General features: G+C 68.1%; 105 protein-coding genes and 3 pseudogenes (2 of these 108 running past the window's edge). 56 read left to right on the top strand and 52 right to left on the bottom strand.

Features of this window, described 5'->3' with window-relative positions; genetic code table 11:
- Positions 1 to 1,462, bottom strand: partial view of a hypothetical protein gene (locus CFB52_RS20195; protein WP_257220534.1) — the 5' portion only. Its footprint begins 257 nt before the window's first position; the window shows 1,462 of its 1,719 coding nt (coding positions 1–1,462); its start codon is at positions 1,460 to 1,462; its stop codon lies off the left edge, out of view.
- Positions 1,463 to 1,746: 284 nt separating this feature from the next.
- Here CFB52_RS20195 and CFB52_RS20200 point away from each other — a divergent pair, with 284 nt between their 5' ends.
- Positions 1,747 to 2,052: a hypothetical protein gene (locus tag CFB52_RS20200; protein WP_059639194.1), complete on the top strand. Its 306-nt coding sequence runs from the start codon at positions 1,747 to 1,749 to the stop codon at positions 2,050 to 2,052.
- 19 nt (positions 2,053 to 2,071) lie between these two features.
- Positions 2,072 to 2,431 carry an HrpB1 family type III secretion system apparatus protein gene (locus tag CFB52_RS20205; protein WP_099317266.1) on the top strand — a complete coding sequence of 120 codons (360 nt, stop codon included), beginning with the start codon at positions 2,072 to 2,074 and terminating at the stop codon, positions 2,429 to 2,431.
- Between the two features lie 11 nt (positions 2,432 to 2,442).
- Here the strand turns inward: CFB52_RS20205 and CFB52_RS20210 are convergent.
- The 3 genes and pseudogenes from CFB52_RS20210 to CFB52_RS20220 form a co-directional block, all read right to left on the bottom strand.
- A pseudogene (locus CFB52_RS20210) lies at positions 2,443 to 2,708 on the bottom strand (IS3 family transposase); the annotation flags it as partial.
- A 116-nt stretch (positions 2,709 to 2,824) separates the two neighbouring features.
- Positions 2,825 to 3,640, bottom strand: coding sequence for a phage tail tip lysozyme (locus CFB52_RS20215; RefSeq protein ID WP_099317267.1), 816 nt, complete (start codon positions 3,638 to 3,640; stop codon positions 2,825 to 2,827).
- Positions 3,641 to 3,892: 252 nt separating this feature from the next.
- Positions 3,893 to 6,022, bottom strand: a complete 2,130-nt coding sequence (locus tag CFB52_RS20220; protein WP_099317882.1) for a hypothetical protein — start codon at positions 6,020 to 6,022, stop codon at positions 3,893 to 3,895.
- Positions 6,023 to 6,582: 560 nt separating this feature from the next.
- Between CFB52_RS20220 and CFB52_RS20225 the strand changes: the two genes are divergently transcribed.
- Positions 6,583 to 7,116, top strand: coding sequence for a hypothetical protein (locus tag CFB52_RS20225; RefSeq protein ID WP_099317883.1), 534 nt, complete (start codon positions 6,583 to 6,585; stop codon positions 7,114 to 7,116).
- A 207-nt stretch (positions 7,117 to 7,323) separates the two neighbouring features.
- Here the strand turns inward: CFB52_RS20225 and CFB52_RS20230 are convergent, their stop codons facing one another.
- Complete coding sequence (locus tag CFB52_RS20230) at positions 7,324 to 7,791, bottom strand: lytic transglycosylase domain-containing protein (RefSeq protein ID WP_099317268.1); 468 nt, start codon at positions 7,789 to 7,791, stop codon at positions 7,324 to 7,326.
- Between the two features lie 174 nt (positions 7,792 to 7,965).
- Positions 7,966 to 9,402 (bottom strand): helix-turn-helix transcriptional regulator, encoded by a 1,437-nt coding sequence (locus tag CFB52_RS20235; protein WP_059582676.1) that lies wholly within the window; start codon positions 9,400 to 9,402, stop codon positions 7,966 to 7,968.
- Between the two features lie 323 nt (positions 9,403 to 9,725).
- Here CFB52_RS20235 and CFB52_RS34295 point away from each other — a divergent pair.
- The 10 genes and pseudogenes from CFB52_RS34295 to pilV form a co-directional block, all read left to right on the top strand.
- Positions 9,726 to 9,918, top strand: a pseudogene (locus tag CFB52_RS34295) (IS256 family transposase); the annotation flags it as partial.
- Between the two features lie 477 nt (positions 9,919 to 10,395).
- Positions 10,396 to 11,568: a toxin co-regulated pilus biosynthesis Q family protein gene (locus CFB52_RS20245; protein WP_257220536.1), complete on the top strand. Its 1,173-nt coding sequence runs from the start codon at positions 10,396 to 10,398 to the stop codon at positions 11,566 to 11,568.
- Positions 11,568 to 13,301: a PilN family type IVB pilus formation outer membrane protein gene (locus tag CFB52_RS20250; protein WP_059639198.1), complete on the top strand. Its 1,734-nt coding sequence runs from the start codon at positions 11,568 to 11,570 to the stop codon at positions 13,299 to 13,301. Before CFB52_RS20245 ends, CFB52_RS20250 begins: the two co-directional genes overlap by 1 nt.
- Positions 13,302 to 13,326: 25 nt before the next feature.
- Positions 13,327 to 14,643 carry a type 4b pilus protein PilO2 gene (gene pilO2, locus CFB52_RS20255; RefSeq protein WP_099317271.1) on the top strand — a complete coding sequence of 439 codons (1,317 nt, stop codon included), beginning with the start codon at positions 13,327 to 13,329 and terminating at the stop codon, positions 14,641 to 14,643.
- Positions 14,644 to 14,656: 13 nt separating this feature from the next.
- Positions 14,657 to 15,229: a type IV pilus biogenesis protein PilP gene (gene pilP, locus CFB52_RS20260; protein WP_230951182.1), complete on the top strand. Its 573-nt coding sequence runs from the start codon at positions 14,657 to 14,659 to the stop codon at positions 15,227 to 15,229.
- A gap of 4 nt (positions 15,230 to 15,233) precedes the next feature.
- The gene (locus CFB52_RS20265; RefSeq protein WP_099317272.1) at positions 15,234 to 17,018 is read left to right on the top strand and encodes a GspE/PulE family protein; all 1,785 of its coding nucleotides are present in this window, start codon (positions 15,234 to 15,236) and stop codon (positions 17,016 to 17,018) included.
- Entirely contained in the window at positions 17,008 to 18,084 is a 1,077-nt protein-coding gene (locus CFB52_RS20270) for a type II secretion system F family protein (RefSeq protein WP_059582659.1), read from the top strand. The genes CFB52_RS20265 and CFB52_RS20270 overlap by 11 nt, the downstream gene beginning before the upstream one ends.
- Before the next feature lie 102 nt (positions 18,085 to 18,186).
- Positions 18,187 to 18,741, top strand: coding sequence for a type 4 pilus major pilin (locus CFB52_RS20275; RefSeq protein ID WP_059582657.1), 555 nt, complete (start codon positions 18,187 to 18,189; stop codon positions 18,739 to 18,741).
- A gap of 52 nt (positions 18,742 to 18,793) precedes the next feature.
- Positions 18,794 to 19,273, top strand: a complete 480-nt coding sequence (gene pilM / locus CFB52_RS20280; RefSeq protein WP_059582652.1) for a type IV pilus biogenesis protein PilM — start codon at positions 18,794 to 18,796, stop codon at positions 19,271 to 19,273.
- The gene (gene pilV, locus CFB52_RS20285; protein ID WP_059582650.1) at positions 19,266 to 20,963 is read left to right on the top strand and encodes a shufflon system plasmid conjugative transfer pilus tip adhesin PilV; all 1,698 of its coding nucleotides are present in this window, start codon (positions 19,266 to 19,268) and stop codon (positions 20,961 to 20,963) included. Before pilM ends, pilV begins: the two co-directional genes overlap by 8 nt.
- Before the next feature lie 97 nt (positions 20,964 to 21,060).
- Here pilV and CFB52_RS20290 read toward each other — a convergent pair whose 3' ends face one another.
- Positions 21,061 to 22,167, bottom strand: coding sequence for a type IV pilus twitching motility protein PilT (locus CFB52_RS20290; RefSeq protein ID WP_373680972.1), 1,107 nt, complete (start codon positions 22,165 to 22,167; stop codon positions 21,061 to 21,063).
- Between the two features lie 103 nt (positions 22,168 to 22,270).
- On the opposite strand from CFB52_RS20290, the gene sctC reads away from it, so the two are divergent.
- The 4 genes from sctC to CFB52_RS20310 all read left to right on the top strand — a co-directional run bounded on the left by sctC (position 22,271) and on the right by CFB52_RS20310 (position 27,572).
- A complete protein-coding gene (sctC, locus tag CFB52_RS20295) occupies positions 22,271 to 24,040 on the top strand; it encodes a type III secretion system outer membrane ring subunit SctC (RefSeq protein ID WP_059583120.1) in 1,770 nt (589 codons plus the stop codon).
- 40 nt (positions 24,041 to 24,080) lie between these two features.
- Complete coding sequence (locus tag CFB52_RS20300; protein WP_099317273.1) at positions 24,081 to 25,289, top strand: PAS domain-containing sensor histidine kinase; 1,209 nt, start codon at positions 24,081 to 24,083, stop codon at positions 25,287 to 25,289.
- A gap of 88 nt (positions 25,290 to 25,377) precedes the next feature.
- Positions 25,378 to 26,148 carry a response regulator transcription factor gene (locus CFB52_RS20305; RefSeq protein WP_099317884.1) on the top strand — a complete coding sequence of 257 codons (771 nt, stop codon included), beginning with the start codon at positions 25,378 to 25,380 and terminating at the stop codon, positions 26,146 to 26,148.
- Positions 26,145 to 27,572, top strand: coding sequence for a secretin N-terminal domain-containing protein (locus CFB52_RS20310; protein ID WP_099317274.1), 1,428 nt, complete (start codon positions 26,145 to 26,147; stop codon positions 27,570 to 27,572). Before CFB52_RS20305 ends, CFB52_RS20310 begins: the two co-directional genes overlap by 4 nt.
- A gap of 140 nt (positions 27,573 to 27,712) precedes the next feature.
- On the opposite strand, the gene CFB52_RS20315 is transcribed toward CFB52_RS20310, so the two are convergent.
- From CFB52_RS20315 to CFB52_RS20335, 5 genes are all read right to left on the bottom strand, one after another.
- The gene (locus CFB52_RS20315; protein ID WP_099317275.1) at positions 27,713 to 28,168 is read right to left on the bottom strand and encodes a CesT family type III secretion system chaperone; all 456 of its coding nucleotides are present in this window, start codon (positions 28,166 to 28,168) and stop codon (positions 27,713 to 27,715) included.
- Between the two features lie 123 nt (positions 28,169 to 28,291).
- Positions 28,292 to 28,501 carry a hypothetical protein gene (locus tag CFB52_RS20320; protein WP_006765597.1) on the bottom strand — a complete coding sequence of 70 codons (210 nt, stop codon included), beginning with the start codon at positions 28,499 to 28,501 and terminating at the stop codon, positions 28,292 to 28,294.
- Between the two features lie 173 nt (positions 28,502 to 28,674).
- Positions 28,675 to 28,935: a hypothetical protein gene (locus CFB52_RS20325; RefSeq protein WP_011660757.1), complete on the bottom strand. Its 261-nt coding sequence runs from the start codon at positions 28,933 to 28,935 to the stop codon at positions 28,675 to 28,677.
- A gap of 23 nt (positions 28,936 to 28,958) precedes the next feature.
- Complete coding sequence (gene hrpD5 / locus CFB52_RS20330; protein WP_060311755.1) at positions 28,959 to 29,999, bottom strand: HrpD5 family protein; 1,041 nt, start codon at positions 29,997 to 29,999, stop codon at positions 28,959 to 28,961.
- A gap of 114 nt (positions 30,000 to 30,113) precedes the next feature.
- Entirely contained in the window at positions 30,114 to 31,193 is a 1,080-nt protein-coding gene (locus tag CFB52_RS20335; RefSeq protein ID WP_257220549.1) for a helicase, read from the bottom strand.
- 6 nt (positions 31,194 to 31,199) lie between these two features.
- On the opposite strand from CFB52_RS20335, the gene CFB52_RS35160 reads away from it, so the two are divergent.
- Positions 31,200 to 31,355, top strand: coding sequence for a hypothetical protein (locus CFB52_RS35160; RefSeq protein ID WP_257220550.1), 156 nt, complete (start codon positions 31,200 to 31,202; stop codon positions 31,353 to 31,355).
- Here CFB52_RS35160 and sctS read toward each other — a convergent pair.
- Genes sctS through sctU form a run of 6 tightly spaced genes read right to left on the bottom strand, consistent with a single transcriptional unit; the run spans position 31,325 to position 37,393 of the window.
- Positions 31,325 to 31,588, bottom strand: coding sequence for a type III secretion system export apparatus subunit SctS (gene sctS / locus CFB52_RS20340; protein ID WP_059582636.1), 264 nt, complete (start codon positions 31,586 to 31,588; stop codon positions 31,325 to 31,327). The genes CFB52_RS35160 and sctS overlap by 31 nt on opposite strands.
- 10 nt (positions 31,589 to 31,598) lie before the next feature.
- Complete coding sequence (gene sctR / locus CFB52_RS20345; protein ID WP_059582633.1) at positions 31,599 to 32,255, bottom strand: type III secretion system export apparatus subunit SctR; 657 nt, start codon at positions 32,253 to 32,255, stop codon at positions 31,599 to 31,601.
- Positions 32,242 to 33,366, bottom strand: a complete 1,125-nt coding sequence (gene sctQ, locus CFB52_RS20350; protein ID WP_099317277.1) for a type III secretion system cytoplasmic ring protein SctQ — start codon at positions 33,364 to 33,366, stop codon at positions 32,242 to 32,244. The genes sctR and sctQ overlap by 14 nt, the downstream gene beginning before the upstream one ends.
- A gap of 7 nt (positions 33,367 to 33,373) precedes the next feature.
- The gene (gene sctP, locus CFB52_RS20355; protein WP_099317278.1) at positions 33,374 to 34,336 is read right to left on the bottom strand and encodes a type III secretion system protein SctP; all 963 of its coding nucleotides are present in this window, start codon (positions 34,334 to 34,336) and stop codon (positions 33,374 to 33,376) included.
- A gap of 16 nt (positions 34,337 to 34,352) precedes the next feature.
- Positions 34,353 to 36,329, bottom strand: a complete 1,977-nt coding sequence (locus CFB52_RS20360; RefSeq protein ID WP_059583109.1) for an FHIPEP family type III secretion protein — start codon at positions 36,327 to 36,329, stop codon at positions 34,353 to 34,355.
- Positions 36,330 to 36,334: 5 nt separating this feature from the next.
- Positions 36,335 to 37,393: a type III secretion system export apparatus subunit SctU gene (gene sctU / locus CFB52_RS20365; RefSeq protein WP_059582625.1), complete on the bottom strand. Its 1,059-nt coding sequence runs from the start codon at positions 37,391 to 37,393 to the stop codon at positions 36,335 to 36,337.
- 373 nt (positions 37,394 to 37,766) lie between these two features.
- Between sctU and CFB52_RS20375 the strand changes: the two genes are divergently transcribed.
- The 9 genes from CFB52_RS20375 (at position 37,767) to CFB52_RS20415 (ending at position 44,617) form a co-directional block, all read left to right on the top strand.
- A complete protein-coding gene (locus CFB52_RS20375) occupies positions 37,767 to 38,336 on the top strand; it encodes an HrpB1 family type III secretion system apparatus protein (RefSeq protein WP_059582619.1) in 570 nt (189 codons plus the stop codon).
- A 28-nt stretch (positions 38,337 to 38,364) separates the two neighbouring features.
- A complete protein-coding gene (locus CFB52_RS20380; protein WP_060311186.1) occupies positions 38,365 to 38,763 on the top strand; it encodes a serine kinase in 399 nt (132 codons plus the stop codon).
- A 1-nt stretch (position 38,764) separates the two neighbouring features.
- Entirely contained in the window at positions 38,765 to 39,559 is a 795-nt protein-coding gene (gene sctJ / locus CFB52_RS20385; RefSeq protein ID WP_099317280.1) for a type III secretion system inner membrane ring lipoprotein SctJ, read from the top strand.
- Between the two features lie 187 nt (positions 39,560 to 39,746).
- Entirely contained in the window at positions 39,747 to 40,367 is a 621-nt protein-coding gene (locus CFB52_RS20390; RefSeq protein ID WP_257220553.1) for a type III secretion protein HrpB4, read from the top strand.
- The gene (sctL, locus tag CFB52_RS20395) at positions 40,361 to 41,350 is read left to right on the top strand and encodes a type III secretion system stator protein SctL (RefSeq protein ID WP_099317885.1); all 990 of its coding nucleotides are present in this window, start codon (positions 40,361 to 40,363) and stop codon (positions 41,348 to 41,350) included. Before CFB52_RS20390 ends, sctL begins: the two co-directional genes overlap by 7 nt.
- 51 nt (positions 41,351 to 41,401) lie before the next feature.
- Entirely contained in the window at positions 41,402 to 42,793 is a 1,392-nt protein-coding gene (gene sctN, locus CFB52_RS20400; RefSeq protein WP_059582606.1) for a type III secretion system ATPase SctN, read from the top strand.
- A 15-nt stretch (positions 42,794 to 42,808) separates the two neighbouring features.
- Positions 42,809 to 43,294 (top strand): type III secretion system protein, encoded by a 486-nt coding sequence (locus tag CFB52_RS20405; protein ID WP_059582604.1) that lies wholly within the window; start codon positions 42,809 to 42,811, stop codon positions 43,292 to 43,294.
- Between the two features lie 51 nt (positions 43,295 to 43,345).
- Positions 43,346 to 44,152: a type III secretion system export apparatus subunit SctT gene (sctT, locus tag CFB52_RS20410; protein WP_059582601.1), complete on the top strand. Its 807-nt coding sequence runs from the start codon at positions 43,346 to 43,348 to the stop codon at positions 44,150 to 44,152.
- 75 nt (positions 44,153 to 44,227) lie between these two features.
- Entirely contained in the window at positions 44,228 to 44,617 is a 390-nt protein-coding gene (locus tag CFB52_RS20415; protein ID WP_059583107.1) for an HrpB1 family type III secretion system apparatus protein, read from the top strand.
- Between the two features lie 52 nt (positions 44,618 to 44,669).
- Here the strand turns inward: CFB52_RS20415 and CFB52_RS20420 are convergent, their stop codons facing one another.
- A complete protein-coding gene (locus CFB52_RS20420; RefSeq protein ID WP_059582599.1) occupies positions 44,670 to 45,629 on the bottom strand; it encodes an aromatic alcohol reductase in 960 nt (319 codons plus the stop codon).
- Between the two features lie 92 nt (positions 45,630 to 45,721).
- On the opposite strand from CFB52_RS20420, the gene CFB52_RS20425 reads away from it, so the two are divergent.
- Entirely contained in the window at positions 45,722 to 46,135 is a 414-nt protein-coding gene (locus CFB52_RS20425; RefSeq protein WP_059583104.1) for a helix-turn-helix domain-containing protein, read from the top strand.
- Between the two features lie 71 nt (positions 46,136 to 46,206).
- On the opposite strand, the gene CFB52_RS20430 is transcribed toward CFB52_RS20425, so the two are convergent.
- Positions 46,207 to 46,605: a nuclear transport factor 2 family protein gene (locus tag CFB52_RS20430; protein WP_059639222.1), complete on the bottom strand. Its 399-nt coding sequence runs from the start codon at positions 46,603 to 46,605 to the stop codon at positions 46,207 to 46,209.
- 82 nt (positions 46,606 to 46,687) lie between these two features.
- Here CFB52_RS20430 and CFB52_RS20435 point away from each other — a divergent pair, with 82 nt between their 5' ends.
- Both CFB52_RS20435 and CFB52_RS20445 read left to right on the top strand, forming a co-directional pair.
- A complete protein-coding gene (locus tag CFB52_RS20435) occupies positions 46,688 to 47,629 on the top strand; it encodes a LysR substrate-binding domain-containing protein (RefSeq protein WP_099317886.1) in 942 nt (313 codons plus the stop codon).
- A 362-nt stretch (positions 47,630 to 47,991) separates the two neighbouring features.
- Complete coding sequence (locus CFB52_RS20445; protein WP_059583102.1) at positions 47,992 to 48,204, top strand: hypothetical protein; 213 nt, start codon at positions 47,992 to 47,994, stop codon at positions 48,202 to 48,204.
- Positions 48,205 to 48,279: 75 nt separating this feature from the next.
- On the opposite strand, the gene CFB52_RS20450 is transcribed toward CFB52_RS20445, so the two are convergent.
- The 3 genes from CFB52_RS20450 to CFB52_RS20460 all read right to left on the bottom strand — a co-directional run bounded on the left by CFB52_RS20450 (position 48,280) and on the right by CFB52_RS20460 (position 51,389).
- Positions 48,280 to 48,705: an NUDIX hydrolase gene (locus CFB52_RS20450; protein WP_060311179.1), complete on the bottom strand. Its 426-nt coding sequence runs from the start codon at positions 48,703 to 48,705 to the stop codon at positions 48,280 to 48,282.
- A gap of 167 nt (positions 48,706 to 48,872) precedes the next feature.
- Positions 48,873 to 50,261 (bottom strand): nucleobase:cation symporter-2 family protein, encoded by a 1,389-nt coding sequence (locus tag CFB52_RS20455; protein ID WP_059639225.1) that lies wholly within the window; start codon positions 50,259 to 50,261, stop codon positions 48,873 to 48,875.
- Between the two features lie 150 nt (positions 50,262 to 50,411).
- On the bottom strand, positions 50,412 to 51,389 hold the full coding sequence (locus CFB52_RS20460; RefSeq protein WP_060009468.1) for a LysR family transcriptional regulator: 978 nt from the start codon (positions 51,387 to 51,389) through the stop codon (positions 50,412 to 50,414).
- Positions 51,390 to 51,521: 132 nt separating this feature from the next.
- Here CFB52_RS20460 and CFB52_RS20465 point away from each other — a divergent pair, with 132 nt between their 5' ends.
- The 3 genes from CFB52_RS20465 to CFB52_RS20475 all read left to right on the top strand — a co-directional run bounded on the left by CFB52_RS20465 (position 51,522) and on the right by CFB52_RS20475 (position 53,971).
- A complete protein-coding gene (locus CFB52_RS20465) occupies positions 51,522 to 52,241 on the top strand; it encodes an SDR family oxidoreductase (RefSeq protein ID WP_099317282.1) in 720 nt (239 codons plus the stop codon).
- 240 nt (positions 52,242 to 52,481) lie between these two features.
- Positions 52,482 to 52,817, top strand: a complete 336-nt coding sequence (locus tag CFB52_RS20470) for a putative quinol monooxygenase (protein WP_059582584.1) — start codon at positions 52,482 to 52,484, stop codon at positions 52,815 to 52,817.
- On the top strand, positions 52,814 to 53,971 hold the full coding sequence (locus CFB52_RS20475; RefSeq protein ID WP_099317283.1) for an iron-containing alcohol dehydrogenase: 1,158 nt from the start codon (positions 52,814 to 52,816) through the stop codon (positions 53,969 to 53,971). The genes CFB52_RS20470 and CFB52_RS20475 overlap by 4 nt, the downstream gene beginning before the upstream one ends.
- Positions 53,972 to 54,101: 130 nt before the next feature.
- On the opposite strand, the gene CFB52_RS20485 is transcribed toward CFB52_RS20475, so the two are convergent.
- Positions 54,102 to 56,282: an ornithine decarboxylase gene (locus CFB52_RS20485; protein WP_180278236.1), complete on the bottom strand. Its 2,181-nt coding sequence runs from the start codon at positions 56,280 to 56,282 to the stop codon at positions 54,102 to 54,104.
- 506 nt (positions 56,283 to 56,788) lie between these two features.
- Here CFB52_RS20485 and CFB52_RS20490 point away from each other — a divergent pair.
- Entirely contained in the window at positions 56,789 to 59,089 is a 2,301-nt protein-coding gene (locus CFB52_RS20490; protein WP_099317286.1) for an Orn/Lys/Arg decarboxylase N-terminal domain-containing protein, read from the top strand.
- A gap of 58 nt (positions 59,090 to 59,147) precedes the next feature.
- A complete protein-coding gene (potE, locus tag CFB52_RS20495) occupies positions 59,148 to 60,533 on the top strand; it encodes a putrescine-ornithine antiporter (protein WP_099317287.1) in 1,386 nt (461 codons plus the stop codon).
- Between the two features lie 7 nt (positions 60,534 to 60,540).
- On the opposite strand, the gene CFB52_RS20500 is transcribed toward potE, so the two are convergent.
- Positions 60,541 to 61,449 (bottom strand): LysR family transcriptional regulator, encoded by a 909-nt coding sequence (locus CFB52_RS20500; protein ID WP_099317288.1) that lies wholly within the window; start codon positions 61,447 to 61,449, stop codon positions 60,541 to 60,543.
- A gap of 199 nt (positions 61,450 to 61,648) precedes the next feature.
- On the opposite strand from CFB52_RS20500, the gene CFB52_RS20505 reads away from it, so the two are divergent.
- Positions 61,649 to 62,233, top strand: coding sequence for a putative glycolipid-binding domain-containing protein (locus CFB52_RS20505; protein ID WP_099317887.1), 585 nt, complete (start codon positions 61,649 to 61,651; stop codon positions 62,231 to 62,233).
- Positions 62,234 to 62,237: 4 nt separating this feature from the next.
- On the opposite strand, the gene CFB52_RS20510 is transcribed toward CFB52_RS20505, so the two are convergent.
- Positions 62,238 to 63,230 (bottom strand): sulfonate ABC transporter substrate-binding protein, encoded by a 993-nt coding sequence (locus CFB52_RS20510; protein ID WP_059639232.1) that lies wholly within the window; start codon positions 63,228 to 63,230, stop codon positions 62,238 to 62,240.
- Positions 63,231 to 63,444: 214 nt separating this feature from the next.
- On the bottom strand, positions 63,445 to 63,852 hold the full coding sequence (locus tag CFB52_RS20515; RefSeq protein ID WP_059583096.1) for a DUF427 domain-containing protein: 408 nt from the start codon (positions 63,850 to 63,852) through the stop codon (positions 63,445 to 63,447).
- Between the two features lie 348 nt (positions 63,853 to 64,200).
- On the opposite strand from CFB52_RS20515, the gene CFB52_RS20520 reads away from it, so the two are divergent.
- Positions 64,201 to 65,862, top strand: coding sequence for an ABC transporter substrate-binding protein (locus CFB52_RS20520; protein ID WP_059582563.1), 1,662 nt, complete (start codon positions 64,201 to 64,203; stop codon positions 65,860 to 65,862).
- Between the two features lie 44 nt (positions 65,863 to 65,906).
- Here CFB52_RS20520 and CFB52_RS20525 read toward each other — a convergent pair whose 3' ends face one another.
- The 8 genes and pseudogenes from CFB52_RS20525 to CFB52_RS20560 all read right to left on the bottom strand — a co-directional run.
- Positions 65,907 to 66,854 (bottom strand): TauD/TfdA family dioxygenase, encoded by a 948-nt coding sequence (locus tag CFB52_RS20525; RefSeq protein ID WP_099317289.1) that lies wholly within the window; start codon positions 66,852 to 66,854, stop codon positions 65,907 to 65,909.
- Positions 66,855 to 67,025: 171 nt separating this feature from the next.
- The gene (locus tag CFB52_RS20530) at positions 67,026 to 67,979 is read right to left on the bottom strand and encodes a TauD/TfdA family dioxygenase (RefSeq protein ID WP_099317290.1); all 954 of its coding nucleotides are present in this window, start codon (positions 67,977 to 67,979) and stop codon (positions 67,026 to 67,028) included.
- A gap of 148 nt (positions 67,980 to 68,127) precedes the next feature.
- Positions 68,128 to 68,973, bottom strand: a complete 846-nt coding sequence (locus CFB52_RS20535; RefSeq protein ID WP_099317291.1) for an ABC transporter ATP-binding protein — start codon at positions 68,971 to 68,973, stop codon at positions 68,128 to 68,130.
- A 40-nt stretch (positions 68,974 to 69,013) separates the two neighbouring features.
- Entirely contained in the window at positions 69,014 to 69,856 is an 843-nt protein-coding gene (locus CFB52_RS20540; protein WP_089465515.1) for an ABC transporter permease, read from the bottom strand.
- Between the two features lie 35 nt (positions 69,857 to 69,891).
- Complete coding sequence (locus tag CFB52_RS20545; protein WP_060009457.1) at positions 69,892 to 70,734, bottom strand: ABC transporter permease; 843 nt, start codon at positions 70,732 to 70,734, stop codon at positions 69,892 to 69,894.
- A gap of 14 nt (positions 70,735 to 70,748) precedes the next feature.
- A complete protein-coding gene (locus CFB52_RS20550; RefSeq protein ID WP_059582549.1) occupies positions 70,749 to 71,816 on the bottom strand; it encodes an ABC transporter substrate-binding protein in 1,068 nt (355 codons plus the stop codon).
- Positions 71,817 to 71,919: 103 nt separating this feature from the next.
- Positions 71,920 to 73,167, bottom strand: coding sequence for a glycosyltransferase family 87 protein (locus tag CFB52_RS20555; RefSeq protein ID WP_099317292.1), 1,248 nt, complete (start codon positions 73,165 to 73,167; stop codon positions 71,920 to 71,922).
- A gap of 18 nt (positions 73,168 to 73,185) precedes the next feature.
- A pseudogene (locus CFB52_RS20560) lies at positions 73,186 to 73,662 on the bottom strand (glycosyltransferase family 2 protein); the annotation flags it as partial.
- A gap of 303 nt (positions 73,663 to 73,965) precedes the next feature.
- On the opposite strand from CFB52_RS20560, the gene CFB52_RS20565 reads away from it, so the two are divergent.
- Positions 73,966 to 74,340 (top strand): phage protein NinX family protein, encoded by a 375-nt coding sequence (locus CFB52_RS20565; RefSeq protein WP_099317293.1) that lies wholly within the window; start codon positions 73,966 to 73,968, stop codon positions 74,338 to 74,340.
- Between the two features lie 28 nt (positions 74,341 to 74,368).
- Here the strand turns inward: CFB52_RS20565 and CFB52_RS20570 are convergent, their stop codons facing one another.
- Together CFB52_RS20570 and CFB52_RS20575 are read right to left on the bottom strand one after the other, a co-directional pair.
- Entirely contained in the window at positions 74,369 to 75,355 is a 987-nt protein-coding gene (locus CFB52_RS20570) for an ABC transporter substrate-binding protein (protein ID WP_089465776.1), read from the bottom strand.
- A gap of 167 nt (positions 75,356 to 75,522) precedes the next feature.
- Positions 75,523 to 76,401 carry a LysR family transcriptional regulator gene (locus tag CFB52_RS20575; RefSeq protein ID WP_099317294.1) on the bottom strand — a complete coding sequence of 293 codons (879 nt, stop codon included), beginning with the start codon at positions 76,399 to 76,401 and terminating at the stop codon, positions 75,523 to 75,525.
- Between the two features lie 100 nt (positions 76,402 to 76,501).
- On the opposite strand from CFB52_RS20575, the gene CFB52_RS20580 reads away from it, so the two are divergent.
- Positions 76,502 to 78,073, top strand: a complete 1,572-nt coding sequence (locus CFB52_RS20580) for an MFS transporter (RefSeq protein WP_099317295.1) — start codon at positions 76,502 to 76,504, stop codon at positions 78,071 to 78,073.
- 125 nt (positions 78,074 to 78,198) lie between these two features.
- On the opposite strand, the gene CFB52_RS20585 is transcribed toward CFB52_RS20580, so the two are convergent.
- From CFB52_RS20585 to CFB52_RS20600, 4 genes are all read right to left on the bottom strand, one after another.
- Positions 78,199 to 78,630 (bottom strand): DUF1090 family protein, encoded by a 432-nt coding sequence (locus CFB52_RS20585; RefSeq protein ID WP_099317296.1) that lies wholly within the window; start codon positions 78,628 to 78,630, stop codon positions 78,199 to 78,201.
- Between the two features lie 229 nt (positions 78,631 to 78,859).
- Positions 78,860 to 80,035 (bottom strand): LysR family transcriptional regulator, encoded by a 1,176-nt coding sequence (locus CFB52_RS20590; protein WP_099317297.1) that lies wholly within the window; start codon positions 80,033 to 80,035, stop codon positions 78,860 to 78,862.
- A gap of 61 nt (positions 80,036 to 80,096) precedes the next feature.
- Positions 80,097 to 80,825, bottom strand: coding sequence for an aspartate/glutamate racemase family protein (locus CFB52_RS20595; RefSeq protein ID WP_059639247.1), 729 nt, complete (start codon positions 80,823 to 80,825; stop codon positions 80,097 to 80,099).
- A gap of 23 nt (positions 80,826 to 80,848) precedes the next feature.
- On the bottom strand, positions 80,849 to 82,399 hold the full coding sequence (locus CFB52_RS20600) for an NCS1 family nucleobase:cation symporter-1 (protein WP_081066422.1): 1,551 nt from the start codon (positions 82,397 to 82,399) through the stop codon (positions 80,849 to 80,851).
- A gap of 233 nt (positions 82,400 to 82,632) precedes the next feature.
- Between CFB52_RS20600 and CFB52_RS34710 the strand changes: the two genes are divergently transcribed.
- Positions 82,633 to 82,899 (top strand): lipase chaperone, encoded by a 267-nt coding sequence (locus CFB52_RS34710; RefSeq protein ID WP_059582530.1) that lies wholly within the window; start codon positions 82,633 to 82,635, stop codon positions 82,897 to 82,899.
- A 195-nt stretch (positions 82,900 to 83,094) separates the two neighbouring features.
- Positions 83,095 to 83,646: a DUF3005 domain-containing protein gene (locus CFB52_RS20615; RefSeq protein ID WP_059582527.1), complete on the top strand. Its 552-nt coding sequence runs from the start codon at positions 83,095 to 83,097 to the stop codon at positions 83,644 to 83,646.
- 113 nt (positions 83,647 to 83,759) lie between these two features.
- Here CFB52_RS20615 and CFB52_RS20620 read toward each other — a convergent pair whose 3' ends face one another.
- Positions 83,760 to 84,521: a DUF4397 domain-containing protein gene (locus tag CFB52_RS20620; RefSeq protein WP_059582525.1), complete on the bottom strand. Its 762-nt coding sequence runs from the start codon at positions 84,519 to 84,521 to the stop codon at positions 83,760 to 83,762.
- Positions 84,522 to 85,047: 526 nt separating this feature from the next.
- Here CFB52_RS20620 and CFB52_RS20630 point away from each other — a divergent pair.
- Entirely contained in the window at positions 85,048 to 85,380 is a 333-nt protein-coding gene (locus CFB52_RS20630) for a hypothetical protein (RefSeq protein WP_060311159.1), read from the top strand.
- A 116-nt stretch (positions 85,381 to 85,496) separates the two neighbouring features.
- Here the strand turns inward: CFB52_RS20630 and mmsB are convergent, their stop codons facing one another.
- The 3 genes from mmsB to CFB52_RS20645 all read right to left on the bottom strand — a co-directional run bounded on the left by mmsB (position 85,497) and on the right by CFB52_RS20645 (position 89,372).
- Entirely contained in the window at positions 85,497 to 86,387 is an 891-nt protein-coding gene (gene mmsB, locus CFB52_RS20635) for a 3-hydroxyisobutyrate dehydrogenase (RefSeq protein ID WP_089465522.1), read from the bottom strand.
- Positions 86,388 to 86,404: 17 nt separating this feature from the next.
- The gene (locus tag CFB52_RS20640; RefSeq protein WP_099317298.1) at positions 86,405 to 87,931 is read right to left on the bottom strand and encodes a CoA-acylating methylmalonate-semialdehyde dehydrogenase; all 1,527 of its coding nucleotides are present in this window, start codon (positions 87,929 to 87,931) and stop codon (positions 86,405 to 86,407) included.
- A gap of 121 nt (positions 87,932 to 88,052) precedes the next feature.
- Complete coding sequence (locus CFB52_RS20645; RefSeq protein ID WP_099317299.1) at positions 88,053 to 89,372, bottom strand: MFS transporter; 1,320 nt, start codon at positions 89,370 to 89,372, stop codon at positions 88,053 to 88,055.
- Between the two features lie 158 nt (positions 89,373 to 89,530).
- On the opposite strand from CFB52_RS20645, the gene CFB52_RS20650 reads away from it, so the two are divergent.
- A complete protein-coding gene (locus CFB52_RS20650; protein ID WP_099317300.1) occupies positions 89,531 to 90,490 on the top strand; it encodes a LysR family transcriptional regulator in 960 nt (319 codons plus the stop codon).
- Positions 90,491 to 90,590: 100 nt separating this feature from the next.
- Positions 90,591 to 91,382: a hypothetical protein gene (locus CFB52_RS20655; RefSeq protein ID WP_059582510.1), complete on the top strand. Its 792-nt coding sequence runs from the start codon at positions 90,591 to 90,593 to the stop codon at positions 91,380 to 91,382.
- Positions 91,383 to 91,436: 54 nt separating this feature from the next.
- Here CFB52_RS20655 and CFB52_RS20660 read toward each other — a convergent pair whose 3' ends face one another.
- Positions 91,437 to 92,159: a haloacid dehalogenase type II gene (locus CFB52_RS20660; RefSeq protein ID WP_089465526.1), complete on the bottom strand. Its 723-nt coding sequence runs from the start codon at positions 92,157 to 92,159 to the stop codon at positions 91,437 to 91,439.
- 226 nt (positions 92,160 to 92,385) lie between these two features.
- Positions 92,386 to 94,263: a sulfatase-like hydrolase/transferase gene (locus CFB52_RS20665; protein WP_099317888.1), complete on the bottom strand. Its 1,878-nt coding sequence runs from the start codon at positions 94,261 to 94,263 to the stop codon at positions 92,386 to 92,388.
- Positions 94,264 to 94,398: 135 nt separating this feature from the next.
- Here CFB52_RS20665 and CFB52_RS20670 point away from each other — a divergent pair, with 135 nt between their 5' ends.
- Entirely contained in the window at positions 94,399 to 95,448 is a 1,050-nt protein-coding gene (locus CFB52_RS20670) for a LysR substrate-binding domain-containing protein (RefSeq protein WP_099317889.1), read from the top strand.
- Between the two features lie 285 nt (positions 95,449 to 95,733).
- Positions 95,734 to 97,983 carry a bifunctional diguanylate cyclase/phosphodiesterase gene (locus CFB52_RS20675; RefSeq protein WP_099317301.1) on the top strand — a complete coding sequence of 750 codons (2,250 nt, stop codon included), beginning with the start codon at positions 95,734 to 95,736 and terminating at the stop codon, positions 97,981 to 97,983.
- 27 nt (positions 97,984 to 98,010) lie between these two features.
- On the opposite strand, the gene CFB52_RS20680 is transcribed toward CFB52_RS20675, so the two are convergent.
- Both CFB52_RS20680 and CFB52_RS20685 read right to left on the bottom strand, forming a co-directional pair.
- On the bottom strand, positions 98,011 to 99,072 hold the full coding sequence (locus tag CFB52_RS20680; RefSeq protein WP_099317302.1) for a diguanylate cyclase: 1,062 nt from the start codon (positions 99,070 to 99,072) through the stop codon (positions 98,011 to 98,013).
- A 67-nt stretch (positions 99,073 to 99,139) separates the two neighbouring features.
- Positions 99,140 to 100,144, bottom strand: a complete 1,005-nt coding sequence (locus CFB52_RS20685; protein ID WP_060311152.1) for a chemotaxis response regulator protein-glutamate methylesterase — start codon at positions 100,142 to 100,144, stop codon at positions 99,140 to 99,142.
- A 311-nt stretch (positions 100,145 to 100,455) separates the two neighbouring features.
- Between CFB52_RS20685 and CFB52_RS20690 the strand changes: the two genes are divergently transcribed.
- Positions 100,456 to 100,884, top strand: a complete 429-nt coding sequence (locus tag CFB52_RS20690) for a hypothetical protein (RefSeq protein ID WP_059582492.1) — start codon at positions 100,456 to 100,458, stop codon at positions 100,882 to 100,884.
- A gap of 43 nt (positions 100,885 to 100,927) precedes the next feature.
- On the opposite strand, the gene CFB52_RS20695 is transcribed toward CFB52_RS20690, so the two are convergent.
- Positions 100,928 to 101,152, bottom strand: coding sequence for a hypothetical protein (locus tag CFB52_RS20695; protein WP_050013757.1), 225 nt, complete (start codon positions 101,150 to 101,152; stop codon positions 100,928 to 100,930).
- A 274-nt stretch (positions 101,153 to 101,426) separates the two neighbouring features.
- Here CFB52_RS20695 and CFB52_RS20700 point away from each other — a divergent pair, with 274 nt between their 5' ends.
- From CFB52_RS20700 to CFB52_RS20715, 4 genes are all read left to right on the top strand, one after another.
- Complete coding sequence (locus CFB52_RS20700; protein WP_059582489.1) at positions 101,427 to 102,116, top strand: DUF969 domain-containing protein; 690 nt, start codon at positions 101,427 to 101,429, stop codon at positions 102,114 to 102,116.
- Positions 102,113 to 103,063 (top strand): DUF979 domain-containing protein, encoded by a 951-nt coding sequence (locus tag CFB52_RS20705; RefSeq protein ID WP_099317303.1) that lies wholly within the window; start codon positions 102,113 to 102,115, stop codon positions 103,061 to 103,063. The genes CFB52_RS20700 and CFB52_RS20705 overlap by 4 nt, the downstream gene beginning before the upstream one ends.
- 19 nt (positions 103,064 to 103,082) lie before the next feature.
- Positions 103,083 to 104,105, top strand: a complete 1,023-nt coding sequence (locus CFB52_RS20710) for a DUF2891 domain-containing protein (protein WP_059639264.1) — start codon at positions 103,083 to 103,085, stop codon at positions 104,103 to 104,105.
- A 156-nt stretch (positions 104,106 to 104,261) separates the two neighbouring features.
- Positions 104,262 to 105,326 carry an asparaginase gene (locus tag CFB52_RS20715; protein ID WP_099317304.1) on the top strand — a complete coding sequence of 355 codons (1,065 nt, stop codon included), beginning with the start codon at positions 104,262 to 104,264 and terminating at the stop codon, positions 105,324 to 105,326.
- 58 nt (positions 105,327 to 105,384) lie between these two features.
- Here CFB52_RS20715 and CFB52_RS20720 read toward each other — a convergent pair whose 3' ends face one another.
- Positions 105,385 to 106,359: a LysR family transcriptional regulator gene (locus CFB52_RS20720; RefSeq protein WP_059639266.1), complete on the bottom strand. Its 975-nt coding sequence runs from the start codon at positions 106,357 to 106,359 to the stop codon at positions 105,385 to 105,387.
- Between the two features lie 142 nt (positions 106,360 to 106,501).
- On the opposite strand from CFB52_RS20720, the gene CFB52_RS20725 reads away from it, so the two are divergent.
- Together CFB52_RS20725 and CFB52_RS20730 are read left to right on the top strand one after the other, a co-directional pair.
- Positions 106,502 to 107,908 carry an aspartate ammonia-lyase gene (locus CFB52_RS20725; protein ID WP_059582478.1) on the top strand — a complete coding sequence of 469 codons (1,407 nt, stop codon included), beginning with the start codon at positions 106,502 to 106,504 and terminating at the stop codon, positions 107,906 to 107,908.
- 77 nt (positions 107,909 to 107,985) lie between these two features.
- The gene (locus tag CFB52_RS20730) at positions 107,986 to 109,491 is read left to right on the top strand and encodes an amino acid permease (RefSeq protein ID WP_099317305.1); all 1,506 of its coding nucleotides are present in this window, start codon (positions 107,986 to 107,988) and stop codon (positions 109,489 to 109,491) included.
- 73 nt (positions 109,492 to 109,564) lie between these two features.
- Here the strand turns inward: CFB52_RS20730 and CFB52_RS20735 are convergent, their stop codons facing one another.
- A complete protein-coding gene (locus CFB52_RS20735) occupies positions 109,565 to 110,248 on the bottom strand; it encodes an alpha/beta hydrolase (RefSeq protein ID WP_099317306.1) in 684 nt (227 codons plus the stop codon).
- A gap of 258 nt (positions 110,249 to 110,506) precedes the next feature.
- Between CFB52_RS20735 and CFB52_RS20740 the strand changes: the two genes are divergently transcribed.
- From CFB52_RS20740 to CFB52_RS20750, 3 genes are all read left to right on the top strand, one after another.
- A complete protein-coding gene (locus tag CFB52_RS20740; RefSeq protein ID WP_099317307.1) occupies positions 110,507 to 110,749 on the top strand; it encodes an antitoxin in 243 nt (80 codons plus the stop codon).
- Positions 110,746 to 111,153, top strand: a complete 408-nt coding sequence (locus CFB52_RS20745) for a type II toxin-antitoxin system VapC family toxin (protein WP_059639271.1) — start codon at positions 110,746 to 110,748, stop codon at positions 111,151 to 111,153. The genes CFB52_RS20740 and CFB52_RS20745 overlap by 4 nt, the downstream gene beginning before the upstream one ends.
- A 398-nt stretch (positions 111,154 to 111,551) precedes the next feature.
- Positions 111,552 to 112,605, top strand: partial view of an MCP four helix bundle domain-containing protein gene (locus CFB52_RS20750; protein ID WP_099317308.1) — the beginning only. It continues 1,334 nt past the right edge of the window; the window shows 1,054 of its 2,388 coding nt (coding positions 1–1,054); the start codon lies at positions 111,552 to 111,554; its stop codon lies off the right edge, out of view.

Below are 112,605 nucleotides of genomic sequence, written 5' to 3' on the forward strand. Positions count from 1 at the left end.
TGTGCGCGGCGATCAGATCCTGGTTGCGGCTCGCGCGCGGATGGTTGCCCACGATCGCGAGCGCCTGCCTGGCGCGCTGCGAGGCTGATGCATCGACTGCCATGTCGGCACCCGCGAGCGCCGCGAGCGTGGCCGGATCGAGGCGCCCGATGCTCCTGGCGACCATCGACAGAATGTGCTTGACCACGATGTCGCGCTCGGCATCCTTGTGTACCTTCGCCTTGTCTTCGGCGTGCATGCCCGCGATCAAGCGCTTACCGAACGACGTCGTGCTGTTGGCGTAGCGGCGTGCGTCGTCATAGAGCGACGCATAGATACCGGCCTGCGCCTGCGGGCTGCGCACGTCCGCGGGCAGGCCTTCGTCCGCCGGCCGCGCCTCCATGGCGCGCAGATCGTCGATCTTCGCGCGGCTCGTTTGCAGCGCCGCGCGCAGGCGCTCGTCCTGCGTCTGGCCCGTGTAGTCGTGCGGGGCCAATACCGTGTCGACGTAGCGTTGAATCGTGGCGGCCTTCGCATTGCGCAGGTTTTGCCGTCCTTCGACAAACGGCTTCTTCAAATCGAGCGCTTCCTTGACTGCGTTGGTCAGGTGCCCGGATGCCGCGAGCGGCGCCAGCGCGCCGTGCGAGCCGCCCACGAGCAGCCCGCTTGCCGTCAGACCGAGGGCGGACGTGACCGACTGGTAGAGCGCGCCGTTACGTTGCTTGCCCTTGTTCTCGGCGATGCTCATGGCGGTCAATACGTCGCGGGCATGCTGCGTGAGCGGATGCGCGTCGTCTCGCGCGATGCGCGAGAGCTTGCCTGTGTCGTATTGCCATTGTCCGTTGCCGTTTTTCGTCAGCAGCAGGTTGTCGACCTGGTTCGGCATCGGCGCGCCCGGCGGGCGTTTTTCGGGGTGCTCGAAGCGTTCGACGTCGGCGGCGAGCATCGCCTTGACCTTGTTTTCGTAACGGCGATGGATCGAATGCGCGGCGGCGGCGTTCGAGCCCGAGGCCAGCGCGTTCACGAGGTCGGTGGCGGGCGCCGCGTCGTAGCCGAACTGCCCGTGCGCCGCCGTCGATACGCCGTTCAGGCCGTCTTTCGCGGGCCGCTTGGCGGCGAAGGCCGTCAACGTCATGCCTTTGCGGTTGACACCCATCGCGTGCGCGAAATCGGCGAAGCGCCGGCCTTTGCCGCCGGCACCCGGCACGAATGCGCCGATGTCGTCCACACCGGGCTTCTGCGGTGCGATAGCCGCGGCGGGCTTGGGCGCAGCGGGCACAGCGGGCGCGGTGGGCGGACCTTCCGCGCGCGGGCGCTTGCCGAGGCCGCCGAGCGCGTCGATGAGCGCGCCGGCACTCGCGCGCCGCGTCGGCACCGGCGCGGGCTTCGCTCCCGTGGACGGGCCGGGGTCGCTCGGCGTGCGGGTGAGGGCGGCGGATTCGATCGCATGCGACCGGAACTCGATCTTCGGTGGAGGAGCCATGATGTTCTCGGACCAGGAGACAGGATGGACTGGACTGTGCAAGCCGGTCATGACACTCCCGTGAACCGCGCGAAGCATCGTCCGGATTGGCGAAGCAGGTTCGCGGCGGCCTGCCGCCGAGCCGTCTCGCGGGTGTCGCTCATTCGGTTTTCGCGGTGCGGCTTCGCGCGCGCGAACGCGTTCGTATCCGCATTCATTAGATTGGAACGAGGGCCGGCTTCGCGCGGTTCCGTTTCGCGCGTTCCATCGAACGCGCGTTTCTTTCACGATCAAGGAGAAAACGAATGAGCTTCATCGGCAATATTGTGAAAAGCGTGGTCGGGGACGTCACCAAGGCTGCCGGGGATGTCCTCCATGGTGTCGGCAACGCGCTGCACGGCGCGGCGACGTTCGGCAAGGGGCTGCTGAGCGGCAACCCGAAGGAAGCCCTTGCAGGGGCGGGGGCCATTGCGACGGGTGGGCTCGAGGCGCTCGAGGGCGGCACGGCGCTCGCGGAAAACCTGACGCCGGAGGGCGCCGCTACCGCACTCGCATTGGCGGGTGGCAAGGAAGCGGTGCGAACGCTGACTGCGGGCACGGGCGCAGCCTGATGTACGGACGGTGACGAGCATGATGGAGCTTCTTACCGAACTGCCGGCCGATGCGCCGGCCATGGCGCAGGCGATCATCGAGCATATCGAGGCCAACGAGCTGGACGAGGCCGAGGCGCTGCTGGCGCGCATGCACGATGTCTACCCCGAAACGCGCGAGGTGCACGTGTTTGCCGTGACGATCGCATTGGTGCGCGGGCGTCCGCACGATGCGTGGCAGATGGTGAACGGATTGCCCGACGATCGCGCGCCCGAACTGAAGGCAATCTGCCTGAAAGTCCTCGACGATCCGTCGTGGCATGGCTATGCGACGGCACACGAGGACAGTGCCGATCCCTACGTGCGCCTTGCCATGCGACGCCTGCTCGAACGAGACTGATGCCCGATTGCACCGCGCCGGATCGAATCGTCGTGCAAGCCGATTCGGCGCAATCGGGCTCTCAACCTGCCACCCGATAACGGTGTACGCGCCTGGACCGCACCAGCCGCGCCTGACGCATCAACGATCGAGCTCGACAAGGCCGACGTCGTGTCCGAGCAAGCGCAACGCTTGCGACATCCTCCCGCTGCCGTCGCTTCGACGAGCCTCCTCATGAATACGGCGCACCGCCGCCAGCGCCATCGCGTCGCAGATTTGATCTGCGTGGGCGCGACCGGGTAGTTCGTAAATTGCCGGCGAGCGGTGTTCTCGCGCGGCAAAAAAATCCCGCCCGGACATCGGGCGGGATCGTGCGAACTTCAAACGCCCCGGGGGGGGCGGACGCGTTCGCGTTCAGAAACCTTGCGCGAGGAATTGCTCGGCGTACTTGTTGCGGTTTTCCATTTGCGGATCGGTGGCCTGTTCGTAGTCCTTGTCCCAGACCAGGGCCGCTTGTTCCGCCGTCGTCGTCTGCTTGATGTCCGTGATCGTCTTGCTGTACGTCGTGTCGAGTTCCTGATTCATGAAGCCGATGTTGGCTTCGAGGCTGCCCGGGTCGAGCCCGTGCTCCTTCGCATAGTTGATTTCGCCCTGTTTGCGTGTGCCGCCCCATTGCGCAAGACCCCAGCCGTTGGCGTTGTCGTCAGCGAAGTTGCCGGAGGGCGCGCCCTTCGCGCCGCCTTGATTGACGTTGCCTTGCAGCCCGCTTTCCTGCTGCAGGTTGCCGAGCACGCCGGCTACCTGCGCGTCGGTCAGGCCGTAGCGCGATTTGAGATCCTGTGCGATGGCGTGCGCGGCGTCGCCGCCCGATACAGTGGGCAGCGTGTTGCCGTGGCTGCCGCCGCCACCGCTTCCACCGCCGCCTATGCCCGGCGCCGCGCCGCTACCGCCCTGGCCGCCACCGCCGCCACTCACGCCAGCGGGTGCGGTGCCGCCGCCGCCGGCATAGGCGGGCGGCGCGGAGTACGAAGGCGTACCGCCGCCGATGCCGCCCACGCCACCCGCATCGCCTGAATTCTGGCTGGAGGGATCGAGAATCTGCTTGATTTCTTCGATGAGCAACTCGAGCAGTTGTGCGAGCTGCGATTCGTTCGTGCCGCCAATGCCGCCGACATCATCGATGCCGTTCAGATAGCCGGCGTTATAGCCTTGTACTGCTGTAGTGGACATGATTTTCTCCGCGTGAGAATGACGGTATTCATCAGCTGCTGATGGAGGGCCGATAGCGGCCGCCCGCGAAACCTAATTTATTGCCCGGCGCTTACAGTGCGTTGACGGATGCGAAGTCGTCGTCGGATTGCCGAACCGCGTGGCGACCGCGATGCCGTTGCGAGCGGCTTGCGGCAGGCGAGCCGCCGCGCCACCGATGCGGCCACCTGCGCGAACCTGCGTCGTTTCGCTTGCTCGGCGCACCCCGGTTGCTCAGGCGGTCGTGCGATGCATCACGCCCAGTTCCACCGCGTTGTCGGCGCCGATCGTTCGCCCCTCGTTCGACCGGTTCGACGGGCCCGACGTGCTCGCGGCAAACGGCAGGCATCCCGCGATGATGAGCAGTGCGCCCAACGCGTTCTCCGCGAAGCTCTTGCCGCCGGCGGACCAATCGCCTTTACCCTCCACGGCGTGATTGACCACGGCGGTGGCGGCATAAAGGGAGAGGAACAGGCTGAGACGCGCGATTCCCGCGCCGGCCGCCTTGTCCCCGAGCTGCCTGGCCGTGCTGGTTGCGGAGGTGTCGATCTTGCCCCAGCTCAGGCGCAGCGTCTTCAGTTCATCGAGCGCCTTGCCCGTGAAGCCGTGCGTCGCGATTTCCGAGGCCACGCGTCCCCCGATCGCATCCAGCCCCTCGCCGGCGGCATTCGCCGCCGAATAGCCGAACAGGCCTTTGATCGCTGCGTTGCTCTTCGTGTGGTGAATGAGGCTGTCGACGTAGGACGGGGCCGACCATTGCGAGCTGCCCTGCGCGGTGTTCACGGCGAGCTGGTTTCCGAAATACGGAGCGTCGTTGAGCAGCTGACCTCTGACGGGGTGCTCGTAGCCTGCGTCGTGATTGCCTTCGAGCGGGCGGAACACGTTGATCACGTCGCGCGCCAGGTATGCGTACGATTTGATCGCGCTAGGCAGTATGCTGGAGAGCTGCCCAAGGTGCCCGTTGCCCTCGTCGTTCTTGCCGGTATAGGCTGCGGTGGCCACTGTTGCTATCAGCGCGAAGATCTGCGCACCGTGGCCCGCGTAGGTCTTGTTGTCCGCGGCGCCGGTGTGATACTTGTGCAACATCGCGGCCAGGTTGCCCATCGCGGCCGCCGTGAACAGCGTGGCCGTAATTGCGCCGCGTGTTTCGGGCCCGGCACCGGTCTTGTCGAGGACTGCTTCGGCAGCCATCGAGCACAACTCCCGGAAGAGCGTGGCGCCGCCGGTTGCGACGAATTCATGACTGAACGCGTTGACGAGGTTGGCCGTCCACCCTTTGAGCGGTTGCGCGGCGCCGTAGGGGTTCCGGGTCAGCATGTCGCCGACGTTCGAGATGAACGACTGGATCTGTCCCGGCCGGGACAGCGCGGCCGACAGGTTGTTGGTGATCGAGGCGGCCGATGCCGGACGTGTGCCCTCGGTCTCCGCGCCCGAGATCTCCGTGGGCACCGATGTCGCGGCGGCGGCCAGCGTGCGGGTTTCCGGTGCTACCCGGGACGACGCGCTCGGAACGGTTGCTTCGGACGGGATTTCGGAATCCTGACTGTTGATGTCGTGCGCGACGACGTGAGGCGCCGAGAAGCTGGCCGGCTTCGGGGAGAGGGCGCTCCGGGACGCCGTGTCGTGCGCCTTGGGCAACGAAGGTGTGTCGGGCAGGCGCGACGATGAGGCTTCCGCGTGGGAAGGCGTCGTGAAAGTGTTTTTTGTCGGCATCGGTTCGTCTTGCGGTGGCGCGGCGCTCGTCGTTGCCTTTTCTTCGAGCGCGGGCGCCTCTTTCGGGAGCGGCACCGGGCTGGCCGCGCGCGACGTGTCGGGTGTCGATTCGGCCTCGCTCGTCGTCGCGGCTGTCAGCCCCGTGGCCGCCTTCTCGTGCGGCAACGGGCTGCCCGAACGCGACGTGGCCGATTGCGTGTCGGCAGCTTTCGTTTCCACGGTCTCCTGATGTCGAACGGACGCCGCACTGTCGTGCTGCGATGCAGGCGTGTGTGGCTGCGGTTCCTCGTGTACGGGCACTTCTTCGCTCGACTCCCCGCCGCCCGACAAGTTGAGCACCGGTATCGTCCCGTCTTCCAAGGCTGCACGTTGAGCGCCCAGCTTGCCCGAACCGGGCAGCGACCGTGAGCCGCCTTGGCGGCCGATCGCGGAGCCTGACGACGAGGCGCGCGTAGGCAGCGAGCTGCGCCTGACCGGCATCGGCGCCGGCAGCGGCGGCGACGGGAGCTGCTGTACCGTCCCGGCCGGTTGCGATGTTGTCAAAAGCGGGCTCGCCTGCGCCGGTGCGTGGTTGCCGGTGTGCGCCGGAAGGGCGGGCGCATTGCCCAGAGCGCCGAGCAATGCGCCGCCGGAGGGGCGCGGGCCGGTCATCGATGCGCTTCGTTGGCGCGGGGCCGGCGCAGGCTGCGTGTTGTCGCGCGGGAGGTCGAGCGATGATGACCGTACTTGCGTGCTGTTTCTGATCGGCATGACGTTTCCTTTCGGTTGATTTCGATCGTTCGACGTCGCCTCGCGACAAAGGCCCTGATGGACTTTCGCGCTGCCTCGTCGCGTCCAGGTGGTCGACGTGTCTCGCCCGTCGATTCCGTCTTCGCGCTTTGCGAACGTGGGTTCTCGTGTTGGAAAGGTAAAACGACATAACGGTGGCAGCCTGCCGATTCCGAAGTGGCGTGCAAAAAAGCGCACGTCGATGCCGGCGCGGTGCTGCGAGTGCGGACCCATCTGCGCACTTCATCGCATTTGCCGCATGCGCGCTTCGCAATTTCGCTCGCCGCGTCGCGTCGCTTGCGTGGCGCAATGCCGTGGAGCATAAGCTTGGGCTTGCATTCCTCGATATCGCTCCGCGTGAGTGGGATGCGGGGACCGTACCGCACCGACATCGAGCGATGTTGCCGGCGACGGAAATCGTCATGTCACTCAAGGAGTTCTCCATGAGCAAGTTAGGAATTCAACCGGGGCTCGTCCAGTCCACTATCGCGAAATTCGAGAAAGGGACGAAGAACGGTGCGACCGACGGCGCGCAAAAGCAAGCGCCCGCGCGCAGCAAAGGCCAACTGGACGGGCTGTCCAGCTTCAAGGGGGCCGACGGCGCGCCGCCTCCGCCTCCGCCTCCGCCGCGCAACTTTGCCAGCCTGCCGGGGCGCACGGGGAACGTCGGGGCACAGATGCTCAGTTCGGCGCTGCATGCCGGAAGTTGCTTTCTGCCGCCCGGCATCGGGTCCACCGCGATGCATGCGGCGGCTGACATCGTGCGTCCATCGGCCCTCGGCGCAGGGGACCCCGTGACGCAAATGGCCGCGATGCAAAACGACTTCCTGAAGCAGCAAAGCGAGATGACGCGGCTCAACAACGCGAACACGCTGGCGTCCGCGGTCAACCAGCAGTCGCAGGAGCTCACATCGGCGCTGGCGTCGGTGGGCAACAAGGGTGCCAGCAACATTTCGAACGCCGCCAAGGGGCAGTAACGGCTACGGCGGGCCGCGGCGTTTTCGCGCGCGGCTCGCGAACGCCCCGGTCTGATCGTCCACACGTCCTGCCTGCCTTGTTCCTGCTTCGTCTGCGCTTCGTGCTTGCCCTGGCGCTCGCCATGCGGGACGATTTCTTCATGCAACGTCGCATTCTCGCTTGATGACGTTCGCCGGCAGCCGGGTCTCCCCGGCTACCCCCTCGTCTTACTGCCCGTCATCCGTCAGCTTCATGCGCTCGACGATGCGTTCCACCGAACGCGCGTAGCGGTCGCGCTCGGCAGGTGTTTCCGAATGGTAGGCACCGATCGCCGCCCAGGTATTCCCGTACTTGACCATCATCTTGTGCAGGTGCCACGCAGCCACGTAGACGCTCAGGCATGGGTTCATGAGGTCGTCCGCCGAGACGCCGTAGCGCGACAGCAGCGGAAGGTGAATCGAGTTGATCTGCATCATGCCGTAATCGGTCGAACCGTTCCGGTTGCGATGGAGCGCGTTCGCATTGCCATGCGATTCTTGCCACGCGATCGCGCGCAGCACGACGGGGCTCACCTGCTGATAGGCTGCAGCCGCTGCAAAGCAGTCGGGAGTCTGCGCGCGCACTTCGGCGGGCCGCGCGGACAGAATGGCAAGCGCCAGCACGAGCGCCGGCTTGGGGGTGAATGGTCGCATCATGGATCATCCGGTAAGAGAAGCGGTGCGGGGAATCGCTTCGCACCGACGTGCGAATGAAAACGCCGTCCGACCCACGCGTTTGCGTTTCGTCGGACGGCGTTGGCGAAAAAAGCCGCGGGCCGGCCGTGTTGGCGATCGGCGGTGCAGGCGCTTGGGCGCCGCACACCGCTGCCCTCAGCGGCCCATCGTCTCCGACGGTGCTTCCTGGAACACGCGCCGGTAGCCGTTGACCAGCGTCGAACGATGGCGCACGCCCCACTTGTTCGCGACGTCGAGCACGCGCGTGGCCGGTGCGCCGTCGTCGAGCAGATCGCCGCGAATGCGCTCCATCCGCTGGCGCCGGATCAGCTCGCTCGGCGACAGCCCGAGGTGGTTCTTGAACGCTGCCTGCATCGCGCGCTCGGTCACGCCCACATGCGATGCCACTTCGCGCACCGAAAGGTCCTTTTGGTCGAGGTTGTCCATCAGGTAGCGATAGGCGCGGCGGTATTTCGCCGGCAGGCGGGCGCTCACGTCGTCGGAGCGCTGCGCCGTGCGCGATGCCTGCATGTGGTCGGCCGCGGCGGCGGGCATCGACATGCTGTCCGCGCGCACGTGCTGAATCGACGCGAGCGCGTAGCGGCCGTAGAACTGCGCGAATTCCTGCGTGCGCATCTGCTGCTGCATGATCTTCGCGCGGCAGTAGAGGTAGTCGAGGTACCAGCGCGCATGCTGGCTGCCTTGCGAATTCGCCGCGCCGGACGCATCGAGCATCGCTTCGGCCAACGGCGTCGCGTGGCCGGCGATCGCGGCCAGCGTGATTTCCAGACACAGGCTGCGGTGGTAATCGTTGAGGCCGGCCTGGCGGCTCCAGCTCACGTATTGCTTGAGCGTTTCGCCCGCGCTCGTCCGGCCGTCGGCCAGCGAAACGAGCCGGCTCAGGTGCGAGAGTCGCTCGGCCAGCAGCGGCAGCACGGTCCCGGCGGGCTGCGAGCCGGGTACCGGTGCCTCGCTCGGCTCGAACTCCGCGATGGCCGAGCGCCAGTAGATGTGGTCGGCGAGTCGCTCCGCACCGTGCAGTTCGTGCTGCGCGAAGAGGTCCCGCCGCAGCGCGTCCACGAGGTAGCTCCAGCGGCGATCGCCATGCGTTGCCGCCAGAGCGGCCAGCTCGCCGAGGCGATGGCACGCCGCCTGGATCAAGCCCAGATGAAACGAAACGAGCGTCGCACCGAGGAGGCTGTCGAGACGTTGGCGCGGGGTGGCCGCCTTTTCCTCGCCGACGCGCTTGAAGCAACTGAGCGCGACGTTGAACTGGTTGCGGAACAAGGCTTGCCAGCCGGTATTGCGGCACGACGCGATACGCAGACCGTCGCGATGGGCGCGAATGGCTTTTTGCGCGCGGCGATACGTTTCCTCCGCTTCTTCATGGCGGCCGAGCATCAGCTCGAGGTCGGCGCAGACTTGCAGCTGTGCGTAGCCGGGCTGAGCTTGCGCCGTGTCGGTATCGGCATGGCGTGCGGCGTGGCGGACAGCGTCGAGAAACTGGCCGTGGAGCATTTTCGAGGCGACGTCCGCGGGGGTGTCGTCGAAAGCGAGGGCCGAGGCGGCGGCGAAGTAGATCGTTGAGAACATGTCGTGCTCCTGACTCAATGAGCGATGCGTTAAGCGGCGTGAAACGATTCGTGAAGCCGTGAGCGCATGTTTTCATCGCGGGCCGATTCAGGCGCGTGTTTGTGATGGTTTGTTACCTTCGATTCGGTATCGGCATGTGCCGGATAGGGCGGTGTCGCGGTGGACTTTCACGCACGAGCGGGAGGCCTGCGTCGCGGCTTTTTGATGATTTGTTACGTTTGCCGCCGCCGTGCGCCGTTTGGCGCGGTGCACGCCGAGCCTGTCCGGATCTTCGTGTGTGACGCATGAACCGACGGCCAGGGGGCCGCTTCATGCCACGCAAACTCGAGTCGCTGCACATGCAGCCTCGGAAGATGATCACGCGCGGCCACTTCCCGTCGGATGAGGCGGCGCTCAAGCTGATCTGGCTGGCGCTGCGCAACGTCTTGGTCAATGGACCGGTTCCCAGCACGATTGGAGCGCGCCGTGAATCAGTTCGCGCTTGTTTATTCAGAAAGATTAAACAATGGAATCTGAATATCAATCCGCCTGACGCACGGAATTCCGAATACCTCCTGTACGGCACCCAATTGGCGGCTTGCCCGCGAACGGCGCCATAGCACACGTTTGTATCTGCCATATTTCCAGGGTGGCCATTCCGCGATTCGCGCCTAAACGTCCAAAAAAAATTTCGCGGCTGCCACAGCGCCATGCTGGGCGGGGCTTGCGGCGCGAAGGCGACGTTCTCTCGCCAGTGCCTGTATCATCCATGCCGGCCGAGACAGGACGATTTTCCAGGATTATTTTTTTACTTAAAGGTGCGGTGTACGTTGTCGTAAACACCCATTGAGCTGTAGTGCTATCCTTACGCGGCGTTACGGTTTTCTTACATAATTTCTTTCGAATTCCTGACGCCTTTCGGTGCTGCTTTTCGGGCGGCTATTGGCATGGTTCAAGTAGATTGAAAAGAACGTGGCAACAAGAAAAATAGAGCTTCCGGTGCATCCGAGGTGCATGAGCGACAAGAGGCGGAACCGGGCGAGGGCGAATGTCTGGATAGCGGCGATGCCGTCGGCAATTCGGGTGCTGCTGTGCGGCGTCTGGTTCGCCTGCACGGTCGCGCACGCTTCCGATCAGCAAGTAATCGTCGACGGCGGGCAGCGCCTGGGCGGCGTCGTGCGCACGGGCGGCCACGACGTGCCGTTGCTGCGCGCGCTCGAGCAGATCATGCCGACGAGTTACAGCATCAATGTGCCGAATGCGGGCGCATGGGCCGACGCGCCGGTGAGCTGGCGCGCCGGCTCGTCGGTCGCGCACGCGCTCGGCGAGGTGCTGTCGGTCGATCCCGCGCTGCAGGCGCGCGTCGATACGGATATGCGCTTGCTCACGGTGACTGCGCATGCGCGGCGCGCAAACGTTGACGCGCCGCGGCCTGCCTCGCAGGCGGCCGGCGCGGCGTCACGCATGAACGGTGCCGCCACGAATGCGTCTTCCACGTTGCCCACGGGCGCGGCGGCGATGGCGCCCGCGGCGGGGCCTGCCATTGCACAGGCGCAGGCCGTGGCGCAGGCGCGCGTTTCGACGTCGACGCCCGCAGCACCGGCATCGGCTCGCATACCGGCCGCAGCACCGGCGGTCCTGCCCGTGGCGGCACCGGCACCGGCACCGGCACCAGCACCAGCACCAGCACCAGCACCGGCACCCGCTCCGGTGACGTCGCCCGCACCGGCAGCCGGGCCGGCGATGCCGGCATCGGTACCGGCACTTGTTTCAGCACCGCCGCGAGCGCAGGTACCGGCGCCCGCAAAGCGTGACGCCATCGAGCCCCCGCTGCTCGCCGCCATGCAGCCGGCGTCCGGCCCGGACTCTCCGGCCCCATCGTGGGCGCCCGTCGCGACGCCGGCGTTCGCGCCCGCGGTGGCGCCCGAGCGCACGGAGTGGCAGATGCGCCTGTCGGACGGCTCCGTGCGCAATGCGCTCGCGCGCTGGGCGAGCGAAGCCGGCTGGCAATTCATTTGGGACGTGCCGACCGATTTTCAGGTCGACGCGACGGCCACGATACACGGCACGCTCGCCGAAGCGCTGCGTCAGGTGACCAATGCGCTCGCCGGCGCGCAGGTGCCGATTCAGGTGGTCTTGTACCAGCGCAACCGCGTCATGCGCGTCGTTCCCAAAGGAGCAAGTTGATGAGCGTCCTCCGTCGTCCTTTCGTCATCCTTGCCGCCTGCCTCTCGCTGCTCGCGGGGTGCACCGGCCTCCTGGACAAGATCGAGCGCAGCTCGCAGGCCGATACCGCGCGTGCGGGGCAATTGCTCGGCAAGCTGTCGAACGGCGACAACCGCGCGGTGCCGGGCAGTGACGACGTCATCGTCAAGGACGAACTCTGGCTGTCGGGCAAGACGATCAAGATCGCGGCGAAATCGACGCTGCCGAAGCTCTTCGACGAGCCGGCGAGCTTCGACGGCACGGTCGATTCGCTGCGCATGTTCGCCGATCGCATTTCGCGCCTCGCGCACCTGCCGGCCAAGGTCGCGCCGGGCACGAGCGAAGCGGCCGCGCGCGCGACGCAGACCGCAGTCGATACGGGCGGCGCCGGAGCCTATCCCGGCGTGCCGCCGCTGCCACCGGGCCTGCTGCAGGGGCCCGCGCCGAGCACGAGCGCCGCGACGGTGGCCGCGCGCGTGCCGAACGTATCGTCGCCCGTACGCATCGCGTATTCGCGCGGCACGCTGCGCGGGCTGCTCGACACGGCGTCGGCCCGCTTCGGCGTCTACTGGAAGTACGAGGACGGCGCGATCGTCTTCTTCTACACGGCCACGCGCGTCTACCAGGTGGTCGCCATTCCGGGCGACTCGAGGCTGGATACGAACGTCGTGAGCGGTGCGAGCAACAGCGGCGGCGCGTCGGGCAACGGCGCGGGGGCCGCGGGCGGATCGGGCGCCGGTGGCGCGGGCATCGGCGGCGGAGGCGGCGGGGCGTCCGGTTCGCCGTCGGTGTCGTCGGACAACACCGCGAACATCACGATGAACGCGCAACTCTCGGTGTACAACGGCTTGCAGACGGCGATCAAGGCGATGCTCTCTCCGGCAGGCTCGGTCATCACCTCGCCCGCCACGGGCTCGATCTCGGTCACCGATACGCCCGACGTGCTCGAACGCGTGGGCGAGTTCATGGAGCAGCAGAACCGTGTGCTCGCGCGGCAGGTGCTCGTCAACGTGACGGTGCTGTCGGTCACGCTTTCCGCGCAGGACAGCTACGGCATCAACTGGCACGCGGTCTATCAGGCGCTCGGCACGCAGTTCGGCATCACCACCGCGTTCACGAGCATGATCCAGAACCCGAGCGAGCTCTCGGCCACGGTGATCACACCGTCGAGCCGCGCCTCGAGCACGACGGCCATCATCGATGCGCTTTCGACGCAGGGCACGGTGCACCGCAAGACCTCGGCCTCGATCACGACGCTCAACGATCAGCCCGTTCCCGTGCAGGTGGCCGAGCAGCAAGGCTATCTCGCGCAGATCTCGACGACCAACACCGTCAACATCGGCAGCCAGACGTCGCTCACGCCGGGCACGATCACGACCGGCTTCAACCTCACGGTGCTGCCGCACATCCTCGACGACGGCACGATCATGATGCAGTTCTACAGCAACATTTCGTCGCTCGTGAACCTTGCGCCGTTCGGCCCGGCGAACCAGCAGATTCAGCTGCCGACCGTCGACACGCGCAACTTCCTGCAGCGCATCGCCGTGAAGTCGGGGCAGACGCTCGTCATCAGCGGCTACGAGGGCATCACCGATCAGGATAACCGGCAAGGCGTCGGCCATCCGTCGAACTACGCGATGGGCGGATTCAACGCGTCGGGCACGCGCGAGGTGATCGTCATCCTGCTGTCGCCGATCGCGATCAACGGCGCTTGACGCGCGCTCGGGCACAGGATCCGTCATGGCGACGCAAGTCATCCAGATCGGCCGTCAGCGTTTCATATGCGGCCTTTTCTGGCAATCGCTCTCGCGCCGGCACGCGCTGCGCGCGGAGGCCGTGGAACTCGCCGCGCGCCTGAATTTCGATGCGATGGTGCTGCGTATCGACCGCACCTTCGCGGGTGTGGGTTTCGCGAGCACGCGCGAGGGCGCGCAACTGGGCTTGCCGTCGCTCGGCGCGCTCGTGTCGAAGACGATCGCGGCCGAAGGCGCGTTTTACGACGGGCGCCAGCAGCCGGCGCCCAACTGGCTCGGTGCGTTTCATCTGCCCGACGGGCGCTGGGCCTACTTCGCCGTGCGCGACGGCGCGTTCCTGCCGAACGGCGACTGGATCGGTTCGAGCGAAGACGTGTTCGAGCGGCTGCACGGCGATTACAGCCTCGGCGGCTGGAACGTCGTCATCGGCGATCCGCAGCTGGAAGTGCAGGGGTTCCACAACTTCTACGCGCGGCGCATCGAGGACATGATCCCGCGCCGGGGCGGCAAGCCGCATTTGCCGCGCTGGCTCAATCTGTCGCGTGTCTCGCGGCGCGCACCGCGGCGCGAGGTGCTGCTGGTCGCCGGCGCGATCGTGGTGGCGGCCGCGGTGGCGGCCGGCATCGTCGCGTACCGGCGCCACCGTATGGAACTCGAGCGGCAGCAGGCGTTCGAGCGGATGCGCGCGGAACTCGCGCTGCATCCGCCCAAGCCCGTGGCGCCGCCCGAAGCCGCGCACCCATGGGCCGGCGCGCCGCGGCCCGATGCGTTCGTTCGCGCGTGCCTCGATCACTTCACGCATATCGCGCCGGGCGGCTGGGAACTCGACGACTACGTTTGCCGCGCGTCGAACGTCAGCTACAGCTGGTCGCGGGGCGGATCGAACGTGGCGATGCTGATGGCGGCGGAGCCGCGCGCGACGATCGACGGCAACGGCGAGCATGCGAGCTACGTGGAGCCGCTGGCCTTGCCCGCAGGGGGAGACGAAGTGCTCGATGGCGTGCACGGCGTGCGCTTGCGCATGCTTTCCGCCTTCCAGTTGCTGGGCATCGGCCTGACGTTCACGCTGCAACCGGCAAGCGCGCCGCAGCGCGGCCTCGCTTCGCAAACGCTGGACCGGCTGCATCCGGGCGGCGGCCCGCCCCCGGCGCCGAGCTGGCAGACCTGGCGCATGTCGGCGCAACTGGGCGACGTGCGGCCCGACAGCCTCGTCAGGTACCTCGACGAGCCGGGCGTGCGCGTCGAGACGCTTTCATACAAATCCGGGCAGTGGACGCTCGACGGAGTGCTCTATGAGAAATGACGATGCATTGACTGTGCTGGTGCTCGCCTGCTGCTGGGCGTGGCCGTTGGCCGCGTTCGGCGAGGCCAGCGCCACGGCCGCCGCAGCCACCACGGCCGCCGCGCCCGCTGAAGCGGCGCCGCGCATGAACGTCGTTCCGACACCGGCCGCCGTGCAGGCAGCCAACGAACTGATGCGGCTACAGGAGGAAACGATGATCCTCAAAGCGCAGCTGAAAAAGCTCGATGCGCAGGCGCAGGTGGCGGAGCGGCAAGAAGCGCTGCACCGGATGGGCAGTACCGTCTCGTCGTATTCGGACGTGTCGCTCGTGGCGACACAAGGGCTCGGCAAGAAGCTCGGCGCAACCGTGGCGACGAGCGACGGCGCGGAGTTCGACGTCGGGCCCGGCGATACGCTGCCCAACGGCATGCGCGTGGCGGCCATTCGCCCGGGTGCGATCGTCCTCGCATCGCAAGACGGACGGCGCACGACGCTGACCGTCTCCGCGAGCGTGCGGCAGCAGCCCGCGCGCAACGTGGCGTCGACAGGCTCGCCCGGCGTGCCGCCGATACCGACGCTGCCTGCGTTGCCGATGCCTGCGAGGTGACGCCATGAGTTCGTCTCCCACACCGCCGGGCAAGACGCCCACGAGCGTGACGCCGCTGATTCTCTCGCGCGCCGTGAAGCCGATCGAAACCGATCCGTCTGTTGCGCAGGCTCAGCCCGCGGCCCCGGCCGCGCCGGCTCTCGCGCCGGTTGCTCGGCCACGCGAGCCGGTGCTGAGCGCCGTGGCCGCGGCCGCCGCCGCGTCGGTGCGGCCCGCGCAAACGGCGTCGCAAAGCCAGCCGCCGGGGCAGGCGCTGCCGCTCGCCGCGGTGGCGCGCCCGCTTTCGGACAGCGGCGAGTTCGCCGCGAGCGACGAGGAGCGCAAGTTTCTCTGTCTGCTCGACGACGGCACGCTGCTCGTTGCCGAAGGGCACGAAATGAATCCGTTCGTGCTGTCGTACTGCGCGAGGCTCGAACGGCTCAATTGCCGCTATACGACGCGGCTCGTGACGCTCGATGCGATCAGGCGCAGCTATCAGGGCCCGCGCCGCGACGGCAGTGCCGAGCGCATCGATCACACGCAGATGCAGGCCGTCGCGAAGAACCTGATCGCGCGGGCGTGCGACGAGCGTGCGTCGGATATCCATATCCGTGTGAACCGCTTCAGCACGGAGATTCTTTTTCGCATCCACAACGAACTCGTGCGCATGTCGGAGCAGACGCGCGAGTACGGCGAGCGGCTGCTCGCCACGCTTTATGCGGCGATGTCGAGCGTATCGGACAACACCTACAAGCCGAACGAACGCCAGGACGCGGCCATCGGCGATCGCGACAAGCTGCCGGACCGGCTTTTCGGCGTGCGGATCGCGACGGCGCCCACGAGCGTCGGCAGCGTCATGGTGCTGCGGCTGCTCTACAACGATGCGGGCGAGGCGACGGCCCTGACCGAGCTCGGCTTCACGGTGGCGCAGGCGAACGCGTTCGAGCTGCTCGCGCAGCAGCCGCACGGCATGAACATCATCAGCGGCCCGACCGGCTCGGGCAAATCCACGACGTTGCAGCGCGTGCTGACGAGGCAACTGCGCGAGATGGCCGGCTCGATCCACGTCATCACCGTGGAAGACCCGGTGGAGTACCCGATCGAGGGCGCCGTGCAGACGCCCGTCGTCAACGCGCCGACGGAAGAGGCGCGCTCGCTCGCGTTCGCCGCCGCGATCGCGAACGCGATGCGGCTCGATCCCGATACGATCATGATCGGCGAAGTGCGCGACCGTGCATCGGCGCAAAGCGCGTTGCGCGCCGCGATGACGGGCCATCAGGTCTGGACGACGGTGCACGCGAACGGCGCGCTCGCGATCGTGGACCGTCTCGTCGATCTCGGCTTGCCGATCGCGATGGTGACGGACGAATCGCTCGTCACGGGACTCATCAGCCAGCGGCTCGTCAAGCTGCTGTGTCCGCACTGCTCGCGCCCGCTGGCCGAGTCGATGGCGCAGCTCGACATGGGGCTCGTCGCGCGCTTGAAGCGGGCCGTCGGGGCGCGGTTCGACGCGGTGCGCGTGGCCGGGCCGGGCTGCCCGCATTGCAAGAACGGCACGGTCGGCCGGACCGTGGTGGCCGAGGTCGTGCGCACCGACGCGACGTTTTGCGAATTGCTGCGCGCCGGGCGCAAGCCCGATGCGCACGCGTACTGGCTCGGCGAGCTCGCGGGGCAGACGGTCGCACAGCACGCGCTCGAAAAAGTGGCGGCAGGCCTCGTCGATCCGCGCATGGCGGAGCGCGTGGTCGGGCCGTTCATGCAGGGCAGCGGGGGGCGGCCGCAGCCGCTCGGAAGCGGCTATGGCACTTGAGCTCAACCGGCGCTGGGCGCGCCTGCAACTCACGACGCAGGCGCGCCTGCGGCTCTATCGCAAGATCGCGAAAATGCTCGCGAACGGTTTGCCGTTGCTCAAGATTCTCGAGGAGCTCGAATTGCGCGCGTCGCACGAGGGCCGCAAGCCGAACGAGCCGCTGGCATTGACGCTCGCGGACTGGCGCGGCGTCGTGCAAAACGGCGGCATGCTGGCCGAGGCAATGGCGTGGTGGGTGCCGCATACCGAGCAGATGATCGTCATGGCCGGCGAGCAGTCCGGGCGCCTCGAGGCCGCGCTGCTGAACGTGTGCAACGTCGTGCAGTACGGCCGCCGGATCCGGACGGCCATCGTCGGCGGGTTGACCTACCCGTGCGTGATCGTGGCGATGACGATCGGGTACGTGTACCTCTTCGGCAAGCTCGTGATTCCGCGCTTCGCGTCGATCGTGAGCCCGGAGCGCTGGCACGGCGTCGCGAAGTCGCTCTACGAGCTGTCCCGGTTCGTGCAGGGCGGCATGATCTACTGCCTCGTGGTGCTCGCGATCCTCGTCGCGGCGCTCTTGTACTCGATGCCGCGCTGGTCCGGCAACGTGCGGGCCTGGCTCGACCGCTACCCGCCTTACTCGATCTATCGGCTCATTACGGGCTGCGGTTTTCTCGTCGCGCTTTCGTCGCTGCAGGCGGCGGGCTTCACGGTCGAACGCTCGCTCGCGCGGCTGGCCGCCGATGCGACGCCGTGGCTCAGGCAGCGAATCGACGACATGCTGTTCGGCGTGAAGTCGGGGCTCAACGTCGGCGAGGCGATGAAGAACGCCGGCTACCGGTTTCCTTCGGAGGAGATCGTCGACGATCTGTGTGTGTATGCCGAATACAAGGGCTTCGCCGAGGCGCTGCACGCGATCGCCAACGAATGGATGACCGACGGCGTGGAGACGATCGAGGCGCAGATGCGCGTGGTCAACGGCGCGGCGATCGTCGTGCTCGCGCTCGTGCTGTCGTGGCTCATCAGCGGCTTCTTCGGAATTCAGCAGGAAATTGCGGCTTTGGCCCGGAGTGTGCATTGAGCCTGCCGTGTAATGACGTGCAAGCGCAGTGCAAACGAACGGGTGTTGAAGGTAGGGGCACGTCTTTCTCGCGTGCCGATTGAGGAAACCAAGGAGAGCAACATGAATGTCAAGACCGTCGCATCGATCCGCGCCCGGGTGGGCAGCCGTGGGGCGCGGCACATGCAGCGTGGCGCCACCCTGCTCGAAGCGATCGCCTATCTCGGGATCGCCGCAATCGTCGTCATCGGCGCGATTGCGCTGCTGCGCGGCGCATTCGGCAGTGCTTCGTCGAATCAGACGGCCGAGCAGGTGACGGCCATCCAGACCGGCGTCAAGAAGCTGTATATGGGGCAGACCAACGGCTACAACGGGCTGACGACGACCGTCGCCATTGCCGCCGGCATCATCCCGACGACGCTCGTCATCGACACCGCGGCAAATACCGTCACCGATGCCTGGGGTGGTGCAGTCACCGTTGCGAGCGCTACCAGCGGTACATTCACGATCACATTCGATTCCGTGCCGACGGACGTATGCATCAACGCGGCATCCGCCGGCGGAACGTGGACGGCCGTCTCTATCGGCAATACGCCGCAAGCCGTGCCGGTCACGCCCGCCGCCGCTCAGGCCGCTTGTGCCGGTGGTGCGAAGACCATCGTCTGGACCTCCGCCTGATCGAGGCCAGAGTATCGGCCTTCACTCCGATTGACGTCACGAGCCGCCTGCCATGTTCCTGATCTGGATCGTCGCCGCCTTCGCGATGCTGACCGGTGCCTACGCGCTGCTCGGCGCCGAGGCGGCGCCGGCACCGCTCGCGCCGTCGGCGATGGCGCTCGCGGCGAACATGAGCGCCTACCGGCAGGCCGTGGTGGCCTTCGCGCGCGCCAACCCGTCGTTCGCCGGCAGCGTGCCGGCGGCGAGCGTCGCGCCTTACCTCGGGGCGACCGTTCCCGATCCGATGTGGCGGAACTACGTCCAGCCCAATACCGGCTATGCGGGCAGCCTGGTCGTGGTCTATGCGGCGTCGGCGGCGGCCGCGACCGCGGTCGACGGCATCGAGCAGATTGCGCAGGGCTCGGCGCTGGCCGGCGTGGCGCTCGGCGCCAACCTCGTGTCCCCCGGCAACCCGGCCGTGCCGCTGCCGGCCGCGCTGGCGAACGCGATCCCGAACGGCATGCCGGTATGGATGGCGCAAGCGTATGACTGAGCGCACCCGTACCCTCGCTCGCATCGGCATGCGGCGCGCCGGCCCCCGCGCGCGGCCGGCGCGTCGCATGTCCGGCTTCACGATGGTGGAGATGCTGGCGGTACTTGCGCTCGCGGCATTGATGATGGCGGGCCTCGTCACGCTCACGAACTCGTCGCTCGACGATACGCGCGCGCAGCAGGCCGCGCTTTATCAGTCGCAGCTGACGGCGGCCGCCACGCGGCTCATTCGGCAGAACTACACGGCGCTCGCGGCCCAGGCCACGACCACCTCGCCGGTGATCGTGAAAATGACCGGCTCGCCGTATCAGCTGTCGACCTACCTGTCGAATGCGTTGAGCGGCACGAACCCGTATGGTCAGACGCCGTGCCTGCTCGTCTACGCGGCCCCGGGCGGCGCCAGCCCGGTGGCGTTGCAGGCGCTGCTCGTCACGGAGGGCGGCCGGACCATTCCCGATCCCGAACTCGGCTACATCGCGGCGAACGCCGGCCCGGGCGGTGGCTCGATCCAGGCGACGAACAATGCGAGCGGCGCGGCCACCGGCGCCTTCGGCACCTGGAAGGTCGATACGCCCAACCCGGCGAATAGATCCTGCACAAGCACGAAAACGGGCACGGGACATCTGGCGAGCCTCATCTTCTACGACGGCACGCAGGCGCAGAACGTCGATTATCTGTACCGCGTGGCCGTGCCGGGCAACCCACAGGCGAACACGATGCAAGTGCCGATCGTGCTCGCGCAGCAGATCGACTACGCCGCCTGCACGCAGCCCGGCGCCATCGCGGCCGACTCTTCGGGCAACGTCCTGAATTGCGATGGAACGCAGCACATGTGGGTGCCGCAGGCGGCCTATCACTGGCGCGAACCGGTGGCCGACGAAGCGGCGCTCGCGGGCGTTGCCGCGCATCAGGGCGACGTGCGGCTCACCGCCGCGACGAATCGGGCCTATGCGTACGATGGCGCCGCATGGCAAGCGCTGGCGGTGGACGAAGCGGGCAATCTCGCGCTCGGCAACGCGAACAACGTCGGCGACCCATGCCCGCCCGCGCCGCAGAATGCGGCCATCGCCCCCGCGTCGGCGAGCACGACGCTCGTCTCCACCGATGCGAACGGGCGCGTGCTGTCGTGCCGCGGCGGCAGGTGGCAAACGCAAAGCGAAATCGAGCCGGCGTCATCGCTCACGGGCTGTCAGCTCGTGATGGCCAACCCGAACGGCGCGGGCGATTACTCGGCCTGCACGAGCCAGCCGGCGACGAACTTCCAGTCGGGCGCCTATTCGTACAACGGCAGCAATGGCACGTACTCGTATACGTTCAGGACGACCGTCAACCTCACCAAGCCGGGGATCATCGTCGCATCCACGTGGGCGCACCTGAACGACGGCATGTGCAACGGGCCCTCCGGCAACCGCGGGCAGCTCTCGCAGAGCATCGACATCACCGACGGCGGCAACCACAACCTCGGGCATACGGAAAGCCAGACGCCGACGCTTCAGGACGATTCGGGCGGGATCAACAACGCGCTGTCCCAGGCGGGCACGCCTGGCACCTACACGATCGTCGTGACGACGAACTGGGCGACGTACGCCGGCATCACGACGCCGTGGGTCAGCAGCTTTTGCGGGGAGTCTGGCCAGACGGTCTGGAACACGCCCGTCGCGGCCGGCTGGACGATCAACTCCTACTACTGAGCGCTCAACCGTGAGCCCGTCGACACCGCACACCTTCGCAGCACCGCCGCGCACGGCGCGACCGGCGCCATTGCGCCGGCGCGGCCTTCGCGCGGGCTCAGTGCGGCGCGAGCGTCTGCAGCATTTCGTGCAGCTCGAGCCGGTTGTAGGTCGCGCGCAGCACGTCGCGCGGCAGGCATTGCCGCTTCGATACGAGGCTGAAGAGGTGATCGTTGAGCATGCGCGACATGTTGTCTTCCTTGCGCTTCATGAATTCGGCAAGGTACGGCAGCTTGCCCGGATCGGTCAGCAGGCCGCTGATCTGCTGATTGTTGTTGAACAGCAGTTCGCTCGCGAGCACGAGGTTCTCGCCATCCTCCGTCGGCACGAGGCACTGGCAGATCACGCCGATCAGGCAGTTCGCGAGCGCGGCCGCATAGCGCTCGCGCTGCTCGGCCGGAAAGAACGACAGCAGCCGCGTGAGCGTGCCGATCGCGCTGCCCGTGTGCATCGTCGCGAGCACGAGGTGGCCCGATTCGCCGGCCTGCAGCGCCGTCTCCGCCGTCTCGGGGTCGCGCACCTCGCCCACCATGATGACGTCGGGCTTTTGCCGCAGCGCCTCGCGCAGGCCGGCCGAGAAGCTCGGCGTGTCGGTGGGCACTTGCCGCTGCGAGACGATCGACGTGCGGCCCTCGAGTTCGTATTCGATCGGCTCTTCGATCGTGACGATGTGGCTGTTGCGGGTGCGGTTGATGTGCTCGAGCAGCGACGCGATCGTCGTCGTCTTTCCCGAGCCGGTCGGGCCCGTCACGAGGATCAGCCCCTTGGCGCTGTCGATCATCGAGCGCACGTAGGCGGGCAGGCCGAGCTTGTCGAGCGCGAGCGGCTGCAGCGGCAGGCGCCGGATCGAGATGACGAGCTTGCGGCCGCCATTGGTGCGGTAGATGTTGCAGCGAAGGCGGCAGCGCGTGAGCACGAACGGGCGATCGATCGCGCCGTGCTGAAGCTGCGCCTCCCAGTCCGGTTCGATCGAGGCCAGCGTGGGCAGCATTTCGTCGTGGAGCACGGGCTCGTCGCCGACGGCGAGCCAGCCGCGCGGCGCCTTGATCATGATCGGCCGGTCCTGCTCGATGTGAATATCGGTGAAAGTCTGCCGCAGGTCGATCAATTCGAGAATCTCGCGCGTCAGGTCGCGACGTTCGTGACTCGGAGCGTTCATCGTCAGTGCCCTTCCTATGAAAGATAGTCGGAACTTACATGAAAACTTTGTCTATGTGTCGGCGAAGCATCGGGCGGCGCCGCGTACGTTTCATCGCGGGCGGCGCGTCATGAACTGGGCTTGCCGACTGGGCACCGTGGCCCTCGCCGCCGCGCTCGCATTCGGGGCGACGGCCCCCGTTGCCGAGGCGGCGGCCGTGCGCTGGAAGTCGTCGATCGTCGATTACGAAGCGCAGGGCAAGGACATCAAGGATGTGCTGCGCGACTTCGGCGCGAGCCAGGGCGTCCCCACGCGCATCGCCGCCGATGTGGGCGGCACCGTGAGCGGCAAGTTCCATCTGCCGCCGCGGCGCTTTCTCGATACGCTCGCGGCGTCGTTCGGCTTCGTGTGGTACTACGACGGCGAAGTGCTCGACATCACGACGGCCGCCGAACTGCAGAGCACGCTCGTGAAGCTCGATTCGGCCGATACGGGCGCGCTGCGCGAGGCGCTCGACCGGCTGCGCATCTCCGACGAGCGCTTTCCGATCGTCTACGATAGCGCGCAGGGCACGGCGCTCGTGAGCGGGCCGCCTCGCTACGTGCAGATGGTGACGAACGTGGCGTCGCGGCTCGACAACAACGCCGCGCATCGAAGCGGCACGCAGGTACGCGTCTTTCCGCTCTATCACGCATGGGCGCACGACCGCACGGTGCCCATCGACGGCCAGCAGGTCACGCTGCAGGGCGTGGTGGCCGTGCTCAACGGCATCTACCACCCGCGCACGGCCAAGGCCGCCGACAAGCGCGGCGACGGCGAGGGCGGCCGCCCGGCGAGCGGCGTGAAGCGCACCACGCCGATCAACGACGTGAACGGCAATGCCTACAACGGCCCGTACATTCCGCCGCCGGTGCCGTCGGGCGCGGCCGGCAAGGGCATGTTCGCCGGGCTCACCGGGCAGCCTTCGCCGGCCGTGGCCGCGGCGGTGGGCGAGCCGCCGCCGCCGCAGAACACGAGCACGGCGCCGGCGAGCGACGATCAACTGCCCGTCATCGTCGCGGACCAGCGCACGAACTCCGTCGTGATTCGCGATACGGCCGACCGGATGGATCAGTACGGCAAGCTGATCGATCGCCTCGACGTCAAACCGCAACTGATCGAGATCGAGGCGCACATCATCGAGATCGACGACGACGCGCTGCATCAGCTCGGCGTCGACTGGACCGCGCACAACAGCCACGTCGACGTGCAGACCGGCACCGGCACGCTCGCACAGAGCACCTACAACGGCACGCTCTCGCAGAACTTCGGCCAGACGGCGCTGCCGGGCAACTTGCTCGCGGCGGCGACGCCCGTGGGCGCATCGGTGGCCGCCGTGCTCGGCGACGCCGGCCGCTATCTGATGGCGCGCATCTCGGCGCTGCAGCAGACGAACGCCGCCAAGATCGACGCGAGCCCGAAGGTCGTCACGCTCAACAACATCGAGGCCGTGATGGACAACCAGACGCAGTTTTTCGTGCCGGTGTCGGGATACACGTCGGGCGATCTCTACAGCGTGTCGACGGGCATCTCGCTGCGTGTGCTGCCGATGGTCGTGGAGGAGGACGGGCGCACGCGCATCAAGCTCGACGTGGCGATTCAGGACGGCCAGCTCACCGACCGGACGGTCAGCAACCTGCCGGTGATCCAGAACAGCACGATCAACACGCAGGCGTTCATCGAGGAGGGGCAGGCGCTGCTCATCGCCGGCTATCGCGCGGACAGCGCGACGATGGGCGTGACCGGGGTGCCCGGACTCTCGAAGATTCCGTTGATCGGCGCGCTCTTCCGGACCGACAGCCGCCAGAAGAGCCACATGGAGCGGCTCTTCCTGCTGTCGCCGCGCGTCATCTCGCCGTGATTCACCGCAACCGCCCGCACCGGGGAATGCAGGAGGCCATGTGAACGGATCCGATACTCAGCCGCATTCGCTGCCCGGCGGGCCGCCCGGCAAGCCGTCCGAGCCGCGGCCCGCCCAATTGGGCTTGCCCGCCGAGGGATGCGCCGACGGCGCCGCCGATCGTCGCCTGTCCGACGACGAGGCGCGCCGCCTGCGCGGCACGCTGCGCGGGCTGCCGTGCGGGGTGATCGTGCTCGATCGCGCGGGCGCGGTCGTTCACGCGAACGCGCGCGCGCTCGAGATGCTGGCGATGACGCTGCCCGCGGGCGTCGATTTCAGCGTGGCGCTGAGCGAGCGCTTCGAGATGACGGACGTGCCGCGGCTGCGCGATCTCGAAGCGGGCCGCGAGGTGCGCGTGGACGATTCGACCTTCTGGATTCAGGCGGGCCCCGCTGGTGCGTGCGGCGGTGCGGGGGCGGGCGAATCCGTCATCGCCGTGACCGACGTGACGCCGTTCGCGCGCTCGCTCGACGAGCGGGCCATGTCGCTGCGCTTCTTGCTGCACGATCTGCGCTCGCCGCTCAATTCGATCAGCGCGCTCACGCAGCTCGACGCGAGCGACCCCGAGGCGTTCGAGCGCTGCGGCGGCATGCAGCAGATCACCTCGCTCGCGCAGTACGTGCTCTCGCTCGGCGAGCAGTTCATCTTCTCGTCGGTGACCGAGCATTTGCAGGCGCGCGACTTCAAACGGTTCGATCTGCGCGCGACGCTGCGCCAGATCATCTCGCAGCTGGAGGTCACCGCCGTCTATTGCGGCGTCGCGCTACACTTGTGGCTGCCCGACAGCGCACCGCTCTGGGTGAGCGGCATGCGCAACTTCGTGGCTCGCGCCGTCCAGAACGTCATCGACAATGCCGTTCGCGCGTCGCCGCGCGGCGAGGCGGTGACGGTGTCGATCCGGCAGGCCGACGGTTTCGCCGAGGTGGTCGTCGACGATCGCGCGGGCGGGCTGCCGGGTCTCGTCGAGGGCGATCGGCTGGCCGACTTCGAGAAGCTCGGCAAGCGGACGGCAACGGGCTTCGGCCTCGGGCTCAAGCTCGCCGTGCAGATCGTCGGCATGCACGGCGGCGCACTTTACGCGGAGCTCAACGGGCAAGGCGGTACCATGTTCGTGCTGCGTCTGCCGTGCCTGAATCCTGTCGCCGCGAAGCCGCCCGCGACATCGCTCGTCGATGCCGACCGCGCGTTGCGCGCGGCGCGCGGCGAGTGAGGCGCCGGAGCGCGGCCCGTATTCGTTTGGCACGCGTCGCGCGGACCGGGCGCCGGCTCCCGCGCGGCCGTTGGAACCAAAGGCCCATATGAAATCGCTTGCAGGCAAACCCGTACGCATTCTGTTCGTCGAGGACGACGTCGCGCATCACGCGCTCATCCATTCCTGGCTCAAGAGCGAGGGCTACCACATCGACGCTTTTCACAGCGGGCTCGACGCGCAGCAGTTTCTCTCGGAGCAGTGGGCCGATCTCGCGATTCTCGACTGGGACCTGCCGGGCGTTTCCGGCGACAAGCTGCTGCAAAAGATCCGCAGCCGTTCGCAATCGATCATGCCCGTGATTTTTCAGACCGTGCACTCGGCGGAGTCCGACATCGTGCGCATACTGGATGCAGGTGCCGACGACTATCTCGTGAAACCCTACGACAGGCAGGTGCTGCTCGCGCGCATGCGCGCGCTGCTGCGGCGCTTCGCGCCGATGAACGTGCAGGGCCGCAAGATGTTCGTCGACGGCGAATGCGCGCTCGATCAGCAGGCGCGCTCGCTCGTGGTGGCGGGCGTGGCGCACAAGCTCGGCACCAAGGAGTTCGACATTCTCTGGCATCTCGCCCGGCACACGGGCGCCGTCGTGCTGAGGCAGGATCTGATGAGCGTGGTCTGGGGCTGGGATGCGGCCGTGCAAAGCCGCTCCGTCGACATGTACGTGAGCCGCCTGCGTGCGAGCCTGAAGGCGGCCGGCGTCGGCTGGACCGTGCAATCGGTCTATGCGACGGGTTACCGCCTGACCCTCAAGCCGGATGTGGATCAGTCGGGCGCCGGTGCGTCGGGCGCCGGTGCGTCCCCGGAAGGCGCCGCATGAGCGCGGCCCGCATGCGGGCGCTCGCACGCGGCGCCGTCGCGGCCTTCGTCTGCGCGGCCGCCGTGCACGCGCAGGCGGCGAGCATGGCGTGGGCCGGCGGCCCCGGCGCGCGCTTCGTCTACGTGACGAACGGCGCGGGCCTCGCGGAGGTCCTGAATGCGTTCGCGGCGGGGCAGCACGTTGCCCTGCGCATCGACGGTCAAGTGGACGGCGTCGTGAGCGGCCGTTTCGCGATGCCGCCGCAGCGTTTTCTCGACGTCATGAGCCGTTCGTACGGATTCGTCTGGTACTACGACGGCGCGGTCCTGCACGTGTCGCCCGCGAACGAGCAGGCGCATGTCGCCATCCGGCCTCACTTCCTTTCCGCGAATGCGCTGCGTGCGTCGCTCGAGCAGGCGGGTCTTGCCGATACGCACTTCCCGTTGGCGGTGGATGCCGGCGCGCAAACGGTGAACGTGCGCGGGCCGGCGACCTACGTGGAGCGTATTCGTGCCGCGGCCGAACGCTTCGAGCGCGACGCGCGAAAGCGCGTGCGTTTGTCCGTGCGGGTGTTTCGCCTGAGTGCCGCGAATGCCGCCGACGAAACGCGCGTGGTCGATGGCCGCACGCTCGTCGTGCCGGGTGTGGCCACGCTCTTGCGGCGCCGTTTCGAGCGCCCGGCCGTTGCGAGCGGGCCCGCCGTTTCCGATGCACCGCGGATCGTCGAGTTCGATGCGGCGCTGCCGGCGATCGAAGCGGATGCGACCACGAATTCCATCCTGATACGCGATCGGGCCGAGCGCATCGACGCCGACGGCGCGCTCGTCGCGAGCCTGGACGTGCGTGCGCAGCTCGTATCGGTCCAGACGTGGGTGGTGGACGTCGATGGCGACGCGCTCGACGCGTTGCGGCCCGCACTGCCGCCGGCCATGGCCGGCGGGGCAGGTGCGCAGGAGGCGACGGCGGCCGCGCGCGAGCACCGCGATGCCGGTATCGCGCCCGACGGCGGCCGCGCGCTGCTCGCGCAGCTCAAGGCATTGGCCGGGAGCGGCCGCGCCGAAATCGAGGTGTCGCAAACGGCGCTCACGCACGACCGCTCGCCGGCCGTCATCGATCGCCACGAGGCACGTCTCGCGCGCCGCGACGAGGATGACCTGCCCGATGACGGCGCCCGCGATCTCTGGCTGTCGATTGCACCGACGGTCGAAGGCGCCGCGTCGATGCCGCGTATCGGCTTGCGCGTGGAACTGGGGCGCCGCGGCGATGCGCGCCGCTATCGGGCCGTCGACCAAAGCCTGGCGCCGGGCGAGTGCCTCGTCATCGAGGGACCGGCGCCGTACAACGGCGATGTCGCGCGTCGCGCGGACGATACCGATTCCGGCAGTGCGGGAGAGGGCGGTATGCGCCGCCGCCTCGTCTTGCTGATACCGCGCGTGGCAGCATAGCCGCCGATCGGATGAGCGCCCGCGACGGCGTGAGGGTGAGGCGACGTGCCGTGTCCGAACGGATGCGACGGCTGGTCAATCAGGCATCGATGCGCGCACGGATGCGCCCGTTGCCCGAGGCGCGCTGGCGATCGCCGGGGTTACGCCCGCAGCCACATGAAATTGCCCGACGCGATGCCCTCGAACATTTCGTCGGGCGATTCGAGGATGTTGTTCTGCCAGTAGCGGCCGTGTTCGGCGTAGTGCGAGAAGAGATCGGCGAGATAATCGCCGGTGATGGTCGGGCCCATCGGCAGATGGACGAGCAGCACGACGTTGCCCGTATCGGATTCGAGGCACAGTTGCGCCTGGTCCTGCGCGTAGATGAGCAGGTTGGCCTCGAGCATGAGCCGGAAAACGACGAGCGACCGGCCGGGCGTGACGGCGCCGTAATGAAAGCTGACATAGACCGAATCGGGGTCGGTCTCGTGGTGATTGAGATGGACGTCGAACCCTTCGATCTCGAGCGTTTGCGTCTCGGCGACATACTCGGCGTCGGGCAGCCCGACCACCGCGCAAACCTCGTGAATCAACTCGACGAAACGTTCCCTGCTCATGGGCGGCAATCTCCGGCGAAAATAGGGCGGCCCGGCTGCAAAAACGCGGGGGCACGTAGCCGGAAAGCAGGGCTTTCCGCTTTCGTGCCCCTCGCGCGAACGGACTGCGGCAAGGCGAGTGGCTTACTGGCCCTTCGCGGCGTCGGCGATGTTCTTCGCGCCGTTGTTGCCCACGGAGGCGAGCGCCGACGTTTCCTGCTGCTGCATGTTGATCTGCATCGCGGCCATCGTCATCGCGTTGTTCTGGTTGGCCATGGCCTGCATCTGGCCGACCATGTCGGCGTTTTGCGAACCGGCTTGCGAGACGCCCGAGCTTCCGATCGATGAAGACATGATGTATTCCCCTTATCAAGAAAGTGATGGAAAAAGCACTGCTGTGGGTTGACGCGTGATGCTTCGGTAAAAGACCCTTGGCCGTGATGGCCGCCGGTCCGGACCGGCTGACGCGCAGCCGGATGCTGCAACTGCAAACTGTTCAACCGTCTTGCGTATCGCCGCGAATGCGGTCAAAGCGCCGCGCCGCGGGCGCTGTGGCGCTCCTGCAGCGTGAGCACGATGCGGCGCGCCGCGATCATCCCGCGATAAAGCTTTTGCAGATCGAGCCGCTCGCGCTCGTCGGCCGCGGACTGCGTGGCCGTACTGATCCGGCGCGCGGTTTCGTCGAAGGCCGCCGCAATGCGCGCGACCCGTTGCGCGCCGTCGGGCGCCGAGAGCGTGGCGTCCAGCGCGTTCAGATCCTGCGCGATGGGAAGCAATGCGTCGTACATGTCGGTTCCTTTGGTGGTCGAGGTCAATTGTTTGCTTCGTCCTTGCTGCTCGCGAACAGATGCTTCGTGCCGTCGGGCGTCTCGATGTAACGCAGCCCGCCCGTGGCGATCACGGCCGTGTACTCGACATCGGGCGCGAGCGCCTGCGCTTCCTTGACATCCACGTCGACGCGCTTGACGTTGTCGCCGAGGTCGGCCCTGATACCTGCGATCAGCGTGCGGAAGGTCGTCATCGACTGCACGCTGCCGCTCACGCGGAAGATGCCGTGGCCCTGGTAATTCACTGCCGCGCCCGTGCCGGCGAGCGACTGCTGGATGTTGTCCACATCCTGCTGCGCGACGTCGTATTCGCGCCGCACCTTGCCGCGCGCGAGGCTGTCCATGATCCGCTGCGCCTTCGCGCTTTCGTCGCTGCTCGTCACGATGCCGCGCACCGCCACACTGTCCTTGCGTGCCATGGCCTGCAGATCGCCGAGGCCTTCGCGGTGCAGGGCCTCCTGCAACTGCCGTGCGAGCGCGTCGGCGTCGAACCTCACGCTCGCCGCCTCGCTCGACTGCGTGCCCGCGAACATCACACCGGCCACGGCGATGCCGCCGATCGCGGCGGTGCAGGCGAGCGCCAGCACGGCCGTGCGCCAGGGCACCTTCGGCGAAGCGGCCGGCGCATGGCCGGCGCCGGGTTCGTCCGAATGGGCCGGGTCCATATCCGGCGCGCCGCTATCCGCGTCGGCCTGCGCCGCGGTGTCGGCGGCAGGCGGCTCGGCCGTCTTCCAGAGGCCCGCCAGCAAATCGAGATCGCGCGGCCAGGCTTCGCCATCGGGGCCCACGCAAAGCACGACGTCGCCGAACGGCACGGCCACGAAGTCCGCCACGAGCACCTCATCGCCGTTCGCCGAGCGGATCCGCGCCACACCGTCCTCGCCCACGCAAAGCTCGATGTCCTCGACCGTCCAGTCGCTGATGCAGACATCGGCGTGCTCGGTGGCGCCGATCCGGTAGGCGCCGCTCGTGAGCCGGACCTGGGCTCCGGCGTGGGTGCCGGTCAGTACTCGAAGCGCTTTCATGATCGTGGTATCCGTGTATCCGACGTGGGTCATGCGGTTGCTGTTGCGGGTCGCCGCTCCGGCGTTGCGCTGCTTCGCGCATCGGGCTGCCGGGCCTCGACCGTCAGAATCAGTTTAGGGTTTAGCCGCTGTCGCAGCCGGCGCCATGCGAACTTCGAACGTCTTATCCGAAGCGCCGGCCGCGGGCTTGGCCGCTCCTTGCCGCGCGGCGCCGGTTTGATCGCCGATCGCGCCGCTCGTCGCGCCGCCCGTGACGGCGGCACCGGCTGGCGCCCCGCGGGCCGGCAGCGCGGCTTGCGTGTCGAGAATGCGTTGCTTCACTGCCGCGATCGATTGATCGTCGTACGTGTATTCGATGCCCGCGCGCTGGCGTGCGAGCGTGTTGTCGAGCGAGACGCCGAGAAGCCCCGCCACCGCGGCGGCCTTTCCCGGGGTCGCCGCGCCTTGCATCAGTGCCGCGTCGCGGTGCGCGTGAAGCCGGGCGGCATTGCGCCGGAGCGCCATCGGCGAGCGCATCGCGAGCAGCATCGGCACGGCCAGCAAGGGGCCCAGCTCGATCTGCGCGGCAAGCCGCAGCACCTCCTTCGCGCACGCCGCCGCGAGTTCGGCCGGCAAGTCCGGCGCACCGAGCTTTTGCGCCGCGAGCAGTTGCATCGTGGCCGCGAGCGGCTGGCTGCGCGCGGCGGCCTTGGCCCGGCCCGCCTTGCCGATCGCGAACTTGCGCGGTTTGTCGCGGCCTTCGCCGGACTGACGGCCGTCGCGCCGAGGCTGCCCGTCGCGCGGCCCACTCTGCTGCGGCTGCCCATGCTCCTCGCCCTGCTGATTCGAGCCGCGATCGTGTCCATGGCCGTTGCGATGCTGTTGCTGCCCGTCGCCGTGTTGCTGATCGCGCTCGCGCTTTTGCTGCTGTCCGTGCTTTTGCTGCTGCCCCTGCTCGTGCTTGCGTTCGTGCTCGTGCGGGTGTTCGTGCTCGTGCCGGGGCTCGAGCGCGTGCTGATCGTCCGGCCGTTCGTGAGCCGAGGCCTCTTTACCCTGTGCCTTCGCCGAGCCCGGCGGCCGCGGCCGTTGGCCGAGCTGGCGCATCAGCTTTTGCGCGGAAGGAGGCGGCGGCTTGTGCAAGCCTTCGGCAAAACGCTTGCCGCGGTAGAAAGCGGCGGCGAGCATCTTGTTGTGCTGCATGCGCGCGCGCTGCATCTTCGTGTGCTGCACCTTCACGCCCGTGAAGCCGCGCGCCTGGGTCATCTGCCCCATGTGCTCGGCGCCGGCCTGCGCCTGCTGCGCGAGATCGGCGGCGTGGTGGCCGTGGTTGTTGCGGATCGGCGAATTCACGACGGCACCGCGAGCGTGATGATCTGATTGGCGAAGCGCAGGATCGCGGCGGCGCCCCAGGCGCCGAACATGAGCACGGTGGCCACGACGGCCACGAGCTTCACCGCGTACGAGATGCTTTGATCCTGCATCGACGTGATGGCCTGCACGAACGAAATCGCGAGGCCGGAGAGGGCGGCGACGGCCACTACCGGCATCGAGACGGACAGGCAGAGCAGCAGGCCCTGCGAGGTGATGCGAACGAGCGTATCGGTTTCCATGGCGCGTGCCTCAGCGATAGGTCATGACGAGACCGTGAATCAATGTGGACCAGCCGCTCATGACGACGAACAGGAGCAGCTTGAACGGAATCGCGACGTTCGTCGGCTGGACCTGATTCAGGCCCATCGCCATCAGCACGTTGGCGATGACGAGATCGACGACGATGAACGCGATGTACAGCAGGAAGCCGATCTTGAAGGCGTCGGCCATCTCGGTCAGCGTGAAGGCCGGGGCGAGCACGATGAGGTCGTCCTCGCGGATCTTCGCCGCCATGTCCTTCGGCCAGACCACGGCTGCCGAGCGCACGAAGAACCGCTTTTCGCGCTCGTGCGCGTGCTTCTTCAGAAAGGCGCGAAACGGCTCCTTTGCCGCATCGAATGCATCGAGCACGACGAGCGACGTGTCGCTGCCGGGGGTACGGTGCATCGTCTGCATGGTTTGCATGGCCTGCATGCCGATCGGCGCCATCACGTAAGCGGACACGAGGACCGCGATGCCGTTGAGCACCATGTTCGGCGGCACCTGCTGCACGCCGAGCGCGTTGCGCAACAGCCCGAGCACGACCACGATCTTCGCGTACGAGGTCGCGACCATGGCGACGAACGGGATCAGGCTGATCGCGACGACGGTGATCAGCAGCCCGGTGAGATCGCTAAACTGAACCATGGCCGCGCGACAGCTGAACGAGACGCACGCCGAGATGATCGCCGACGCTCACGAGTTCGCCGAAGCCGATCGTCTGCCCGTAGGTGACGAGCCGCACGCGCGCATCGGGCAGCGCGGTGGGAAGCTCGAGCACGTAGCCCGCGCGCAGCGCCGAGAGCTGGGCGACCGGCATCGACACCGTGTCGATCTCGAGCTTCAGCGGCAGGTCCAGCTGGCTGATGTCGACGGGCGTGTCGATCGAATCGGTAAGCGGCGCGTTGAACTGCGTCTCATGGCTCATGGTGGGGTCCTCGTTCAAGGTCATCAGATGGTGGGTGACGTCTGCCACGGCGCGCAGTTGCCGCGTCCCGTAGCGGCCCCAGACGACTTGCATCGGGGTGGATGAACGCTCGCTCGCGAAGAGCGCGCGGGTGGCTTCGGGTACGGCGCGCAAGATGACGTCCCCCGCGCGCAGCGAATCGAGCGTCGTCACGCTCATCGTTTTCTCGCCGATCCGCAGCCGGCCCGGTACGGCGATCTCGCTTACGTGCGTGGCGAACGGCGTGCATTGCCGGGCCACGAGCGTTTCGAGCGCGTCGAGCCAGCCGCCGTCGATGTGCTCGATCACCGCATCGAAGCGGCTATCGCCCACGCGCAGCGAGAGCGCGCAGCAAGGCGCGTTCAACGGCGCACGCGCGGCCCGCTCGAGCGAGACGATTTCCACGCCGTCGAAGCCGAGCGCTTGCAGCGCGCGCCGCAGCGGATCGAGCAGGATGGCGCACACGGCATGGCGCAAGCGCTCGTTCACGGGCTCGTCCGACGCGACGACGCTCGCGAGCCCCGCGTGCTGTCCGACGTCGATGCGCACCGCGGCCGTCTCCATGCCCCAGCGCACGCGCACGACGGCGGCGCGCTCCGGCGCCACGAAATCGTGCGTACCGACGCCGAAGGCCGACACGCCGAGCGTGTGAGCGAGCAGTGCGCTCAGGCGCTCGTCGACGGCGAGCCGATGCAGGCGCGCGGTGGCGGCCGCAAGCGCGGGCAGCCGCGCGGGATCGAGCAAGACGGCCGCCGCCGGCGCTTGGGCGCCTGCCTCGGCGTGGTCTGTCAGTAGCGTTCGTGTGGTATCCATATTGGTTTTACGTGACGATGATCTCGACGCTGCGCGCGCCGTCGAAGCGGTTTTGCATCACTTCCTCGAGGCTCGTGCGCAACGTCGCCGCATGCTGTGAGATTAGTTCGCGCGAGCGTGCGTCCGTGGTGTCGAAGCGAAGCGTCAATTGGAAATGCGAAAGCGCGAGGCTCAACGTGCAGCCTGGCAGCAGCGCCGGATCGATGGGAATCGTGATCTGCCAGTCGCCGCTTTCGAACACGATCGGATTCGCGCAGAAGTCCGACACCTCGGCGACGATCGAATCGACGAACCGGTGCATGTCCTGGCCCGTGCGCGCCGGTGCCCGCACGGCGGCCACGACGTGCGGGCCGCCCGCTGTCGGGCGCTGCGGCTCGCGCGCGGCGTGTACGCGCGGCATGTGCGGCATGTGCGGCATGTGCGGCGCGGCCGTCGCTGGCCGGGCGTTGGGCGGCCGCTGCGGGGAAAGCGGCGCCGCGCCGCGCGCCGGCATCGGCATCGGTGCGGGCATTGTCGAATATGCCGGTACGTGCATGAGCCCCTGCATGGCCGAATGCACCGGCAGGCGCATCGTCGAATGCATGGGCGGATGAATCGTCGCCGGTACCGGAGCCGGCACCGGCGACGCCGATCGAGCGTGCGCGGCAGCGTCGTCGCGTTCGTCGCCGGAGCCGGCCGGCGCGTCGTCGTCGCGTTCGCCGCTGCCGGCATCGTCGCGATGTTCGTCCGCGGCGAACCCGGCGACCGCGTAGCGCGGATCGGCTTGCTCGGCGAATGGAGGCTCGGCCGGCGCGGCGCATGGCTGTTCGTCGCCGGGCGTTTCCGACGCGCCGGCGTGCACGCCGGCGCGCAGGCGCTGAAAAAGGGCGGCCTGACGGCTCAACTGCGCGGCCGGCATCTCGGGTGCAGGGTCGGTGTGCGTGGCCGGCGCCGCGATGACGCGGGCGCGATGAGGGGCGGAGGAATGCATGGCGCGGCTCGCTCGATCACATCGCCAGGCGGCCGACGGGCTGGAGATCGACGTGCGAGCCGAGCTCCTGGTACGAATACACGGGCAGCCAGGGCAGCCGCGCCTCGATCATGCGCTTGATGTAGCGCCGGATGTCCATCGACGCGACGAGCGCCAGCGGCTGCCGCGGCGTATCGCCGACGATGTCGGCGATCTTGCCGACGAGCTGGGCGATTTCGTCGGGCGGCAGCGCGAGGAAGTTGCCCGTGGGGGTCTGTTTGATCGACTGCCGGATGTGCTGCTCGACCTGAACGTCGACGAGTACGACGGGCAGATCCCGCACGCCACCCGTCGCGCGATAGGCGATGAGCCGGCCGAGCTCCATGCGGATGTATTCGGTCAACATCAGCATGTCCTTCTCCTTCGGTCCCCAGACGATCAGGCTTTCGGTGATGCTGCGGATATTGCGCACGGGCACCTCTTCCTCCAGCAGCCGGCGCAGCACGTCCGCCATCTTCTGCAGCGGCAGTGCCTTTTGTACCTCCGCGACGAGGCCCGGGTAGTCCTCGTTGAGCTGATCGAGCATCCATTGCGCTTCCTGAATGCCGAGAAAGAGATGGGCGTTGCGCCGCAACAGGTCGATCGTGTGGCGCGCAATCAATGCTTCCGGTGTCGCCGCGGCGGCAGGCGCGTCCGCGGCGCCGCCGTCGGCCGCCGCGTGTACCGCGCGCGTTTCGGCGAGCGTCGTGCGCCCTTGCGGCACGTCGAAGAGGAGTACCTCGTAACTGTCTTCGGGCAGCGTGCCGTCGGTCCACATCATGATGCCGGGGAACGGCAGGCCGACTGCCGATTGCAGCGCATGGCGCTGGGCGTCGAACGCGCGGTCGAGGGCATCGGCCGCGAGACGCGCGCTGACATCGGCTGCGAGGCGCACGCCGAGCGGGCACGTGAACTGCGGCGGGCGTGGCAGGATCGACGGCGCGTCGCCCTTGGCGCCGGCGCGCTGCAGTGCCCCGACGGGCTTGCCGGCGCCTTTGGCCGGACCATCCTGCTTTTTCTGCAGACGGTAGCCGACGAAGCCGAGCAGCCCGGCGAGCAGCGCGAAGAGCGCCGCCGGAAAACCGGGCACGGCGGCGAAGCCGAGCAGCAGCAGCGCGGCGAAGAACAGCGCGCGCGCGCTGCTCGTGAACTGGCGCCTGATGTCTTCGCCGAGGGAGGAATTTCCATGGTCGCCGCCTTCGTCCACGCGCGTGATCATGACACCCGCGGCCACCGAGATCAGCAGCGAGGGAATCTGCGAGACCATGGCGTCGCCGATCGACAGGACCGAGAAGCGGTTGGCCGCCTCCCCGGCCGACATGCCGTGATAGGCGACGCCCACGGCGATGCCCGCGACGATGTTGATCATCGTGATCATGAGGCCGGCGATCGCATCGCCTTTCACGAACTTCATCGCGCCGTCCATGCCGCCATGCAATTGGCTTTCGATGGCGAGCCTTGCGCGTTTCCTGCGCGCCTCGTCCGGCGTCAGGATGTTCGCGCGCAGGTCGGCGTCGATGCTCATCTGTTTGCCGGGCAGCGCGTCGAGCGTGAAGCGGGCCCCCACTTCGGCGACGCGCTCCGAACCCTTGGCGATCACGATGAACTGCACGACGGAGATGATGACGAACACGACGAGGCCGACGACGAGATTGCCGCCCACGACGAGCTGGCCGAAGCTTTCGATGATTTCGCCGGCATCGGCATGCAGCAGGATCGACTTCGTCGACGCGATGTTCAGCGAGAGCCGGAAAAGCGTCGTGAAGAGCAGCACGGACGGGAACGCCGAGAGCGTGGCGATATGGCCCACATACATCGTCACCATGAGCAGCGTGATGCTGATCGTGATGTTGATCGCGAGCAGCCCGTCGATGATCGCGGGAGGCAGCGGCAGGATCATCAGCGAGACGATCGCGATCAGCAGGACGGCGATGCCGGCCTCGCCGATGCCGGGCAGTTTCATGGTCTTGAACATGTCCACTACTCCGTGGTGGCGGTTTGAGGCGCGAGGCCGTCCACCCAGCGAAGAATCGCGGCGACGACTTCGAACAGTTCTTCGGGAATCGGCTGATTGAGCGGCACCTTGTGCAGCATGCGCGCGACGGGCGGGTTCGCGACGATGGGCACGCGCGCGTGCATGGCCTGCTGGCGCAGCCGCAGCGCCTGCTCGTCGACGCCCTTGGCGAGGACGACGGGCAGCGGAAACTCCGCCGGGTCGTAGCGCAGCGCGACCGCGTAGTGAACCGGGTTGACCACGACGACGTTCGCGCGCGCGACGCCGCCTTTCGGGCCTTCCTGCGATATCTCCCTGGCCATGCGCTTGCGCTCGCCCTTGAGTTCGGGGTTGCCTTCGCTCTCCTTGTGCTCGCGCTTCACCTCGTCCTTCGACATCCGGTTCTTGCGGATGAAGAGCCACTTCTGCAGCTTGTAGTCGAACGCGCCGATGACGACGAACACGCCGAGCGCGACCACGACCACGTGCATGAGCACGGACCACAGCACGCCGATCAACTGCGGTACCGAGTGATCGAGCGCGCTCGCCACCACGGGCATCGCGCTTTTGATCGTCTGCCACATGACGGCGACGAGAATCGCGGCCTTGCCGACCATCTTCGCGAGGTCGATGGCGGAGTTCATCGAGAAGATGCGCTGAAAGCCGGACCCGGGGCTGACCGACGCAAGCTTCGGCATGACGGCTTTCAGCGAAAACTTGAGCCCCGTCTGGGGGGCGAGCGCGATGATGGCGGCGACGAGCGCGACGGCCGCGATCCCGCACAGCAGGCCAAGCGCCTGCAGGCCGACATGAACGAGGACGGTCCAGAGGTCCTGCAACTCGCGCTCGCCGTGAGTGAAATCGATCGCCTCCTTGACGATCGCGCGCAGCGTATCGGCCAGATAGTGCTGGCCCGCCGTCAGCACGAGCACGATCGAGCCGAGCGACGCGACTTCGACGAGGTCGGAGCTCTTCGCGACCTGGCCTTCCTCGCGGACTTTGTCCAGCTTCTTGTCTGTGGGCTCTTCGGTTTTTTCGTCGCTCATGACCGCTGTCCTTCGCTTGTCGCAGGCGCGCACCCGGGATGGGGCGCCCCGATGCAACGTTAGCGGCGCCGCTGTATCCGGCGCGAGGGCGATGCGAAGCAACGACGAGGGCTGCGAAGCAAGGCGGCGCGGCGGCGCGTCGCTCGGGCGCGGGCCACGTGAGCCAGGCGACCCGCGCGGCGGGCACGCGCGAAGACGTCCGCGAACGCGGCACGCGCCGCCGTCCCTCGCATGCGGCGCTTCGCAATTCGTTGTGCGACTTCGTGCCGGGCACGTGGCGTATCCATCGTGTTGCGTAACTTAGCGTCAACGGAAGGCCACGCCTCATCGGGTGCGGCCCATCGGATCGAATCTGATTTCCTTGGGGGAAAGGATGGACGTTCTGAAGGATCGGCCGCAGTGCCCATCGGGAGTCGTCGGCGCGGTCGTCGACCTGGTCAGGGTGGCATTGGCCCGCGCAGGCACACCGGAGCAAGTCGATATCGACGATCTCGAGCACCTCGTCGAAGTGCTGCATCTGCTGCGCCCGGATTCCGCCGAATTCGCGTTTTTCGACGGCTGGCTGCATATGGTGCGCGAGGAATGGAGCGAGGCCGAACGGCTCTTTCGCAATCTGGTCGAGCGCTCGGTCTGCGTGCCGGCCAGCAAGGGAATGTTGCTGCAGTGCCTGAAGGCCCGCCAGGAGTTCGGTTGGCAGGAGGAGGCCCGGCGCCTCCTGGAGGAAGGCGGCAACGAAGAGGTTGAACGGCTCGCGAAGGTTCTGCTTGCGAGCGAGGAGCTGAAGCAGGCGGTCGCGACCGCGAAGCGCACGGGCCGCTTCGTTGCGCCGGATTCCGCGCTCGCGTTCGAGAACGGAGCGCATGCCGAAGACGGCGAAGCGGTCGCGACGCCGTCGTCCTCATCCAGCGACATGCTGCTGACGATGCAGTACATGCGTGTCTGAGCCTGTTGCCCCTACCAGGAGAAACGAAATGAGCATCACGACTGCATCGCAACTCCAGTACGAACTGGCCCGCGTCACGGGCACGACGCCCGCGGCGCCGACCGCGGACGCGGTATCGCAGCCGCTCGTCGACAAATTCCAGGCGATGATGGCTTCGGGGCGCCAGCATGCGGCGGCCTTGCACCCGACCGAGCGCGCGGACCTCGTGACGAAAGCGGTCGAGGAGCAGGCGGACTATTACCGGCAAGTGCCGAACGACGTGCTCTATATGACTCAGCACATGAGCGCGCTGTCGATGGAGCGCCTTGCCGCCGCCGACATGACCATCCAGCTCGAGATCGCCAGCCTGAACGCCGATCTGCAGGTGAAGATGGCAACCGTGCAGTCGTCGAAGGACGCCGTGCAGACGCTCATGAAGAACCAGTGAAATGAAACCGAACCTCGTGCCTTCGAGGCCGCCCTCCGCATGGCGGCTCGTCGCGGTGGCGGCGCTCGTGCTGTCGCTTGCGGCATGCAAGCAGGAGCTCTACGGGCAATTGACCGAAAGCGACTGCAACGAAATGGTGGCGGCGCTGCTGATGTCCGGCGTCGACGCGCAAAAGAGCACGCCCGATGGCGGCAAGACCTGGTCGGTCGGCGTCGACGAAAAGCAGATCGTGCATGCCGTGGAAGTGCTGCGCGCACGCGGCCTGCCGCGCAAGAAATTCGACGACCTCGGCGCGCTGTTCAAGAAGGACGGGCTCGTTTCCACGCCGACCGAGGAGCGCGTGCGCTTCATTTACGGTTTGTCGCAGGAACTCGACGACACGTTGTCGAAGATCGACGGCGTGGTCGTGGCGCGCGTGCAGATCGTGCTGCCGAACAACGATCCGCTCGCGCAGTCGGTCAAGCCGTCGTCCGCATCGGTCTTCATCAAGTACCGGCCGGACGCGAATCTCGAGCGGATGACGCCGGCGATCAAGAACCTGGTCGTGCACAGCATAGAGGGGCTGACCTACGATCAGGTCAGCGTGACGAGCGTGCCGGCCGATGCGCTCGATCCACCTGCCCACCCGCATCGCCAGGACGGCTGGATCGTCTATGCGGGCGGCGCACTCGGCGTGCTGCTGTTGATGATCGCCGGCGGCTTCGCGCTCTTGCGCGGCAACCTGCTCAAGGGCGGCGGCGGACTGGCGGGCCTGCTCGCGCGCCGGGCGGGGCGCGCGGCGAAAGCGCCGGCATGAGCTTCGATCCGAACGATCGCATGGCCGGCACGGCAAGCAGGGGGAGCACACGATGAGCGCATACGACGCAGCCGATGCAGACGACGCAACCGCCGACAGCGTTGCCGCCCCGAACGGCGAGACGCCGGCGGCCGTCGCGGCGAGGCTGGCCGCCTACCATCAGCGCCGGCGTACGCTGTTCGACTGGATGCATCCGGGCCGCCTTGCACGCGTGCCCTGTGCAGACCGGCTCGGCGCATGCGGCCCCGCGCAGGCGGAGGCGCTTGCCGATGCGCTGCTCGACGAATGGGGCATGCCCGTGCCGCCGCTTGCCGCGTTCGACGCGCCGGAAGCGGCGCTTGCCTTGCTGCCGGCGCACGATTGTCTGACCGTGTTCCGCCTGCGCGCGCTCGTGGAGCAGGCGGAGCCATTGCGCGCCTGGATCGACCGGCCGCGTCGCGAGAAGTTGACGGGCTGGATCGGGGCGCGCGGCGTCAATCTGCTCTTCGCGCGCGGGCGAGAGCTTGCGGGCGAGGCGCGCTCGCTGGCCGCGCGCGCGCACCCCGCAGCATCGGTCATGCCAGTGCCGCTCGACGCGGCCGATGGCGACGTCCTCGCGTGGCTCGGCTTTCGGCTTTTCGAGCGCGACTGCCGATGGGCGCCGGGCGGCCCGCTCGCGATCATGCGGTGGGCCATGCCGGCGCGCGACGATGAAGGGGCGTTGCCGTCCCTTTCGTTGCCGCCGTCACTACCGTCTTCGGAAGGCTCGAGCCCGAGCCTTTCGATCGTCTCGCAACTGCCCGACTTGTTTCCGGAGTGGTCATGGTGATCTGGTTACGCAATCCGCAGGCCGAAGGCACGGACCTCGGCGTGGGAGTCGAAGGGGACGTCCTGCGTCATGAACGCCTCGCGGCGATCGTCGAGATCGATGCGGCGTACGCCGAGATGCGCCGGCAATGCGACGAGGCGCTGGACGCGGCGCGCGCCCAGGCCCGCGTGCTGCTCGACGAAGCCCGCGCCCGCGCGGAAGAGCTCGCCGAGCGTGCGGTGCGTGAGTTCGCGCAAGCGGCCGAGCGGGGCTACGACGATGGTTTGCGGCGGGGGCTGACCGATTGGCACGAACGCGCGGCGGCCGCGCACGCCGAAGCCTGCCGGCTCGCGCCCGGGCAGCAGGACCGGCTGGCCGAACTGGTCGCGCTGGCGGTCGAGCAGATCGTTGCGTCGGCCGATCCCAAGGCGCTTTTCGCGCGCGCGGCCGCGACGGTGGAGCGGATCGTCGCCGACGGCAGCCCCGTTCATCTGCGTGTTCATCCGTCGGATCTGGCCGCGGCGAGCGCGGCCTTCGACGAAGCGGCCGCGGCGTGGCGCGAGGCCGGGCGCGCCGTGCGGTTGCGCGTGGCGGCCGACGCGACGCTTGCGCCCGGCGCATGCGTCGCCGAAACCGACCTGGGCGCGATCGACGCGAGCTTGTCGTTGCACTTGGCGGCGATGCGCGACGCCCTGGCGCGCGCCGTGCGAAGCGTGGCGGAGGAGCCCTCGCGGGAGGCGCCGAGTGCGCGGCCCGGGGATGACGCACAAGCGGTCGACGCGCAGGCCGGTTTCGCCGGCGAGGATCTGGCGGACCCGGATGCGCGCGCGGACGACGGCGGCGATGGCGGCGAGGGCGGCGAGGGCGGCGAGGGCGGCGACGGCAACCTCGGCGACGAAGAAGGTTGGCAGGACGATGCCGCGGCCCTGCAAACGGCGGGGGACCTGCACGACGAGGGTTGGACCGATGCCGCCCATGCCGACGCCGACGCGATGTCCATCTGAACGGGCCTTCGCGCGGCACGTGGAAGAACACATGACAAGGAAGGGAGCGCCATGATCGACAGCGCGGACAGTTTCGGAACCGATGAAGCGAGCGGGGCGCACATCGCGCAGCCGCGGGCCATACGCGGCTTCTCGGCGCTGATGGAGGCGATGGAGCGCGAACTGCGCGCCCGCGCGCAACCCGCGGCGTGCGGCAAGGTGCAGGAAGTGATCGGCACGCTCGTACGCGTATCGGGCCTCGACGCGACGCTCGGCGAGCTATGCGAGCTGCGTTCGCCCGAAGGCGCGTTGCTGCAGCGTGCCGAGGTGGTCGGCTTCTCGCGCGACGTCGCGCTGCTCTCGCCGTTCGGGCGGCTCGGCAGCGTGTCCCGGGCGACACGCGTGGTGGGGCTCCGGCGTCCGCTTTCGCTGCGCATCGGCCCCCGTCTGCTCGGCCGCGTGATCGACAGCCTGGGCGAGCCGATCGACGGCAAGGGGCCGCTCGAATGCGACGAGTGGCAGCCCGTCATCGCCGATCCGCCCGATCCGATGTCGCGGCCCGTCGTCGATACCCCGATGCCGACGGGCGTGCGCGTCGTCGACGGCATGATGACGCTGGCCGAGGGCCAGCGCATGGGCATCTTCGCGCCGGCCGGCGTCGGCAAGAGCACGTTGATGGGCATGTTCGCGCGCGGGGCGCGCTGCGACGTCAACGTCATCGCGTTGATCGGGGAGCGCGGCCGCGAAGTGCGCGAATTCTGCGAGCACATTCTCGGGCCGGAGGGAATGGCCCGCTCGGTCGTCGTCTGCGCGACATCGGACCGCTCGTCGATCGAGCGCGCGAAGGCCGCTTATGCGGCAACGGCGGTGGCCGAATACTTCCGCGACCGCGGCATGCGGGTGCTGCTGATGATGGATTCGCTGACGCGCTTCGCGCGCGCGCAGCGCGAAATCGGCCTGGCGATGGGCGAGCCGCCGACGCGGCGCGGCTTTCCGCCGTCGATCTTCGCCGAGCTGCCGCGGCTGCTGGAGCGCGCGGGCCGTTCGGAGCTCGGCTCGATCACCGCCCTTTATACCGTGCTGGCCGAGGACGAATCGGGCGGCGACCCGATCGCCGAGGAAGTGCGGGGCATTCTCGACGGCCACATGATTCTTTCGCGCGAGATCGCGGCACAGAACCGCTATCCGGCGATCGACGTGCTCGGCAGTCTTTCGCGCGTGATGACGCAGGTGGTGCCGCGCGAGCACGTGGCGGCGGCGGGGCACGTGCGGCGGCTGATGGCCAAGCACAAGGAGGTCGAACTGCTGCTGCAGGTGGGCGAGTATCAGAGCGGCACCGATGCGCTTGCCGACGAAGCCATTGCGAAGATCGACGCGATTCGGGCTTTCCTCGGCCAACCGACCGATCTGCTCGTCGACCCGAGCGACACGCTCGCGGCCCTCGGCGAGATCGTGCAGTCCTGATGCCGGAGGCAAGCGATGAAAGACCGCCGCGTTGCCGCGTTCGAGCGCGTGCTCTCGCGTCGCCGCCAGCTCGATCGCAAGCTCAATGCGGCGCTCGGCGGTTTGCGCGGCGAGCTGCAGGCGCTCATGGACGCCTTGGACGAAAGCCGCGCGGCGGTGCGCGCGCATGCGGCCGAGCTCGCCGCGCACGACGGCAAGATCGACGCGATGCTGGGCGGCGTTTCCTTCCGGGCGAATGAGTATCTGAAGCTGCGCGAATTCCGCTCGCACGCGGCCGAGCAGCACGCGATGCTCGAGGCCCGGGCGGCGCAGGCCGCACAGGCGCTCGCGGCGAAGGAGGCGCAGATCGGTGCGCTGCGCACGGAGATCCTGCGCAACCGTGCCCGCATCGACATCTACGGCAAGCGGCGCGACACGCTCGTCAAGGGTATCGAGCTCGCGATCGAGGACGCGCAGGACGAGGAAACATCGGAGAGTCGCCGGCCCAGTCCGGCGTTTTGAAGCGGCGAGCGCGCTCGCCAGCCGGCATCCATTGAGCGACAGGTGACTGAAATGAGCGAGATTACATTCGCATCGATCGAATCGAGCCATCAGCTGGTCAGGTTTTTGATCGTGCTCGGCCTTTGCAGTGAACGATTGATGGTCCTGATGATGATTTTTCCGCCGACGTCCGACAACGTCGTGCAAGGCCGCGTGCGCACCGCGCTGGCGCTGCTGTGGGGCAGCTTCATCGCGTACGGGCAACGCGGCCTGCTCGAGCAGGGCGATGCGACGATGCTCGTGGGCATCGGGTTGAAGGAGGCGCTGATCGGCGTCGGCCTCGGCTTCGCGGCGTCGACGGTGTTCTGGGCCGCCGAAAGCGTCGGCACGTACGTCGACGATCTGACCGGTTTCAATCAACTGCAGATGCAGAACCCGAGCCAGGGGCAGCAGACGTCGCTGACTTCCACGCTCCTGAGCCAGTTCGCGATCGCGGCGTTCTGGTGTCTGGGCGGCATGACGTTTCTGCTCGGCGCGATCTACGAATCGTATACCTGGTGGCCGCTTGCGAACCTCACGCCGGCCGGGGGGGCGGTACTCGAATCGTTCGTGCTGGGGAAGACCGACTCGCTGATGGAAACGGTGGCGAAGCTGGCCACGCCGATGATGCTGATGCTGCTGCTGATCGACATCGGCTTCGGCTTTACCGGGAAGGTGTCGCAAAAGCTCGATCTGCCGTCGCTGGCGCAGCCCGTGAAAGGCGCGCTCACGATTCTGATGCTCGCCCTGATGGCGGCGATCTTCATCGATCAGGTACGCGATCAACTGTCGCTCGTGGGCATCGCGGCCGAGGCGAGGGCGCTCGCGGGCGGCAAGTGAAACGCGGTGAATGCGCGAGCGCGCGCAAGTATGCGTTCGCCGATGGCGATTGGCCGAAAAAGCTTGGAGAAAAACATGATCGAGGCGTTGAGCGACAACGCGATCGTCACGGGGATGATGCACGTGCTGTGGGCCGGTGCGGTGCTCGATACGTTTTCGGACGTTCAGGACCTGCTCGATGCGATGGCGGTGCTGCGTCCCGGGAGCGGCGAAATGCGCGAGGTGCTGGCCTGGTGGCATGTGCGTGCACGCGCCTGGGGCGAGGCGCTGACCGAATTGCGCCGGGTGGAGCGCGACGGCACGCTGTCGTCGCGCGGCATGGCGCTCGCGGCTGTCTGTCTTTACGCACTTGGCGATGCATCGTGGCGTACCTATGCGTACGCGGCGGCGTACAAGTCTGATGACCCGATGGCGACGCGCACCGCCCAGGCGCTGCTCGCAGCGCCCGCGATCGGGCGTGGATAGCCGCCCGCGGCTGCGTCAAGCGGGGACCGGCCGTCTGCCCGGCCGGCCGGTTTCACGATGACTCGCCGCGGCCCGAAGCAAGGTTTGCCTCGATCCACGATGCCACGTCGGTGACCGGAATGGCGTGGCGTTGATTGAACGTCCCGCGCTTGTCCCACGCGACACCCCGCCCTTGAGCGAAAGCGGCACGATACTTCCGCATCATGTTGTGTGGGTCCCGCGCCAGTTCATCCAGCAAGTACGCCTCACTCCACACCGCACGGCTGAAAGGGCGGCCGAGGCCCGCTTGCAGCTTGTCCGCGACCTCACCGTAAGTCACGGTGTCGCCGGCCAGATACACGATCTCGTTCCGGATACGAGGTTGGGCGAACACGATCTCGGCAGTCAGTGCGCCGATATCGTCGGGCGTCGTCAGCGTCACGGCGGTGTCGAGGCTGCCCAACGCGTGGACCGTGTCGTTTTTCAGGTCAACGACACCGAAGTCCGGCTCGAACAGATAGCTCATGAACATGCCGGTCGAGATGATGACCCACTCGGTGTCGTGCTGACTGCGCAGCAATTCGCGCACGTCCAGCTGTGCGTCGAAGATGTCCTGCGGACTGCCGCGACCGATCACGTCGAAATCGACCCCGAACTGCCACGGGAAGTACCTCGGGATTCGCGCCTGCAATGCAGCGCGTGCCAATTTCATCGGCGTGTCGATTCCGGCCGTAATGCCCGCGCAACCGATTACCGTGTCATATCGCGCGAACAAGACAGCGAGTTCATCGATGGAACGCTTCACGAAATCGCCTATGACGATCTCGATCCCAAGATCCCGAATCTCCGCGATATCATGCCGCTTGGCGGGTGCGCTGGATTCGACGGCACTGGCGCGCAGCAGCACGCTGATCTTCGCGCCAGTCACGTCCTTCGCCCGGCGTGCAAGACTGCGTAGCACCGGGAGGCCGAGTTCGCCGGCACCGAGCACGAGAATGTTTCGAGACGTAGCGTCAGGATCTGTTCGGTTCATCGTTTAGCCCATCAAGGAATGCGTGGCGGCAGTCTAGCAATGCGTGGGCGTGGATGAAAGAAGGCACACGCGTGATACTGGGAGCCAGAGAGTTGGATCGAGATGAACTTCTTCAATATTCGCAGACCGTGTGTGACGGCCTGCGGGACGATGATGACGGGTTGCGGCGGGAGGTGCTTGCCCATGCCGGAAGCCGTTGGTCGCTCGGTGTCGTGCACACGCTCGGCGTGTACGGCAGGCTGCGCCATGCGGAAATCGGCAGGCGCATGCACGGGGTGACTCAGCGCATGTTGACGCGCACGTTACGGCAGCTCGAGCGTGACGGCCTCGTGCGCCGTCACGATTTCGAAGAAGTACCCCCCAGAGTCGAATACGAGTTGTCCGACACGGGCATGGACCTGCTCGTTCGCATGGTCCCGCTGTGGACCTGGATCGTCGAGAATGCGGACCGCTTCCGTGAAGCGAGGCGGAATTTCGACAGGCAGCACCGCGACGCAAACGCGTAGTCGACGCCGCCGCGGCGGTGGAGCGGCGCTGCACAAATGCCGGCGCTCGGTATCGCGCGACATCGATTCGGTCACGCGTACTTGTCGCCGACCGTACTGCGAATCGGATGGGTGTCGTAGACGATGATCATCCGTTCGATCAGCCCCGCGATGTCGAACTCGAACACGTCGACGCACTCGAAGCGCGCCACCGAACCGTCTTTCAGGGCCCAGTCGTAGATGAAGTAACCGGTCGCACGTCGAGCGCCTGTCGTGCTGACGCAGATATCGATCGGTGTAATCTTGCTTTCTCCCGATGCGGCAGCGACCTTCGAAAAGAAGGGTTCGGCGTGCATCCAGCCGAGAAACGGCGAAAAAATCCGCGCGTCCGGCGTGAATAGCGCGCAGATGGCGCCCACATCGCCTCGCTCCAGCTCCCGAAGGTAAGTGCGAACCTGTTCCGTATAGAGTGATGCCGACGTTGAGCCCAAAATTGTCCTCCGATCATTCGTTGACGCTCCCGTTCATGCGTAGGAGCGGGGTATCCGGTAGATGCACGATAACGACGCACCGATGACCGAACAATCGAAAAATTTGCAACCCGGGTATGCGGCGCATGCATATCCGCTGGCCGACCTGACGCGGCCGCTCCCGCCGTTGGCGGCGATTCAGTCGTTCGTCGCCGCGGCGCAGCTCGGCAGCGTCAGCAAGGCGGCGGATCATCTGTGCCGTACGCAAGGCGCGGTGAGCCGCCAGATACAGCAGTTGGAAACGCATTATCGATGCGCACTGTTCGTGCGCCATGTATCGGGGCTGACGTTGACCGCGGAAGGAAATGCACTGCTGACGGTCGCGGTCGACGTGCTCACGCAATTGGTTCAGCACGCGGATTCCCGAGCACGGGCGACTGCGGTGCTCACGTTGAAGTTGCCGTCCACGTTCGCTGTTCGCTGGTTGCTCCCGCGGCTACCGGACATTCATCGTGCGATGAGCGGGACGGAGCTGCGTATTTCGACATCCGCGGACGATAAGCCGGATTTCACGACGTCCGACGTCGACGCCGTCATCGTGCGCGGCACGGGGCAATGGACCGGCATGGAGGCGGTAGCGCTATTTCCCGAGAGGCTCACGCCGATGTGCGCGCCCGCCTTGGCGACATCGCTGCGATCCGTTGCCGATCTTGCGCAGGTCGATTTGCTCCATCCGGGGCCCAGCCATGCGGAGTGGCGATGCTGGCTCGATCACGTTGGCGCGCGCCAGATCGATGCGGGACGCGGGGTGGTATTCGATACCCTCGAATTGACGCTCGCGGCATCGACGGAAGGGCACGGCATTGCAATCGGCGACCCACGAATGGCAAGAGACCGGCTCCGCGCCGGATCGCTGGTGACACCGTTCGACGAGGTGGTTGAAGACGGCCTGTCGTACTTCCTCGTCTATCCGCCGCAACGTGCGGAACAACCGAAAATTCGGGCGCTCGCCGACGTGTTGCTGCGACTTGCGCGAGAAGACTGATCGACAGGTGAGCGACCGATTCGGCATTCCTCCCGATCTTCCTGCCCACCGACGCTCGATACGGAACGCCGCCGGCGGGTCTGCGTCCGTCGAAAATGCCGCGCTTGCCACCGCGGCGACGCTTCGATTCCGCGGATGCCGCGCCGAATCCGATGCGGTCCATCGATACTCACGCTCCCGGGCAGGATCATGCCGCGCCCGCGTCGCGCACCGACGCCGTACAACGGCCGCGTCCATGCAAACTTGATCGGGAAAAGCACTAGACGTACGGGAATTATTTCCCGGCTATAGTGGAATGACTGAAGGTAGATGCGGCGCTTTTTGCCGATACCGACCAGGTCTTGACCGTAGACGGGTGCTGTATGAAAAATAAAATCGAAAAGACCGCCGGACCGATGTGGGGTATGGCGGCAGGATTGCTTCTCGCGGTGGCGGGGTTGAGTCTCGGCATCCTCCCGAAGTCCTTGCATGGCTCGGGAAGCGCAAACGACTTCATGGCGTTCGGCGTCGCAATGCTGGGCATCTTCCTCGTCGTCTATTCCACGCACGAACTGCGCAGAAAGCGCTTGCACTGAGCGTTCGCGCGTCGATCCGCGAAAAAATCGATTCCGGCGGGCCGGCGGCTCGCGCGTGCCCGCGCCTTCGACGTGCTATGCGTTGCGGATTTCGTGGTTGTAGACGAGTTCGACGATGCGTTTCGTCGGGATGCTCGCGCGCAGCGCCTCGACGCCTTCGATCGGAAACCACCTGCATTTCTCGATCTCGTTGTTCGCTTGCGGCGTATGGTCCGGGCCGACTTCCGCGAAGAACACATGATGGATTTTCGCGAGCCCGGTGAACTGCATCGCGTACACGAGATCGTGGCCCGTCATGCCGGTTTCTTCGCGCAACTCGCGATGCGCGGCGTCGAGCGGCGTCTCCCCGCGCTTGATCGTGCCGCCGGGTAGCGCCCAGCGCGACGACGCACGCGCGACGAGCAAGACGTGCTCGCCGCGGTAGCAGACGACCGTCGCGCGCTCCTTGATCGGGACGGCGCTCGCTTCGGCGGCAGTGTTGGGCGCTGGCGTTCGGGGCATGGCGCCATTCTAACCAGCGTCGATCGTTCGGCCAAGCGGCGCCGATCGGGCTGGACGACCGGTCGTCGTCGCGTGGCCGACGGCTGCGCGACGGGGCGGGGCGCGCGGGACGCCGTTCGCACGGGGCGGCCCGCCACGCGCACCGCGCCGCCGCACGGTTCGTCCGGTTACTTCTTTTCCGGCAGGAACCAGTTCATCACGAGCGCGCAGATACCGCCCGTCGCCACGCCCGATTCCAGCACGTTCTTCAGCGCATGCGGCAGGCTGTTCAGGATGTCCGGCACCTGCGATACGCCGAGGCCGAGCGCCAGCGACACCGCGATGATCAGCAGCGCGCGACGGTCGAGGTGGATGCCCGCGAGGATGTTGATGCCCGATGCGGCCACGGCGCCGAACATCACCATCGCCGCACCGCCGAGCACGGGCTCGGGCACGGCCTGCAGCACGCCGGCGACGACCGGGAACAGGCCGAGCACCACCAGCATCCCCGCGATCCAGATGCCGACGTGACGGCTCGCGACGCCGGTGATCTGGATCACGCCGTTGTTCTGCGCGAATACCGAGCTCGGGAACGTGTTGAACACGCCGGCCAGCAGCGAGTTCGCGCCGTTCACGAGCACGCCGCCCTTGATCCGCTGCATCCACACCGGCCCTTCGACCGGCTCGTTCGAGATCTTGCTGGTGGCCGTCACGTCGCCGATCGCCTCGAGCGACGTCACGAGGTAGATGATCAGCATCGGCACGAACAGCGCCCACGAGAAGCCGATGCCGAAGTGCAGCGGCGTCGGCACCTGGAACAGCGCGGCCTGATGCATGCCGGTGAAGTCGAGGCGGCCGAGGAACGCGGCGGCGAGATAGCCGATCGCGAGCGCGATGACGAGCGCGGTGCTGCGCACCCACACGACCGGCACGCGGTTCAGCAGGATGATCGTGCCGAGCACGAGGCCCGACAGCGTCAGGTTCTCGGCGCTCGCGAACGTGCCCTTGGCCATCGCGCCGTAGCCGCCGCCCATGCTGATCAGGCCGACCTTGATCAGCGTGAGGCCGATCAGCAGCACGACGATGCCGGTGACGAGCGGCGTGATCAGGCGCTTCACGAACGGCAGGATGCGCGACACGCCCATCTCGACGAACGACCCGGCGATCACGACGCCGAAGATCGCGGCCATCACGGTCTCGACCGGCGTGCCCTGCTTGACCATCAGGCTGCCGCCGGCGATCAGCGGGCCGACGAAGTTGAAGCTGGTGCCCTGGACGATCAGCAGGCCGGCGCCCAGCGGGCCGAAGCGCTTGCACTGGACGAAGGTGGCGATGCCGGAAATCACCAGCGACATCGACACGATCAGGGTCGTATCGCGGCTGGACACGCCGAGCGCCTGACAGATCAGCAGGCCGGGCGTGACGATCGGCACGATGATCGCCAGCAGGTGCTGGAGCGCGGCGACGAAGGCGACCATCGGCGCCGGCCGGTCGTTCGGGCCGTAGACGAGGTCGCGGGCCGATTCTGCGGCGTCGGCGCCGCGGGAGGCGGATTGGGCGGAGGAGGCGGGTTGCATGGCGAGCGGGCCGGACGAGGTGGAAAGTGCGGCATTTTAGCCGAAGGGCCTGCCGGCGCCGCCGGGCCGCAATGGTGACGAGCCGGTGGATCGCGCAAAAGGCGCCCGATCGGCGGCCGGCTGGTTCGAACTGCGGGATGTGGCCAACGGTCAGCCCGCGACGCGTGCTCCGTTGCCGCGTGCCGTGGTGCGCGGCGGACGGGAATCCGGATACGCGCGCTGGCAGACGGCGATGACCGTATCGCGCAAGCGGCGGTGCACGGGGTCGCCGTGCATGCGCGGATGCCACAGCGCGGACACGAGGATCGCCGGCAGACGGACCGGAATCTCGAAACTGCGCAGCCCGAGGACTTCGGTGAGCCCCGGCGAGCACGCATTGCCGAGGCTCGAACGCGGCACCAGCGCGATCAGGTCGGTGCTGGCGGCGACACGCATCGCGTCGGGGTAGCCCGGCACGACGACGTGCACGGCGGGGCCGGGGCCGGCGTTGCCGGTCGTGTCGTCGGCCGGCCCGGCGAAATCGCCGAGCTGGGCCGCCATGACGTGGCGGCACGCGGCATAGCGCGCGGGCGTGATCCGGGCCGACGCGAACACCGGATGCCCGGCGCGCGCCACCGCGACGTGCCAGTCGTGAAAGAGCATGCGCGTGTGCAGCTCGGGCGCGTCGTCGCCGCGCTTGCCGATTTCCAGGTCGACCGTGCCGTCGCGCAGCGCTTGCGGATCGCGGTCGAGCTTCGGGACGAAGCGGATACGCACGTGCGGCGCGACGTCGGCCAGCGCGGCGACGACCGGGCCGGACAGCATTTCCATGAACGACGCGGCGGCCCGGATCGTGAACGTGGCCGTGAGGGTCGCGAGATCGACGTCGGCCGTCGCCGGCCGGAGCACGGCGCGCGCGTCGCTCGCGACCGCATGCACGCGGTCGCGCAGCGCGGCTGCGTGCGGCGTCGGCACGAGCCTGCGCCCGGCGCGCACGAGCAGTGGATCGCCGGTGGCGATACGCAGCCGCGTGAGCGTGCGGCTCATCGCGGACGTGCTCAGGCCCAGCCGGCGCGCGGCGCCGGTCACGCTGACTTCCGACAGCAGCACGTCGAGCGCGGTAACGAGGTTCAGGTCGATGTCGTCCATGCAGACAGGATACGCCTTTGTGCCGATAACATGGCGTTGAATGCAACTATCGATTGCGTTGGGTGCGTCTGGCGCCTGTCGTGGCGCGCGCCTATAGTGGGCGCATGACGAAACACGGCAAAGGCGAAAACCATGCAATCGACTGAATCGAATCGACGGAACGCGCCCGAGATCCTCCTCGTCGCGGCGTCGCGCGGCCTCGGGCTGGCGATGGCGGAGGCATTCCTGAAGAAGGGCTGGAACGTGACGGGCACCGTGCGCGCAGGATCGGGGCGCACCAAGCTGCACGACCTGGCCGACCGGTTCGACGGCCGGCTCGAGATCGGCACGCTCGACATCTGCGAGCCCGCGCAACTGGCCGCGCTGCGCGAGCGCCTGTCGGGCCGGCGCTTCGACATGCTGTTCGTGAACGCGGGCACGACCAACGATCCGAACGAAACGATCGGCGAAGTGACGACCGACGAATTCGTGCGCGTGATGATCACGAATGCGCTGGCGCCGATGCGTGCGATCGAGACGCTGCAGGATCTCGTGACCGACGACGGCCTGATCGGCGCGATGTCGTCGGGGCAGGGCAGCGTCGCGAACAACGTCAGCGGGATGCGCGAGGTGTATCGCGGCAGCAAGGCCGCGCTGAACCAGTTCATGCGCAGCTTCGCGGCGCGTCAGGCCGATACGCGCCGCGCGCTGGCGCTGATGGCGCCCGGCTGGGTCCGTACCGAACTCGGTGGGCCCGACGCGCGCCTGACCATCGACGAGAGCGTGCCGAGCCTCGTCGACGTGCTGCTCGCGAAGCGGGCGCGGCCCGGGCTCGAATATCTCGACTATCTGGGGCGGACGGTGCCGTGGTGAACGACGGAGGCGGCGCAAGCGCGCGGCGGCCGGCCAGGTTCCGGCTCGTCGTGAGCGTGCCGCGGGATTCGGCCTGTGATTCGCGGCGCGGTCGCGGCTCTGCGAAGGCCGTGCCGATTCAATACAATGCGACGACGCGTCAGTGATACGGTGCCGCCTCATCGCGTTTGAATCCATCCGGCTCATCGCGGATGGGGGCGCTCCCGTCGCGACGGGCTTGTGTCGAACATGGAGCGCAGTATGAACGAACCCTATCTGCAGGTCATCGCGCATTTCTTCGCGAAACCCGGCAACGGCGACCGCGTGGTCGAATTGCTGGCCGAACTCGCGCCGGCCACTCGTACCGAGCCGAAAAACCTCGACTACGCGTACTTCCGGTCGCCGGAGAACCCCGACCACATCGTGATCCTCGAGCGTTACAGCGAGGCCGACGGCCTCGACGTGCATCGGGAAACGCCGCATTTCCAGCGGATCGGTGTCGGCGCGATCATGCCGTTGCTCGATCGTCGCGAGGTGATCCGCTACATGGTGCAGCCGGACACCGGCACGGCGACGGCCCCGGGAGGCGCCCGATGAACCCGTTTCAATTCCGTACCGTTCCGACGCAGATCGTCGAATTCGGCGCCGCGCGCCGGCTCGGCGCGCTGTTGCGCGAACGCTTTCCGGCGCTCGCGCGGCTGTGCGTCGTCACCGATGCGTTCCTGCATCGCAGCGGCGTGCTCGCGCCCGCGCTGGCGAGCCTCGCCGCGCACGGCTGGCAGGTCACCGTGATCGACGACGTGATCGCCGATCCGCCCGAGCACGTGGTGCTCGACGCGACCGCGCGGGCCGTCGCGGCCGATGCCGAGATCGTGCTCGGCCTCGGCGGCGGCTCGTCGATGGACGTCGCGAAGCTGATCGCGGTGCTCGTGCCGGGGCAGCAGGCGCTGGCCGACATGTACGGCGTCGACAAGGTCACGAGCGCGCGGCTGCCTCTCGTGCAGATCCCGACCACGGCCGGCACGGGCTCCGAGGTCACGGCCGTGTCGATCGTCACGGTCGGCGAGGCGCGCAAGATGGGCGTCGTGTCGCCGCACCTGTTCGCGGACGTCGCGATCCTCGACGCGGAGCTCACGCTCGGCCTGCCGCGCGCGGCGACGGCCGCCACCGGCATCGACGCGATGGTGCATGCGATCGAGGCGTACACGTCCGCGCGGCTGAAGAATCCGGTGTCCGACATGCTGGCGACGCACGCGCTGACGCTGCTGTCGCGCAACCTGCTGGCCGCATGCGACGACGGGCAGAACCGGCACGCGCGCGAAGCGATGCTGGTCGGCGCGATGTTCGCGGGGCAGGCGTTCGCGAACGCGCCGGTCGCGGCCGTGCACGCGCTGGCCTATCCGGTCGGCGGGATCTTCCACGTGCCGCACGGTTTGTCGAACGCGCTCGTGCTGCCGCACGTGCTGCGCTTCAACGCGCCGGCCGCCGCGCCGCTGTATGCGGAACTGGCGGCGATCGTCGCGCCGTCGGCCACGGGCAGCGACGAAGCGAAAACGCACGCGCTGATCGCCGAGATCGACCGGCTGATCGTCGCGACGGGCATTCCGCGCACGTTGCGCGAGGTCGGCATCGGCGAGGCCGACCTGCCGAGGATGGCGTCGGACGCGATGCTGCAGACGCGCCTGCTCGTGAACAATCCGCGCGAGGTGACCGAGGCCGACGCGCTGGAGATCTATCGGCAGGCGTGGTGACGCGGCGGGCGCGCGTGGCGCATCGCCCGGCACGATTCACGACGCGCGCACGACCGGCCGCGCGGGCCGTGCCGCGACCCACGCGCATGCCGGCGCGACCGCCACGAGCGTGCCGAGCCGCCCGCCGTGCCTACATGCGCGACGCGTCGGCGCCGGCCGCCACCACGTACGCCGACGCCTGCTTCGTGCCGTCCGGCTTCGTCTGCAGGTACACACCCTGGATTTCCGGTTCGAAGCCGGGCAGCGCGTTGATCCCGGCCTCCAGCGCACGGAAGTAGTCGAGCGCCGGGCCGCCCCATGCTTCGCCGGGCACCACGCAGAAGATGCCGGGCGGATAGGGCAGCGCGCCTTCGGTCGCGATCCGGCCTTCGATGCGATCGAGCGTGACGAGCTCGACGTCGTTGCGGATCAGCTCCGCATTCGCGGCCTGCGGCAGCATCGCCTGCTTCGGGAACTGCGCACGCCGGAACATCTGTTTCTGCAGATGCTTCATGTCGTGGCTGCGATAGAAATCATGCATGCGCTGGCACAGCTGCCGCAGGCGCATCGTGCCGTACAGCTCGGGATAGGCTTCGCATAGCGACGGAATCGCTTCGCGCAGCGGCGTGTCCTCGTCGAGATGGCGTTCGAATTGCGCGAGGTGAGCGACCAGATGCTGCAGCTTGCCGAAGCTCTCCGACGGCGTGAGCAGGAACAGGATCGTGTACAGGTCGGCCTTCTCCGGCACGACGCCGTGCTCGCGCAGGTAGCGCGCGAGGATCGGCGCCGGCGCGCCGAACGGCGCGTATTCGTGCGTGTCGCGATCGATGCCGGGCGTGGTCAGCAGCAGCTTGCACGGATCGACGAAATACTGGTCGTCCGCATAGCCTTCGAAGCCGTGCCACGTGTCGGCCGGATGGAAGCGGAAGAAACGCAGGTCATCGACGATCTGCTCGGTCGGGTAGTCGGCCCACGGGCGGCCGTCGATCTGCTGCGGAACGAACGGGCGGATCTGGCGGCACGTTTTCAGCAGCAGCTTGCGTGCATCGACGCCGTGTGCGACGCAGTCGCGCCACAGGCGCTTGCCGGCCGGGCCCGCATGCATCTGCGCGTTGACGTCGAGCGCCGCGAACATCGGATAGAACGGGCTCGTCGACGCGTGGATCATGTACGCGTTGTTGAAGCGCCGGTGATCGCAGAAGCGCTTCTGGCCTTCGATGTGGCTGTCCTTCTTGTGGATCTGCGACGTCTGCGAGAAGCCGGCCTGCTGCTTGTGCACCGACTGCGTGACGAAGATGCCGGGATCGTCGGGCCCGAGCGTCAGCATCAGCGGCGAGCAGTCCTGCATCATCGGGATGAACTGCTCGTAGCCGACCCACGCCGAATCGAACAGGATGTAGTCGCACAGATGCCCGATCCGGTCGACGATTTCGCGCGCGTTGTAGATCGTGCCGTCGTAGGTGCCGAGCTGGATCACCGCGAGCCGGAACGGGCGCGGCAGATCGGCGCGCTCGGGCGCGACGTCGCGGATCGCGTCGCGAATGCGCGCTTCGCCGAGCGCCGCGCTGTCGACGCCGCCGATGAGGCCCCACGCGTTGCGCGCGGTCTCGAGGTAGACCGGCCGCGCGCCGGACAGCACGAGCGCGCCGAGGTGCACCGACTTGTGGTTGTTGCGGTCGAACAGCACGAGATCGCCGGGCGCGAGCAGCGCGCTCGTGACGACCTTGTTCGACGTCGACGTGCCGTTCAGCACGAAATACGTCTTGTCGGCGTTATAGATCCTTGCGGCGTTGCGCTGTGCTTCCAGCGCCGGCCCTTCGTGGATCAGCAGGTCGCCGAGCCGCACGTCCGCGTTGCAGAGATCCGCGCGAAACAGCGTCTCGCCGAAGAAATCGAAGAACATCCGGCCGAGCGGGTGATTGGAGAAGAACTGGCCGCCCTGATGGCCGGGGCAGTCGAACTCGACGTAGCCGCGCTGCACGTAGTCGCGCATCACCTTGAAGAACGGCGGCAGCAGACTCTCGCTGTAGATGTCGGCGGCGGCGGAAATCTGCCGGCCGTAGTAATGGCGGCCGCCGTGGCGGAGCTGGATCACGCCGCTCGCGCTCGGCAGGACCGACGGCGGCACTTCCTGGTCGGGCTCGACCGCGACGAAGAACGGAATCGCGAAGCCGGTTCTTTCGACGGTTTTCAGCACCTTTTCCGCGGCGTCGATACCGACGACGATGGCCGCGATATTCGTGAAATCGGTCTGAAATACGTCGACCTGTTCGTGCGTGGTGAGGAAGGCGCCGATCAGCGCCGGCTCGACTGCGATTTTCAACAGACTCACGCGAACTCTCCGGTAAATGACCTGAAACGGGAGCCGCATTCACGCCGATGGGTCATGTCGATACGACGCGCGCCGCAGCCGATTGAAATGCTCCCGCGAATGCGGAATGCCGAATGCGCACCGCGCCGGGAAGCGTCGAACAGCGCGGCACAGCCGTGATCGGACGGTGCTCGGCGCCGCCGATCGTAGCAATAAAGGCACGCGAATTCAATCGACCAGAATCGTCAATGTCATTGACGGATGAGCCTAATCAATTGATCGGCAATTGACGTGCTGCAGCGCATATAAAAATGATCCAATGATGAAATCCTATTGGAAAGGCGCCGATGGTTTCACCGAATCGTCGGCTTTTCATCGAATGGCGTTCATGGCATAGTCGGCTCCGAACTGGGTGGCGAATCAAGCCGGAATGGCGAGCGTCTCGTGCCACTGCCCGTGACCTGCCGTCCGCGTGCGCGCGAGACGAGCGATACCAATCGAAGCAACCCAACCGCGAGGGCAACAACATGAACACTTCCGTCGGCGGCATTCGCCGTCTCGGCATGCGTGCGCTACTGGTCGACGACGAAATCGCGCAGGAAACCGCGACCGGCCGCGCGGTCCGCACGCTGAGCGCGGAACTCGCGCAACGCGGCATCGACGTGTTGACGGCCACGTCCGCCGACGATGCGGTCGTGCTGATCCGCTCCGATCCGTCGATCCAGTGCGTGCTGCTCGACTGGGATCTCGGCGTGGACGGTCACGGGCCGTCCGAGGTGGTGGTCGACGCGATCCGGCATCGCAACGGCAGCGTGCCGATCTTCCTGCTGGCCGACCGCAGCGTCGCGTCGACGGTGCCGGCCGCGGTGATGGGCAAGGTCGACGATTTCGTGTGGCTGCTCGAGGATACGGCCGACTTCATCGGTGGGCGCATCCACGCGGCGATCGAACGCTATCGCTCGACCGTCCTGCCGCCGATGTTCGGCGCGCTCGCGAAGTTCTCGCGCGTCTACGAATACTCGTGGCATACGCCGGGCCACACGGGCGGCACCGGCTTCCTGAAATCGCCGGTCGGCCGCGCGTTCTTCGAGTACTTCGGCGAATCGCTGTTCCGCTCGGACCTGTCGATCTCGGTGGGCGAACTCGGCTCGCTGCTCGATCATTCGGGCCCGATCGGCGAAAGCGAGCGCTATGCGGCGCGCGTGTTCGGCGCGCATCGCACGTATCACGTGACGAACGGCTCGTCGACGTCGAACCGCATCATCCTGATGGCGAGCGTGAGCCGCGACCAGATCGCGCTGTGCGACCGCAACTGCCACAAGTCGGCCGAACATGCGATGACGATGTCGGGCGCGATTCCGACCTACCTCGTGCCGACGCGCAACCGCTACGGGATCATCGGGCCGATCGCATCGGAGCGCCTCACGCAGGCGGCGATCCGCGAAGCGATCGCATCGAACCCGCTCGCGGCCGGGCTGGCCGATCGCCAGCCGAAGCACGCGATCGTCACGAATTCCACGTACGACGGCCTCTGCTACAACGTCACGCGCGTCGAGGAATTGCTCGGCGCGAGCGTCGACCGGCTGCACTTCGACGAAGCGTGGTACGGCTACGCGCGCTTCAATCCGATCTACCGCGACCGCCATGCGATGCACGGCGACCCGCGCGACCACCACAAGGACCGGCCCACGGTATTCGCGACGCAGTCGACGCACAAGCTGCTGACCGCGCTGTCGCAGGCGTCGTACATCCACGTGCGCGACGGCCGCAGCCCGATTCCGCATGGCCAGTTCAACGAAACGTTCATGATGCACGCGTCGACGTCGCCGAACTACGCGATCATCGCGTCGAACGACGTCGCGGCCGCGATGATGGACGGCCCCGGCGGCGCCGCGCTGACGCGCGAATCGATCGAGGAGGCTGTCGCGTTCCGGCAGATGATCGCGCGAATGAACAATGAATTCGGCGCGAAGGGCGACTGGTTCTTCGAATGCTGGCAGCCCGATACCGTGCTCGAGGCGCGCACGGGCCGCACGCTGCCGTTCCACGAAGCGCCGCCCGAGCTGCTCGCGAGCGACCCGGCGTGCTGGGTGCTGCGCCCCGGCGCGCAATGGCACGGCTTCGGCAATATCGAGGACGGCTACTGCATGCTCGACCCGATCAAGGTGTCGATCGTCACGCCTGGCGTCGCGCCGGCCGGCGGCCTGATGCCGGTCGGCATCCCGGCGAGCGTCGTCACCGCGTATCTCGATGCGCGCGGGATCGTCGTCGAGAAGACCACCGATTTCACGATCCTGGTCCTGTTCTCGATCGGCATCACGAAGGGCAAGTGGGGCTCGCTCGTCAGCGCGCTGTGCGATTTCAAGCGCGACTACGACGCGAACCTGCCGCTCGACATGGCGATTCCGTCGCTCGCGAACGAGCATGGTTCGCGTTATGCGGGCATGGGGCTCAAGGATCTGGCCGACACGATGTTCGCGGCGATGGAGCAGCTCGGCACGACGCGGCTGATGTCGGAGGCGTTCTCGATCTTGCCGACGCCGGAGATGAGCCCGGTGCGCGCATACGAGCATCTCGTGCAGGGCCGCGTCGAACAGGTCACGCTCGACGAGCTGGCCGGGCGCACGGTGGCCACCGGCGTCGTGCCGTATCCGCCGGGCATTCCGCTCCTGATGCCGGGCGAGAACGCGGGGCCGGCCGGCGGCCCGGTGCTCGGCTACCTGAAGGCGCTCGAAGCGTACGACCGGCGTTTCCCGGGCTTCGCGCACGACACGCACGGCGTGGAAGTCGAGGACGGCACGTACCGCGTGTACTGCCTGACGGCCTGACGAGCGAACGAACGAGCGACCGGCCGCCCGGCGGCCTCACATCGAAGGATCGAACACCATGGACAACGCAGCGCACCTGTCCGGCGCGGCCACGACGGCCGCGCCGAAGAACCGGATGAACGTCTGGCAGCTCACCGTCCTCACGGCGGTCAACATGATGGGCTCCGGCATCATCCTGCTGCCGGCGAAGCTCGCGCAGGTCGGCACGATCTCGCTGCTGTCGTGGATCGTCACGGCCGGCGGTTCGCTCGCGCTCGCCTATGCGTTCGCGCGCTGCGGGATGCTGAGCCGCAAGCCGGGCGGGATGGGCGGCTACGCGGAGTACGCGTTCGGCAAGGCCGGCAACTACATGGCGAACTACACGTACGGGCTGTCGCTCGTGATCGCCAACGTCGCGATCGGCGTGACGGCGGTCGGCTACGGCACCGTGCTGTTCGACGCGACGCTGTCGCCGCTGCAAACGGGCCTCTGGACGATCTTCCTGCTCGTGCTGACGACGGTCGCGAACTTCGGCGGCTCGCGCATCACCGGCCGGATCGGCGCGGTGACGGTGTGGGGCGTGATCATTCCGGTCGTCGTCGTGTCGCTGATCGGCTGGTTCTGGTTCAGCGGCGCAACCTGGGGCGCGGCGTGGAATCCGCACGACCTGCCGTTCGGGCCGGCCGTGGGCGGCTCGATCGCGGTGACGCTGTGGGCGTTCCTCGGGCTCGAATCGGCGTGCGCGAACTCCGACGCGGTGGAGAATCCGGAGCGCAACGTGCCGATCGCCGTGCTCGGCGGCACGATCGCGTCGGCGATCTTCTACATCGTGTCGACCAACGTGATCGCCGGGATCGTGCCCAACGCGATCCTCGCGAAGTCGAATGCGCCGTTCGGCATCGCGTTCGCGACGATGTTCACGCCGGCCGTCGGCACGATCGTCACCGCGCTGATGGTGATCGCATGCATCGGCTCGCTGCTCGGCTGGCAGTTCACGGTGGCGCAGGTGTTCAAGAGCTCGGCCGACGTCGGCTATTTTCTGCCGGTGTTCGCGCGCGCCACGCGCACGGGCACGCCGATCGTCGGCATGGTGATCCTGCTGGTCGCGCAGGTCGCGCTGGCGCTGATGACGATCAGCCCGGAGCTGAGCAACCAGTTCCAGAAGATCGTCGATCTCGCGGTCGTCACGAACCTCGTGCCCTACGTGATGTCGATGGCCGCGCTGATCACGATCCAGAAGGTCGCGAAGGTGCCGCCGGGCAAGGCGCTGTTGACGAACGTGGTCGCGATGGTCGCGACCGCGTACAGCTTCTACGCGCTCTACAGCTCGGGCGAGCAGGCGCTGATGCTGGGCGGCCTGTGCGTGTTCCTCGGCTGGACGCTGTTCGGCTTCGTCAGCGCGCGCTTCTACCAGATGGAAGTCGATGCGCACGTGAAGGAACCGGGGAAGTCGCTGCAGGCATGAACAGGCCCTAACGCTGCCGCTGCGTCAGCAGCGGCGGGAGTGCTCGTTTCAGCAGATCGACGACGGCGCGCACGCGCGGCGGCAGCGGCCGCTGCGCGTGCACCAGCACGTTGAGCGCGAAGTCGGGAACGTCGTAGTGCGGCAGCAGGCGGACGAGCCGGCCGTGCGCGAGCGCATCGGCGCAAGCCGGGTGCTGGACCACGCCGATGCCGCCGCCCGCCGCGATCGTGTCGAACATCGGGCGCCAGTGGCTCGCGGTCATGACCGTGCGGATACGCGCGTATTCGACTGCGCCGCCGTCGCGCTGAAGCGGCACCTGTTCGTTCGCGAACACGCCTTTCACGCGGATGAACGGATGGTTCGCGAGATCGGCCTTCGTGTCGATCGGGCCGTGCCGGTCGAGATACGACGGTGCGGCGACGAGTACGCGGCCGACCGCGCCGAGCGCGTAGGCGACGAAGCCGCCGTCGCCGAGCTGTCCGACCCGGATCGAAATGTCGACGCCCTCGGTGACCGGATCGACGATGTCGTCGTTCAGCACGAGGTCGATGTGCAGCTTCGGATACGCGGTGCGGATCTGCATCAGCACGCCCGGCAGTACGACCTCGCCGAAGCATTGCGGCGCCGCGAGCCGGATCGTGCCGTCGAGCGCGTTTTCCGTCTTCGACACCGATGCAACGGCCAACTCGGCCGCCTCGAGCAGCGCCTTGCTGCGTTCGTAGAAAAGGCGGCCTTCCTCCGTGCACGCGAGCGTACGCGCACTGCGCATCAGGAGCCGCGTGCCGAGATGTTTCTCGAGTTTCTCGATGCGCTCGCTGACGGCCGGTTGACCCATGTCGAGATCCCGTGCCGCGCCGGACATCGTGCCGCGCTCCACGACCCTGACGTAGATGCGCATCGTCGCCAACAAATCCATGAAGTCGCGCCTTTTGTCTTCCGGTTCGATTTTGTGCCGATCGACGGATGGTATCAAAGCGGCGGAGGGCCGACGGTGTGCGTCGGGCCGATACTCATTATCGGCCGGGGCGCTCATGGTGCCGACGAAGCCGCGTGCGTTCGTCCGCGCCGTGAGCGAAAATCGGCTTCGTTCCCGCGCGACCGACAGGAGACCCGGCATGACGCAACGCAACGAAGCCCCACGGACGAATTGCGTCGCATGGCAGATCGTGCAGACGTGGCAGGCGGCCGAATGGTGCCGGCTCGACGAGTCGCAAACGGGCATCGCGCTGGCGGGGACGGTGGCGGGCGCGATCGACGGCACGCCGTTTCGCATCGATTACGCGATCGCATGCGGGACCGACTGGCTCACGCGTTCGGCGCGCGTGACGCGGTGGACCGGCACGGCGCCGCCACGGCAATGGGACATCGCGTGCGATGCGGGGCGGTGGGCGATCGACGGCGTCGATGCGCCGGCGCTCGCGGGCGCGACCGACATCGATCTCGGCTTCAGTCCGTCGACCAATACGCTGCCGATCCGGCGGCTCGCGCTCGCCGTCGGCGAGTCGGCGGAGATTCGCACCGCGTGGCTGCGTTTTCCGGATGTCGACATCGTGCGCGGCGAGCAGCGCTATACGCGCACGGCGCCGCACGTGTATCGCTACGAGAGCGGCACGTATGCGGCCGATATCGCGATCGACGGCGCGGGCCTCGTCACCGACTACGACGAATGGCGGCGCATCGGCGCGGCGCCCGCGTCGTGACGCATCAGCGCGCGCTGGCGACCGACAGCTTGGCCGGAATCAGCTTCAGCGTGCTGAACGCGTCGGCGATGCTCTGCTGGTACGCGAGAGTCGCGTCGGTGATCGGCTGCACGCCGTAGCCGGCGCGCTTGAGCGCGACTTCGAGCGTCGGCGCGTCGAGGCCGACGAGCGGGGACAGTTGCGCGGCCACCTCGGGCACGTGATCGCGCGCCCAGCGGTCGACCGCGTCGACTTCGTCGAGCAGCGCACGCAGCACCTGCGGGTGCGCGGCCGCGTACTTGCGCGCGGCGAGGTAGTACTGCGTATTGCGCACGAGCGCGTCGCCGTTCGCGACCACGCGCGCGCCGAGCTGCCGTTCGGCGGCGGCCAGATACGGATCCCAGATCACCCACGCATCGACGCTGCGCTGCACGAACGCGGCGCGCGCATCGGCCGGCGTCAGGTAGATCGGCTGAATGTCGGCATAGGTCAGGCCCGCGCGCTCGAGCGCCTTCACCAGCAGGTAGTGGACGTTCGAACCCTTGTTGAACGCGACCTTCTTGCCGCGCAGTTGCGCGACGGTTCGGATCGGCGAATCGGGCAGCACGACGATCGCCTCGCCCTGGGGCGCGGGCGGCTCGTTGCCGATGTAGACGAAATCGACGCCGGCCGCCTGCGCGAAGATCGGCGGGGTTTCGCCGACCGTGCCGACGTCGATCGCGCCGGCGTTCAGCCCCTCGAGCAGTTGCGGGCCGGCCGGGAATTCGAGCCATTGCACGGCGACGCCCTGGCTCGCGAGACGCTTCTCGAGCGTGCCGCGCGCCTTGAGCACGACGAAGTTGCCGTATTTCTGGAAGCCGATGCGCAGCCGCGTGCCGCCGGCGTCGGCGCGTGCGGGCGCGGCCGCGAGCGGCCCGAGCGCGAGCCCGGCCAGCCCGGCGGCCGCGCCGTGCAGCCACTGGCGGCGGCGCGGGTTCGCCGGAGTCGATTCAAGGTCTGCGTGCGGTGTGTCGTTCATCGAGGCGTCCTGCTGGCGGGTTCACGGGCCGCGCGCGAAGGTGGCGCGGCCGGCGCAGGACCGGGCCGGATGCGGGCGACGCACGCAACGGGCCGGCCCGCGCCGGAGTCAGGACGATACGGCGCGGCGGGCCGGCGGCCAACCAACGAATCCGAATATGCAAATCAGCGGCCGGACGATACGTAACCGGTGACGCGGCAGCACGCCGCCGCGCTCACTCGGTGACGAGCAGGCTTTCCTCGATCGAGTCGACGCGATCCGGATAGAACGCGAGGTGCCCGCGAATCGATTCGACGGCCGGATTCGGATGCTCGTACGTCCACACGGCGTTGATCGAGCGTTCGCCGCCGGCCGGAATCGAGTAGTACGCGCAATCGCCCTTGTACGGGCAGTAGGTCGCGTGTTCGGTGCGTTCGAGCAGCGACATGTCGGCATCCTCGCGCGGAATGTACAGCACCGCCGGATAGCTGGCCTCGCGCAGCACCAGCGCATGGCGCGTATCGGCGACGACCTTGTCGGCCACCTTCACGATCACGCGGGACGAATGCGGTTCGATCAGGATCGGGTGATCGGGGCCCGGCGACTTCACGGGACGAGAGGGCGTATCGGGGTTGATCGGCATCGGGTTCCTCCGGAAAGGGCGGCGCGCACGGACGCGCCGTGCCGGCATGTGCACGCCGGGCGGATTCCCGCGCGCCGGCGCCGGCGTCGGCCAATCGATACGATGCACCCATTCCGGAGAACTTGCAGGGGGCCGGAAGGCCGTGCGGCGGTTTTCGATCGGGTGTCCGGGCGGCTCGCGGCGGCGGCGTTCGGCATGCATGCGGCGCTCGCATGGACTTTTCGATGCCGCGGCAGCGGGATGCATCCACGACGATAAGCAACGCGGAATTAATTGGTAAGCGATCGGCGGGAGGCGCGCGAAGATCGGCGGTCGTCAATCGCATGACAGCCTTTTTTATCCGCCACCATGAAGAATCCTTTCGTTTCGTCAGCCGCGCGCCGCACGCGCGGCGTATCGCATGCCGGCGCCGCGCTCCGCTGCATCGCCGCGTCGTTGCTATTGGCGGGCGCCGCGACGCACGCGCTCGCGGCGCCCGCGGGCAAGACGCTCGTGTACTGTACCGAAGGCAGCCCGGCCGGCTTCGATCCCGGCCAGCACACGACGAGCACCGATTTCGATGCGAGCACGTACCCGATCTACAACGGGCTCGTGCAGTTCAAGCGCGGCACGCTCGATCTCGTACCCGCGCTCGCGACGAGCTGGGACGTGTCGCCCGACCAGCGCACGATCACGTTCCACCTGCGGCGCGGCGTGAAATTCCAGACCACCGCGTGGTTCAAGCCGACGCGTCCGTTCCAGGCCGACGACGTCGTGTTCACGTTCCGCCGGATGCTCGACCCGGACGATCCGTTCCGCAAGGCGTATCCGGTCAGCTTCCCGTATTTCAGCGATCTCGGCTTCGACCGCAACATCGAGCACATCGAGAAAGTCGACGACTACACGGTGCGCTTCGTGCTGAAGTCGCCCGACGTCGTGTTCGTGCGCAATCTCGCGATGGCGTTCGCGTCGGTGCTGTCGGCCGAATATGCGGGGCAGCTCGCCGCGCGCCATCGGGAGTCGGACATCAACCAGTTCCCGGTCGGCACGGGGCCGTTCGTGCTGCGTACGTACCAGAAGGACGCGCTGATCCGCTACGACGCGAATCCCGACTACTGGAACCCGGACGACGTGAAGCTCGCGCGCCTCGTGTTCGCGATCACGCCCGACCCGGCCGCGCGCTTGCAGAAGCTCGTGGCCGGCGAGTGCCAGGTGTCGGCGTTTCCGCGGCCGGCCGATCTCGAGACGGTGCGGCGCGACCCGAAGCTGACGCTGTTTTCGGGGACGGGCTTCAACGTCGGCTTCGTTGCGTACAACACGCAGCATCCGCCGCTCGATCGCGTCGACGTGCGGCGCGCGCTCGACATCGCGATCGACAAGGCGGCGATCATCAAGACCGTGTTCAACGGCGACGCGACGATCGCGACGAACCCGATGCCGCCCGCGCAATGGTCGTACAACCCGCGCCTGAAGGACGCGCCGCGCGATCCGGCCGCCGCGAAGGCGCTGCTCGCGCAGGCCGGGTTTCCCAACGGCTTCGACCTCACGCTGTGGGCGATGCCCGTGCAGCGCCCGTACAACCCGAACGCGCAGTTGATGGCGCAACTGATCCAGCAGGATTGGGCGAGGATCGGCGTGCGCGCGAGGATCGTCAGCTACGAATGGGGCGAATACAACCGCCGCGCGAAGCACGACGGCCAGCACGACGCGATCCTGTACGGCTGGTCGGGCGACAACGGCGACCCCGACAACTGGCTCGGCACGCTGCTCGGCTGCGACGCCGTGCACGGCAGCAATCTCGCGAAGTGGTGCAACAAGGACTTCGAGCAACTCGTGACGGCGGCGCGCTCGAATGCCGATGTCGCGAAGCGCACGGCGCTGTACGAGCAGGCGCAGGTGGTGTTCAAGGACCAGGTGCCGTTCACGCCGATCGCGACGTCGATCGTGTCGCTGCCGATCTCCAGGCGCGTCCACGGGCTGACGTTCTCGCCGCTCGGCGGGCACCGGTTCGACGGTGTGTGGCTCGATTGACGGAAGGGGGGCCGGCGCGCCCGTGCGCACCGGCGTTCGCCGCGTCAGTCGAGCGCGACGGCCGCGGCCGTTTCGACCGGCGTGCCTTCGAGCGCGACCGACGGCCGGCCGTCGGGGCCGACCGGCACGTCGCCGACGAGCGTCGTGCGATATAGCTGGCGGTCGAAGTCGAGATCGAAGATGTCGACGGGCGCGAGATGCGCGGTCGCCCGGTTGTCCCAGAACGCGATGCTGCGCGGCTCCCACTTGAAGCGGATCGTGAATTCCGGCCGCGTCACGTGCTCCCACAGCAGTTCGAGCAGCGCCTGGCTCTCGCGCGGCGTCAGCCCGACGATCGATTTCAGGAAGCTCGGGCTCACGTACAGCGCGCGTTCGCCGGTTTCCGGATGCACGCGCACGAGCGGATGCTCGGTCACGAGCGGGCGGCGCTCGACCGCGTCGTCGAATGCGCCGGTCGCGCGCGCGCCTGGCGGTGGCGTGAAGCGATGGATGCCGCGCAGCGTGTCGACGAAGCCGCGCAGCGGCGCGGACAGCGTTTCGTAGGCGCGCACGAGGTTGGTCCAGTGCGTGTCGCCGCCGTACGGCGGGATCGTCACGCCGCGCAGGATCGATGCCCACGGCGGATTCACGGCGGCCGTCACGTCGGTGTGCCAGCCGGTCCAGGGCCGGCGCACCGGTTCGCCTTCGAAGCGCGTCGCCTTGCGATGCTTCGCGATCGAATAGACGGCCGGATGGCCGTCGACATGCCCGAACACCGGGTGCCCGACCGTCGGCTCGCCGAACTGCGCGCAGAACGCGACATGCTGCTCGTGCGTGAGAAATTGTTCGCGGAAGAAGACGACGCGCCATTTCAGCAGCGCGGCGCGGATCGCCGTGATCTGCGGCGTCGTCAACGGTTGCGTGAGGTCGACGCCGCGGATTTCCGCACCGATGTGGGCGGACAGCGGGATCACGTCGACCGGCTGGGCGGGGGGGGCGAGTAGGGCGCTCATGCGACGCTCCTGGCGGAAGTGAACGGGGAAGACGGACGACATCGTTGCGCGTGCAAGCGTCGGTCCGGTGGCGCGATGTTCATGGCGGGTGTCCGGCAGGGAGTGGCGCGGCGGCGCGCGGAAAAAAGGGAAAGGAAACAGGCGAAAGGGCGCCGCCGCGGGACATGGACGTTATTGCAGCGTGGCGCCCGGCCCCTTCAGCAGGACGCTCCGGCGGCCGTCGATGCCGACCGGCACGTCGCCGTGAACGGTCGCGCGGCGCACGACCCGGCGCGCATCGCCGTAGTCGTTGATCGCATAGTGCTGCGTCGCGCGGTTGTCCCAGATCGCGACGTCGCCCTCCTGCCAGTTCCAGCGCACGGTGTTCTCGAGACGCGTCACGTGCTCGTGGAACACCTGCAGCAGGTGCGCGGAATCCTGCGCCGACAGCCCCTTGAGCCGCTGCACGAAGTGTCCGAGCACGAGCGTACGCTCGCCGGTTTCTGGATGCACGCGCACGACCGGGTGCTCGGTTTCGTAGACGGTCGACGTGAACACTTCGCGGTAGCGCTTCAGTTGTGCATCGTCGGCGTGCACGTGCGTCGACGCATAGTCGTAGGCGTTCGTGTGCAGCGCCCACAGCGTGTCCGCGAGCGCGCGCAGCGAATCGGGCAGATGCGCGTACGCGGCGGCCGTGTTGGCCCATACGGTGTCGCCGCCGAACGGCGGGATCACGACCGCGCGCAGGATCGAGACCTTCGGATACGCATCGACGAAGGTCACGTCGGTATGCCACGAATTCGCGCGTGCGCCGTGCGCGGAATCGAGTTCGAGCAGCGCCGCGCTGCCGTCGACGGACGGCACGGTCGGGTGCGCGACCGTGTCGCCGAAGCGGCGGGCGAACGCTTCCTGCGCGGTGTCGTCGAGATGGTGCTGGCCGCGGAAGAACAGCACCTTGTGGCGCAGCAGCGCGGCGTGGATCGCGTCGAACGTCGCGTCGTCGAGCGTGGCCGACAGCCGCACGCCGGAAATTTCGGCGCCGATCCGGCCGGCGACCTGGCGAAGCTGAAGCGGGACGGCGGCCGTGCGCGGCGCGGCGTGCGAAGCAGGCGAAGGCGAGTGAGCGGCGTGCTGGACATCGGACATCGGGAGTCTCCTGGAGTCGGGTCGGTCGAGCCTCCATTCAAGCAGGCGCCGTGCGGATTCGGAACCGATGAATCGTCACAACCTTAGCGTGCGGGCTGCGCTGAACGATATGTGTCGTCATGCTGAGCAATGCAAACGCGTCGCATCGCTACCACGCGAGCCGCCATTCGCCGATCGGGTGCGCTCGCGCCGCGTCGATGCGCTTGCCGCCCGACGCGTCGTCGCCCGACGGGTCGCTGTCGTCGAAATCGGCGAGCACCGTGGCGCGCAAGCGCGCGAATGCCGGCGAATCGCGCCGGCGCGGGCGCGGCAGCGCGACGTCGACGATGCGCGCGATGCGGCCCGGACGCGGCGCCATCGTGACGACACGGTCGCCGAGATAGACGGCTTCGTCGACGTCATGCGTGACCAGCAGCATCGTGATGCGTTTCTGTTCCCAGATGCGCAGCAGTTCGTTCTGCATCTTCGCGCGCGTCTGCGCGTCGAGCGCGCCGAACGGCTCGTCGAGCAGCAGCACGCGCGGCCGGTTCACGAGACCGCGCGCGATCGCGACGCGCTGCGCCATCCCGCCCGACAACTGGTTCGGAAACGCGTGCTCGAAGCCGTTCAGCCCGACGAGGGCGATGTGTTCGGCGACCGCACGCCGTTTCGCGGCGGCGTCCAGCGGCGCATTGCGCAGCGCGGCGCCGATGTTCTGTTCGACGGTCAGCCACGGAAACAACCGGTGATCCTGGAACACGATGCCGCGCTGTAGCGACGTGTCGCGCACGCGTTCACCGCCCGCGCGGATTTCGCCCGTGTAGTCGGTGTCGAGCCCGGCGACGAGCCGCAGAAGCGTGGACTTGCCGCAGCCGCTGGCGCCGACGATCGTGACGAATTCGCCGGCACGCACGTGCAGCGATACGTCGTCGAGCACGGCGAGCGCCGCGTCGCGTCGCGCGTAGTGCTTGCTTACATGGAGGATGTCGAGCGAATCGGAGGCGAGGGTCGTCATGGCGGTACGAAGAAGGGGGCGGAAAGGAGGCAAGGGGCGCTCAGCGCGTGAGGTCGCCGCGCCGGGCCAGCACCTTGCGCTCGATCGCTCGCGCGGTCGCGTTCAGCGCCCAGCCGGTTACGCCGACGACGATGATCCCGAACAGCACGAGATCCATCCGGAACTGCTCGCTGCCGTCGATCAGCGTGTTGCCGATCCCGCTGCCGGCGACGAGCAGGTATTCGGCGCCGAGCGTCGCGAGCCACGAATAGATCAGGCCGAGATACAGGCCGGTGAAGATCGACGGCAGCGCGGCCGGCAGGATCACGTGGCGGATCAGCTGGAGCCGCGAGTAACGCAGCGCGCGGGCGACGTCGACATACGCGCGCGGCACCGCGTGAATGCCGTCGCAGGTATGGGCGGCGACCGGCAGTAGCGCGGCGAGCGACAGGAACACGACCTTCGCGACGTCGCCGAGGCCGAACCACACGGAAATCAGCGGAATCCACGCGAACAGCGAGATCTGCTTGAACGTGTCGAAGCTCGGGCCGACCATCCGCGCGGCGATGCGCGACAGCCCGAGCACCGCGCCGAGCAGGAGGCCGCCCGTCGCGCCGATCGCGAACCCGCACGCTTCGCGCGCGAGCGACGCCGACAGCGCACGGCCGAGCGCGCCGCTTGCCGCCTGCGCCCACGCGGTGTGCAGCACGTCGGCCGGGCCGACGAGCAGCCCGCTTGTCACGAGATGCGCGGAAGCGATCGCCCACCAGAGCGCGAACGCCGCGAGCGGCAGCACGAAGCCGCGCCAGTCGGGCACATGCGGACGGCGGGCGGCCGCGGCGGATGTAGCGGTGGTAGCGGTGGTAGCGGGCGGTGTGGCTGACGGCGCGGCGGCATGCGGCACGGGCGATTCTCCTTCGGTTGGGCGGGCGGGCCCGTTCAGCCGCGAAACGCGGACGGCACGCCGCGGCGCAGGCGCGCTTCGAGTGCGTCGAGCGCCCGGTTGATCAGCAGGCCGACCGCGCCGACCACGACCACGGCTGCCATCACGAGATCGAGCTGGAACAGTTGCCGCCCGTACACGATCAGGTAGCCGAGCCCTTCGGACGACGCGACGAGTTCGACCACGACGAGCGCGAGCCACGACTTCGTGAACGCGAGCCGCACGCCGGTCGCGAGCGTCGGGATCGCGGCCGGCAGCACGACGTGGACGATGCGTTGCCGGCGCGTGTAGCCGAACCCGCGCGCGACTTCGTCGAGGGCGGGCGGCGTCTGGCGAAACCCCTGCAGCGTGCTCAGCGTGACGGGGACGAGCGCCGCATGCGCGATCAGCAGGTACTTCAGCGGCTCGCCGACGCCGACGAGCAGCAGCAGGAACGGCAGCCAGCCGAGCACCGGGATCTGCACGAGCGCGTTGAAGCTCGGCAGCACGTAGGCTTCCAGCGTGCGCGACAGCCCGAGCGCGACGCCGATCGACACGCCGAGCAGCGTGCCGGCCGCGAAGCCGACGAGCACGCGTTGCAGGCTGATCAGCGTGTGGCGCACGAGATCGCCGTTCGACGCTAGCTCGGCCAGCGTGTCGACCACGCGTTCGGGCGGCGGCAGGATTTGCGGCGCGATCCAGCCGCGCGCGCTGCCCACGCTCCACAGCGCGAACAGCAGCGCGGGCAGCACCCACGGCGCGAGCCGCCACGCGAGCCGTTCCAGCGCGGCCGCGCGGCGCGGCGGCACGGCGAGCGTGCGCGACTCGGACGACGGGACGGGAAACGCGGTGTCGCTCATCGGGGTCGATCCGGTCAGGAGAGAGGCTTGCCGGCCGCGTCATAGCGCGGCCAGTAGTTTTCGAGCTTGAGCGTGCGCAATGCATGGTCGAGATACTTCGGCTCGAACCAGCCGTCGACGTCGACCGGCTGACGGATCAGCTTCAGGTTCAGCGCGTCCTGCGCGACGGCCTTGTAGCGCGCGACGACGAACGGGTCGATCAGCGGGGACAGGCGGTCCTTCAGGCGCTGGTTCGCATAGTCGGCCTGCCACGACGTGTACGGCACGCCGCTCTTCGCCCACAGCTTGAACAGCGCGTCGCGGTTCGCCTCGTCGGACGACCATTGCGCGCCCTTCACGAACGCGGTGACGACGCGCTGCACGATGTCCGGGTGCGCGCGTTCGAAATCGTCGAGTACGAGCAGGTGGGTCTGGCGCGTCAACTGCGGGCCGTCGTTCTGCGATTCGTAGATGATTTTCGCGAGGCCCGCGTCGCGCAGCTTGTAGAGCCCGTAATCGCCGACCGACGCGTCGATGCCCTTCGACGCGAGCGCGGCCAGCGAACTGGCGGCGTCGAGGTTGATCACGCGCAGGTCGCGTTCGCCGAGGCCGTTCTTCGCGAGCGCGTTGTCGGCGACGAGCTGCAGGTTGGTGCCGCGGAAGATTGACACGCGGCGGTCCTTCAGGTCCTTGATCGAGCGGATCGTGGAGTCTGGCGGCACCGCGATCTTGATGCCCGATCGCACGCTCGCGGCGAGCAGCAGGCGCGTCTTGATCCCGTTCGAGCGCGCGAGCACGGCGGGCAGGTCGCCCTGGTATGCGAAGTCGAGCGCCTTGTTGGCGATCGCCTCGTTGACGGCCGGCCCCGCGCCCTTGAAGAACAGCCATTCGACCTTGATGCCGTCGGCGGCGAATTCCTTTTCGACGAGCTGCTGCAACTGCACCGTCGCGGCGCTCGATCCGCCGAACGTCGGTGGGTCGCCGGCGCCCTGCTGGGCGACGCCGATGCGGAGAATGGCGGGCTTGTCCGCGTGCGCGGCGGCGGCCGGCAACGCAACGAGGGACGCGATCAGCAGTGATCGCAGCAGGCGCAGTGGAAGCATGAATCGATGGATCCGGAACGTTGGGGAACGAGGCCGGGCCGCAGCCCGTCGGGTCATTCTCGATGACGCCCGGAGGCCGGACAAGCAACGATTTGAACTATGCTTATCGCCGCGCGGGGGATCGCGGGAGGGACCGAGCGCGCTGCAGCAGCACGAGCAGCGCGATCGACGTGATGGCGGGCCCGATCTGCGGCAGCGTCATCCACGGATTCAGAAACTCGTACAGCGGCAGCGCCCACATCGCGGCGACGGCGCATTGCTCGCCGCGCCGCCAGCCATGCTGCGAGCCGATGGCGATCATGCAGGCGATCGGAATGCACAGCCACGACAGTTCGTAGTGCCAGACATACGGATTGGCGACGAGCGTCGCGACGACCAGTACCGCGCCGCGCAACCGCGTGTCCCGGCTGCGGCGCCAGACCTGGCACGCCGCCGCGAGCGCGATCGCCGCGACGGCGGCCTGGCCGGCGAACGCGGCGGCGGGCGACAGGCCGGCGAGCCGAAACGACGCGAATGGTGTCGGCGACGCGAACCAGAACGGCACGCCATGCTCGATGATCAGCGCGCGCAGCGCGCCGGCATTCCGCAGAAACAAGCGGAGCGGTTCCATGCCGCCCGCCGCGATGCCCAGTGCGGTGATCGCGATCGCCCATGCCGCGGCCCATGCGACCGCGCGCCACGCGCGCGCGGCGATCAGCACGAAGGGGAACAGCATCGCCATTTGCGGCTTGACCGACAGGAGTCCGATACACAGGCCGGCCAGCATCGGCCGCCGGTCGACGAAATACACGGCGAGCGCCGCACAGGTGGCGGTCAGCATCGCGTTCTGTCCGTACATCGCGGTGACGAGCACCCCGGGGCACGCGAGCAGCGCGAGCCAGCCGATGCGTGTCGCGCCGGGCACGGCGCCGAGCCCCGATACGCGCCACACCGCGAGGCCGAGCAGCACGACGCCGAGCACGACGAACAGTGGATAGCTGATCGCATAGGGCAGCAGCGCGAGCGGTGTCACCGCGAGCAGATACGACGGCGGGTACAGCCACGGCAGGAATGCATGGCGGCCGGCCAACGGGAACAGTCCGGCGAGCGCGCGCGAGAACGCGGGGATGTCGTAGGCCTGCCACGGCGAGCCGTGGAGCATCAGATGGGACGCGGACCAGAACACCATGTACCCCGAACCGGGGCGGAACGTGCCCGGTTCGGTCGAGCGAAGGCCGATCCAGAGCAGGACCGCCCCCAGCAGTACGCCGATCGCCAGCATGACCGCACTGTAAAGCGCGATGCGTGCGGGGGTGAGCCAGGCGCGGACGGGTCGTTCGCCGCGCCGTATCGGCGAGCCGGAAATATCCATGCGGCGCTACTTGGCCGACAGATTGCGCGGCACTTCGGAAAGCCGGTTGTGCACGCGGTAGCAGAGGGCGGCCGCCATGCGTTGCATCAGCGGATCGCACATCCGGTCGGTGCGCTTCGTGGCGACGACCTCGGCGCCCGCGTGCCAGCGTTCGAGCATCGCGGGAATCAGGGACGGTGGGCCCTGCAGGTCGGCGTCGGTCAGGATCACGGCCGCGCCGGCCGCCTCGTCGAGGCCCGCGGTGAGCGCGGCCTCCTTGCCGAAGCGCCGCGTGAGATCGACGATGCGTACGCGCGGATCGGCGACCGCGATGTCGATCAGCTTGTCCAGCGCGCCGTCGCGGCTGCCGTCGTTTACGCAAACGATTTCGAAGCGCGCGGTGCCGATCGCTTCCGGTATCGGAACGGTGGTCGCGAAGAACGCATCGATCGCTTCCGCTTCGTCGTGAAACGGCGCGACGAGCGATACCAACGGCTTCAGGGTGTGCCTGGACATACGTCCCCCGTGAGATCCGGTCTGCGGCGCGTTGTCTGGTTCTGTTGCCGGCGAACGTGCGGAAACGGGCCCGGACCGGTGCGCATGTCGCGGTTATGACGGCCTCGCTGGCTGCCGCCGGCCGGGGCGGCGAACCGTCGGATCATTCTACGCACGAACGGCACGCGAGTGACAGCATGCGCGGGTTTGCTCGGGGGGATTTTCCGCGATGCCGCCCGTGCCGAGGGGCGTTGGCGTTCGGACCGGTCTGCATACGCGCGCAACCGTTAGCATGTTGCTGTCACGACGGTAACGGAGAGGGGCATGCAAGTCCAGGATCTGACAGGCGCGGCGCTGGATTACTGGGTCGCGATCGCGGAAGGCCATGATGCGCCACGTGCCGACGCGTACGGATGCACGTCGGTTCGCACGGCGGGCGGCGTGCCGGCGCCGTTCGCGCCGTCGTCGTCCTGGGCGGACGGCGGCCCGATCGTCGATCGGCGGCCGTTCGCCGCGTTCGAGCGCGATGGCGGGCGGGGCGCGTGGCGCGCCGTGTTGCATCGGGCCGTGCCGGCCGCGGGCGAGCGCTGCACGTTCAACCAGTCGGGGCCGACGCTGCTGATTGCCGCGATGCGCACGGTCGTCGCGTCGACGTTCGGCGACGACGTGCCCGACCTCGATATGGCGCGCCCGCGCTGACCGTGCGTCGCGCGCCGCGCGGCGCCACTCAGGCCGACACGTTCCGGATGGCGATCGACGCGACGTCGACGCGGCGCGGCAGGATCGCGTCCGCCGCCGCGCGATCGGCGACGCGCTGCAGCACGTCGATGTCGGCGCCGCTGAGGCTGCGCTGCGCGAGCGCGGCCCGGCGCGCGATATCGGTGGCGGCGTCGGGCGGCAGGCGCGTGAGCGACGCATAGACGCTCGCGTAGTCGGCCGGGTGCGCGAGCGCCCATTGCCCCGCCCGGGCGAGCCGCGCGAGCACGTCCGCGAGCGCCGCGCGCTTGCCGCGATCGTCGAGCGTTTCGACTGGCGACGTGAGGAACGCGAGCCCCGAGTTGATGCCGCTGCCGTCGCGGACGATGCGCGCGCCGCGTCGCACCGCATGCCCGTAGTACGGATCGAACGTGGCCCAGATGCCGATCCGCTTCGCCTCGAACGCGGCGAACGCGTCGACCGGCAGGACGAAACGCACCTCGACGTCGCGCGGCGCGAGCCCATGTTCGCGCAGCGCGCCGTACAACTGGTATTGCGAGATGCTGCCGCGCGCCGACGATACGACGACGGTTTGCCCTTTCAGGTCGGCCACGGTGCGAACCGGCGAGTCCGGCTGCACGACGATGCCGAGCGACGTCGGCGAGCCGACGCGCGTCGCGACGATCCGCAGCGACGGATCGCCGAGCGCGGCCGTCAGGACGGGCAGGTCGCCGGCCGGCGCGAGATCGATCGCGCCCGCGCGCTGCGCTTCGAACAGCGGCGCGGCGCCCTGGAAGTTGGCCCAGCGGAACCGGTACGGCGTGCCGTCGAGCACGCGCGCCGCTTCGGCCAGCGCGCGCAGGCCGCCGGCCTGGTCGCCGAGGACGAGCGTGACGCCCGACAGGTCGGCGCCGGCCGCGCGGGCCGGCAGTGCGAGGCCGCCCGCGAGCGGCGCGGCGGCGAGGGCGGCAAGGCGCTGCAGCGCGCGGCGGCGCGCTGTGGCGAAAGAGTGGGTCATCGGCGGCGTGTCCTCGGTGATCCGCGCGCGGACGGCGCGGCTGCCGGGCAGGTTACGGAATCGGTTTCCGGCCGACAAACATCGAATCGTGAAATGCATATTCGTGCGGAGGGCGGCCGGTTTGGCCGGTGCGGCGGCGCCCGACCCGGCGCCCGGGCGCGCACGTCTTACGCGGCCGGCCGAATCGTCCGCAGGAATGCCCGCACGGCCGGCGCCTTTTCGAACCGCCGGTGCGCGAGCGCGAGCGCCGACATGATCGGCTTGCCGGCGATCGGCCGGTACACGACGCCCGGCAGCGACACGCAACCGGCAAGTGCATCGGGGATCACCGCGACCCAGCCGTTCACCGACACGCACGCGAGTACCGCGAGCAGGCCGCCCGGCCGCGCGGCGACGACCGGCGCGAAGCGGCCGCGGCGCGCGACTTCGAGCGTGCCGAGCGCCTGTTCGGGCACCGCGAAGCGCGCGTCGGCGAGGTCCGCCGCGCGCACGGTCGCCATCGCCGCATAACGCGAATCGGCCGGCACGGCCGCGACGAACACGTCGCGCTGCAGCGTGACGATCCGCAGGCCGCCGGGCAGCGCCAGCGGCGGGCGCACGTACGCGAGGTCGAGCCGGCCCGTGTCGAGCTGGTTCGCGACGTCGTCCATCGGCACCTCGCGCAGGTTCAGCTCGATGCGCGGGTGCGCGGCGCGGAACGCGCCGACGGTGCGCTGCAGCGTGCCCGAATAGACGGCCGACGACACGTAGCCGATCTCGATCCGGCCGAGTTCGCCGCGTTCGGCCAGCGCGGCGAGTTCGCGGCCTCGCTGCAGGTGCTCGACCGCGGCTCTCGCTTCCGCGAGATAGGCCTCGCCGGCCGCGCTGAGCGTGACGGCGCGGCGCGACCGGTGAAAGAGCCGCACGCCGAGCGCGCGCTCGGCTTCCTGGATCTGCCGCGTGAGCGCGGGCGGCGCCATGTCGAGCGCCTCGGCCGCGCGTGCGAAATGCAGGTGTTGCGCGACGCTCAGGAACGCGCGCAGATGACGGAATTCGAGCTGGCCCATGGTTGCAGTTTTCGTCAATGAAACAACGTGGAAGTATCAATGACAGGCAATACCGGGCAAGCCTAGCATACGGCTCGTACATCCTGTTCCGGAGTGACCGATGTCCCCGTCTTCACCGGCGTCGCGCGCAAGCGCGGCCGCCACCCCGCCCGCCGGCGCCCGTCTGCCTGCCGCGGCGACGCTCGCCGTCGCGTCCGCGACCTGTTCGCTGATCGTGCTCGACACGAACGTGGTGGCCGTCTCGCTGCCGAGCATCGCGCGCGGCTTTCACGCGAGCTTCGCCGATATCGAGTGGGTCGTCAGCGCGTACATGACCGCGTTCGCCGCGTGCCTGCTGCCGGCCGGCGGGCTCGCCGACCGCTTCGGGCGCAAGCGGATGCTCTTCGGGGGGCTCGCGCTCTTCTTCATCGCGTCGCTCGGCTGCGGCGTCGCGCCCTCGGCGGGCTGGCTGATCGCCGCGCGTGCGGTGAAGGGCGGCGGCGCCGCGCTGCTGCTGACCGCGGCGCTCGCGGTGATCGCGAACCGTTTCCCGGACGGCCGCGAGCGCGCACGCGCGTGGGCGATCTGGGGCATGTGCATGGGGATCGCGACGGCCATCGCGCCGCTCGTCGGCGGCGCGATCACGCAATGGATCGGATGGCGCTGGGTGTTCCTGCTGAACTTGCCCGTCTGCCTGCTGCTGGCGGCCGGCGCGCGCGTCGCGATCGACGAATCGAACGATCCCCATGCGAAGCGCGTCGACGTGGCCGGCAGCCTGCTGTTCGGCGCGGCGCTCGCCTGCGCGATCGCGGCGCTGATCGGCGCGCCGTCGCACGGCTGGCTGTCCATCGCGACGCTGGGCCGGCTCGCACTCGCGGCGGCGCTGCTGGCGGCGTTCGTCGGCGCGGAGCGCTGGCAGGCGCGACCGATGATCGATCTCGCGCTGTTTCGCCAGCCGCGCTTCGTCGGCGCCGTGCTCGCGATGTTCGGTTACGCGGCGTGCGCGCAGGTGATGATGACGTTCCTGCCGCTGTACCTGCAAAACGCGTTCGGGATGTCGGCGATCGATGCAGGGCTCGGGATGCTGCCGTTCGCGTTCGCGATGATCGCCGGCCCGTCGCTCGGCGCGGCGCTCGCCGCGCGCGTGTCGTCCGGCGGCGTGCTGGCCGGCGGGCTCGCGCTGATCGGCGCGGGCAACCTCGCGACCGCGGCGCTGACGGGCGGCGGCGACTACCGGCTCGTCGCGCTCGGCATGTTCGTGACGGGGTGCGGCGCCGGCATCATGAACGGCGACACGCAGAAAGCGATCATGGCGTGCGTGCCGCCGAATCGCACGGGCATGGCGTCGGGCATCAGCACGACGACCCGCTTCTCGGCGATCGTCACGGCCGTGGGCGTGCTCGGCGCGGTGCTGGCGGCGAGTACGCATGCGCGGCTCGACGGGCTGCTGTCCGCGACGCCCGGCCTGCGCGCATTCGTCGACGCGCCGTTCATGTCGAGCCTGCTGGCCGGCGACCTCGCGCAGGCGCTCGGCCGCGTGCCGCCATCGGCTGCCGGTGCGCTCGCACAGGCGGCGCCGGCCGCGTTCGCGAGCGGATTCGCCGATGCGCTGAAGGTAAGCGGCGTACTGGCGCTGGTTGCGGCCGTCGTTGCGTACAAGTTGCTTACGCAACCGATGCGCGAACCCGCGTGACGCAGACGCTTGCATGCGCAGCGCATCGTTCTGCTGTCGATGCTCGGGGTCGCTCGTCTCGCTGCCGGTGCGGCTCGCACTCTCACGCGGCACGTATGACCCGGTACGTCCTTTGACGCATCCCGTCAGCCTTTCAGTGCGTCGCGATCGACTTGCGCGTCGTGCAGCTTGCGCATGGCGTCGCGCAGCTTGGCCTGCTTGTCGGCGAGCTTGCGTTGCGCGTTGTTCAACTTCTTTGCATCGCCGAGCGCTTCGGCTGCATGGGCTCGTGCCTGTGCGTCGCGCACCTCGTCCTGCGCGTGCTGCAGATCGCGCTGCTTGTCGGCGACCTTGCGCTCGGCGCGCGCGAGCTGGCCGGCGTCCATGCAATTGGCCTTGATCTGTTCGAGCGCGGCCTGCTGGCGCATCGCCTGGTGCGCGTTGCCGAATCGCTTCGCGTTGTCGATCTGCGTCTGCAGTGCACGAATGCGTGTCGCGCAATCTTGCGTATCGGCGAAGGCGCCGGTGTTCGCGAGCAGTGCGGCGGGAATGGCCAGGATAACGAGCGTTTTCTTCATGGTGGGGTTCTCGACAGGATAGCGGCCGGGTGAATCAGCGATGCGGTACGGTCGCGGCGATGTTTCGAGAACGCATTCTGACGATTCGGTACCGGGCGCGTAAATAGGATTAGTCTGACTTGAGTCCGAATAGGGAATCGCACGGACCATCCGCGCGTGCACGGGTTGAGCAGCGAATCGTTGCAGGCGCGGGCGGCGGAAGGGGAACGCCGCGTGACGCCTGCGCCGGTCAGTGCGGTTTCGTCGCGAGGCGATGGATGCGTGCCGCTTGCGCGACGCGCGCCGGGTGGGACGCGTGACCATGCGCGGCCGGTGTGCGGCGCGGGCGACGGGTCGGCTCCGGGGAATCGGCGACGTTCGGTGCGGTTTTCACGGTATCCGCATCGATTCCGGAAGCGGCGATCGCGGCGACGGCCGGCAGCATCGCGTCGGCGTCGAGCCATGCGCGCGTCGCTTCCGCGATCAACCCGCGCAGCCACTGCACGCCTTCCACACACGATCCCGATTCGTTCCACGTCATCCGGTACACGATGTCCGGCGGCTCGGCTGGCAGCGCGACCGCGGCGAGCGGCAGCAGCTTCGCGTAGTGCCGCGCGAGCCGGTAAGTGGTGGTGAGGATCAGGTCGGCGCGCACGAGCGCATGCGCGGCGAGCTCGAAGTGCGGCAGCGTGACGGCGATGCGCCGTTGCAGGCCCACGCGTTCGAGCTGCCGGTCGATCGCGCCGGACGCTTCGAGCCACGACGGCGTCGGGCACAGCTGCGGCGCCGCCGCGAACCCGGCGGCCGTCATCGCGCCGCGCCGCGCGAGCGGATGCGTCGCGCGCATCAGGCACACGACGCGGTCGTCGAACAGGTCGTCCTGACGGAAGCGCGACCGGCGTGCGGGCCGGTTGTCGATCACGACGTCGAGCTCGCCGTCGGCCAGCGCGCGCTCGTCGTCGAACCCGTCGCCGAGCGGATGAAACACCAGTTGCGCGTTCGGCGCACGCTCGCGAAACAGCGCGACGAGTTTCGGCACGAACAGCACGTTCAGGTAGTCGGGGCAGCCGATCCGGTAGGTGCGCACCGACGTGCGCGCGTCGAACGTCGGCTGCTGGATGCGGATGAAATCGATCACACGCAGCGCGTTGCGCAGCGGCTCGATCAGTCGCGCGCCGAACTCGGTCGGCACCATCCCGTAGCGGCTGCGCACCAGCAGCGGATCGCCGAGCAGCGTGCGCAGGCGCTTGAGCGCGGCGCTCGTCGCCGGCTGCGACATGTTCAGGCGCACGGCCGCACGCGACACGGTACGCTCGGTCAGCAGCACGAGCAGGATGCGCATCAGCCGCGCATCGAGCACGTCGAGCGCGCCCGAGTCGTCGGACGCGTCGCGGGGCGGCGCGGCCGGGTCTAGCGGATCGCGCATGTCGATACGCGTCCCGGCGAGGCGAGGCGGCCGCGCGACGCGGCGGCCGGCCGGCGGCCCGTCATTTCGCGAAGGTGCCCGGCCAGCCGACGATCCGCTTCGGGCGCGGCGGCGCGTAGGTGCGGACCTTCGACGTCTTCAGCTTCAGGCGCACCAGCGACTCGGCGAGCGCGACCGCGGCCGATACGCCGTCGACGACCGGCACGCCCGTGCATTCCTCGATCTGCCGGTCGAGGCCGGCCATCCCGCCGCAGCCGAGGCAGATCACTTCCGCATGATCGTCCCGCACCGCGCGCTGCGCCTCGCCGACGATCGACTCGATCGCGCGCGCCGGGTTCTCCTCGAGTTCCAGCACCGCGAGACCGCTTGCACGCACCGACGCGCAACGCGCATCGAGCCCGGCGAGCTTCAGGCGATCCTCGATCAGCGGCACCGTGCGGTCGAGTGTCGTGACGACCGAGTAGCGATGGCCGAGCAGCATCGCGACGCTCGCGGCCGCTTCGGTGATGTCGACGACGGGCGCCGTCAGCAATTCCTGCAGCCCTTCGCGGCCGTGTTCGCCGTAGCCGGCCTGGATCACCGCATCGTACGGTTCGTCGTAGCTCATCACGCGATCCATCACGGCGATCGCCGCGAGGTAGCTCTCGAAGTTGCCTTCGACCGACTCCGCGCCGAAGCGCGGCGTGAGCCCGACGATCTCCGTGCCGGGCGACGCGGCGGCCTGCGCCTGCGCGGCGATCGCGTCGGTGATCGACTCGGTCGTGTTGACGTTGACTACCAGGATCCTCATCCGTGACTCCGTATGCGTGTGTATCAGTGTCGCGCGCAGGCAACCGCGATGTGTTCGCCCGAGCGCGCTTCGTATTGCCGCTTGCGATCGGCCAGCAGCCAGTACACGCCGCCCGCGATCGCCGCGCCGAGCAGCCACGAGAACGGCGTCATCGCGCTGAAGGCCGGTACGACGGCGAGCGTGATCGAAATCAGCGCGGACGGCACGAGCGCCGCGAGCGCGTTGCGGTTCACGCCGCGCGTGTAGAAGTAGGCGCCGGTCGGCGCTTCGGAATAGAGATCGGGCACGTTCACGCGCTGCTTGCGCACGAGCCAGTAGTCGACCGTGATGATCCCGTACAGCGGGCCGAGCAGCGCACCGAGGCCGGACAGGAAATAGACGATCACGATCGGGCTGTTGTACAGGTTCCATGGCAGGATCAGCACGGCGATCGTCGCGCTGATGAGGCCCGCGCGGCGAAACGACAGGCGGTGCGGCGCGAGGCTCGTCAGCACGAAGGCCGGCGCGACGAAGTTCGCCATGATGTTCACGGCCACCGTCACGATCAGGAACGCGAGGCAGCCGAGCACGAGGAACAGCTTGTTCGGCACCGTCGCGATGATTTCCGTCGGGCTGTGGATGACGTGGCCGTTCAGCTTGAACTGTGCGCCGGCAAGCACGAAGCTGATCGTCGCGAACACGAGGATGTTGACCGGCAGGCCCCAGAAGTTGCCGACGCGCACCGTCTTCGCGCTCGGCGACGAACGGGTGAAATCGCAGAAATTGAGCACCAGCGTGCCGTAGATCGCGAGCCACAGCGCGCCGCCCGCGAAGATTTCCGTCCACATCTTCAGGCCGGTCATCGGCTTGCCGATCGACATCGCGAGGTGGCCGCCGGTGCGGCTGAACATCCACGCGGCGAGCGACAGCGTCGTGACGAGGATCACCGGGCCGGCGAGCCCCTCGTACTTGCGGACCATCTCCATCCCGTACGTGAGGATGCCGATCTGCACGAGCCAGATCGCGACGAACGTGATCCAGCCGAGCGTCGACAGCCCGAAGATCGCATTCCGGTCGAACGCGGCGAGGCCCGGCCAGATCGCGGTAAGCAGCACGCGCAGCACGACCGACGCGAGATAGGTCTGGATGCCGAACCATGCGATCGCGATCACCGCGCGAATCATCGCGGGCAGCATCGCCCCGTAGATGCCGAAGCTCATCCGGCTGATCACCGGGAACGGCACGCCGGTTTTCTGGCCCATGTAGCCGGTGAGATTCATGAAGCAGTACACGAGCACCGCGCCGATCGCGAGCGACGCGAGCATCTGCCAGCCCGACAGGCCGAGCGCGAACAGCCCGATCGCGAACGAGTAGTTCGCGATGTTGTGCACGTCGTTGGTCCAGAGCGCGAAGATGCTGTAGCGGCCCCACGTCCGGCCTTCGGCCCGGGTCGGCGCGAGATCGGGGTTGTGCAGCCGCGGGCTCGGCGCGGGCTCGCGCGCGGCCGTATCGTGTCGATGCGATGCGTCGTCCGCGCCGAGCCCGATGCTCGCGCGGTGGATGGCTTCCAGTTGCACGCCGTTGTCTCCTTCCATGTGCGGGGCGCGAAACCGGCCGCGTATGCACGCGGCGCGGGCCCGGCCGCCGTGGACGTTATGTGTCGGATTTGTTCGCGAGTATGGGCGGGAGGTACGGCGATGGGAAATTAAATATTCGGCTGGGGGGCATTCAAAAAACAAATGGAACGCGCCCGGCCGCGCCGGCCGGCGCGCGGCACGCAAATTGCGGGTCAACGGGTTCCCTTCACATCGACATCAGCGGAGGTGTCATGCAGCGATATTCATTTCGTCACGTATCGCGAGCCGTCTTCGCCGGCATCCTGATCGCGGGCCTCGCGGCAGGCGCGGGCTGCCAGAAGAAGAGCGACAACGCCGACTCGGGCGCATCGAGCGGCATGTCGGCCGCGCCTTCCACCGCGCCTTCCACCGCACCGTCGGGCATGCCCAGCAGCGGGGCGGCCGGCAGCAGCGGCGACACCGGCGCGAGCCTGCCGGGCGCGGCTTCGGCGCCGGCCGGCGCGAGCGGCGGCGGTTGACCCGCGTTCAGGCGGCAGGCGGGCGGCGCGCGAGCGTGTCGCCCACTTCCGGCCGCCGCAGTGCCCGGCGGCAGGTGCGCCAGACGGCGCGCGCGTAGTGGTGCGCATGAAAGATTTGCAAGGACCGTTGTAGCGATTTCCGGCCCGGCGGCGACGGCGTGACGCCGGCGTGCGTCGGCCGGCCAAGGAGGTGCGATGCAGAACGCGGAATCGAACCCTACCCCCGAAAAGCAGCGGGAACAGATCGAGAAGAGCCCGGTGAAGACGCCGGCCGCCGGCGACATGCCCGACGCGGCGACCCAGGCCGAGCAGGTCGCGCGGCGTCCGCTGACGCCGGAGGCAGTCGCCGGCAAGATGCCGACCGGCCTGCCGGAGATCGACGTCGATGCGCATGCGGTCGACAGCGGCGATCCGGTGCGTCGGGCCGCCGGCCGGATCGTCACGCTCGACAACGCGAACATGGCGATGACCGACAACACGGTCGACGTCGACGGCAAGGGCATGGAGGCGCGCACCGGCGCGTCCGAACTGCAGGACAACGTGATCTATTCGAACGCGTCGCTCGACGAAGCGGTCGCTACGCCCGACGAAGGGCTGGGCGGGATCGAGAGCCGGCCGTCCGGCAACCTGCCGCAGATCGCGACGCGGCCGGGCTGGCGCGTGCGCCATGTCGGCGACGTGGATATCGCGCACGGCGACGGCACGCGTGCCGAGCACGTGATCTGCCTGGAGCGGGTGGACGACTGATAGCCGGCGTTGATGCCGGCGTTTGATCCCGCGACGTTGGATCCCGGTATACGACACGCGGCGGCCGATGCAATCGCACCGGCCGCCGCGACCGTTTTCGGACCCTTGCCGCGTTACTGCGGCCCCAGCTCCTGCGCGGACGTATCGGCGTCGTTGCCCTGCGCGACGAGCACGTGGATGTCGTTCGGCGTCACGTCGCCGATGCCGCCGGACGGAATGGTCAGAAGCAGCCAGTCGGCGTTGTTGCCGATGTTGACCGGCGCGGTCTTGAGGATCGGCGACTTGCTGCCGGCCGTCGTCACGACCACCTGGTAGGTGCCGCCGTTCAGGTAGACCGAATCCTGCGTCGTTGCCGGCACGGCATTCTGGTAGGCGGCGCCCGCCATCGTCGGGCTGACCGTCGTGATGTCGGTGCCCGGCGCCACGACGTACACGTCCACGTTCTGCGCATTCGGCGACGCGTTGAAGCTGCGCACGCGCGCCTTGTCGGACAGCAGCCCCTTGTCGTACGGATCGTCGATGACGGAGATCAGCGACGTCGTGCTCGGCAGCGCGATCGTCGTGTAATGGTGACCGTTCGCCGCGCTGAACGACTGGGACGCGATGGTCGTCGTCGTGCCCGATACGTCATAGCTCGCGGTCTGATTACCCGAATCGATGTCGTGATAGCGCGTCACGCCCTTGTAGGCGACGCCCGCCTGGTCGACCTTCGCATTCAGGTAGTAGTCGAGATTCGGGCCGGCCGGCACCGCGTTGATGAAGCGCGCCTGCGGCTTCGAGATGCCGAGTACGGTCCCGGCGTCGTCGCCGCCGCCGCATGCCGTGAGCATGGAAATGACCGAGCACAGGGCCACTATCGTTCGTATTGATTTCATGTCGTCCTCTCGTTCAGGAAACCTGTATTGCGATGCCGGACCGCCGCGGGAAGGATCGCGCGGGGCGCAGCGCCGGTTGGAAGGAAGTTGGCTGTCCGCCGGAGGGCGGGCGCGAGGATGACGCAATCGACGTGCCTGCGGGAAGACCAGGCGCGACGGACGCAGGCGGGCGCGCACTGGCCGGGATGGCGGCGCGAGGCGCGGGCGCGAACCGCGTGAGTGGCGGTTGTAAAAAGGGCGTGGCGCGTGCGATCGCTAACCGTGTGGCATAGGCAAGCACCAGTGCGCAGCCGGTCCCCATGCCCGCGGGCGGCCCGACGCATCCCGCGTGGCCAGCGCGCCGGGCGAAATGACATGCCGCACGAAAACGATGGCCGGCGACGGCTGTAATTCTTGCCGGGTTCGGCCATCGTTTAACCATTCGAAACAATGTGTTCACCGAAAGGGGCATGATCTCCGGCGATCGAGCAGGCATACTGTCGCCTATGTTGCTCAATGCGCGCCGAACGGCGTGCGCTTGCCCTCCATGTCCATTCCAGTCTCTTTTCGAACCGTGCGATGGTTGACCATTGCGGCTACTGCGTGCTTGCTCGCCGCGTGTTCGACCGCTTCCGACGTCACCACGACGTCGAACCCGAACGTATTCACCGTGACGACGCGCACGCTCGGCGTGTCGACGACATGGGCCGACGCCCACGCGAAGGCCGTCAGCGAAGCCACCAACTACTGCTCGCAGCGCGGGATGCGCGCGAGCGTGAAGCAGGAATCGCTGACCGGCGGACGCCGCGTCGACGCGCGCTCCGAACTCGCGTTCGAGTGCCATCCGACCTTCGAGACGGCGTCTAACCCGCGCGGTTGACCGGCCGGCGGCATGACTGCGCCGCCCGCGTTTTCCTTCCCCCGCATGGCAAACCGACCCGCGATGCCGTACCGGCACGTCGCGGGCCGGCGCACGTCCGGCGTCGGCCGGGCGGGTCAGGCCGGCTGCGCCTCGTACAGCTTCACGCACGCGGAGAAGTCGAGCGTGCCGAGCCCCTGCTGGCTCATCGACTGATAGAGCTGCTGCGCGAGCGCGCCCATCCACACCGGCTGATGCGCGCCGCGTGCGGCTTCCGTCGCGAGCCCGAGATCCTTCAGCATCAGGTTCGCCGCGAAGCCGCCCGCATAGCCGCGCGCGGCCGGCGCCGCGTCGCTCACGCCGGGGTACGGGTTGTAGGTGTCCGAGCTCCAGCAGCGGCCGGTCGACGTGTTGATGATGCCGGCCAGCACGGCCGGATCGATGCCGAGCGCGGCGCCGAGCGCCATCGCTTCCGCCACGCCCATCATCGAGATGCCGAGCAGCAGGTTGTTGCAGATCTTCGCGATCTGTCCGGTGCCGGTGCCGCCGCAGTGCACGACGTTCCTGCCCATGTCGAGCAGCACCGGGCGGATGCGCTCGAACAGCGGGCCGTCCGCGCCGACCATGAAGGTCAGCGTGCCGGCCTGCGCGCCGCCGGTGCCGCCTGACACGGGCGCGTCGGCGAGCGGGAGGTCGCGCCGCGCGGCGGCGTCGGCCACCGCGCGCACGGTGCCGGGGTCGATCGTGCTGCAGTCGACCAGCGTCGCGCCGGCGCGCGCGCCGGCCAGTACGCCGTCGTCGCCGAGGTAGACGGCGCGCACGTGCTGCGCGGCCGGCAGCATCGTGATGATCAACGCGCCGCGCGCGGCGGCGTCACGCGGCGACGCCGCCGCCGTCGCGCCCGCGCGCACCGCGGCGCCGACCGCGTTCGCATCGAGGTCGAACACCGTCAGCGCGTGGCCGGCCTTGAGCAGGTTGGCGGCCATCGGGCCGCCCATGTTGCCGAGTCCGATGAAGGCGATTTCCATGTCCGGGCTCCGTCGGCTCAGCGCAGCGCGATCGTCGTGTTCACGCCGCCGGCCGTCGCGTCGTCGTCGAACCAGCGCGCGGTGACCGTCTTGGTCTGCGTATAGAACTGCACGACCTGCTTGCCGTACGGGCCGAGATCGCCGAGCTTCGAGCCGCGCGAGCCGGTGAAGCTGAAGTAGGGCACCGGCACCGGAATCGGGATGTTGATGCCGACCTGGCCGACGTCGATTTCGCTCTGGAACTTGCGCGCGGCCGCGCCGCTCTGCGTGAACAGGCCCACGCCGTTGCCCATCGGGTTGCGGTTGACGAGCGCGATCGCCTCGTCGAGCGTGTCTGCTTCCATCACGACCACCACCGGCCCGAAGATTTCCTCCTTGTAGATCGACATGTCGGTCGTCACGCCCGAGAAGATCGTCGGGCCGACGAAATTGCCGTGCTCGTAGCCGGGCACCTTCACGTCGCGGCCGTCGAGCAGCAGCGTCGCGCCTTCGTTCACGCCGGCGTCGATCAGCGACAGGATGCGTGCCTTCGCCGCCTTCGACACAACCGGACCGACGTCGGTGCCGGCTTCGGCGCCCGCGTTGACCTTCAACGCCTTCGCCTTTTCGACGAGATCGGGCAGCCAGTCGCGCGCCTGGCCGACGAGCACGACGACCGACGTCGCCATGCAGCGCTGGCCGGCCGCGCCGAAGCCCGCGCCGACGAGCGCGTTGATCGACTGCTCGCGATGCGCGTCGGGCAGCACGACCGCGTGATTCTTCGCGCCCATCATCGACTGCACGCGCTTGCCGTGCTGGCTGCCGAGGTTGTATACATGCGTGCCGACGCGCGTCGAGCCGACGAACGAGATCGCCTTGATGTCCGGGTGCGTGCACAGGCGGTCGACCACCGTCTTGCCGCCGTGCACGACGTTCAGCACGCCTTGCGGCACGCCGGCCTCGATCGCGAGTTCGACGAGCTGCATCGTCGACAGTGGGTCCTGCTCGGACGGCTTCAGCACGAACGTGTTGCCGCACACGATCGCCATCGGGAACATCCACAGCGGGATCATGCCGGGGAAGTTGAACGGCGTGATGCCCGCGCACACGCCGATCGGCTGGCGCAGCGTGTAGGTATCGACGCCGCCCGCGACGTTCTCCGCGAATTCGCCTTGCTGCAGCGTGCCGATCGAGCACGCGTGCTCGACCACTTCGAGGCCGCGGAAGATGTCGCCCTGCGCGTCGGGCAGCGTCTTGCCTTGTTCGGCCGTCAGCGTGTGCGCGATCCGTTCGAGATTGCGGCGCACGAGATCCTGGAACTTCAGCATGATGCGCAGCCGCGCGCCGATCGGCGTCGTCTTCCAGGTCTGGAACGCGCGCTGCGCGGACGCGATCGCGGCATCGACCTCGTCGAGCGTCGCGTACGGCACGCGGCCGATCACTTCCTGCGTCGCGGGGTTGACGATGTCGCCCCATTCGGCGCTTTGCGAATCGACGAACGCGCCTTCGATCAGCAGCTTGGCGGTGGGCAGGGCGAGGGTGGTCTGGGGGACTGCGGCGTTCATGGCATGCTCCGGGGAAACGGTGTGACGATGAAAAAGGGGCTGCGTCCGCCGCGCGCGCAGGCACGGCGGGCGGCAGGTCGAACTGAAATCGAATGAATGCGGGCGCTGCGAGCCGGTCGGCTTACGTCCGCGCCGGACGCATCAGCGCGGTACAAGCAAGCGCGAACACGCCGAAGCCGACGAGATACGCGATCACGTAGTGCGGCTGGCCGCCGCCGGCCTTGAGCAGCGACGTCGCGATCATCGGCGCGAAGCCGCCGCCGATCACGCCGGCGAGCTGCACCGACAGCGAGATGCCGCTGTAGCGGATTTCCGCGGGAAACTGCTGCGCGAACAGCAGCGATTCCGGCGCATAGAGAATCGGGAACACGACGCCGAGGCCGAGCACGATCGCCCACCACGCGGTCGACGTCTGCTGCGTGCCGAGCATCATGAAGAACGGCGCGGCGAACGCGCACATCAGCACGAGGCCGATCGCGAACATCCGGCGCTGGCCGATGCGGTCGCTCAGATGCCCGCACAGCGGCATCGTCACGAGCGACAGCGCGGCGCCTGCCGTGATCGCGTGCAGCATCTCGGCCTTCGGCAGATGCAGCTGCTGCGTCGCGTAAGCGAGCGCGAACGTGACGACCATGTAGAACCACGTGTTCTCGGCGGCGCGCGCGCCGACGATCGTCAGCACTTCGCGCGGATGGCGGCGCAGCGCGGCCGTCACCGGCGATTTCTCGGCCTTGCCCTGGCGCTGCATCTTCTCGAAGTCGGGCGACTCGGGCACCTTCGCGCGGATGAACCAGCCGAGGCCGACGAGCGCGATGCTCGCGAGGAACGGCACGCGCCAGCCCCACGACAGCATGTCGGCTTCCGGCAACGCGGCCACCGCGGCCATCGCCACCGACGACAGGATCAGGCCGAGCCCGACGCCCGTCTGCGGCAGGCTGCCGAACAGCCCCTTGCGGCCTTTGGGCGCGTGCTCGACGGCCATCAGCACCGCGCCGCCCCATTCGCCGCCCACCGCCATCCCCTGCAGGAAGCGCATCGCGATCAGCAGCGCGGCGGCCCAGTAGCCGATGCTGTCGTACGACGGGATCAGCCCGATGATCATGCTCGGCACGCCCATCAGCAGCAGCGTGATCATCAGCATCGACTTGCGGCCGATGCGGTCGCCGAAGTGGCCGAACACGATGCCGCCCATCGGTCGCCCGATGAAGCCGACCGCGAACGTGCCGAACGCGGCGAGCGTGCCGACGACCGGGTCCAGCGACGGGAAGAAGATGCGGTTGAACACGAGCGCGGCGGCCGTGCCGTACAGGAAGAAGTCGTACCACTCGATCGTGGTGCCGGCCATGCTGGCCCAGCCGGCCAGCAGGTGGTGCTTCGCGGTGCGCTCGGGCGCCGGCGTCGCGATGGTCGCATGCTCGTCGAGGGTGGATCGGGTCTGCATGGTGTCTCCGGTTTTATTGCCCGCGGCTCATGGTCCGCAGGTCACGGTCGAGTATAGTTATGCGCGGATTCATGATGTACCGACAAAGAAACCGGTTGGATGTGCATTTATGCATATCGACGGCCGGCCCGGAGACGCCCGCCTTTTTCCCCTCGCCGATGCGACATGCCACCGAGCCGGTTTCCGGCAACCTGAACTGGGACGACCTGCGCTTTTTCCTCGAAGTCGCGCGCACGCAGCGCGCGAGCGGCGCGGCGAAGCGTCTCGGCGTCGACTACACGACCGTCGCGCGGCGCATTCGCGCGCTCGAGGCCGCGCTGGGCACGCTGCTGTTCGACAAGTCGCGCTCCGGCGGCTTCACGCTGACGGCCGAAGGACAGCGGCTCGTCGCGTATGCGGACGCGATGGAGACGACCGTGCAATCCGCGTGCGATCAGGTCGCGAACACCGGCGAGGCGCTGTCGGGCCACGTGCGGATCGGCTCGACCGAAGGGTTCGGCTGCTTTTTCCTCGCGCCGCAGCTCGCGCGGTTCCGCGCCGCGCATCCGCACGTGACGGTCGATCTGCTGCCGGTGCCGCATTTCGTCAACCTGCCCAAGCGCGAGGCCGATCTCGCGATCACGCTCGAGCGGCCCGAGCGCGGGCCTTATGTGGTCACGAAGCTGTGCGACTACCAGTTGCGGCTCTATGCGACGCGCGACTATCTGGCGAACCACGCGCCGATTACCTGCACGGACGATCTCGCGCGGCACGCGTTCATCAGCTACGTCGACGATCTCGCGTTCAGCAACGAGCTGCTGTACCTCGATCGCGCGGTGCCCGGCGCGACGGCCGGGTTGCGCACGACGAGCGTGATCGCGCAGGTTTTCGCGGCGCTGCAGGGCGGCGGCCTCGCGATCCTGCCGTGCTTCATCGCGGCCACGCAGCCGGCGCTGGTGCCCGTGCTGCCGAACGACGTGGTCGTCACGCGATGTTTCTGGCTGACGTGCCGCGAGGATCTGCGCAAGCTGCGGCGCGTGACCGCGCTGTGGGATTACCTGCGCGCGGCGGCGGATGCGAACCGTGCGTTGCTGGCGGGGGAGTCGGGGGCGCTGAGGTTCGTCGGCGAGCCGGCATAGCGGGTTGCACGCGCGTCGCGACGGCGGCGCGATCGACATGACCGACGTGGATGACGAAACAGCCGGCGGCGAATTCGACCGGCTATCGGGGGAAAGGGAGATGGCTTTGACACATGCGGGCAAGGTTTTCGTGGTGTGCGTGGTCGTATTCGGCGTGGCCGCTTACTGGCTCGCGTCGCGCATGGTGCGCCGCCAGACGGGCGGCAAGCGTGGCTCCGGCGGCGCGGTCGCGTTCTGGTGGCTCGTGTGTTTTTGCCTGGTGTCGCTGTTGTTCCCGTTCGCGTACTGGATCGGCGACGAGATTTACGCGCTCGCGGTGTCGCCGACGTACGAAGCGACCGTCGTGTCCTACCAGTCGGAGTGGGACACCTGCGAGCGCCGCGAAAGCTCGGGGCGAACCTCTTCGTACCGGTGCATCAAGTACACGTCGATCCTGGAAGCCGTGATGCCGAATGGCGAGCGCATCGTGCTGCCCGGCAACATCCGCTCGGGCGCCGTGCCCGAAATCGGCGAGAAGGTCGATGTCGTGTTGCCGCAAGGGGCGCGTCAACTGCACGAGCGCAGCGTGCGCAGTATCGGCCTGCTGGCCGGCGGCGCGGTGATGGTCGCGATCATCGGGTATTTCGTCTATCTGATCGCGGCGTACGGGGGCGGGAAGAAAATCGACGGCGCGGCCCGCTTCGGCATGGCGGCGGTGGTGAACGGGCTCGTGCCGCTCGGCGCGCTGCTGATGGAAATCGCATTCCTGAGCGTGCCGTACCGTTACTGGGTGCACGGGAATCCGCAGCAATGGCCGGTTTGGGTGCTCGCGCTGGGCATGCTGTTCGCGCTGGCGCTGCTGCCGTTGCTGCTGCTCTATGCGCGGGCCGCATGGCGGGCGGTCGTGAAGTAACGGCGCCCCGTCGCCTCGCGGTCGCGGCGCGGGGGGCGGCCGCGCCGCCGGTAGTCAACCCGGGCAGCCCAGCCGATCGGCGAGTTCGTTCAGATCCCTGACGTCGAAATCCCACGCGTCGTCGGCCTGCAGGTCGGTCGTCTGGCCGGGCCCGTGCTCGGTCGGCCGCAGCACGAACGCGGTCGACAGCCCGAGCCGGCGCGCGGCGGCCAGATCGCCGTTGTGCGCGGCCACGAGGCACAGCTCGGCCGGCGCGAGGCCGAGAATCTCGACCGCTTCGGTATAGACGGCCGGCGACGGCTTGTACGCGCGGGCGACCTCGGCGCCGAGAATCGCGTCCCACGGCAGCCCGCCGTGTTTCGCGACGTCGACCATCAGCCGGATGTTGCCGTTCGACAGCGGCGCGATGATGTAGCGCTGCTTCAGCCGGTGCAGCCCGGCGACGGAGTCGGGCCACGGATCGAGCCGGTGCCATGCGAGATTGAGCGCATCGATGTCGGCATCGGGCGCGTCGACGATCCCGAAACGGTCGAGCGTGCGCACGAGGTTCTCGCGATGCAGCACGTCGAGCCGCACGTAGCGGCGGCGTCCGCTGCGGATTTCTTCCATCGACGGCGAATATTCGGCGCGCCACGCGTCGGCGAACGCGAACGGGTCGAGCGTCGGCGCGTGACGCTCCAGGAATGCGGCGGCGCCGCGCGCGACGCCGCTTCTCCAGTCGACGATCGTTCCGAAGACATCGAAAACGAGCGCCTTGATTTCGGCAGGGTTCGTCATGGTGATCGAGTGAAGGTCGTTCGATGAGGGGTCACACCGCCGTGCCGCCGGATGGCGTGGCGCCGGTTCGATCGACATTGAATCACGGATACGAAAACCCGGCCCGGGAGGGCGCGGTGCGTGGCTCGCGCGCCGGTCGCGCGGGAGCCGGCGCGCGGCGGCCGGCCGGACGGTACCGGCTGACGCGCGCGCCGAACCTCGACTGGGGCCCGGTGCGTTCAGACGGTCAGTGCCGCTTGCGGACCTGCACCTGCACCTTCCCGTCGCGAATCGGCATCACGTCCGGGCTGTCGTCGCCGACTTCGCTGGCGATCAGGTCGTTCAGGCGGCCGTTCATCGCGAGCAGCAATTCGCCGTGCTGCTTCCTGTCCATCGCGAGATTGCGCATCTCGCCCGGATCGCTCGCGATGTCGAACAACTCGACGTCGTTGCGCGCGAACAGATCCTCCATCGTCGTCGGCCGGTTGAATTCGAGCGGCGAGAAATAGCGCGTGAAGCGGTAGCGGCCGTCGAACACGCTGCGGATCGTGCCGCGCAACCGGAAGTCCGGCTGCTGCGCGAGCGCGCGGCGCAGCCGTTCATCCTCCGGCACGCCTTTCTGCCGCAGCGTGCCGAGTTCCTTCAGCATCCATTCGCTGTCGTAGTACAGCAGCATCGCGTAGTTGAACAGCGTCGCATCGCGCGCAGCGTCGCATCGCGCGCCGCGCCGTTTCGCGTCCGCCGGTTTCGCGAGCCAGCGCGTGAGGTCGTGCCCCTTCAACGCGCTGCCGCGGATCGTCGCGAGCCGCGCGGCGTCGAGGCCGGTGAGTCCGAGCAAGGTCGGCGCGATGTCGATGTGCGACGTCAGCGCATCGCACTGCATGCCGCCCGGATACGCGGGATGCCGGATCACGAGCGGCACGTGATTCTGCGGCTGGTACGCGGCCGCGCCCTTGCCGACGAGCTGGTGCGCGCCGACGTGGTCGCCGTGGTCGGCCGTCATCACGACGATCGTGCGTTCGTCGAGCCCGAGCGACCGCAGCGTCTGCAGCAGGCGCACGACGTGCGTGTCGCAATCGCGGATGCAGTTGAAGTAGTTGTCCTGATAGAGGCGCACGCGTTCGTCGGTGAACGGGTAGCGCCCGACGAGGTTCGCATGCGCGGCGTTGAACATGCCGTGCGCGGGCGGCCGCCCCGGCTCGTCGTACGGCTGCCGCCGCGACGCCGCGAGCGGCACGTCGCGCCATGACGTGCGGTACAGCGCGTCGTTCGGCGGCGGCGCGTTGCCGAGCATCGGGTGGTTCGCATCCTGCACCGTCGAGCCGTTCGTGTCGGTGTTCACGAACATCGCGTCGTGCGGGTTCACGAGATTCACCGCGAGGAACCACGGCCTGCCTTCCTTCGCGAGGCGCGGCGCATGGTTGCGCATCCAGCTCACCGCGGCCTCGGCCGTGAGCCCGTCGTACTGGTAGCCGCCGCGCACCATGCCGATCAGGTCGCCCACGCCGAAGTAGTCGTCGAAGCCGTACGCGCGGATCGTGCGGTTGTAGTCGGCCACGGGCGCCGTGTACGGGCTCGCGGTCTCGTGCATCGACGCGCTCAGGTGCCACTTGCCGAGATACGCGGCGTAGTAGCCGGCATCGCGCAGCATGTGGCCGACGGTGCGTATGTCCGGCGACATGTCCTGTTGCCAGGGCAGGCCCGCGTTGTCGAGCACGCCGGTGTGCTGGATGTGCTGCCCCGTATAGACCGTCGAGCGCGACGGCGAGCACACGCATGCGGCGATCTGGTGATGCATGAACGTGATGCCGTCGCGGCGCAGCGCTTCGCGGCCGGGCACCGGGAACGGCCAGCGGTCGAAGTGGCGTTCCTGGTCGGTCAGGATGAACAGGATGTTGTAGCCGGCGGGCGGGGTGGCGGGCGCCGTTGCGGCGCCGCGCAAGCCGGGATCGACGGCTGAGGCGGTCGCGGCGGCCGCGGTACCGGCGGCCGGGGCGGCCGACGGCGGGTTCGCGGCCAGCGCATCGGCGCCGATGCCGGCCGACGCGACGGCCGCACCGGCCAGCTTGAGGAACCGACGCCGCGCGGTGGGCTCGGTGGCGGGGGCGTCCTGATCGTCTTTCACGTCGGCTGTCTCCTGGTCATGCACGGCTCGTGCCGGGGGTTTTCATGCCGACGACTATGCGGCAGGATCGCGTATCGATCGATGAAAGATCAGGGTCGATCGATAACCTGACGAACATGAATGACGGAGACGCCCGTGATCCTCGACCCCCGCGGCCCGGCCGGCCGCACGCGACCGGACCCGCTCGCGCCGCCCGGCGCGCCGGCCCACGAGCAGCGCATCGCGCAGGCGCTGCGGCGGCTGCGTGTGCGCGACATGGAAACGCTCGATACGCTCGGCCGCACACGCAGCTTCGCGCGCACGGCCGAGGCCGCGTCGATCACGCAGCCGGCGCTGTCGAAATGGCTGCGCGAGCTCGAGGACTCGCTCGGGCTGCCGCTGTTCGAGCGCACGTCGCGGCGGGTCGCGCCGACGGCATACGGCGATGCGCTGCTCGAACGCATCGGCCGCGTGCTGACCGACATGCGCGGCGTCGCACCCGCGTTCGACGCGTTGCGGACCGGCGCCGGCCGACCGGTGTCGATCGGCCTGCTGCCGAACATGGCGCCGCAACTGATTCCGGGCGCGCTCGCGTGGCTGCGGGAAGCCGGCCGCCCCGTACAGCTCAACGTGCGGGAAGACACGCTCGACCGGATGCTCGTGCAGGCGCGGCGCCACGAGCTCGACCTGCTCGTGTGCCGGCTCGACGCGTCGGCGTTGAGCGCGGGGCTCGCCGTCGCGCCGTTGTACCGCGACGACATGATCGTCGTGTGCGGGCCGCGCCATCCGTTGCTCGGGCGTGCGCGGATCGGCTGGCGCGACGCCGCCGCGTTTCCGTGGATCGCGCCGCCGTTCGGTTCTCCCGCGCGCACGGCGCTCGATGCCGAGTTCGCGAAGGCCGGCCTGGCGCCGCCGGCCGTGCTGATGGAGTCGGTGTCGTGGCAGACCAACCGCGCGGTCGCCGACCAGTCGCCGTGCCTGTTCGTGCAGTCGGCCCGCGCGTTCGACCTCGCCGCGCGGGCTGGCGAGCGCGTCGGCCGGCTGCCGCTGAAGTTGTCGACGATGCCGGAGACGGTCGGTGCGTTGTATGCGGCGCCGGCGAGCGTGTCGGTCGCCGCGGCGATCGACGCGCTGAGCGCGGTGACGCGCACGCATCCTGGCGCGGACGACCGACCGGCGACGGAGCGGGGCACGGACACATTCTGACGGATCGTTTTCGGAGAACGCGCGCGCGGCCTTCGTGCGGTGCAGCAACCTGGCGGCGAACCGTTCGCCGCTGGCGGGGGCGGCGCGGCAACCGAGCGTATCCCCTGATGGAAGCAGGTATGCCGATCGTCACGGATTGGTGTTAAATAGATTTCGGCGCGCCCTCGCTCGGCGCGCAAACGGGGCGCACCGGGCATCGGCGTAAACCCGAGGCGGAACAGGGCACGAAATATCGAAAACGAATCGGGCGCATCAGACCCGGTCGGACAGACGGCAGGATTCACTTTGAATACCGAACCGCAAAGTTCTCGTTACAGCCTCGGGCTCGCCGCGGAAGTGCTCGCATCCGAGCAGAGCGTGCTGAGGCTGATCACACGCAACACGCCGCTGCCGGAACTGTTGGTCGAGGTTTGCCGGCGTGCCGAGGCTTTGCTCGGCGACGGCGCGTCGTGCACGATCCTGCTGCTCGATACGGACGGCATGCACGTGCGCGTGGGCGCGGCGCCGTCGTTGCCCGCGCAGTACAGCGCGGCGATCGACGGCGCGACGATCGGGCCCGCGGCCGGCTCGTGCGGCACCGCGATGTACGAGCGCCGGATGGTCACCGTCGAGGACATCGAAACCGATCCGCTATGGGCCGACTACCGCGCGATCGCGTTGCCGCTGGGCTTGCGCGCGTGCTGGTCGGTGCCGTTTCTCGACGATGCGGGCGCCGTGCTCGGCGCGTTCGCCGTCTATCACCCGCGGCCGTGCCGGCCCAGCGACGAGGAAACCGCGCTGTTGCGCGATATCGGCAACAGCGTCGGCCTCGCGGTGCATCAGGACCGGATCGCGCGCCAGCTCGCGCGCAGCGAGGAACATCACCGGCTCGTCGTCAACAGCCTGAGCGAGGGCATCCTCGTCGTCTCGCGCGACGGCGTCGTGATCGCGAGCAATCCGAGCGCGAACCGGATGATGCGCGTGAAGGGCGAGCTCGTCGGCCGCCGGCTGTCGACGGTGATCCTGCGCAAGCTGCGCGAGGACGGCACGCCGATCGAGCCGCACGACTGGCCGAGCCGGCGCGCGCTCGAGACGGCCACGCCGATGCTCGACTATACGGTCGGCTTCGGTCTCGCGGACGGCGACATCATCTGGGTGCGCGGCAACGCGGTGCCGATCGTCAGGCCGGGCGACACGCAGGCCGATTCGGTGCTCGTATCGTTCAACGACATCGGCCCCGTGCGCGAAGCGCAGCAGCAGTTGCGCTACATGGCGACCCGCGACGCGCTGACGGGCCTCTACAACCGCCGCTGGCTCGGCGACCGCATGCGCGAGCTGTTCGGCGTGCCCGACGCGGCGGGCGGGCCCGCGCGCGTCGCGATCCTGTTCATCGATCTGGTCGGCTTCAAGAAGGTCAACGACACGGCCGGCCACGACGCGGGCGACGCGCTGCTGCGCAGCGTCGCGTCGCGGCTCGCGGCCTGCGCGGACGGCCGCTACGCGCTCACGCGCGTCGGCGGCGACGAGTTCGTGATCCTCGTCGACGACTGCGACGATCCCGACCGTCTCGCGGTGCTCGCGCGCGAGGTGATCGACGCGATCGCGAAGCCGTTCGCGATCGCGAACAACGAATACTGGCTCGGCGTATCGATCGGCATCAGCGTCGCGCCGCGCGACGGCGACGATGCGGTGACGCTGATGCGCAACGCCGATTCGGCGATGTACGACGCGAAGCAGCGCGGCCGCAACCACTTCACGTTCTTCACCGCGCAGCTCAACCTGCGGCTGCAGCGCCGCTTCGCGATCGAGCAGTCGCTGCGGCGCGCGCTGGCGTCGGACACGCTGCGGCTCGCGTATCAGCCCGTCATCGATGCGCGCAGCGGCCGCACGGTCGGCGCCGAGGCGCTGCTGCGCTGGACGAGCCCCGAGCTCGGGCCGATGTCGCCGGCGGAATTCATTCCGGTCGCGGAAGATACGGGGCTGATCGTCGCGATCGGCCAGTGGGTGCTCGAAACCGCGTGCCGGCAGGCCGCCGAGTGGCGCCGCACGATCGCGCCGGACCTGATGCTGGCCGTCAACCTGTCTCCGCGGCAGTTCCACGAGGGGCTCGTCGAATCGGTCGGCCGCTGTCTCGCGCAAACGCGGCTCGACCCGTCCGCGCTGGAACTGGAGATCACCGAAGGCGTGCTGATGAACGACACGGACACCGTGCTGCCGATGCTCGAAGCGCTCACCGACATGAACGTGCGGATTTCGGTCGACGATTTCGGCACCGGCTATTCGTCGCTCGCGTACCTGAAGCGCTTTCCGCTGCACAACCTGAAGGTCGACCGCTCGTTCGTGTCGGGCGTGCCCGATCATCACGACTCGGTCGCGATCACACAGGCGGTCGTCGCGATGGCGCATTCGCTCGGGATGAAGGTCACGGCCGAGGGCGTCGAGACGCAGGCGCAGTCGTGGTTCCTGCAGCAGATCGGCTGCGACATGCAGCAGGGCTACCTGTTCAGCCGACCGCTGGACGCGGGCGACTACGCGCGCCGGCTCGGCGCGGCCTGAGCGCGGCGCGTTCGCCGGTTGCAGCCGCTACCGAGCGTCGAACCCGCCGGCGCCCGGCGGCGTCGACGACGGATCGATCTCGACCCGGTTCTTGCCCGCGTGCTTCGCGCGATAGAGCGCGCGGTCGGCCGCCTCGATCAGGACGGTCGTCGGCAGGCCGGGTGCGGGCACGATGCTCGCGCCGCCGATGCTGATCGTCACGGTCTGGTTGCCCGTCGACGAATGCGCGTGCCGCAGTCGCAGCCCCTCGACCGCGAGCCGGATCTTCTCGCCGAGCAGCCGCGCGGCGCCGGGCGACGTGCCGGGCATCACGACCGCGAATTCCTCGCCGCCGAAACGCGCGGCGAGATCGCCCGATTGCCCGAGGCAGCGCTCGATCGTCGACGCGATCTGCTTGAGCACGCTGTCGCCCGACACGTGCCCGTACGTGTCGTTGTACAGCTTGAAGTTGTCGACGTCGATCATCAGCAGCGACAGCTCGCTGCGCTCGCGCGCGCCGCGCCGCCACTCGGCGGCCAGGTATTCGTCGAGATAGCGGCGGTTCGACAGCCCGGTCAGGCCGTCGGAGTGCGTGAGGCGCCGCAGTTCGAGATTGGCCTCGAGCAGTTGCTGCTGCGACTGCCGCAACGCGCGATAGGCCTCGTCGCGCTGCAGCAGGTTCAGGTACGAGCGCGAGTGGTAGCGGATGCGCGCGACCAGCTCGATGCGATCGGGCAGCTTGACCAGATAGTCGTTCGCGCCGGACGCGAACGCGGCGCTCTTGATCACCGGTTCTTCCTGCGTCGACAGCACGATGATCGGCACGTCACGCGTGGCCGGGTTCGCGCGGTACGCCCGCACGAGGCTCAGCCCGTCGGTGCCCGGCATCACGAGGTCCTGCAGGATCACGGTCGGGCGCGTCTCGATCGCGGCGGCCATCGCGTCGTCCGAGCGCGGGCAGTAGTGGAAGTCGATGCCTTCCTCGTCGACGAGCGCGCGCCGCACGGCTTCCGCGACGATCGTCTGGTCGTCGACCAGCAGCACCATCGCCGGCGCGTCGGCGGGCGACGCGCTCGGGCCGCCGGGCGGGCGAGTCAGGTCAATCGTCATGGTCGATGCGGGTTGTTGCGGTTGTTGCAGGAGCAGGCATGGGTGTTGCACGTGGTCATCGTCGGGCTCAGATACGCGCGAGCGCGGCCAGTTCGCCCGCGATGCGCCCGAGCGGCAGGATCGCGCGCGCCGCGCCGAGCGTCGCGGCCGCCTTCGGCATCCCGTACACGGCGCTCGTCGCTTCGTCCTGCGCGATCGTATGGTAGCCCTTCATCCGCAGCGCCTTCAGGCCGATCGCGCCGTCGCGGCCCATCCCCGTCAGCAGCACGCCGATCACGCGGCCCGGCCAGTGCTCGGTCAGGCTGTTGAAGAACACGTCGACCGACGGGCGATACGGCGTGGCGGCCGGTTCCCGCGTGTATTCGAGCGTGCCGGCGCGCGTGACGCGCAGGTGATCGTCGGTCGCCGCGAGCAGCGCGACGCCCGGCTGCGGGCGGTCGCCCGCGCGGGCGACGCGCACGGTGAGCCGGGTCTGGCCGTCGAGCCATTGCGCCATGCCTTCGGCGAACGCGCGATCGACGTGCTGCACGATCACGATCGGCGCATTGAAATCGGCCGGCAGGCTGCCGAGGATCGACGCGAGCGCGCCGGGGCCGCCGGCCGATGCGCCGATCGCGACCAGCGGGCCGCCGCCGGTGCGTGCGGCCGCGCCGGCGATGCGCGCGCCGCCCGGCGCGTCGAGCAGGTGGCCGATCTGGTCGATCTTCGCGAGCAGCAGTTTCGTCGTGTCGCCGGCCGCGCCGTCGCCGAGCCGCGGCGTGTCGACCGCGTCGAGCGCACCGGCGCCCATCGCCTCGAACACGCGCCACGCGTTCGCGCCAATGCAGCTCGTCACGATCAGGATCGCGCATGGCCGTTCGGAACGCATGATCCGGCGGGTCGCCTCGATCCCGTCGCATTTCGGCATGATCAGGTCCATCAGGACGATGTCGGGCGGCTGCGTGGCGCACAGTTCGACGGCTTGCGCGCCGTCGGTCGCGACCCACAGCACGCGGTGCTCGGGCCGTCGCGCGATCGCGCGGCGCATCGCCTCGACGGCTAGCGGGAGGTCGTTGACGATGCCGATGTTCACAAGCGGAATTCTCCGGTCGGTTCGTGGTGTTGGAGCTGGGCCGGGTTCATGGAGGGGGCAGCCTGTTCGGCGCGGCCGAACGGCATCGGCGGCCGGACGGCGCGGCGTTCTTTTCGGTTGGCGACGCCCGAATGCTGTCATGCGGCGCGGGCGGCGGCAATCGAAAAATTTGCGCATTGCGCCGTTTCAGTACGTTTCCTCTATGGCGATGCCGCATTGCGTGCCAGCGGGCCAGTCGATCCTGTCCCGGCAGGCCGCGAAAGTCCGCATGTTACCGTGCCGGCATCGACAAAAAGAAAGGAGGGAACCGGATGACCGCGCCCGAAACCGTACTCGTCAGCCGCGCTCCATACGCGCCGATCGTGATCGAGCAGGACGGCCGTTTGCTGTACCGAATCCACATCGAGAGCGGGCACGCGTCGTTCCACCGCGATTTCCCGGTCGAACCCGACGCGGTGCGCGTGCTGCGCGACGATGCCGAGCGCTACTACTTCCTGTTCGCCGCGCTTCACCATCCGTATCAGCTGCGCGCGACGAACCTCTCCGACGCGGAGCGCGAGCGCCATTTCGGCACGATCCTGTTTGCCGGCCGCGACGAGGTCGAAGCCTTCATGACGGAACGCGATCGCGCGAGCAACGGCGCGGTGGCGAACCTGCTGAGGATCTTCACGCAGGCCGATTACCGGCAAATGCGCGAGGGCCGGTGGTTCGGCGTGGGCGCGGGCACGCCGGCCGCGTAGCGGGCCGTACCGCGCATCGGGCAGCGGCCGCGCCGCCGCGCCGTCAATGGCTGCGCGCGTAGCCCTGTATCAGCGCGCGCATCATTCCCTCGACCGTCGCATCGCGCAGGTCGTCTTCCTGCTCCGCTTCCTCGACGAGCGCGGCATAGGCGGTCGCGAGCGTCACGCGGTCGACTTCATGGCGTTGCTCCATCAGCGTCACCATCCCGTCCTTCGCCAGATGGGCGGAGAACGCGCGGCTGCCGATGGTCTGGAATACGTCAATCATGGCGGCTCTCCCGTACGTTGCCGATGCTTTCCAGTGTAGTCGGCGTGCCGCGGCCGCGCCACGCGGGCGGGCCGGCACGCCCGATTCATCGGATGAAAGGCGGCCGACACACGGTGCGCGCACGGTGTGCCGCTTCAACGTTTACCCGAACCTGCAAATTGTCGACTTTTTATCGATAAAGTCTCGTGTTAGATTTCGCCGTCCGAGCCCGATGCAAACCGGGCCGGCCGCGCGCGGCCGACGTGCCGCGCGTCCCCAGACACGAGGAGGAGAAATGCTGGTGCTGATTGGGGTGCCGATCGTCGTGATCGGCTTCGCGCTGCGCTTCAATGCGCTGCTGGTGGTCACGATCGCGGGGCTCGCGACGGGGCTGGCGGGCGGGCTGAATCTCGTCGACATCGTCAGCGCGTTCGGCAAGGCGTTCACCGAGAACCGCTACATGGGGCTGATCTGGCTCACGCTGCCGGTGATCGCGCTGCTCGAGCGCAACGGGCTCAAGGAGCAGGCGAAGCGGATGATCTCGCGGGTGCAGGCGGCCACCACGGGCCGCGTGCTGATGCTGTACTTCGTGCTGCGCCAGGGGACGGCCGCGCTCGGCCTCACGTCGCTCGGCGGTCACGCACAGATGGTGCGGCCGCTGATCGCGCCGATGGCCGAGGCCGCCGCGGTCGGCCGGCACGGCGAGTTGCCCGAGTCGGTGCGCCAGCAGATCCGCGCGCATGCGTCGGGCGCCGACAACGTCGCCGTGTTCTTCGGCGAGGACATCTTCATCGCGATCCAGTCGATCCTGCTGATCAAGGGCTTTCTCGAACAGAACGGCATCTCCATCGAGCCGCTGCACCTGTCGGTGTGGGCGATCCCGACCGCCGTCGCCGCGCTGCTGATTCACTGCACGCGCCTCGCGCTGCTCGACCGCCGGCTTGCGCGCGGCTTCGGCCTGGTGAAGCAGGAGGGCGCGCGATGATCGGCCTCGAATCGCTGTACACGCTCGCGGGCCTGATGTTCGCCGCGTTCGCGTACTTCAACCTGACGGACCGCACGAACCCGCGTCGCGTCGTCAATTTCGCGTTCTGGGCCATTTACGCGGTCACGTTCCTGTTCGGTGCGCTGCTGCCGCATTTCGTGACGGGCTGCCTCGCGATCGCGCTCGCGGTGATCGCCGGTTCGGGCAAGCTTGGCCGCGGCCAGTCCGACGAGGCGGGCGGTGCGGCGGCGGTGCGGCGCGAGACGCTCGCGCAGCGGTTCGGCAACCGGCTGTTCCTGCCCGCGCTGCTGATTCCGGTCGTCACGCTGATCGGCACGTTCGCGCTGAAACTCCTGCCGTTCGTCGAGCCGAAGAGCGTGACGCTGATCTCGCTCGTGCTCGGCACGATCGTCGCGTTCGTCGTCGCGCTCGCGATGCTGCGCGATTCGCCCGTGCATGCGCTGAAGGAAGCGCGCCATACGATGGACGCGGTCGGCTGGGCTGCGATCCTGCCGCAGATGCTCGCGGCGCTCGGCGCGCTGTTCGCGGTCGCGGGCGTCGGCGGCGTGGTGTCGGGGCTCGTGAAGGAGTGGGTGCCGATCGATTCGCCGTTCGCCGTGGTCGCGGCCTACACGGTCGGCATGGCGCTGTTCACGATGATCATGGGCAACGGCTTCGCCGCGTTTCCGGTGATGACGGCCGGCATCGGGCTGCCGTTGATCGTCCATCAATTCCACGGCAATCCGGCGATCATGGGCGCGATCGGGATGCTGAGCGGCTTCTGCGGTACGCTGATGACGCCGATGGCCGCGAACTTCAACATCGTGCCCGCGGCGCTGCTCGAACTGAAGGACAAGAACGGCGTGATCAAGACGCAGTGGCCGACGGCCGTGCTGCTGCTGGCCGTGAACACGCTGCTGATGTACGCGTTCGTATTCCGCTTCTGATTCGATGGAAGAGATCCTCATGACCGACCGACTCACCCCCGAACTCGCGTCGAAATTCGCGTCGCTCGCGCTCGCGCACCTGACTCGCGAATATCCGAACAAGCTCACGCACGCGCTCGAGGGGCCGCACGACGTGCAGGGCCCGCGCGCGCTGCACCCGATCTTCTACGGCAGCTACGACTGGCACTCGTGCGTGCACGGCTACTGGCTCGTGCTGCGCGTGCTCGAACGCTACCCGGCATTGCCGGAGGCCGAGCGCATCGTCGCGATCGTCGATGCGCACTTTACCGACGCGAACGTCGCCGGCGAGCGCGCGTATCTCGCGCTGCCGCACAACGCGGGCTTCGAGCGGCCGTATGGCTGGGCGTGGCTGCTCGCGCTCGCCGCGCAACTCGAGCGGCTTGCGCTGAAGGGCGCGCTGCCGCAGGCCGCGCGCTGGGCGAAGACGATGGCGCCGCTGGCCGACCTGTTCGTGTCGCGCTTCGAGACTTTCCTGCCGAAGGCGACCTATCCGCTGCGCGTGGGCACGCATTTCAACACCGCGTTCGCGCTGGCGCTTGCGCTCGATTTCGCCCGCGACACGCAGCGCGACGGGCTCGCCGCGCTGATCGTCGATACCGCGAAACGCTGGCACCTGAACGACGTCGCGTGCCAGGCGTGGGAGCCGTCGGGCGACGAATTCCTGTCGCCCGCGCTGATGGAAGCCGAACTGATGCGACGCGTGCTGCCGGCCGCCGAATTCGACGGCTGGTTCGCGCGCTTCCTGCCCGATCTCGCGCGCGGCGAGCCGGCGACGCTGTTCGAGCCGGCGACCGTCAGCGACCGCAGCGACGGCAAGATCGCGCACCTCGACGGGCTGAACCTGAGCCGTGCGTGGTGCCAGCGGTCGCTGGCCGGCGCGCTGCCGCACGGCGATGCGCGGCGCGCGAAGCTGCTCGACGCGGCCGACCGGCATCTCGCGAGCGCGCTCGCGCATGTGGCCGGCGACTACATGGGCGAGCACTGGCTCGCGACGTTCGCGTTGCTCGCGCTGGACGCGTAGCGCGCCCCAGGCGTTCGTGGGGCGCGCTTGCCTTTGCGTCGCATGCAACACCGCTTTCCATGTCAGGGCCGACGCGCGGCGGCGACGACTCGCTACACTGCCGTACCGGTTGGACGGGCCCCGGCATCAGGCCCCCGAGCAAGGAGACAAAAGAGGATGGACACCCCACGCGCAGCGGTCGTCACGTACCGCGGCAATGCGATCGAGAACACGCACGTCGCCCATGTGGCGGTCGTCGATGCACGCGGCCGGCTGCTGGCCCGGTTCGGCGATCCGTTCCGGATGACGCTCGCGCGGTCGGCGGCCAAGCCGGCCCAGGCGCTGTCGGTGATCGAGACGGGCGCGCCGGAGCGCTTCGGCTTCGACGACGCGGACATCGCGCTGATGTGTGCATCGCACAGCAGCGAGGACCGTCACATCGAACGCACGCGCGCGATGCTCGCGAAGGTCGCCGCGCACGAAGCGGATCTGCGCTGCGGCGGCCATCCGCCGTTGTCCGACGCGGTGTACCGTTCATGGATCAAGCGCGACTACACGCCGACCGGCGTATGCAGCAACTGTTCGGGCAAGCATGTCGGGATGCTGGCCGGCGCGCAGGCGATCGGCGCGGCGATCGCCGATTACCATCTGCCCGACCATCCGATGCAGGTGCGCGTGAAGCAGGTGGTGGCCGATGCGTGCGGCCTGCGCGACGACGAAGTCGTCTGGGGTATCGACGGCTGCAACCTGCCGACGCCGGCGTTTTCGCTGGATCGGCTGGCGCGCCTGTACGCGTCGCTGGCCGACGGCGCGGACGCGGTGGAAGCGGGCGGTGCCCACGTGACGGACCGGATCCGCGCACTGGCGCGCATTCATCGCGCGATGACCGCCCATCCGGAACTGGTCGCCGGCGAAGGACGCTATTGCACGGTGCTGATGAACGCGTTCGGCGGGCAGGTGGTCGGCAAGCTCGGCGCGGATGCGTGCTACGGGATCGGCGTGCGCGCGTCGGAACGCACGCGGCAACTCGGCGCGGATGGCGCGCTCGGCATCTCGGTGAAGATCGAGGACGGCAATCTCGACGTGCTGTATATGGTCGTCAGCGAAATCCTCGAGCGGCTGCAGATCGGCACGGCCGAGCAGCGTGCGCAACTGGCCGGCTTCCACCGCCCGCCGATGCTCAACACGCAGGGCGTCGAGTTCGGGCACGCGACGTTCCCGTTCGAATTGCAGGCGGCCTGAGCGCGGTTACCGCGCCGATGCCGCCGGCCCGTGACCCGGGCATGCGCATCGGCGCGCGCTACGCGCGGGCGTCGCGAATCCTCGCGAGTTCGCGCGCCGACAGCTCGCCGATCTGCGCGAGGTGTTCCACCAGAAAGTCCTTCAGCACGCGCAGCTTCGCCGAGCTGCGCCGGTTCGCCAGATACGCGATGTAGATGTATTCGCCGGTCAGCCGGTTCTGCAGCCGGTGCCGCGGCAGCACGGGTTCGAGCTCGCCGCTCGCGAGCAGGTCACGCACCAGCCAGATTTCGAATTCCGCGATGCCGAGCCCCGCGCAGGTCGCTTCCAGCAGCAGCTCCGAATGGTCGGTGACGAGATTGCCGGCCGGCAGCACGCTGTGCCGCGCATCGCCGCTCACGAGCTCCCAGCGCGGATCGCCTTCCGGGTGCACGTAGCGCAGGCAGTTGTGGTGCTTCAGGTCGTCCGGCGTCGCCGGGCGCCCGCAGCGGTCGAGATAGCCGGGCGTCGCGCACAGGATGCTGTCGTTGCGCGACAGCCGGTGGACGACCAGGTTGTCCAGGTAGTTCTCGCCTTCGTGGATGTCGAGATCGAAGCCGCCGGCCACGAGGTCGTTGTGGTTGTCGGTCAGGCGCACGTCGAGCTGGATCGTCGGATAGCGCGCCAGAAACGGTGCGATCAGCGGCGCGAGATGACGGCGGCCGAACGCGACGGGCGCGGTGAGCTTCAGCGGGCCGCTCGGCTGCGCATTCAGCTCGGCGACGACACGCAGCGTGTCGTCGAGATCGGCGATCAGCGTGACCGCGCGTTCCAGGTAGATATGGCCGGCTTCGGTGAGCGTCACGCTGTGCGTCGAGCGGTGCAGCAGCGCGACGCCGAGTGCCTCCTCGATCGCCGTGACCTTGCGCGCGACGGTGGACGTCGACACGTGCATCTCCTTCGCCACCGCCGAAAAACTCCCCGTTTCGACCACGCGCACGAACGCGCGCATCGCGCCGAGGTGATCGATGCCGGTTTCTCTCGCACCTTTTTTCATTCGATTCTCGCTGTTGCGTCCCACGCAAAACCGCTTTCGATAATACAGAAGCGAGCTTGTTTTTGCAAAGGCATAGAATGCGAACCCGTCGCGTCGGCAAGCGGCGGCCGGCGAGCGGCACGAGACATTTCAGGAGGGCACGATGGCAGAAAGCGGCTTCCGCGTCGAAGCGGATCTTTTAGGGAAACGAAGCATTCCGGCTACCGCGTATTACGGCGTCCATACGCTGCGCGCGAAAGAGAATTTCGACATTTCGGGCCGCACCATCGCGTCGCTGCCGTACCTCGTGATGGCGCTCGCGGCCGTGAAGGAAGCGGCGGCCGACGCCAATTGCGAACTCGGTCTGCTGCCGCGGCCATACCGCGACGCGATCGCCGCGGCGTGCGTCGAGATCCGCGAAGGGCGGCTGCACGACCAGTTCGTCGTCGACATCATCCAGGGCGGCGCCGGCACGTCGACCAACATGAACGCGAACGAGGTGATCTGCAACCGCGCGCTCGAAATCATGGGGTACGCACGCGGGCAGTACGAATATCTGCATCCGAACGAGCACGTCAATCTCGCGCAGAGCACCAACGACGTCTATCCGACCGCGATCCGGATCGCGACGTGCTTCGCGGTCGAGCACCTGCTCGAGGCGATGGCGCGGCTGCGCGATGCCTTCGCGGAGCGCGCCGACGCGTTTGCCGGCTTGCTGAAGCTCGGCCGTACGCAGTTGCAGGACGCGGTGCCGATGACGCTCGGCCAGGAATTCTCGACCTACGCGGTGATGCTGACGGAAGACATCGCGCGGCTGCAGGAGGCCGGCTGGCTGATTCGCGAGATCAACCTCGGCGCGACCGCGATCGGCACGGGCATCACCGCGCATCCGGAGTACGCGGAGAAGGCGCTGGCCGCGCTGCGCCGCATCACCGGGCTCGACCTGAGCACCGCGCCGAACCTGATCGAGGCGACGCAGGATTGCGGCGCGTTCGTCCAGGTGTCGGGCGTGCTCAAGCGGATCGCCGTCAAGCTGTCGAAGATCTGCAACGACCTGCGGCTGCTGTCGAGCGGCCCGCGCGCGGGCTTCGGCGAGATCAACCTGCCGCCCGTGCAGGCCGGCTCGTCGATCATGCCCGGCAAGGTGAATCCGGTGATCCCGGAGGTCGTCAATCAGGTCGCGTTCGAGGTGTTCGGCAACGACGTGACCATCACGTTCGCGGCCGAGGCCGGCCAGCTTCAGCTCAACGCGTTCGAACCGGTGATCGCGAGCGCGCTGTTCCGCAGCTTCAGCCATCTGACGGCCGCCTGCACGACGCTCGCGCAGCGATGCGTGAGCGGCATCACCGCGAATCCCGAACGGCTGCGCGAAACGATGGAGCGCTCGGTCGCGCTCGCCACCGCGCTGAATCCGTACATCGGCTACAAGCGCGCGACCGCCGTGGCCGCCGAAGCGCACGCGACCGGCAAGTCGATCCGCGAGGTCGTGCTGGCGCGCGAACTGATGACCGAGGCGCAACTCGACGAAGCACTGCAGCCCGAAGCGCTGATCCGGCCGCGCGTGTTCTGACGCCGGCCGGGTCGCGGCCCAACCGAAAGCGCCCCCGCAGCGGGGCGAAACACATCGACAAACAACGGAGACTCACGATGAAATACCCCACCGAGCGCCCGGCCGGTCCGGCCGGCGGCGCGGATGCCGTGCACGCCGATCCCGATGCGATGTTCGCGTCGCACGAAGCCGGCTATGCGAAGCAGTTGAAGCCGCGGCACGTGCAGATGATCGCGATGGGCGGTGCGATCGGCACCGGCCTCTTTCTCGGCGCGGGCGGGCGCCTGCAAAGCGCGGGGCCGGCGCTCGCGCTCGTGTATCTCGTGTGCGGCGTGTTCGCGTTCCTGATCATGCGCGCGCTCGGCGAGCTCGTGATGCACCGGCCGACCAGCGGCAGCTTCGTGTCGTACGCACGGGAGTTCATGGGCGAGCGCGCATCGTTCGTCGCGGGCTGGATGTACTACCTGAACTGGGCGACGACCGGCATCGTCGACATCACCGCGGTCGCGATCTACATGAAGTACTGGGCCGTGTTCACCGACGTGCCGCAATGGGTGTTCGCGCTCGGCGCGCTCGGGATCGTGTCGGTGATGAACATGATCGGCGTGAAGGTGTTCGGTGAGATGGAGTTCTGGTTCTCGCTCGTGAAGGTGGGCACGCTCGCGGTGTTTCTCGCGGTCGGCGCCGTGTTTCTCGCGAGCGGCCATCCGGTGGCGGGACAGATGACGGGGCTGCATCTCGTCGCGGATCACGGCGGGATCTTCCCGCACGGGATCCTGCCGGCGGTGCTGATCGTGCAGGGCGTCGTGTTCGCGTACGCGAGCATCGAGCTCGTCGGTGTCGCGGCGGGCGAGACCGCCGACGCGCGCAAGGTGCTGCCGAAGGCGATCAACAGCGTGATGTGGCGCATCGCGCTGTTCTATGTCGGCTCGGTCGTGCTGTTGACGCTGCTGCTGCCGTGGACGGCGTACAGCGCGCACGAAAGCCCGTTCGTCACGTTCTTCAGCAAGCTGGGCGTGCCTTACGTCGGCACCGTGATGAACGTCGTGGTGCTGACGGCCGCGCTGTCGAGCCTGAATTCCGGCCTTTATTCGACGGGCCGCGTGCTGCGCTCGCTCGCGATGGGCGGCTCGGCGCCGCGCTTCGTGTCGCGGATGAACGCCCGCGGCGTGCCGTACGGCGGCATCCTGATCACGGTCGCGATCAATGCGATCGGCGTGCCGCTGAACTACATCGTGCCGGCCCAGGCGTTCGAGATCGTGCTGAACATGGCGTCGCTCGGGATCATCACGACGTGGGGCTTCATCGTGATGTGCCAGATCCTGTTCCGCCGCGCGGTCGATCGCGGCGAGATGAAGGCCGTGTCGTTCCGGATGCCCGGCGCGCCGTTCACGTCGTGGCTCACGCTCGCGTTTCTCGTCGGCGTGCTGGTGCTGATGGCGTTCGACTATCCGGGCGGCACGTGGACCATCGCGACGATTCCCGTCGTCGTGCTCGCGCTGGTGATCGGCTGGAAGCTGGCGAAACGTGGCGCCGAGCGCGAGCGGGCGGCGGCGGTGCCCGCATCCGTGCGTGGCGTGGCGGATCCCGCGCGGAACGCGTGACGAACGCGTGACGTCATGCGCCGGGGGCGCCGGTCCGTTCGCGGGCTGGCGCCCCCGGTCCGTTTGGTTCGAGTCAGTTCAACCCGGCGCGCTCACCGACCCATCGGCTGAAATCGCCGGCCATCTCCGCGGTCAGCTCGTGGCCGGCCGCATACAGCCGCGTGTCGTGCGCGACGCCGAGCGCCGCCAGTGTCGCATCGGCCTTGTCCGCCCACGCGACGGGCAGCTTGTCGTCGAAACGGCCATGCACGATCAGCGCATGAAGCGGGTGAAGCGCAGCGCGCGGCGCGATCAACGGATCGATTTCAGGCAGGATGCGCCCGCACAGCACGGCGAACGCGCTCACGTCGCCCGGAGACGTGAGGCCGACGCTCGCGCTCATGATGCCGCCCTGGCTGAAGCCGGCGATCACGGTCGGTAACGCGGGGGCTGCGCCATCCTGTGCGCGCAATGCATGCAGCAGCGTGATCAATTGCACGCGGCTCTCGTCCGCACGCGCCGCATCGATTTCAGGGCCGTTCGGGCCGAAACGCACCGGAAACCATGCATGCTGATTGGGCCCGAACGTGAGCGGGCCGCGCAGGAACGCGATTTCGATGCGCGGATCGATCGCGTCGGCCATGTTCAGCAGGTTGGTCTCGTTTCCGCCGACGCCGTGCAGCAACAACAGGCGGGCGGCGGGGCGGCCAGTGGCCGGACGCAGCCGGTATTGAAGGCCGGATTCGGGCTCGGTGGTCAGCGGCAGGACGTCGGTCATTGCGTGGGTCCGAAAGGGGAACGATGCAACAGTCTAGAGCGGGCGGATCGGGAGGGGAATCGCCGGGGCGGGATTGATCGTTTCGTGACCGGAACGAATCTGGGCCCGGTACGTTGCAGGAACGGATCGCGACGTCACGCGATCGGGCATGGGCCGGCGGCCCGGCAATCCGTTCACACCAGGCCGATCGGACGACTCGTCATTCTCACGTTCAATTGATAAAATAGATACATTCTGTAGATACGTGAGGGCGGGAACATGGATACTGCAAAGCTCTTCAGGCACGGCGGTTCGCAGGCCGTCCGGCTGCCGAAGGAATTTCGCTTCGATACGGCCGAGGTCCGCATCCGCCGCCACGGGGCGTCCGTCGTTCTCGAGCCGGTGCCGCAGGACTGGGCCTGGCTGACACCGCTGGTCGGCCCGGTCGACGCCGATTTCGAGGCTGCCGCGACCACGCAGCCGTCCGCTCAGGAGCGCTCGGGCCTGGATGTGTTCGAATGAAGTTCCTGCTCGATACCAACGCGGTGATCGCCATTCTCAAGGGCGAGCCGGCGATGCTGGCCCGCCTGCATGCGTGGCAGCCGGCCGATTTCGGCATCCCGGCGATCGTCGCGCACGAGCTTTACTACGGTGCGTACAAGAGCCAGCGAGCGGCGGCGAACGCCGCGCGTGTCGACGCGCTGCAGTTCGAGGTCGTGCCGTTCGACACCGAGGATGCGCAGCATGCGGGCGAAATTCGTGCGCATCTGATCGCGGCCGGCACGCCGATCGGCCCTTACGATGCATTGATCGCAGGGCAGGCGCGTGCGCGGCACCTGGTGCTCGTCACGCACAACGTCCGCGAATTCGAGCGCGTTCCGCGGCTGCAATGCGAAGACTGGCTCGCCGAGCCGAACGAAGGCTGAACAGTCGATCATGCGGTGGACACACTGACGAACCAGTCGGGCGAATACTGCAACGATTATAAAAATACCAAAACAAACCGGCTCGCCGATAATACGCAAACGTTTTGCCGGCATTCAATAAAACGGATTTTGCGGAGCCGGCATAAAACAATAAATATCCGCTATTTCGACGATTCCTCGATCGTCGCTTCCGCGCCGGTAAGGCGGCGTGAAGTTAACGGCAAATCCGCAAAAGACTTTAGGCTTTTCCCCGCACAATTATTCATTCTATTTTCCTCAATGACCGATTGATTTTCGGTCATCGGACCGTCATACGCCATCCCCGATAATTCGGCGCTCACACTCTTTCAATAGACCAAAGGGCGATCGCACCCGGATCGCCGCGGGGAGCTGTACTCATGACCATCCGTCATCGCATCACGCTGCTAGTCGTCCTGACGTTCTTCGCGCTGTCCGCGATCGGCGTCTATGCCGTGTACCAGACGCGCAAGAGCGCGTCCGAGGTGCGTCAGGTCACCCAGGGAATCGTGCCGAGCGCGCTCGCGTCGGCCGATCTCGTCGCCGAGGTGAAGAACATCCAGATCGCGACGATGACGCTCGTCTACGCGCCCGACGCGAACACCGCCGCCCAGGCGCGCGACGAGCTGAAGGCGAAGCAGGCCGCGCTGCGCGCCGCGCTCGACGCGCAGGCGAAATCGGCGGTCGGCCGCGCGCAGGAAGGGCTCGTCACGCAGGCGAAGGACAGCGCCGCCAACTATTTCGCGGCGATCGACGACACCGTGAAGATGAAGACGGACGGCAAGGCCGAGATGGCGCAGGCCTACCTGTTCGCGAACGTCGCGCAGTATCGCGACGAACTCGAAAGCATCGTCGACACGCTGCGCGTCGAGAAGAACCGCCAGAAGGACGACGCGATCGGCGCGCTGAACGGGATGCTCGCGACCACGGCCACCGCGATCGCGGGCGTCGCCGGCACGGTGATCGTGCTGCTGACCGCGCTCGGCTTCGTGCTGTATCGCCAGATCACGCGCCCGCTGATCGGGATGCAGACGGCGATGAGCGAGATCGCGACGAGCCAGGATTTCACACGCCGCGTGCCGGTGGGCCGGATGGACGAAATCGGCCATTCGATCGTCGCGTTCAACGGGATGATCGAGAAGATCCAGGAGAACGCCGCGCAACTGAAGCAGAAGACGGCCGACATCCAGGCGATGCTGCAGAACATGCAGCAGGGCATCCTGACCGTCGTCGAAGGCGGCGTCGTGCACGCGGAATATTCGGCGTACCTCGAATCCATCTTCGAGACGAACGACATCGCCGGCCGCGACCTGATGGCGCTCGTGTTCGACGATTCGGCGATCGGCGCCGACGCGCGCTCGCAGGTCGACGCGGCCGTGCACGCGTGCCTCGGCGAGGACAGCATGAACTTCGAGTTCAATGAGCACCTGCTCG

Origin of the sequence: Burkholderia sp. AU18528, from assembly GCF_002223215.2 — a bacterium.
In the GTDB taxonomy this organism is placed as follows: domain Bacteria; phylum Pseudomonadota; class Gammaproteobacteria; order Burkholderiales; family Burkholderiaceae; genus Burkholderia; species Burkholderia semiarida.

Coding starts and splice junctions, on each gene's coding strand:
- sctU (WP_059582625.1), bottom strand. CDS start 37,393: ATGAGCGACGAAAAAACCGAAGAGCCCACAGACAAGAAGCTGGACAAA.
- pilO2 (WP_099317271.1), top strand. CDS start 13,327: ATGGCGACGCAAGTCATCCAGATCGGCCGTCAGCGTTTCATATGCGGC.
- CFB52_RS20575 (WP_099317294.1), bottom strand. CDS start 76,401: ATGGGCCAGCTCGAATTCCGTCATCTGCGCGCGTTCCTGAGCGTCGCG.
- CFB52_RS20465 (WP_099317282.1), top strand. CDS start 51,522: ATGCAATCGACTGAATCGAATCGACGGAACGCGCCCGAGATCCTCCTC.
- CFB52_RS20580 (WP_099317295.1), top strand. CDS start 76,502: ATGTCCCCGTCTTCACCGGCGTCGCGCGCAAGCGCGGCCGCCACCCCG.
- CFB52_RS20490 (WP_099317286.1), top strand. CDS start 56,789: ATGAACACTTCCGTCGGCGGCATTCGCCGTCTCGGCATGCGTGCGCTA.
- sctN (WP_059582606.1), top strand. CDS start 41,402: ATGATCGACAGCGCGGACAGTTTCGGAACCGATGAAGCGAGCGGGGCG.
- CFB52_RS20275 (WP_059582657.1), top strand. CDS start 18,187: ATGAATGTCAAGACCGTCGCATCGATCCGCGCCCGGGTGGGCAGCCGT.
- CFB52_RS20660 (WP_089465526.1), bottom strand. CDS start 92,159: ATGACGAACCCTGCCGAAATCAAGGCGCTCGTTTTCGATGTCTTCGGA.
- CFB52_RS20715 (WP_099317304.1), top strand. CDS start 104,262: ATGGACACCCCACGCGCAGCGGTCGTCACGTACCGCGGCAATGCGATC.
- CFB52_RS20390 (WP_257220553.1), top strand. CDS start 39,747: ATGCATCCGGGCCGCCTTGCACGCGTGCCCTGTGCAGACCGGCTCGGC.
- CFB52_RS20570 (WP_089465776.1), bottom strand. CDS start 75,355: ATGACCCACTCTTTCGCCACAGCGCGCCGCCGCGCGCTGCAGCGCCTT.
- CFB52_RS20700 (WP_059582489.1), top strand. CDS start 101,427: ATGCTGGTGCTGATTGGGGTGCCGATCGTCGTGATCGGCTTCGCGCTG.
- CFB52_RS20435 (WP_099317886.1), top strand. CDS start 46,688: ATGACCGAACAATCGAAAAATTTGCAACCCGGGTATGCGGCGCATGCA.
- CFB52_RS20555 (WP_099317292.1), bottom strand. CDS start 73,167: ATGGATATTTCCGGCTCGCCGATACGGCGCGGCGAACGACCCGTCCGC.
- CFB52_RS20735 (WP_099317306.1), bottom strand. CDS start 110,248: ATGACCGACGTCCTGCCGCTGACCACCGAGCCCGAATCCGGCCTTCAA.
- CFB52_RS20235 (WP_059582676.1), bottom strand. CDS start 9,402: ATGTTCTCAACGATCTACTTCGCCGCCGCCTCGGCCCTCGCTTTCGAC.
- CFB52_RS20730 (WP_099317305.1), top strand. CDS start 107,986: ATGAAATACCCCACCGAGCGCCCGGCCGGTCCGGCCGGCGGCGCGGAT.
- pilV (WP_059582650.1), top strand. CDS start 19,266: ATGACTGAGCGCACCCGTACCCTCGCTCGCATCGGCATGCGGCGCGCC.
- CFB52_RS20405 (WP_059582604.1), top strand. CDS start 42,809: ATGAAAGACCGCCGCGTTGCCGCGTTCGAGCGCGTGCTCTCGCGTCGC.
- CFB52_RS20615 (WP_059582527.1), top strand. CDS start 83,095: ATGCAGAACGCGGAATCGAACCCTACCCCCGAAAAGCAGCGGGAACAG.
- CFB52_RS20305 (WP_099317884.1), top strand. CDS start 25,378: ATGAAATCGCTTGCAGGCAAACCCGTACGCATTCTGTTCGTCGAGGAC.
- CFB52_RS20230 (WP_099317268.1), bottom strand. CDS start 7,791: ATGATGCGACCATTCACCCCCAAGCCGGCGCTCGTGCTGGCGCTTGCC.
- CFB52_RS20205 (WP_099317266.1), top strand. CDS start 2,072: ATGATGGAGCTTCTTACCGAACTGCCGGCCGATGCGCCGGCCATGGCG.
- CFB52_RS34710 (WP_059582530.1), top strand. CDS start 82,633: ATGCAGCGATATTCATTTCGTCACGTATCGCGAGCCGTCTTCGCCGGC.
- CFB52_RS20725 (WP_059582478.1), top strand. CDS start 106,502: ATGGCAGAAAGCGGCTTCCGCGTCGAAGCGGATCTTTTAGGGAAACGA.
- CFB52_RS20640 (WP_099317298.1), bottom strand. CDS start 87,931: ATGAACGCCGCAGTCCCCCAGACCACCCTCGCCCTGCCCACCGCCAAG.
- CFB52_RS20645 (WP_099317299.1), bottom strand. CDS start 89,372: ATGCAGACCCGATCCACCCTCGACGAGCATGCGACCATCGCGACGCCG.
- CFB52_RS20265 (WP_099317272.1), top strand. CDS start 15,234: ATGAGTTCGTCTCCCACACCGCCGGGCAAGACGCCCACGAGCGTGACG.
- CFB52_RS20505 (WP_099317887.1), top strand. CDS start 61,649: ATGACGCAACGCAACGAAGCCCCACGGACGAATTGCGTCGCATGGCAG.
- CFB52_RS20620 (WP_059582525.1), bottom strand. CDS start 84,521: ATGAAATCAATACGAACGATAGTGGCCCTGTGCTCGGTCATTTCCATG.
- CFB52_RS20335 (WP_257220549.1), bottom strand. CDS start 31,193: ATGCAGCGCGCGCGCATGCAGCACAACAAGATGCTCGCCGCCGCTTTC.
- CFB52_RS20250 (WP_059639198.1), top strand. CDS start 11,568: ATGAGCGTCCTCCGTCGTCCTTTCGTCATCCTTGCCGCCTGCCTCTCG.
- CFB52_RS20525 (WP_099317289.1), bottom strand. CDS start 66,854: ATGAGCGCCCTACTCGCCCCCCCCGCCCAGCCGGTCGACGTGATCCCG.
- CFB52_RS20220 (WP_099317882.1), bottom strand. CDS start 6,022: ATGACCGGCCCGCGCCCCTCCGGCGGCGCATTGCTCGGCGCTCTGGGC.
- CFB52_RS20600 (WP_081066422.1), bottom strand. CDS start 82,399: ATGGAAGGAGACAACGGCGTGCAACTGGAAGCCATCCACCGCGCGAGC.
- CFB52_RS20705 (WP_099317303.1), top strand. CDS start 102,113: ATGATCGGCCTCGAATCGCTGTACACGCTCGCGGGCCTGATGTTCGCC.
- CFB52_RS20690 (WP_059582492.1), top strand. CDS start 100,456: ATGACCGCGCCCGAAACCGTACTCGTCAGCCGCGCTCCATACGCGCCG.
- CFB52_RS20710 (WP_059639264.1), top strand. CDS start 103,083: ATGACCGACCGACTCACCCCCGAACTCGCGTCGAAATTCGCGTCGCTC.
- CFB52_RS20550 (WP_059582549.1), bottom strand. CDS start 71,816: ATGCTTCCACTGCGCCTGCTGCGATCACTGCTGATCGCGTCCCTCGTT.
- CFB52_RS20595 (WP_059639247.1), bottom strand. CDS start 80,825: ATGAGGATCCTGGTAGTCAACGTCAACACGACCGAGTCGATCACCGAC.
- CFB52_RS20420 (WP_059582599.1), bottom strand. CDS start 45,629: ATGAACCGAACAGATCCTGACGCTACGTCTCGAAACATTCTCGTGCTC.
- CFB52_RS20375 (WP_059582619.1), top strand. CDS start 37,767: ATGGACGTTCTGAAGGATCGGCCGCAGTGCCCATCGGGAGTCGTCGGC.
- sctP (WP_099317278.1), bottom strand. CDS start 34,336: ATGCATTCCTCCGCCCCTCATCGCGCCCGCGTCATCGCGGCGCCGGCC.
- pilM (WP_059582652.1), top strand. CDS start 18,794: ATGTTCCTGATCTGGATCGTCGCCGCCTTCGCGATGCTGACCGGTGCC.
- CFB52_RS20225 (WP_099317883.1), top strand. CDS start 6,583: ATGAGCAAGTTAGGAATTCAACCGGGGCTCGTCCAGTCCACTATCGCG.
- CFB52_RS20475 (WP_099317283.1), top strand. CDS start 52,814: ATGAACCCGTTTCAATTCCGTACCGTTCCGACGCAGATCGTCGAATTC.
- CFB52_RS20510 (WP_059639232.1), bottom strand. CDS start 63,230: ATGAACGACACACCGCACGCAGACCTTGAATCGACTCCGGCGAACCCG.
- CFB52_RS20530 (WP_099317290.1), bottom strand. CDS start 67,979: ATGTCCGATGTCCAGCACGCCGCTCACTCGCCTTCGCCTGCTTCGCAC.
- sctC (WP_059583120.1), top strand. CDS start 22,271: ATGAACTGGGCTTGCCGACTGGGCACCGTGGCCCTCGCCGCCGCGCTC.
- CFB52_RS20740 (WP_099317307.1), top strand. CDS start 110,507: ATGGATACTGCAAAGCTCTTCAGGCACGGCGGTTCGCAGGCCGTCCGG.
- CFB52_RS20245 (WP_257220536.1), top strand. CDS start 10,396: ATGAGCGACAAGAGGCGGAACCGGGCGAGGGCGAATGTCTGGATAGCG.
- CFB52_RS20655 (WP_059582510.1), top strand. CDS start 90,591: ATGGCTTTGACACATGCGGGCAAGGTTTTCGTGGTGTGCGTGGTCGTA.
- CFB52_RS20360 (WP_059583109.1), bottom strand. CDS start 36,329: ATGTTCAAGACCATGAAACTGCCCGGCATCGGCGAGGCCGGCATCGCC.
- sctJ (WP_099317280.1), top strand. CDS start 38,765: ATGAAACCGAACCTCGTGCCTTCGAGGCCGCCCTCCGCATGGCGGCTC.
- CFB52_RS20590 (WP_099317297.1), bottom strand. CDS start 80,035: ATGCGCGATCCGCTAGACCCGGCCGCGCCGCCCCGCGACGCGTCCGAC.
- CFB52_RS20315 (WP_099317275.1), bottom strand. CDS start 28,168: ATGAGCAGGGAACGTTTCGTCGAGTTGATTCACGAGGTTTGCGCGGTG.
- CFB52_RS20270 (WP_059582659.1), top strand. CDS start 17,008: ATGGCACTTGAGCTCAACCGGCGCTGGGCGCGCCTGCAACTCACGACG.
- CFB52_RS20680 (WP_099317302.1), bottom strand. CDS start 99,072: ATGACGATTGACCTGACTCGCCCGCCCGGCGGCCCGAGCGCGTCGCCC.
- CFB52_RS20650 (WP_099317300.1), top strand. CDS start 89,531: ATGCGACATGCCACCGAGCCGGTTTCCGGCAACCTGAACTGGGACGAC.
- CFB52_RS20445 (WP_059583102.1), top strand. CDS start 47,992: ATGAAAAATAAAATCGAAAAGACCGCCGGACCGATGTGGGGTATGGCG.
- sctQ (WP_099317277.1), bottom strand. CDS start 33,366: ATGGATACCACACGAACGCTACTGACAGACCACGCCGAGGCAGGCGCC.
- CFB52_RS20545 (WP_060009457.1), bottom strand. CDS start 70,734: ATGAGCGACACCGCGTTTCCCGTCCCGTCGTCCGAGTCGCGCACGCTC.
- CFB52_RS20500 (WP_099317288.1), bottom strand. CDS start 61,449: ATGGATTTGTTGGCGACGATGCGCATCTACGTCAGGGTCGTGGAGCGC.
- CFB52_RS20380 (WP_060311186.1), top strand. CDS start 38,365: ATGAGCATCACGACTGCATCGCAACTCCAGTACGAACTGGCCCGCGTC.
- mmsB (WP_089465522.1), bottom strand. CDS start 86,387: ATGGAAATCGCCTTCATCGGACTCGGCAACATGGGCGGCCCGATGGCC.
- CFB52_RS20585 (WP_099317296.1), bottom strand. CDS start 78,630: ATGAAGAAAACGCTCGTTATCCTGGCCATTCCCGCCGCACTGCTCGCG.
- CFB52_RS20720 (WP_059639266.1), bottom strand. CDS start 106,359: ATGAAAAAAGGTGCGAGAGAAACCGGCATCGATCACCTCGGCGCGATG.
- CFB52_RS20200 (WP_059639194.1), top strand. CDS start 1,747: ATGAGCTTCATCGGCAATATTGTGAAAAGCGTGGTCGGGGACGTCACC.
- sctT (WP_059582601.1), top strand. CDS start 43,346: ATGAGCGAGATTACATTCGCATCGATCGAATCGAGCCATCAGCTGGTC.
- CFB52_RS20325 (WP_011660757.1), bottom strand. CDS start 28,935: ATGTACGACGCATTGCTTCCCATCGCGCAGGATCTGAACGCGCTGGAC.
- CFB52_RS20310 (WP_099317274.1), top strand. CDS start 26,145: ATGAGCGCGGCCCGCATGCGGGCGCTCGCACGCGGCGCCGTCGCGGCC.
- CFB52_RS20470 (WP_059582584.1), top strand. CDS start 52,482: ATGAACGAACCCTATCTGCAGGTCATCGCGCATTTCTTCGCGAAACCC.
- CFB52_RS20520 (WP_059582563.1), top strand. CDS start 64,201: ATGAAGAATCCTTTCGTTTCGTCAGCCGCGCGCCGCACGCGCGGCGTA.
- CFB52_RS20320 (WP_006765597.1), bottom strand. CDS start 28,501: ATGTCTTCATCGATCGGAAGCTCGGGCGTCTCGCAAGCCGGTTCGCAA.
- CFB52_RS20695 (WP_050013757.1), bottom strand. CDS start 101,152: ATGATTGACGTATTCCAGACCATCGGCAGCCGCGCGTTCTCCGCCCAT.
- CFB52_RS20745 (WP_059639271.1), top strand. CDS start 110,746: ATGAAGTTCCTGCTCGATACCAACGCGGTGATCGCCATTCTCAAGGGC.
- CFB52_RS20535 (WP_099317291.1), bottom strand. CDS start 68,973: ATGACGACCCTCGCCTCCGATTCGCTCGACATCCTCCATGTAAGCAAG.
- CFB52_RS20450 (WP_060311179.1), bottom strand. CDS start 48,705: ATGCCCCGAACGCCAGCGCCCAACACTGCCGCCGAAGCGAGCGCCGTC.
- CFB52_RS20455 (WP_059639225.1), bottom strand. CDS start 50,261: ATGCAACCCGCCTCCTCCGCCCAATCCGCCTCCCGCGGCGCCGACGCC.
- sctS (WP_059582636.1), bottom strand. CDS start 31,588: ATGGAAACCGATACGCTCGTTCGCATCACCTCGCAGGGCCTGCTGCTC.
- CFB52_RS20630 (WP_060311159.1), top strand. CDS start 85,048: ATGTCCATTCCAGTCTCTTTTCGAACCGTGCGATGGTTGACCATTGCG.
- sctL (WP_099317885.1), top strand. CDS start 40,361: ATGGTGATCTGGTTACGCAATCCGCAGGCCGAAGGCACGGACCTCGGC.
- sctR (WP_059582633.1), bottom strand. CDS start 32,255: ATGGTTCAGTTTAGCGATCTCACCGGGCTGCTGATCACCGTCGTCGCG.
- CFB52_RS20515 (WP_059583096.1), bottom strand. CDS start 63,852: ATGCCGATCAACCCCGATACGCCCTCTCGTCCCGTGAAGTCGCCGGGC.
- CFB52_RS20460 (WP_060009468.1), bottom strand. CDS start 51,389: ATGGACGACATCGACCTGAACCTCGTTACCGCGCTCGACGTGCTGCTG.
- CFB52_RS20565 (WP_099317293.1), top strand. CDS start 73,966: ATGCAAGTCCAGGATCTGACAGGCGCGGCGCTGGATTACTGGGTCGCG.
- CFB52_RS20215 (WP_099317267.1), bottom strand. CDS start 3,640: ATGTCCACTACAGCAGTACAAGGCTATAACGCCGGCTATCTGAACGGC.
- CFB52_RS20415 (WP_059583107.1), top strand. CDS start 44,228: ATGATCGAGGCGTTGAGCGACAACGCGATCGTCACGGGGATGATGCAC.
- potE (WP_099317287.1), top strand. CDS start 59,148: ATGGACAACGCAGCGCACCTGTCCGGCGCGGCCACGACGGCCGCGCCG.
- hrpD5 (WP_060311755.1), bottom strand. CDS start 29,999: ATGAAAGCGCTTCGAGTACTGACCGGCACCCACGCCGGAGCCCAGGTC.